The following is a 115,343-nucleotide window of genomic DNA, read 5'->3' as shown; positions in this document are numbered from 1 at the left end:
GTGCATCAGGTCGAAGCGCTTGAGTTCGATGTGTCGCACGCCGGTCAACTTGATCGCCCCGGCGTTGTTCACCAGTGCATCGATGCCGCCGAAATGCTCATTGGCCTGCGCGAGCGCTTTGCGCACAGCCTCTTCTTCACGCACATCCACTTGCAGGGCCAGAGCCTTTCCGCCGGCGGCTTCGACCTCCGCAGCCACACTGTGGATGGTGCCGGGCAACTTGGGATGCGGTTCGGCGCTTTTCGCCGCAATGACGATATTGGCCCCGTCCCTGGCGGCGCGCAGCGCAATCTCACGCCCAATGCCACGGCTGGCGCCGGTGATGAACAGGGTTTTGCCTTGTAGCGACATGCCGATGCTCCTGCTTATTGTTGTGTGAGCGGAGGCTCGACAGACAATGTAGACCAAGTCTTCAGGTGCGAATGAGGAGGGGCGATTGGATTGGGCGAGCTTTTGTGGGAGCGAGCCTTCTCGCGAAAGCGGCATGTCAGCCGACTTCTATGTCGGATGTGCCGGCCTCTTCGCGAGCAGGCTCGCTCCCACAGGGGAGGGGAGCTATCAGGCGGACATGACTTCGCGGATATCACGGGCCAGCTCACGCACGCGTTCTTCTTCGGTGTCCCACGAGCACATGAAGCGTGCGCCGCCCTTGCCGATGAAGGTGTAGAAACGCCAGTTTTTTGCGGTCAACGCCGCAATCGCCGGTTCCGACAGTTGCAGGAACACGCCGTTGGCCTGCACCGGGAACATCAACTCCACGCCGGGAATATCGCTGACCAGCTCGGCCAGCAACTGCGCGCAGTGGTTGGCGTGGCGCGCGTATTTGAGCCAAGCGTCGTTTTCGAGGATGCCGACCCACGGCGCCGACAGGAAGCGCATTTTCGACGCCAGTTGTCCGGCCTGTTTGCAGCGGTAGTCGAAGTCTTCGGCCAGTTTGTGGTTGAAGAACAGAATCGCCTCACCCACGGCCATGCCGTTTTTCGTGCCGCCGAAGCACAGCACATCAACACCGGCCTTCCAGGTCAGATCCGCCGGCGAGCAGCCGAGGAATGCACAGGCATTGGAGAAGCGTGCGCCGTCCATGTGCAGGTGCAGGCCCAGTTCTTTGCAAGTCGCGCTGATGGCGCGGACTTCTTGCGGGGTGTAGACGCTGCCGACTTCGGTGGCTTGGGTCAGTGTGACCACGCGCGGTTTGGGGTAGTGAATGTCCTGGCGCTTGAGCGCGACTTCGCGGATCGATTCCGGGGTGATCTTGCCGTTTTCGGTACGGGCGATCAGCAGTTTCGAGCCGTTGGAGAAGAATTCCGGGGCGCCGCATTCGTCGGTTTCGACGTGGGCGGTTTCCGAGCAGATCACGCTGTGGTAACTCTGGCACAGCGACGACAGCGCCAGCGAGTTGGCGGCGGTGCCGTTGAAGGCGAAGAACACTTCGCAGTCGGTTTCGAACAGATTGCGGAAATGGTCGGCGGCTCGCGCTGTCCATTCATCGTCGCCGTAAGCGCGTTGGTGGCCGTGGTTGGCCTGTTCCATGGCAGCCCAGGCTTCAGGGCAGATGCCGGAATAGTTGTCGCTGGCGAATTGTTGGCTCTTGTCGGTCATGGCCGGCTTCCGTGATCGAAGCGCTTTTGACGCTTCGTTGGTCAATGAGGGTTGCGCACTTTACCGAAGATCATCCGGGGAGCACACGGGATGTCGCTGTCAGAACTTTACAAGGACACGGGCCGATTATGCACCTGAGTCAACGTGACGGCGCGCTGGATCTGCTCAAGTGGTTAGCGCTTGCAAGCATGCTGCTCGATCATCTGCGATATGTCGGGATCAGCGTCGATTGGCTTTACGTGCCGGGGCGGCTGGCGTTTGCGTGGTTCTGTCTGGCGATGGCGGCGAATCTTGCCCGTGATGGTGTGCGCAAGACCGAATGGCGCTATCTGGGGTGGTTGCTGTTGTTCAGTGCCATCAGCGAAATTCCCTATCGGCTGTACATTCCGGATCCCGACACCTTGAACGTGATGCCGACGCTGGCGCTGGGTTTGCTGGTGGCGCGGGGCTGGCAGGATGGAGCGTTGGTTTCGCGACTGCTCGGCGCCGCGAGTCTGCTGCTCGCCGCGCTGTTCTCGGAGCGACTGATGTTCGGTTTGTTCGGGGTGTTATTGCCGTTGGCGATGCTGCTGGTGATTCGTCGTCAATGGTATTTCAACCTGTTGCCGGGGCTGGTGTGTCTGGCGGCGAATCAATGGCAGGTGCTGTTCGAGTCGGCGCAGTTTGGCAACAGCGTGGCGATCCTCGGTCTTGTCACTTGCCTGATTGCGCCATGGCTGGGGATGCTCCTGTTGCGACATGCCCAAACTTGCCAGCCCCCGCCGATGCGCCGCTGGGCTTACGCCCTCTATCCTGCGCATTTTCTTCTGCTGCTCGCCATTCGTGCGGCCTACACATAACCCCTGTGGGAGCGGGCTTGCTCGCGAAAGCGTTGTATCTGACGGCATTGGTGTCGACTGACACTGCGCCTTCGCGAGCAAGCCCGCTCCCACAGGGGGGCTGTGCAGGTTTGAGGATAGTGTTTTCAACGACATTTCCCGCCATGTCGTAAACGCACCTTTGCGTGGCGTCCGTAGGCATTTGAGCTGTCTGCGCCGGTCATACCATCGCATCAAAGGGCACGCCGGTGCCTGACCGAGACGAATGGCGCACCGCCGCCGCTGGGAGAGACGCGATGTTCAGCAAGCAAGACCAGATCCAGGGTTACGACGATGCACTGCTGGCGGCGATGAATGCCGAGGAGCAACGTCAGGAAGATCACATCGAGCTGATCGCGTCGGAGAACTACACCAGCAAACGCGTGATGCAAGCCCAGGGCAGCGGCCTCACCAACAAGTACGCCGAAGGTTATCCGGGCAAGCGCTACTACGGCGGCTGCGAGCATGTGGATAAAGTCGAAGCGCTGGCCATCGAACGCGCCAAGCAACTGTTTGGCGCTGATTACGCCAACGTCCAGCCGCACTCCGGTTCCTCGGCCAACAGCGCCGTGTATCTGGCGCTGATCCAGCCGGGCGACACCATTCTGGGCATGAGCCTGGCCCACGGCGGTCACCTGACCCACGGCGCCAAAGTGTCGTCCTCGGGCAAGCTGTACAACGCCGTGCAGTACGGCATCGACACCAAGACTGGTTTGATCGATTACGACGAAGTCGAGCGCCTGGCCGTTGAGTGCCAGCCGAAGATGATCGTGGCCGGTTTCTCGGCTTACTCCAAGACCCTGGATTTCCCGCGTTTCCGCCAGATCGCCGACAAGGTCGGGGCGCTGTTGTTTGTCGACATGGCCCACGTCGCCGGTCTGGTTGCCGCTGGCCTGTACCCGAACCCGCTGCCGTTCGCTGACGTGGTCACCACCACCACCCACAAAACCCTGCGCGGTCCGCGTGGCGGGCTGATCCTGGCCAAGTCCAACGAAGAGATCGAGAAGAAGCTCAACTCTGCGGTGTTCCCCGGCGCCCAGGGCGGCCCGCTGATGCACGTCATCGCCGGTAAAGCCGTGTGCTTCAAGGAAGCGCTGGAGCCGGGCTTCAAGGCTTATCAGCAGCAAGTGATCGACAACGCCCAGGCGATGGCGAGCGTATTTATCAAACGTGGCTACGATGTAGTGTCCGGCGGCACCGACAATCATCTGTTTCTGGTCAGCCTGATCCGTCAGGGCCTGACCGGCAAAGACGCCGACGCCGCCCTCGGCCGTGCCCACATCACCGTCAACAAGAACGCCGTGCCGAACGACCCGCAGTCGCCGTTTGTCACCTCGGGCCTGCGCATCGGCACCCCGGCGGTGACCACGCGCGGCTTCAAGGTGACTCAGTGTGTAACGCTGGCCGGCTGGATCTGCGACATCCTCGACAACCTCGGCGATGCCGACGTCGAGGCCAATGTCGCCCAGCAGGTTGCGGCCCTGTGCGCAGACTTCCCGGTTTATCGCTGAGCGTTCTGGAGTAAATGACTATGCAACGCTATTCGGGCTTCGGCCTCTTCAAACACTCCCTCAGCCACCACGAAAACTGGCAGCGCATGTGGCGCACGCCCACGCCGAAAAAGGTTTACGACGTGGTCATCGTCGGCGGCGGCGGGCACGGTCTGGCGACGGCCTACTATCTGGCGAAAGAGCACGGCATCACCAACGTGGCCGTGGTCGAAAAAGGCTGGCTGGGCGGCGGTAACACCGCGCGCAACACCACCATCGTGCGCTCCAACTACCTGTGGGACGAGTCGGCGCACCTGTACGAACATGCGATGAAATTGTGGGAAGGTCTGTCGCAAGACCTGAACTACAACGTGATGTTCTCCCAGCGTGGCGTCTACAACCTGTGCCACACCCTGCAGGACATCCGCGATTCCGAACGTCGGGTCAGCGCCAACCGCCTCAACGGCGTCGATGGCGAACTGCTCAACGCCAAGCAAGTGGCTGACGAGATTCCGTACCTCGACTGCACGAAAAACACGCGCTACCCGGTGCTGGGCGCGACCGTCCAGCGTCGCGGCGGCGTCGCCCGTCACGATGCCGTGGCCTGGGGGTTTGCCCGTGCCGCCGACGCCCTCGGTGTGGACTTGATCCAGCAGACCGAAGTGATCGGCTTTCGCAAGGAAAACGGCGTGTGCATCGGCGTCGAAACCAACAAAGGCTTCATCGGCGCCAAGCGTGTCGGTGTGGTGACGGCCGGTAATTCCGGACACATGGCGAAACTGGCCGGTTTCCGTCTGCCGATCGAATCCCACCCGCTGCAAGCGCTGGTGTCCGAGCCGATCAAACCGATTATCGACAGCGTGATCATGTCCAACGCCGTACACGGTTACATCAGCCAGTCCGACAAGGGCGATCTGGTAATCGGCGCCGGTATCGACGGCTACAACGGCTACGGCCAGCGTGGTTCGTACCCGGTGATCGAGCACACCATTCAAGCCATCGTCGAGATGTTCCCGGTGCTGTCGCGGGTGCGCATGAACCGCCAGTGGGGCGGCATCGTCGACACCACCCCGGACGCCTGCCCGATCATTTCGAAAACCCCGGTACCGAACATGTTCTTCAACTGCGGTTGGGGCACCGGTGGCTTCAAGGCCACACCTGGCTCGGGCAACGTGTTTGCCGCGAGCCTGGCCAAGGGTGAAATGCACCCATTGGCTGCACCGTTTTCCATCGACCGTTTCCACAACGGCGCACTCATCGACGAACACGGCGCTGCTGCCGTCGCCCACTAACAGGAGAAATCCCCATGTTGCATATCTTCTGTCCTCACTGCGGCGAACTGCGCTCCGAAGAGGAATTCCACGCATCCGGTCAGGCGCACATCCCGCGCCCGCTCGATCCGGCCAACTGCTCGGATGAGGAGTGGGGCGACTACATGTTTTTCCGCGATAACCCGCGCGGTCTGCACCATGAGCTGTGGGATCACGTCGCCGGTTGCCGCCAGTATTTCAACGCCACCCGCGACACCGTGACCTACGAGATTCTCGAAACCTACAAGATCGGCACCAAGCCGCAATTCACCGACAAGGCTGACCCTGCAAAAACAGCCACGACGGCGCTGGGAGAGAAGGTATGAGCCAGACCAATCGCCTGTCCAATGGTGGACGGATCGACCGCAACAAAGTGCTGAGCTTCACCTTCAACGGTCAGACCTACAAAGGCTTCGAGGGTGACTCGCTGGCCGCTGCGCTGATCGCCAATGGCGTCGACATCATTGGCCGCAGCTTCAAGTATTCGCGTCCACGGGGCATTTTCGCTGCCGGTGCCGAAGAGCCAAACGCCGTGCTGCAGATCGGTGCGACCGAAGCCACGCAGATCCCCAACGTGCGCGCCACACAACAGGCGCTGTATCAGGGCCTGGTCGCCACCAGCACCAACGGTTGGCCCAACGTCAACAACGACATGATGGGGATTCTCGGCAAGGTCGGCGGCAAGCTGATGCCGCCGGGTTTCTACTACAAAACCTTCATGTACCCGCAATCGTTCTGGATGACGTACGAGAAGTACATCCGTAAGGCTGCCGGTTTGGGCCGTTCGCCGACCGAAGTCGATCCGGACACCTACGACTACATGAACCAGCACTGCGACGTGCTGATCGTCGGCGCTGGCCCTGCGGGTCTGGCCGCTGCATTGGCGGCTGCGCGCAGTGGTGCTCGGGTGATTCTGGCTGACGAGCAGGAAGAGTTCGGCGGCAGCCTGCTCGATTCCCGCGAAAGCCTGGACGGCAAGCCGGCGATGGATTGGGTTGCCAGCGTCATCGCTGAACTGAAGGACACCCCGGACGTGCTGCTGTTGCCGCGCGCCACGGTCAACGGTTACCACGACCACAACTTCCTGACCATTCACGAACGCCTCACCGATCACCTCGGTGACCGCGCGCCAATCGGCCAGGTGCGTCAGCGCATCCACCGCGTTCGTGCCAAGCGTGTGGTGCTGGCGACCGGCGCTTGCGAGCGTCCGCTGGTCTACGGCAACAACGACGTGCCGGGCAACATGCTCGCCGGTGCGGTCTCGACTTACGTGCGCCGTTACGGCGTGGCGCCGGGCAAGAAATTGGTGCTGTCGACCAATAACGATCACGCCTATCGCGTGGCGCTGGATTGGCTCGACGCCAGCCTGCAAGTGGTGGCTATCGCCGATGCCCGCAGCAATCCGCGCGGTGCGCTGGTGGAAGAAGCCCGCGCCAAAGGCATCCGCATCCTCACCGGCAGCGCCGTGATTGAGGCCCGTGGCAGCAAGCGCGTGACCGCTGCCCGCGTCGCCGCGATTGATGTGAAGGCGCACGCCGTGACCAGCCCGGGCGAATGGCTCGACTGCGATGTGGTCGCCAGTTCCGGCGGTTACAGCCCGGTGGTTCACTTGGCCTCGCACCTGGGCGGCAAGCCGACCTGGCGCGAAGACATCCTCGGTTTCATACCGGGCGAAGCACCGCAGAAACGCGTGTGCGTCGGTGGCATCAACGGCGTTTACGGTCTCGGCGATTCGCTGGCCGATGGTTTTGAAGGTGGCGTGCGCGCTGCCAGTGAAGCCGGTTTCGCGGCGGTCGAAGGCACGCTGCCCAAAGCCCTGAGCCGTCTCGAAGAGCCGACGCTGGCACTGTTCCAGGTGCCGCATGAGAAGGGCACGGCCCGTGCGCCGAAGCAATTCGTCGACCTGCAAAACGACGTCACCGCCGCCGCCATCGAACTGGCGACCCGCGAAGGTTTCGAGTCGGTCGAGCACGTCAAACGCTACACCGCGCTGGGCTTCGGCACCGATCAGGGCAAGCTCGGCAACGTCAACGGTCTGGCCATCGCCGCCCGTTCGCTGAATGTGACCATCCCGCAGATGGGCACCACGATGTTCCGTCCGAACTACACGCCGGTAACTTTCGGCGCCGTGGCCGGCCGTCACTGTGGGCACATCTTTGAACCAGTTCGCTATACCGCACTGCATGCGTGGCATGTGAAGAGCGGCGCCGAGTTCGAAGACGTCGGTCAGTGGAAGCGCCCTTGGTACTTCCCGAAAAACGGTGAAGACCTGCATGCAGCGGTGAAGCGCGAATGCAAAGCCGTGCGCGACAGCGTCGGCCTGCTCGACGCCTCGACCCTGGGCAAAATCGACATTCAAGGCCCGGATGCCCGCGAGTTCCTCAACCGCGTCTACACCAACGCCTGGACCAAGCTCGACGTGGGCAAGGCCCGTTATGGCCTGATGTGCAAAGAAGACGGCATGGTTTTCGACGACGGTGTGACGGCTTGCTTGGCGGACAATCATTTCGTCATGACCACCACCACTGGCGGCGCCGCGCGTGTCCTGCAATGGCTGGAGCTGTACCACCAGACCGAATGGCCGGACATGAAGGTGTATTTCACGTCCGTGACCGACCACTGGGCGACCATGACCCTGTCCGGCCCGAACAGCCGCAAGCTGCTCAGCGCCGTGACCGACATCGATCTGAGCAACGAAGGGTTTCCGTTCATGACCTGGAAAGAAGGTCTGGTCGGTGGTGTGCCGGCGCGGGTGTTCCGTATCTCGTTCACCGGTGAGCTGTCATACGAAGTCAACGTGCAGGCCGACTATGCGATGGGCGTGCTGGAGAAAATCGTCGAGGCCGGCAAACCGTACAACCTGACCCCGTACGGCACTGAAACCATGCACGTTCTGCGCGCCGAGAAAGGTTTCATCATCGTCGGCCAGGACACTGACGGCTCGATGACCCCGGACGACCTGAACATGGGCTGGTGCGTCGGTCGCACCAAACCGTTCTCGTGGATCGGCCAGCGCGGCATGAACCGTGAAGACTGCGTGCGTGATCAGCGCAAACAGTTGGTGGGCCTGAAACCGATCGACCCGAATGTGTGGCTGCCGGAAGGTGCTCAACTGGTGTTCAACACCAAGCAAGCGATCCCGATGACCATGGTCGGTCACGTGACCTCCAGTTATGCACACAACTCCCTCGGTTATTCGTTTGCCATGGGTGTGGTCAAGGGCGGTCTGAAGCGCATGGGCGAGCGGGTGTTTGCACCGCTGGCCGATGGCAGCGTGATCGAGGCGGAGATTGTTTCCTCGGTGTTCTTCGATCCGAAGGGTGATCGGCAGAATATTTGATGGTTCGGATCCTGTGGGGTGTCAGTGGGTGTGATTCGTCTGATCGATTCGCGAGCAAGCCCGCTCCCACAGGTACCGGATCGTTAATGGAATTTGTGTCAGGCATCAGTCCCCTGTGGGAGCGGGCTTGCTCGCGAAGGCGGCAGTCCAGCCACCACAAGGGCCGGACCAACAGAATTGATATAGGTGCTTTATGACCACAGCCAACGTGTACCAACAACGCCCGACCACCGGTGCCCGTGCCGAGTCGTCGCTGCATCATGCCGACCTCGCCAGCCTGGTCGGCAAGGGCCGCAAGAACGCCGGCGTGATCGTGCGTGAGAAAAAACTCCTCGGCCACCTGACCCTTCGTGGCGATGGCCACGATGCTGCTTTCGCCGCCGGTGTGCACAAAGCCCTGGGCATCGAATTGCCCGGCGCCCTGAGCGTCATCGTCAAAGGTGAAACCAGTCTGCAATGGATGGGCCCGGATGAATGGCTGCTGATCGTGCCCAGCGGTGAAGAGTTCGCTGCCGAGCAAAAGCTGCGTGAAGCGCTGGGCGATCTGCACATCGCCATCGTCAACGTCAGCGGCGGCCAGCAAGTGCTCGAACTGAGCGGTCCGAATGTGCGTCAGGTCCTGATGAAATCCACCAGCTACGACGTGCATCCGAATAACTTCCCGGTCGGTAAAGCGGTCGGCACGGTGTTCGCCAAATCGCAGTTGATGATCCGTCATACCGCTGAAGACACCTGGGAACTGCTGATCCGCCGCAGCTTTTCGGATTACTGGTGGTTGTGGTTGCAGGATGCATCGGCCGAGTACGGCCTCAGCGTCCAAGCCTAGGAGACAAAACGATGAGCCGCGCCCCAGACACATGGATTCTGACCGCCGACTGCCCCAGCGTTCTCGGCACTGTGGACGCGGTGACGCGTTTTCTGTTCGAGCAGGGTTGCTACGTCACCGAGCACCATTCCTTCGATGACCGGCTCTCGGGCCGCTTTTTCATTCGCGTGGAATTCCGCCAGCCTGACGGTTTCGACGAACAATCCTTTCGCGCCGGCCTCGGCGAGCGTGGTCAGGCCTTCGGCATGATCTTCGAGCTCACCGCGCCGAACTACCGGCCAAAAGTGGTGATCATGGTCTCCAAGGCCGATCACTGTCTTAACGACTTGCTCTACCGCCAGCGTATCGGCCAGTTGTCGATGGACGTGGCGGCGGTGGTGTCCAATCACCCGGACCTCAAGCCGTTGGCCGACTGGCACCAGATTCCCTACTACCATTTCCCCCTCGACCCCAACGACAAGCCGTCGCAGGAGCGTCAGGTGTGGCAGGTGATCGAAGAGTCCGGCGCTGAGCTGGTGATCCTCGCCCGCTACATGCAGGTACTGTCGCCGGAGTTGTGCCGCAAGCTTGATGGCAAGGCGATCAACATTCATCACTCGCTGCTGCCGGGCTTCAAGGGCGCCAAGCCGTATCACCAGGCCTATAACAAAGGCGTGAAACTGGTGGGGGCGACGGCGCATTACATCAATAACGATCTGGATGAAGGGCCGATCATCGCCCAGGGCGTTGAGGCGGTGGATCACAGTCATTACCCGGAAGATCTGATTGCCAAGGGGCGGGATATCGAGGGCCTGACGTTGGCCCGGGCCGTTGGTTATCACATTGAGCGCAGGGTGTTTCTCAACGCCAATCGCACGGTCGTTCTCTAAATCGCCATCGCTGGCAAGCCAGCTCCCACAGGGATTTGTGTCGTATACAAAATCTGAATCCAGCCCGAATCCTGTGGGAGCTGGCTTGCCAGCGATGAGGCCATAACAGGCAACACAACAATCAGCATCTGTACCCGAGCACTTAACGCGCTGCCTGCCTGGGCAACGCGGTTCCATAAAAACAACAGCGAGGTGAAAGCATGTCTGGCAATCGTGGTGTGGTGTATCTCGGCGCTGGCAAGGTCGAAGTACAGAAAATCGACTATCCGAAAATGCAGGACCCGCGCGGTCGCAAGATCGAGCACGGGGTCATTCTCAAAGTGGTTTCCACCAATATCTGCGGCTCCGACCAGCACATGGTGCGCGGCCGTACCACGGCGCAGACCGGTTTGGTGCTGGGCCACGAGATCACCGGTGAGGTGATCGAAAAAGGTTCCGACGTCGAAAACCTGAAAATCGGTGATCTGGTTTCCGTACCGTTCAACGTGGCTTGCGGGCGCTGCCGTTCCTGCAAAGAGCAACACACGGGCGTCTGCCTGACCGTCAACCCGGCCCGTGCCGGCGGCGCCTATGGCTATGTCGACATGGGCGACTGGACCGGTGGCCAGGCCGAATACGTGCTGGTGCCGTACGCCGACTTCAACCTGCTGAAACTGCCGGATCGCGACAAAGCCATGGAGAAAATCCGTGACCTGACCTGCCTCTCCGACATTCTGCCGACCGGTTATCACGGCGCAGTCACTGCCGGCGTTGGCCCGGGCAGCACCGTTTACATTGCCGGCGCCGGCCCGGTGGGTCTGGCCGCTGCCGCTTCGGCACGTTTGCTGGGCGCTGCGGTGGTGATCGTCGGTGACGTCAACACCATCCGTCTGGCCCACGCCAAGGCGCAGGGTTTCGAAATCGTCGACCTGTCCAAAGACACGCCGCTGCACGAACAGATCGCGGCACTGCTGGGCGAACCGGAAGTCGATTGCGCGGTGGACTGCGTCGGCTTCGAAGCACGCGGCCACGGCCATGACGGCGTGAAATCCGAAGCGCCGGCCACCGTGCTCAACTCGCTGATGGGCGTGGTGCGCGTAGCGGGCAAGATCGGTATTCCCGGTCTGTACGTGACCGAAGATCCGGGCGCCGTGGACGCTGCCGCGAAAATGGGCAGCCTGAGCATCCGCTTCGGTCTGGGCTGGGCCAAATCCCACAGCTTCCACACCGGCCAGACCCCGGTGATGAAGTACAACCGCCAACTGATGCAGGCGATCATGTGGGACCGCATCAACATTGCCGAAGTGGTCGGCGTGCAAGTCATCAGCCTTGATCAGGCGCCGGAAGGGTACGGCGAGTTCGATGCCGGCGTGCCGAAGAAGTTTGTGATTGATCCGCACAAGTTGTTTAGTGCGGCGTAAGTTATTACCAATAAAAAAGGGCAACCCGTCGGGTTGCCTTTTTTATTGGTGAATCAAACGGGCTATTTAAATTCGCATTTGCTGGCGTCACCGTCAGTGGTTGCACAATCATCCGCTTTCCAATTGCTTCCAGTGCCTTTGACCGGTGTGCCGTTCCGGTAACCAGCCGAGGCACCGAGGTCGTCCTTGCCTTCATATCGGCAAATGACAACTGAATTGGGAGTGTCTTTGTCTTTCAGGCGTGCAGAGGTGAAGGTGAGATCTTCGGCATCCTGAGAGTGGGTCACTGAGAGAGTCGGGCAAGTAGCGGCATAAACAGTGCTCATCATGGCCAGACTGAGCAAAACGCCGGCGGTCATTTTCAGCTTCATCATTTGTACTCCGTTACATAAAGGGAGCAGAAATGGTCGCTTTGATAATGCTTGCCGCCAACTGTCAGATCTGACAGGTATCTAGTTTGATTTGAAATAAAGGTGCCAGGTAATCGGCCATAAATGGCTTAAACAGATCGCAGCCTTCGGACGTTCTTTTGATCTTGGCAATTAGAGGGCTGCCAAAGCACCCTGATAAAGCACCGGCCCCGTCGGCTGCCCGGTCGGCGAACCACCCTTGGGCTCCAGACTCACCGCCAGCGCTATCGGCTTGCCGATCAACACCTTCTGCGCCTCGCTCAACTCAACCTTGCCTTTGCCTCCCGCCGGGATCACCCCCAGCGAGATCGGTTTGCCATCGGCCGCAATTGCCCACAGTTCCAGGCTGCGATCCGCATCAATTGCCGCCAATGTCAGCGGTTCGACTTGCAGGTAATCGGCATGCGCCTGGACCTTCAACGCCGGTTGCGCGTCGGCGCTCAGAAGGGTCGCGGTGTAGCGGGTGTCGTCGCGGTTGTACAGGGAGCCGAGCAATACCAACACTACCAGTGAACAGGCCGCGGCGCTGACGCGCAGCCAGTTCCAGAAAGGCCGCTTCTCGGGTACATGCAGCACTTGTGGCTCGATCCGCGCGGTGATGCCGTGCCACACGCGGTCAGGCACCGGATGTTCCGGCAGCGCTTCGGTCAAAGAAACCAGGCGTTCCTGCCATTGCGCCAGTTCAGCCCGCAGTGCCGCGTCATCGAGCAGCAACTGTTCAAAACGTCGCCGCGCCGCCGAGCCCATCAAACCAATGGCGTAATCGGCGGCGAGGGCGCGGCGCAGGGCTGGGGTCTGGTAGTTCATGATTCAAGGCACCGGCGCAGGCGTTCCATGCCACGGCGAATCCACGATTTCACCGTGCCCAGCGGCGTGGCCAGGTGTTCGGCCAGCTCCGTGCAGGACAAACCCTGAAAATAGGCGACGCTGATTGACTGACGTTGCATGCCGTCGAGGCTGTCCAGGCAGCGGTTCAAGGCGTGAGCTTCGCGGGCGCTGCTCAATTGGTCGTGTGCTGAAGGACTTTCGTCCGCCAGCGCGTCCTGTTCGACATCGCTCAGCGGCCGGTCGCGGTGTTTGCGCAACTGGTCGATGGCTTGGTTGCGAGTGATGTTGATCATCCAGGTCATCGGCGCCGACAGGTGCGCTTCGTAGCGCGAGGCGTTGTTCCAGATGCGCACGAAGCTTTCCTGCAGCACCTCTTCCGCCAGATCGGTGCGGCCCATAAACCGCAGGGCCACGCCGTGCAGGCGCGGGCCGACGCTGCGGTACAGGGTTTCGAAGGCGCGACGGTTGCCCAGTGAACACTGGGCCAACAGGTGTCGCAACTGATCGGTGTCGGCGAGGGAAATGACGTCTCTCCAGGCAAAGGTTCGGCGACGAGGGTGAATATCGGGCTGTTCACAGGCTAGTTCAGCGACAGCGGTTATGCCATTCATCGCGATCATTCCAGGGTTTCACGATCTGTATACGTGGCTATGCTGAAAATGGATGCGCTGGCTTGGAACATGCCGGCGGATGCCCGGTCAAACCGGCAGTTTTACCGTTCATTGACGGGCGGTTTTCACAGCGCAAGAGGATGTCTGAATGAAGATTTCACGCGGTATTGCCATGGCTTCGCTGATGACCCTTGCGGCCAGCCCGGTGTTTGCCGGTTTCAGCCTGGACGATGTGACCAAGGCCGCTTCGAGCATGCAGGGCGGCAACGCTGCCACCGCCGCTGCGCCGACCTCGGAAACGGCCGGTTTGCTGCAAGCCGTCACCGGTCTGGGGGTTACCCCTCAGCAAGCCGTCGGCGGCACGAGCGCCATGCTTGGCTTGGCCAAGAACCAATTGAGCAGCACCGATTATTCGCAGTTGGCCAAAGAAGTACCGGGCATCGACAAGCTGTCGGGCGGTAGCGGCAACCTGGCGGCGTTGAGCGGGTTGCTGGGCTCCTCGGGCAAGTCAGCCGGTCTGGAAAACGCACTGGGCAACGTCAAGAACACCAGCGATCTGAACAACGCCTTCGGCGCCTTGGGCATGGACAGCGGGATGATCGGCCAGTTTGCCCCGGTGCTCCTCAAATACCTCGGTGATCAAGGTGTCGGTGGCCCGCTCCTGCAGAGCCTGGGCAGCATCTGGGGCGCGGGCACCGGTAGCTGATTCAGCGGCGCGCGTTTTTCAGTTCGCCAATGCGCTGATCCTTCTCGTTCCAGAGTTGGTTGACCCAGCTCTGGACCTTCTGGCGAAACACCGGATCGTTTTCGTAATCGCCCTGCCACAGCGCCGGGTCGAGTTCGCGGGTCTTGATGTCGATGATCACCTTCGGCACGTTGCCGCTGATCAAGTCCCAGAAGCCCGGGATGTTTGGCTGTGGATAAACCACCGTCACATCGAGAATCGCATCCAGTTGCTCACCCAACGCCGCCAATACAAACGCCACGCCGCCTGCCTTGGGCTTGAGCAAATGCTTGAACGGTGAGTGCTGCTGCGCACTTTTCGCGCAGGTGTAGCGAGTGCCTTCCAGATAATTCACCACGGTGACCGGTTGGCGCTTGAACAGCTCGCAGGCCTGCCTGGTGATTTCCAGATCCTTGCCCGCCAGTTGCGGGTGTTTCGCCAGAAACGCCTTGGTGTAGCGCTTCATGAACGGGTAATCCAGCGCCCACCACGCCAGCCCCAGGAACGGCACCCAGATCAGCTCTTTCTTGAGGAAAAACTTGAAGAACGGCGTGCGCCGGTTGAGCGTCTGGATCAGCGCCGGAATATCCACCCACGACTGATGGTTGCTGACCACCAGATAAGAGGTGTCACCGCGCAGATCGTCGCCGCCGCGAATGTCCCATTGGGTGGGGATGCACAGGCGGAAAATCAGCTTGTCGATCTCGGCCCAGGTCTCGGCGATCCACATCACCGCCCACGACGCGTGATCGCGCCAGCGGCCGGGCGCCACCAGTTTGAGCAGGGCAAAGACCATCAACGGCCCGATCAGGATCAGGGTGTTGAGCAACAGCAGCAGGGTGACGAAACAGCCGGTGAGCAGGCGGCGCATAAGCAACTCTATGACGTTGGATGGGCGCGCCATGATAAGCAGCTTCGGGCGGCAGGCCAAATTTGCGCTGACGAATGTTTCACTTTTGTACCGGTATTGTGCGGGTTAAATGTGTATCGACTGTTCTGGCCTCTTCGCGAGCAAGCCCGCTCTCACATTTTGAAATGCGTTCCGCTTGTGGGCGCGGGCTTGCTCGCGAAGGCCGGTCAAGGCGAACGAATTCTTCAATGAGTGTCTAAAATCTCGCGTCTGCCGCCCTCATTTTTCAAGGAAGCCCCTTACGTGAAATCCCTCCTTGCACTGTTTGCCCTCGTCGCCCTGCCGGTGATGGCCGCCGAGCCGACCCTGTACGGGCGCTACGAATACATTGCGCTGCCGGAAATCGGCGGTGAGGTGCTCAAGGCCAAAATGGACACCGGCGCGCTGACCGCCTCGCTGTCGGCCAAAGACATCGAGACCTTCACCCGCGACGGGGAGAACTGGGTGCGCTTTCGCCTCGCCACCAAGGACGCCAGCAACAAGGTCTACGAACACAAAGTCGCGCGGATCAGCAAGATCAAGAGCCGCTCGGATGAAGAGGACGAGGGCGACACCACTGAAGTCGCCAAGCGCCCGGTGGTCGATCTGGAACTGTGCCTGGGTGACGTCAAACGCACCGTGGAGGTCAACCTGACCGACCGCAGCAATTTCAACTATCCGCTGCTGATCGGTGCCAAGGCCTTGCGTGAGTTCGGCGCGGCGGTGAACCCGGCGCGGCGCTTCACTGCCGACAAGCCGGACTGCTAAGTGGTCTCATTGACGTAGCGTCAGGCTTGGGGCACCGTTCGCGCACCTAACCCACAGGCTCGGACGCCATGCCTCATATCCTGATTGTCGAAGACGAAGCGGCGATTGCCGACACGCTGATTTTTGCCTTGCAGGGCGAGGGGTTCACCACCACTTGGGTGAGCCTCGGCGCGGCGGCGCTGGAACATCAACGGCAGACGCCGGCGGATCTGCTCATCCTCGATATCGGTCTGCCGGACATCAGCGGTTTCGAGACCTGCAAACAGTTGCGGCGTTTCAGCGAAGTGCCGGTGCTGTTCCTCAGCGCCCGCGATGCCGAAATCGACCGTGTGGTGGGCCTGGAGATCGGCGCCGACGACTACGTGGTCAAGCCTTTCAGCCCAAGGGAAGTGGCGGCGCGGGTCCGGGCTATCCTTAAACGCATGGCGCCGCGCCCCATCATCGACGCCACGTCAGGGCTGTTTCGCATCGATCCGGAGCGTGTGCAGATCAGCTATCGCGGCCAGGCGCTGAGCCTGACCCGTCACGAATTCCGTCTGTTGCAATGCCTGCTTGAACAACCGGAGCGGGTGTTCAGCCGCGAGCAGTTGCTCGATGCACTGGGCGTCGCGGCCGACGCCGGTTACGAGCGCAGCATCGACAGCCACATCAAAAGCGTGCGCGCCAAGTTGCGTCTGGTGCGGGCCGACGCCGAGCCGATCCAGACGCATCGCGGCCTCGGTTACAGCTACAGCCCGGGGCATAGCTGATGTCGTTGGGCCTGCGGATATTCCTGGTGTATGTGCTGTTTGTCGGCCTGATCGGCTATTTTGTGCTCAACACGGTGATGGAGGAGATCCGTCCCGGTGTGCGTCAGTCCACCGAAGAAACCTTGGTCGACACCGCCAACCTGCTGGCGGAAATCCTGCGCGACGATTTCAAGGCCGGCACCCTCAGCGAGAACCGCTGGCCCGAGTTGCTGCGCGCCTACGGCGAACGCCAACCGCGAGCGACGATCTGGGGGCTGCCGAAAAACCAGGTCAACCATCGCATTTACGTCACCGACGCCAAGGGCATCGTCGTGCTCGATTCCAGTGGTGTGGCGGTCGGTCAGGACTATTCGCGCTGGAACGACGTCTATCTGACGTTGCGTGGCGAGTACGGCGCACGCTCCAGCCGCAGCGATCCGGATGACCCCGCGTCCTCGGTGATGCACGTCGGCGCGCCGATCCGCGACAAGGGTCAGATCATTGGTGTGGTGACCGTCGCCAAGCCCAACAGCTCATTGCAACCTTATGTTGATCGCACCGAACGGCGCCTGCTGTTTTATGGTGCCGGGCTCATCGGCCTCGGTCTGTTGTTCGGCGCCTTGCTGTCGTGGTGGTTGAGCCGCGCGCTGCATCGTTTGACCGGTTACGCCCAGGCCGTCAGCGAAGGGCGGCGGGTGGAAGTGCCGCACTATCGCGGTGGTGAGTTGGAGCAGCTTGCGACAGCGGTGGAGCAGATGCGCACGCAACTGGAAGGCAAGGCCTACGTCGAGCGTTACGTGCACACACTGACCCATGAACTGAAAAGCCCCCTGGCGGCGATTCGTGGTGCGGCGGAGTTGCTGCAAGGTGAAATGCCCGCGGTTCAGCGAATGCGTTTTGTCAGCAACATCGACAGCGAAAGTGCGCGGATGCAGCAGTTGATCGAGCGGTTGCTCAATCTGGCGCAAGTTGAACAGCGCCAGGGGCTGGAAGAGCGCACTGCGGTGCCTCTGGCGGTGCTTGTGGATGAGTTGCTGCAAGGGCAGGCGGCGCGCATCGAGGGTAAACAGTTGCGCATTGAGCAGGCTGTGGCGGCGGATCTGCTGCTGATGGGTGAGCCCTTTCTGTTGCGTCAGGCGCTGGGCAATCTGCTGGAGAACGCGCTGGATTTCACGCCACTGCAGGGGTTGTTGCGCTTCAGCGCCGAGCGGGTGGGCGAGCAGGTTGAGTTTCGTTTGTTCAATGAAACGGCGCAGATTCCCGACTACGCCTTGCCTCGTTTGACCGAGCGGTTTTACTCGTTGCCTCGCCCGGACAGTGGGCGCAAGAGCACCGGGCTTGGGCTGAACTTTGTCGAAGAGGTCGTCAAATTACATGGTGGGTCGATGACCATCCGTAATGTTGAAAATGGCGTTGAAGTGACATTGCGCTTGCCTTAAGACCGAGTCGCTGCCGACGCGAGCAAGCTCGCGAAGGGGCCGGTGAAGTCTCCACACAATCTCCACATTCCCCCCACAAAACCCCCACACCCCCCAACCAGACTCTGCCGATCAAAACAGGGAGAGTCCCATGAACAAGAATCTGACCATAAAGCTCGGGGCGATTGCCCTGTTGATCCTGCTGTTGCTGATACCGCTGCTGATGATTGACGGCATCATCGATGACCGCCAGCAACTGCGCGACGGGGTGCTGGAAGACATTGCCCGCAGTTCCAGTTACAGCCAGCAATTGAGCGGGCCGGTGATGGTGGTGCCGTATCGCAAAGTGATTCACAACTGGAAGATCAACGACAAGACCGAGCAGCGTTACGACGAACCAAGCGAAGAGCGTGGGCGTTTGTACTTCTTGCCCGAGCGCTTCGAACTCGATGGCCAGGTGCAAACCGAATTGCGTGCCCGGGGTATTTACGAGGCGCGGTTGTTCCATGCTGATAACCGCATCACCGGCAGTTTTTCGCTACCGGCGCAATTGGGCATCCAGGAAGATTTCAGCGATTACCAGTTCGATGCGCCGTTTCTCGCCGTGGGCATCAGCGACATTCGCGGCATCGAAAATGCGCTACAACTGGAACTCGACGGTCTGCGTCTGGACTTCGTGCCGGGCACTCAGGTGGGGTGGCTGGGTGAAGGTGTGCGGGTCACGTTGCCGTCGCTTGATACCAGCCAAACCACGGAGTTGGCGTTCGGTTTTGACCTGCGCCTGCAAGGTACCGGTTCGCTGCAAGTGCTGCCCGTGGGCAAGACCACCCGCGTCAGCCTCAGCGCTAACTGGCCGCATCCAAGTTTTGTCGGCAACTTCTTGCCGGCCAAGCGTGAAATCACCGATGCCGGTTTCAATGCCGATTGGCAGACCACGTTCTTCTCCACCAACCTGCAAGACGCCATGAGTCGTTGTGTTGGCGGCAATGATTGCGAGGCATTCAACGGTCGCAGCTTTGGTGTGAGCTTCATCGATCCGGTGGATCAGTATTTGAAGAGTGACCGGGCGATCAAATATGCGCTGCTGTTCATTGTCCTGACGTTCGCCGGTTTCTTTCTGTTCGAAGTGCTCAAGAGCCTGGCAGTGCACCCGGTGCAATACGCGTTGGTGGGTGTGGCGCTGGCGTTTTTTTATCTGTTGCTGCTGTCGTTATCGGAGCACATCGGCTTTGCCCTGGCGTATCTGCTGTCGGCCAGTGGCTGCGTGTTGTTGATCGGGTTTTACGTCTGCCACGTCTTGCACAGCGTGCGACACGGTTTGTGTTTTTCGGCGGGATTGGCAGCGTTGTATGGCCTGCTTTACGGGTTGCTCAGCGCCGAGGATTACGCGCTGCTGATGGGCTCGCTGTTGCTGTTCGGCTTGCTCGGCGTGTTCATGGTGCTGACGCGCAAACTGGATTGGTACGGGATCGGTCAGAAGCCAGCCAAGCCACTGGAGTTTGACGTGGGGGCGATGCAATGAGCGGGTTGCGTGAGGATCAGCGAGAGGCAGAGGTGTTGGTGACGCTGATCTTTGCGTCGCTTCCGCCGGCACCGCGGTGGTGCCATCGCTGGCAAGCCACACACAGGACTTGCCTACCGAAATCCAGTGTGGAAGCGGGCTTGCTCGCGAAGAGGCCGGAACAAGCGCCGCCGATTTAAGGTTTGGGCAGGGTCGCGATCATGGATGGTCGCTGGCTCACTTCAACGAACCAGTTGGCCAATTGCGGATTGGCCTCGCGCCAGCCCAGTTCCGGGAAGCGCAGGTCGAGGTAACCCAGGGCACAGGCCACGCTGATCGCGGCAATGTCGAAATGGCTGGTCAGCTCGGCAATCGCATCACTTTCCAGCAGGGCCAGGGTGCGACGGATCTTGTCGCGCTGGGCCTCTATCCACTCGTCCCAGTGTTTTTCCGGAGCACGCAGCACCTGCTCGTAACGCACCATCACCGACGCATCCATGATCCCGTCGGCCATCGAGGCCAGGGTCAGACGCCGCCAGCGGGCCGAGCCGTCACGGGGGATCAACGGATTGCCGACGTGTTGGTGGTCGAGGTAGTCGAGGATCACGCGGCTGTCATGGATGACATTGCCGTCGGCCAGGCGCAGGGCCGGGATCTTGCCCAACGGATTGTCGGCGTTGAGCGCCGCATCAGGGCTGACCGGGCTGAGGACACAAGCTTGCAAGGCGACGCGATCCTGCTGGCCAGTTTCGTGCAGCATCACCATCACTTTGCGAACGAACGGGGAGAGCGTGTTGTGGAACAGGGTCATGCTGGGTGTGGACATGGGTGAACCTCGGTGGTCGACGAAGAGCAGGAGGTTAGCCTATTCAGATGCGGCGTGGCTGGCGAGGGATGTGATGGGTGATGATCTAGAAGGACGGCACCTGCTGCCGTCGCTTCCACTGACTCAACCGCTGTTGAAGATTCAACGGGCTATCAATCTGCTGCCCCCGTGCTCGGCTGAAGAGAATCAACGCCAGCTCTGCCGTCGCCAGCGCATCGGCACTCGCGTTATGCCGCTCGAACACCTCAAGCTTGAACCAGTCGATCCACTCATCCAGCCCGGCCTCACGAATGTTCGCTTGCGGGCACACCATCGGCGCAATCTCGGCGACATCCAGAAACACATGCTGCAACTTGTGCCGCAGATGTTCCTTCAGTGCCCGCCCAAGCATGTGCTGATCGAACGGTGCATGGAACGCCAGCACGGGGCTGTCACCGGCAAACTCCATGAACGCCAGCAACGCCTCGGCCGGATCGCTGCCGGCGGCAATCGCGTTTGGCCCCAGACCGTGGATCAACACACTGGGACTGAGCTTCAGTTCACGACATTGCAGCGTGCGTTCGAACTGCTGGCTGAAATCGATCGCGCCGTCCTCGATCACCACGGCGCCAATCGATAACACCCGATCCTTGTTCAGGTTCAGCCCGGTGGTTTCCAGGTCCAGCACGACCCAGCGTTGCTCGCGCAGGCTGCATTCACTCAGCTCGCTGATCGCCGGCAGCTGCGCCAGGCGTTGCTGCAGATCCGCTGGCAGCGCCGCACTGGCTGGCCGCAGCCACGAGAACAGGCTCATAACTGATACCGCAGGGTCAGGCTGCTTTGCAGGCGTTGAGCCTGGCGCAGGGATTCGCGCAGGATGCGCCGATCCAGATGATTGAGGCTGTCGGGGTCGACACGGTTGGAGTACGGCAGATTCTCGCGCGTCTGGATCTGATGCTGCTGCATGCGCGTTTGCTGAATGAAGTGATAAGCCTCTTCATACGCGGCGCCGTCGAGCGGTTCGATGACTTCTTTATCCACCAGTTGGCGGAAGCGTTCGAGGGTGTTGTTGGCGTCGATGCCGTTGGCCAGCGCGAGCAATCGTGCGCCGTCCACGAACGGCGTCAGGCCCTGGACCTTCAGATCCAGGGTGGCTTTCTCGCCGTTCTTGCGCGCCAGCACAAACTCGCGGAAACGCCCGACCGGCGGGCGATTGCGCAAGGCGTTGTCGGCCATCATGCGCTGGAACAAACGGTTGTCGCCGACCTGATCGAGCATCCCCCGGCGCAGTTGTGCACAACCCTGTTCATCGCCCCAGACCACGCGCAGATCGAAGTAAATGCTCGACCCGAGCAGATTCTCCGGCGTCGCCTCGCGAATGAATGCCGCGAACCGTCGCGCCCATTCTGCCCAGGACAAACACAGCTCAGGGTTGCCGGCCATGATGTTGCCCTTGCACAGCGTGAAGCCGCATTGCGCCAGGCTCTGATTGATCTGCTGGGCAATTGGCAGCAACTTTGCGCGAATCTCTGCTGCATGCGCGGCATCGCGGGCGTCGAACAGAATGCCGTTGTCCTGATCGGTGTGCAGCGTTTGCTCGCGCCGGCCTTCGCTGCCGAAACACAGCCAACTGAACGGCACGCCCGGGTCGCCTTTTTCGGCGAGGGTCAGTTCGATCACGCGGCACACGGTGTGATCGTTGAGCAGGGTGATGATGTGGGTGATCTGGGTTGAAGACGCACCGTGGGCGAGCATGCGCTCGACCAGTTGGCCGATCTCGCCGCGCAGGATCACCAATTGTTCGACCCGTTGCGCGCTGCGGATCGTGCGGGCCAGATGCACCAGATCGACTCGCTGCAAGGAAAACAGATCGCGCTCGGACACCACGCCGCACAGGCGCTGATCCTTGACCAGACAGACGTGGGCGATGTGCCGTTCGGTCATGGCAATGGCCGCATCGAAAGCGCTGTGGTTCGGCGAAAGATAGAAGGGCGCCTGGGTCATGTGGCGCTCGATGGCTTCGCCGAAATCGGCCACACCGTCGGCCACCACATGACGCAGGTCGCGCAGGGTGAAAATCCCCAGCGGCGCTTTGTGCTCATCCACCACGACGATGCTGCCGACCTGTTGCTCGTGCATCAGCTTCACCGCTGCCCGCAGCGGCATGTCGGGGCTGCACGTCACCGGGTGACGCATGGCCAGCTCACCGAGACGGGTGTTGAGCGAGTATTGCGTGCCGAGGGTTTCCACGGCTTTCTGCTGGACTTGCTGATTGACCTGATCGAGCAGGCTGCTGACCCCACGCAAGGCGAAGTCGCGGAAGGTATTGGAGAGGGCGAACAGTTTGATGAACGCCAGTTTGTTCAATTGCAGGCAGAAGGTGTCCTCGCCGGCCAAGTGCGCGGTGCGTGTCGCTCGCTCACCCAGCAACGCGGCCAAGGGAAAGCACTCGCCGGTGGTGATTTCAAAGGTGGTCTCGTTGCCGCCCTTGGCCGTGTGCGGGCGTTCGCCGACGACGCGGCCCTGCTTGACGATATAGAAGTGTTCGACCGGGCCATCGGCGGGTTTGATGATGCTCTCGCCCTGCCCGTAGAAACGCAGCTGACATTGCTCCACCAGATAAGCCAGGTGGGCGTGTTCCATTTGATTGAAGGGCGGGAAGCGCTGGAGAAACTGCAGGGTGCCCTGAATGTTCTGCAACACGGCGGTTTTCCCTGCCTGGGTGAAGGCGTCCGCTTTACTCATAACCATTACCGCAGTCTTTTTCGAATTGTTGTTGTCGGATCGTTGCCCCCATGGTCGGCCCCCTCGTGCAGGGTGCCCATTGGACGTAAGTCTAGGTTCGTCATGCCGTTGGGCACATTTGGGAAGTGCCCTACAAAATCAGTCGGGACGACCTCTTGGAAAAAAATCCGACGAAGTGCACATTGAAGCTCTGCCTGGCGTTGTCTGACGACTGAGCCAGGTGATGATTTGAGAACGTAGAGAACGCCATGCCCGACCACGATATTTTGAGCGACGCCGAGCGTGAAGCGCTCAGCGCTGTAATGCTCGAACCAGATCCTCCTGCGCAGCGTGTATTGATCGTCGATGACGACAAGGACGCTCGGGAGTTGCTGTCGGAGATTCTGGCGTTGGACGGCATTCGTTGCCTGACCGCGGCCAGTGGCGAGGCCGCGCTGAAGATGCTGGCGGAGAAACCATCGATTGGTCTGGTGATCACCGATTTGCGCATGGGCAATGTCGGTGGGTTGGACTTGATTCGCCAGGTGCGTGAGTCGGTAAGGGCAGCGATGCCGATCATCATTGTGTCTGGCGATGCCGATGTGAAGGACGCCATTGCGGCGATGCATTTGAGCGTGGTGGACTTTCTGCTCAAGCCGATTGATACGAGCAAGTTGCTCGGTCTGGTCAAACACGAATTGGGTATCGAGCCCTGACTTTCAAGCAACACCGAGAAACTCCTGTGGGAGCGGGCTTGCTCGCGATGCGGGCTGACATTCAGCATTGATGTCGACAGAAAAGACGCCTTCATCGAAACACCGCCCGGAGCTGCCAATAAAAAAGCCCTGATCTTCCGATCAGGGCTTTTTCATGTCCGGCATTCAGCGCAGGTTACAGACCATTGGCCTTCTTGAACTCACGACGACGACGGTGCAGCACGGGTTCGGTATAACCGTTCGGCTGTTTGGTGCCTTCGATCACCAGTTCGACCGCCGCCTGGAAGGCGATGTTGCTGTCGAAGTTCGGTGCCAGCGGGCGGTACAGCGGGTCGTTGGCGTTCTGACGATCCACCACCGGCGCCATGCGCTTGAGGCTTTCCATCACTTGCGCTTCGGTGACGATACCGTGGCGCAGCCAGTTGGCGATGTGCTGGCTGGAGATACGCAGCGTGGCACGGTCTTCCATCAGGCCGACGTCATTGATGTCCGGCACTTTCGAGCAACCGACACCCTGATCGATCCAGCGCACCACGTAGCCGAGAATGCCCTGGGCGTTGTTGTCCAGTTCGTTCTTGATCTGCTCCGGCGTCCAGTTCGGATTGACCGCCAGCGGAATGGTCAGGATGTCGTCCACGCAAGCGCGAGCACGTTTGGCCAGTTCGGCCTGACGGGCGAACACGTCGACCTTGTGGTAGTGCAGCGCGTGCAGCGCAGCGGCGGTCGGCGAGGGGACCCATGCGGTGTTGGCACCGGCCAGTGGATGGGCGATTTTCTGCTCAAGCATCGCCGCCATCAGGTCCGGCATGGCCCACATGCCTTTACCGATTTGTGCGCGACCTTGCAGGCCGGTGCTCAGACCGATATCAACGTTCCAATTCTCGTAGGCGCCGATCCACTTCTCTGCCTTCATGTCGGCCTTGCGCACCATCGGGCCGGCTTCCATGGAGGTATGGATTTCATCGCCCGTGCGGTCGAGGAAACCGGTGTTGATGAACACCACGCGCTCGCTGGCAGCCTTGATGCAAGCCTTGAGGTTGACCGTGGTGCGGCGCTCCTCGTCCATGATCCCGACTTTCAGCGTGTTGCGTTTGAGACCCAGCACGTCTTCGATGCGGCCGAACAGTTCGTTGGTGAACGCCGCTTCTTCCGGGCCGTGCATTTTCGGTTTGACGATGTAGACGGAACCTGTGCGGGTGTTCTTGCGCGACGTGTTGCCGTTAAGGTTGTGCATCGCCGCCAGGCACGTCAGCAGACCGTCGAGAATGCCTTCCGGCACTTCGTTGCCGTCTTTGTCGAGGATCGCGTCAATGGTCATCAGGTGACCGACGTTGCGCACGAACAACAGCGAACGGCCATGCAGAGTCACTTCGCCGCCATTGGGCGTGGTGTAGCTGCGATCCGGGTTCATGGTGCGGGTGAAGCTCTGGCCGCCCTTGGCGACTTCTTCCGACAGATCGCCCTTCATCAGGCCGAGCCAGTTGCGGTAGATCACCACTTTGTCGTCGGCATCGACGGCCGCTACGGAGTCTTCGCAGTCCATGATGGTGGTCAGCGCCGCTTCCATCAGGACGTCTTTGACGCCGGCGGCATCGGTCTGGCCGACCGGGGTGCTGGCGTCGATCTGGATTTCGAAATGCAGACCGTTGTGTTTCAGCAGGATCGCGATTGGCGCGTTGGCGTCGCCCTGGAAACCGATCAGTTGAGCATCGTCACGCAGACCGCTGTTGCTGCCGGCCTTGAGGGTGACCAGCAGTTTGCCGTCAGCGATTTTGTAACCGGTCGAATCGACATGAGAGCCTGCGGCCAGTGGCGCGGCTTCGTCGAGGAATGCACGGGCGAAGGCGATGACTTTGTCGCCCCGCACCTTGTTGTAGCCTTTGCCTTTTTGCGCGCCACCGTCTTCGCTGATCGCGTCGGTGCCGTAAAGGGCGTCATACAGCGAACCCCAGCGGGCGTTCGAGGCATTGAGAGCGAAGCGGGCGTTCATCACCGGCACCACGAGTTGCGGGCCGGCAGTACGGGCGATTTCATCATCGACGTTTTGCGTCGTTGCCTGGAAATCAGTCGCTTCTGGCAGCAGATAACCGATTTCCTGCAGGAACGCTTTGTAGGCTACGGCGTCGTGCGCCTGACCGGCGCGTTCCTGGTGCCAGGCATCAATGCGAGCCTGGAAGTCATCGCGTTTGGCGAGTAGGGCTTTGTTCTTCGGTGCCAGGTCGTGAATGACCTTGTCGGCACCTTCCCAGAATTTGTCGGCGGTGAGGCCGGTACCGGGAATGGCTTCGTTGTTCACGAAGTCGAACAGGACTTTGGCGACCTGCAGGCCACCGACTTGAACGTGTTCAGTCATTGCTTGCCTCACTCTGCTCAGCTATTTCGCTTTTCAGCTCTTCAATTTAACAATGAAGCCTCTGGCCATTTAAACCACAAACCTTCCGACCAGTACATGCCATTGCTGGCGGCTGGGCTGGGACCAATCAACGGCTTGGGGCCTTGATGACGGGGCTTTCAGGGTTGCGAACGTGCCTTGGGCAGACATCGATCCAGCGTTATGTAGTGCGCGCCGGGGCATACTACATGATGCGTTGCGCTTGTGAAAATGAGACTAATAACGTCGTTCTGCGACTCCATGACGCATTGCGGTCACAGCGCGGAACGGGATGTTCTCAAAAAACCAATGGATTGTTCCAGCTAAATATAAAAACTTGTACACGATTTGTGGTCTCTAGCGTCTGAGGCGACTGTTCATCCCTTGCCTATACTTGCCCTTCTATAACAAAAGTCATGACAAGAGGGCTGCGCCATGGACCATCTCGTACTCACTGTTTTCGCCCCGGACAAGCCCGGGCAGGTAGAGCGCATCGCCCAATGCATCGCCGAGCATGGGGGTAACTGGCTGGAAAGTCGCATGTCGCGGATGGCCGGGCAATTTGCCGGGATTCTGCGGGTCGGCGTGCCGGCAGAGGCTTACGACGAATTAGTCGATGCCCTACAAGCACTGTCGGCGCATGGCATTCGCGTGTTGATTGCCGAAAGTGGTATCGAGCAATCCTGCACCTGGAAACCGATCGCCATGGAACTGGTGGGCAATGATCGCCCGGGGATTGTGCGCGACATCACCCGCTTGCTGAGCGAGCAGGGTGTGAACCTCGAACGTCTGGTGACCGAAGTGCGGCCGGCACCGATGAGCAGCGAGCCGTTGTTCCATGCCGAAGCGATTCTCGCGGTGCCGCTGACGCTGTCGCTGGATGTGCTGCAATCGCGCCTGGAAACCCTGGCTGATGATTTGATGGTGGAACTGGTGTTACGCACAGAGGTTTAGCCGCTGCACGGGTTATCCAGTTTAAACGTGCACCTGCCTGTGGATAACCTGTAGAGACTGCTCGCTACGCCACGCCCGCCGTGGCTTTGCGGCTACTGATCAAAAAATCGCCAGTATTCAGTGAGTTGCGCACAAACGGCGGGGATCACGCTGTGGATAACCTTGGGAAGGAACGATACAGGCCACGAGAACCGTGGCCTGCGAAGTGTTGTGCGTTTTTTGATCAGTTGCGTCGGCGCAGACTTATCCACGCATCGACGCTGTAAACGGCCAGACCGGCCCAAATGAAGATAAACGCCACCAGGGTGCTGGACGACAAGTGCTCACCGAACAGCAACACCGCTTGCAACAACACCAGGGTGGGCGCCAGGTATTGCAGGAAGCCGATGGTGGTGTAGGGCAAGTGCCGGGTGGCGGCGTTGAAGCACACCAACGGAATCAACGTCACCGGGCCGGCCGCCACCAGCCACCAGGCTTCGGACGTCGTCCAGAACTCGGGTTGAGCGCTGGTCGCGGTCGGGTTGAACAGCAGCCATGCGACGGCAATCGGCACCAGCATCCAGGTTTCCACCACCAGCCCCGGCAACGCCTTGACCGGCGCCTGCTTGCGGATCAGCCCGTAGAAACCGAAGGTCAGGGCCAGCACCAGCGACACCCACGGCAGACTGCCGACCTGCCACACCTGCTGCACCACACCGACCGCCGCCAGACCCACCGCGACCCACTGCATACGGCGCAGGCGTTCGCCGAGAATCAGCATCCCCAGCAACACATTCACCAGTGGGTTGATGTAATAACCCAGACTCGCTTCGAGCATGCGCCCGTTGTTCACCGACCACACATAGGTCAGCCAGTTGGCGGCGATCAGCGTGCCGCTCAAGGCCAGGATCGCCAGCCGCTTGGGATTATCGAGCAGTTCGCGCAGCCAACCCGGATGTTTCCACACCATCAACAACAGCGCGCCGAACAGCGCCGACCACAGCACGCGATGGATGATGATCTCGACCGCCGGGACTTCGGCGATGGCTTTGAAGTAGATCGGGAACAGACCCCAGATGATGTAGGCACTCAGGCCCAGAATGTACCCGCGACGCGGGTTGGCGGCTTGCATGCAGAATCCTTGCTTAGGCAGCTAACAAAGCAGGGATTGTAAGGAGGTTTGTCGGTGAATGCCTTAGCGAGAAGGTCGGAAAATTGTGAACACTGGATAAATGTGGGAGGCGGCTTGCTCACGAAGGCGGTGTGTCTGCCAACATTAATGTTGAATGTCAGACCGTCTTTGGGAGCAAGCCCCCTCCCACAGGGGTTGTGGTGAATCAGAACAGTTTCAGCGGTTCTTCATTGAGTGCCGACAACTGCTCACGCAACGCCAACACCTGATCGCCCCAATAGCGCTCCGTGCCGAACCACGGAAAACTGTGCGGGAATGCCGGGTCATCCCAGCGTCGCGCCAGCCAGGCGCTGTAATGCATCAGGCGCAGCGCGCGCAGCGGCTCGATCAGCGCCAGTTCGCGAGGGTCGAAGTCGTGGAATTCGTTGTAGCCGTCCATCAATTCCGACAACTGCCCCATACACTCCTGGCGATCGCCGGCGAGCATCATCCAGATGTCCTGCACCGCCGGACCCATGCGGCAATCGTCGAGGTCGACGATGTGGAACATCTCGTCGCGGCACATCATGTTGCCGGGGTGGCAGTCGCCGTGCATGCGGATGTTCTGGTGCGGCGTGGCGGCGTAGACGTCTTCAACGCGTTTAAGCAGGTCACGGGCGACCGATTCGTAGGCCGGCAACAGGCTCTTGGGGATGAAGTTGCCTTCAAGCAACGTGGTCAGCGAGGCATGACCGAAGTTCTGTACGCCGAGGGCTTCGCGGTGTTCGAACGGTTTGGTCGCGCCGACTGCGTGAATACGTCCGAGCAACTGGCCCAGACGATAGAGCTGATCGAGATTGCCCGGCTCCGGCGCACGGCCACCACGGCGAGGGAACAGGGTGAAGCGGAAACCGGCGTGTTCGTGCAGGGTTTCGCCGTTGTGGATCAGCGGCGCCACCACCGGGATCTCGACGTCGGCCAGTTCGAAGGTGAACTTGTGTTCTTCGAGGATGGCTTCGTTGGTCCAGCGCTGCGGTCGGTAGAACTTGGCGATCAGCGGTTCGCCGTCTTCGATGCCGACCTGATAGACGCGGTTCTCGTAGCTGTTGAGCGCCAGAATGCGTGCATCGCTCAAAAAACCGATGCTTTCAACGGCATCAAGGACGAGGTCGGGGGTGAGGGTTTCAAACGGATGGGCCATGCTGACTCCTGCGCGCAGCAGGCTGCCGCGTCCGGCCCGGCATGGTAACGCAGATGGCAGCGGGGGAGGTGGTTGTGTCTGATCGGGCCTATTCGCGAGCAGGCTCGCTCGCACATTTGGAATGCGATCCCCTGTGGGGGCGAGCCTGCTCGCGAAGACGGTTTATCAGGCGCCGACTATTGCGCCATCCTCACGGGTAATCGCCATCACCGAAGAGCGCGGTTTGCCGTTCGGCAGATGCTCGGGGAAAGTCGAACCGCCGTTTTCGCCGGGATGCTGAATCCCGACAAACAGGGTTTTCTGATCCGGCGAGAAGCTGATCCCGGTCACTTCACAACCAATCGGCCCGACCATGAACCGGCGAATCTCCCCGGTCGCAGGGTCAGCGCAAAGCATCTGGTTGTTACCCATCCCGGCAAAATCCCCGGCGTTGCTGGCGTCACCGTCGGTCAGAATCCACAACCGCCCGGCCTTGTCGAAACCCAGGCCATCCGGGCTGTTGAACATGTTCTGCGGAGTGATATTCGACGAGCCAGCCTTCGGCGTGCCGGCGTGCACGCCCGGGTTGCCGGCGACCACGAACAGATCCCAGGCAAACGTCTTCGACGCGTGATCGTCGCGGTCGGTGCGCCAGCGCAGGATCTGCCCGTAGACGTTTTTCTCACGCGGGTTTGGCCCGCCCACCGGTTGCCCGTCCTCGCCGCGTTTGGCGTTGTTGGTCAGGGTGCAATAAACCTGGCCGTCCTTCGGGCTGACCACGATCCACTCCGGGCGGTCCATGCGTGTCGCCCCGACCACGCTGGCCGCGAGGCGCGCATGGATCAACACTTCGGCCTGATCGGCGAAACCGCTGCTGGCGTCGATGCCGTTCTTGCCGTGGGTCAACTCGATCCACTGGCCCTGACCTTTCGGATGGTCCGGGTTGCCGTCACCGGCATCGAACTTCGCCACGTACAGGGTGCCGTGATCGAGGATGTTGCGGTTGGCCTTGGCGTTGCGGTGGTTGATGCGGTCGCGGCTGACGAATTTGTAGATGAACTCGCCACGCTCGTCATCGCCCATGTACACCACGGCGCGGCCGTCGTCGGTTTCGGCCAGGGCCGCGTTTTCATGTTTGAAGCGGCCCAGCGCGGTGCGTTTGACCGGGGTCGATTGCGGATCGAACGGGTCGATCTCGACCACCCAGCCATGACGGTTGAGTTCGTTGGGGTTCTTGGCCATGTCGAAACGCGGGTCAAACGGGTGCCAGTTGATCTCGCGGCTGGCCGCCGAGACACCGTAGCGTTTTTGCGCCGGGTCGAACTGCTGCTGGGCGTTGCTGCTGCCGAAGCAGTCGGTGAAGTTTTCTTCGCAGGTCAGATACGTGCCCCACGGCGTTTTACCGTTGGCGCAGTTCTGGAAGGTGCCGAGGACTTTTTTGCCGTGCTTGTCCGCACTGGTTTTCAGCAAGTCATGACCAGCGGCCGGGCCGCTGATGCGCAGCGGCGAGTTGCCGTGGATGCGGCGGTTGTAGCGCGAGCCCTGAACGAATTGCCACTGGCCGTTCTTGCGTTGCACTTCAATCACCGACACGCCTTCGCAGGCCAGGGCCTTGCGCACGTCTTCGGCCGATTGCGGCATGCCGCCGTGCGGGTAGAGGTAACGATAGTTGGTGTATTCGTTGTTGATTGCCATCAACGCGCGGTTTCTGTCATGCGGGAATTCAAACAGGCTCATGCCGTCGTTGTTGTCACCGAACTGCACTTCCTGCGCGGCGGCGGTGCCGTTGCCACTCGGATCGAAAGCCGGGCCGTTCTTGTGCAGCGGCTGGCCCCAACTGATCAGTACCGAGGACGTGTAGCCTTTGGGCAGGGTGATGACGTCGGTGGTCGCGGCGCGAATGCTTTCAAAGCCAAGCAAGCGGCTGTTGCCGGCACTGACGCCAGTGGCCAGTGCGCTGCGGCTCAACAGGCTGCCACCGAGGAACATAGCCGCGCCGCACAGCGCACCGGCGCCGATGAAGCCGCGACGGCTGAGGCCGACCATTTTTTCCAGGTCAGTGGATTGGTTTTCTTCTAATAGGCTCACATCAGGCTCCCTGCTTGGTTTTGGCAGCTACCTTAATGGGGAGCGATGAAGCTTTTGTTGCAGACCGAGCGCTACAGCGGCGTGCCGATCAGCACGTTGGACGGCGAGAACTGCACGTGCACCGGCTGCTCAACGTTCAGTCCGCGTGTGCGAAGTTGCAGCGGCTCAGCCAGGGCGCAGAGCGTCTGGCCGTTGGGCAGGGCGATGCGCACTTCGCTGGGGCCGTCTTCGGCGTCGAGGATGGCTTCAATCGTGCCGCGCAGAAGATTGTGACCAGATGTTGCGGGCTGCTCGATGCTCAGCAATTCGAGCCAGCCTGCCTTGATCAGCGCCACCACTTCAGTGCCCGGTTGCAGTTCCAGGTGCACGGTGCTGTCGTGAGTGATCTGCGCGTCGAGGCACAGACCTTCGGCCAACGCCAAGCGGATCAGGTCATTGCGTCCCTGACCTGTGATCGTCACGACTTTGCCGTGCAACTGGTTGCGCGCGCTGGTGCGCAGCATCAGTCGACCGAGCAGATCGAGGTCGCTGGCATCTTCCGCCGCTTCCAACACCTGGGCCTGCAAGGCCTGCAGCTTTTGATAAAGACGCAGCACCCGTTCACCTTCGCTGGACAGTTTGGCCCCGCCGCCGCCCTTGCCGCCCACCGCACGCTCGACCAACGGTTTTTGCGCCAGGTTGTTCAGCTCGTCAATGGCGTCCCAGGCCGCTTTGTAACTCAGGCCTGCACTTTTCGCGGCACGGGTGATCGAGCCCTGTTCGGCGATGTGTTGCAGCAGGGCAATGCGCTGCGGCCGTCGGACGATGTGCTGGGACAACAGGGAGGGCATGGACATGGATGGACGCTTTTTGGCTGGGGCGTGGGAGGTGAAGTTGGCCGCTGGCAGCGCGTGAGTCAAGCCCGACTCATGACCCTGCGGGAACCGTTGTGCGATCAGGATCCGGGCTTCGGGGTGCGCGCCAGACAATACACATCAACCCTTGCCGCGCCTGCGCTCATTAACAATCGAGCGAGCGCCTGAGCCGTGGCGCCGGTGGTCAGCACGTCATCGATCAATGCCAGATGCCGGCCGTGTACATCCGCCTCCGGCACCAGCGCAAAAGCATTGCGCAAATTGCGTTTGCGCGCCTTGGCATCCAGATCCTGTTGCGCGCTGGTGTCTTGAATCCTGCGCAGCACATGTTCGTCGCAAGGCAGATCCAGTTGCTGGCTCAACCACCGCGCCAGCATCGCCGCTTGGTTGAAGCCGCGTTGACGCAGACGTTTGCTGGCGAGTGGCACCGGTAACAACGCGTCGGGTCGAGGCAGACCCTCATCGAATCGATATTGCAGGTATTGCCCGAGAACGTCGGCGAGCAGGTGACCAAACGGCCATTTTGCGTTGTGTTTAAAACGCGTAATCAGACTGTCCACGGGAAAGCCATAAAGCCACGGCACAGCCACCTGTTCGAACGCTGGCGGCTCTAGCAGGCAGTCTGCGCAAGTCAGGCCTGATTCGAGCAGCGGCAAAGCGCAGGTCTGGCATTGGTCCATGAGCCAAGGCAATTCGGCTTCGCAGGCCATGCACATTGGCGTTTCTGCTTCTGCCGGCTCATCGCACAGCAAACAGGCCTGTACGTTTTTTAAACAGATGTAAACTTGTCCTTCGTATCGTGGTTGACAGCGCATGACTCTTCCTTAAATATGCCGAACATCCGTGTAGCGCCTGTGGGTATTCCGTTTTCCCAGTCGCTAGCCAAGCATAACCAAGGAAATACCCATGAGCGCGAGCACCACTGCCACCCTGCGTCACGACTGGTCACTAGCCGAAGTCAAAGCACTCTTCGTACAGCCATTCAACGACCTGCTGTTTCAGGCACAGACGGTGCACCGCGCCCATTTCAACGCTAACCGTGTTCAGGTCTCGACCCTGCTGTCGATCAAGACGGGTGCCTGCCCGGAAGACTGCAAGTACTGTCCGCAGTCTGGTCACTACAACACCGGCCTTGAAAAAGAAAAACTGATGGAAGTGCAGAAGGTCCTCGAAGAGGCGGCACGCGCCAAAGCCATCGGTTCGACCCGCTTCTGCATGGGCGCGGCGTGGAAACACCCATCGGCCAAAGACATGCCGTATGTGCTGCAGATGGTCGAAGGTGTGAAAGCCATGGGCCTGGAAACCTGCATGACCCTCGGTCGCCTCGATCAGGATCAAACCGAAGCGCTGGCCAAGGCTGGGCTCGACTACTACAACCACAACCTCGACACCTCGCCTGAGTTCTACGGCAGCATCATCACCACCCGCACCTACGGCGAGCGCCTGCAAACCCTGGCTTACGTGCGTGAGTCGGGGATGAAGATCTGTTCCGGCGGCATCCTCGGCATGGGCGAGTCGCTCGACGACCGCGCCAATCTGCTGATCCAGTTGGCCAACCTACCGGAGCATCCGGAGTCGGTGCCGATCAACATGCTGGTCAAAGTCGCTGGCACGCCGCTGGAAAATGCCGACGACGTCGATCCGTTCGACTTCATCCGCATGCTCGCCGTAGCACGCATCCTCATGCCGCAATCCCACGTGCGCCTGTCCGCCGGCCGCGAAGCGATGAACGAGCAGATGCAGGCCCTGGCATTTTTCGCTGGTGCCAACTCGATTTTCTACGGCGACAAGTTGCTGACCACCGCCAACCCGCAAGCGGACAAGGACATGCAACTGTTCGCGCGCCTGGGCATTCAGCCGGAAGCCCGCGAAGAGCATGCCGATGAAGTGCATCAGGCGGCCATCGAGCAGGCGTTGGTCGAGCAGAAGAGCAGCGAGCAGTTTTATAACGCGGCGGTTTGAAGCCTGCCCCGTTTCCTTTGAAGGAATGCAAAACCCCTGTGAGAGCGGGCTTGCTCGCGAAATCGGTGTGTCAGTAAAGGCGTTGTTGGCTGATACGACGCTTTCGCGAGCAAGCTCGCTCTCACATTAGAAAACTTGTGCTGACACTCGAGGCCTGCATGTCTTTCGATCTCGCCGCACGCCTTGCTGCCCGCCGTGCCGAAAATCTCTATCGCCAGCGCCCGCTGCTCGAATCCCCGCAAGGGCCCGAGGTGGTGGTCGACGGCCAGCCATTGCTGGCGTTCTGCAACAACGACTACCTGGGCCTGGCCAATCACCCGCAAGTGATCGAAGCCTGGCGCGCCGGTGCCCAGCGCTGGGGCGTTGGTGGGGGCGCCTCGCATCTGGTGATCGGCCATAGCGGCCCACATCACGCACTCGAAGAGGCCTTGGCCGATCTCACCGGGCGCCCACGTGCGCTGCTGTTTACCACGGGCTACATGGCCAACCTTGGCGCGGTCACGGCGCTGGTCGGGCAGGGTGATACGGTGCTGGAAGACCGACTCAATCATGCTTCTCTGTTGGACGCCGGGCTGTTGTCCGGTGCGCGGTTCAATCGTTATTTGCACAACGACGCCGGCAGTCTGGCCAAGCGTCTGGAGAAAGCCACCGGCAATACATTGGTGGTCACCGACGGCGTGTTCAGCATGGATGGCGATCTTGCCGACTTGCCAGCGCTGGCCCGTGAGGCCAAGGCCAAAGGGGCATGGCTGATGGTTGACGATGCCCATGGCTTCGGCCCGTTGGGCGCCAACGGCGGCGGGATCGTCGAGCATTTCGGTTTGGGCCTGGACGATGTGCCGGTATTGGTCGGCACCCTCGGCAAGGCCTTCGGCACGGCAGGCGCATTTGTCGCCGGCAGTGAAGCGTTGATCGAAAGCCTGATCCAGTTCGCCCGTCCGTACATCTACACCACCAGTCAACCGCCGGCGCTGGCCTGCGCAACCTTGAAAAGTCTGGAGTTGCTGCGTAGCGAACACTGGCGTCGCGAGCATTTGCAGACGCTGATCCGCCAGTTCCGCCACGGCGCTGAACAGATCGGTCTGGAGTTGATGGACAGCTTTACGCCGATCCAGCCGATCATGATCGGCGACGCCGGTCGTGCGGTGCGTCTATCGCAGATGTTGCGCGAGCGCGGTTTGATGGTCACCGCGATTCGTCCTCCGACCGTGCCCGCCGGTAGCGCACGACTGCGTGTGACCCTGACCGCCGCCCACAGCGAGGCGCAGGTGCAGCTATTGTTAGAGGGATTGGCCGATTGCTTTGCCCAACTGTCGTCGGAGCCAAGCCATGCGTAATCGCCTGATTCTGCTGCCCGGCTGGGGCCTCGGTGTTTCACCGATGGAGCCTTTGGCCGGGGCTTTGCGCGGGCTCGACGAACATCTGCAGGTCGAAATCGAACCGTTGCCGGAACTCGACTCCAGTGATCTGCAAGACTGGCTCGACGAACTCGATGAGCGCATTCCTCAAGATGTCTGGCTCGGTGGCTGGTCACTGGGCGGCATGCTTGCGTCCGAACTGGCAGCGCACCGCGGCGAACACTGCTGCGGTTTGCTGACGCTGGCGAGCAACCCTGCTTTTGTCGCCCACGAACAATGGCCGAGCGCGATGCCAGGCGAAACCTTCGATGCATTTCTCGCCGGTTGCCATGCCGACCCACGGCTGACCCTCAAGCGTTTCTCGCTGCTGTGTGCTCAAGGCGCACAAGACCCGCGCGGCTTGTCGCGGCTGATGCTTGGCGGTGCGCCGAATACTGCACCGGCAACATTGATGGCCGGGCTGGAATTGCTCGCTCAACTGGACACTCGTGAAGCCTTGCAGGCGTTTCGAGGCCCGCAGTTGCATCTGTTCGCCGGGCAGGACGGGTTGGTGCCAGCCGAGGCAGCGGGCGACTTGTTCACCCTGTTGCCGGATATAGAAATTGGTCTGATCGAACAGGCCAGCCATGCGTTTCTTCTGGAAGACCCACACGGAGTAGCGGGCGCGATCCAGGCTTTTTTACATGAGTGCGGTGATGACTGATTTGTCTCTTGTTGCGCTGCCTGGCGGCTTGCCTGACAAGCGCCAGGTTGCGGCCTCTTTCTCCCGTGCGGCGGCCAGTTACGACAGTGTCGCCGAGTTGCAACGTGATGTCGGTAAACAGTTGCTGCAGCGTTTACCTGCGGATTTCTGGCCGGCGCGCTGGTTGGATATGGGGTGTGGCACCGGCTACTTCACTCGCGCCTTGGCCGAGCGTTTTGTCGCAAGTCATGGGCTGGCGCTGGACATCGCCGAGGGCATGCTCGATCACGCCCGTCCATTGGGCGGCGCTGAACATTTCATCGCTGGCGATGCGGAGTGGCTTCCGTTGCAGGATTCGACCTGTGACCTGATCTTCTCCAGCCTCGCGGTGCAGTGGTGTGCGAATTTTGATGCGGTGCTCAGTGAAGCCTTTCGCGTGCTGAAACCGGGTGGTGTTTTCGCGTTTGCTAGTCTTTGTGTCGGGACGTTGTTCGAATTGCGCGATAGCTGGCGCCAGGTCGATGGCCTGGTGCACGTCAACCGCTTCCGCGAGTTCGCTCGATATGAACAGTTGTGTGCGGCCAGTGGTTTGCGCGCCGTAAGTCTGGAGCAGCAGGCGCATGTACTGCACTACCCGGATGTGCGCAGCCTGACCCATGAATTGAAGGCGTTGGGTGCGCACAACCTTAATCCTGGCCGGCCGGACGGGTTGACCGGGCGGGCGCGGATTCTTGGTCTGGTCGAGGCTTATGAGCAATTCCGTCAGGCACAGGGACTGCCGGCGACCTATCAAGTGGTTTACGCCGTGTTGGAGAAACCCTTATGAGCGCAGCCTATTTCATCACCGGGACGGACACCGACGTCGGCAAAACCACCGTTGCCGCTGGGTTGCTGTGTGCGGCACGTTCGGCAGGGTTGAGCACGGCGGCGGGCAAGCCGGTCGCCTCCGGTTGCGAAGTGACGCCAAAAGGGCTGCGTAACGCCGATGCGCTTGCGCTGTTGGCCGAGTGTTCATTGCCGCTGAGTTATCAACAGGTCAATCCGGTGGCGTTCGAACCGGCGATTGCCCCACATTTGGCAGCGCGCGAGGCGGGTGTCGCGCTGACGGTGCAATCGTTGCTGGCACCGATGCGCGATATTCTGGCGATGAATGCCGATTTCACCCTGATCGAAGGCGCGGGTGGCTGGCGGGTGCCGTTGGCGGATCAGGACAACCTGTCGGACCTGGCCATTGCACTGAAACTGCCGGTGATTCTGGTGGTGGGCGTGCGGTTGGGGTGCATCAGTCATGCGTTGCTGACGGCTGAGGCGATTGCTCGGGATGGCCTGCAACTGGCGGGGTGGGTGGCGAATATCATCGATCCCAAGACTTCGCGGCTGGAGGAGAATCTGGCGACGCTGGCTGAACGGATTCCGGCGCCGTGCCTGGGGCGCGTGCCGAAGTTGAAGGCTTTAAGTGCTGAGGCCGTAGCTGAGCATTTGCAATTGGATCTGCTTGACTAAGCTTTTAGCTATGAACAGGCACTGTGCCATTAGTGTTTTTGACGGGTGTTTTTCTGACGTCTCTGTTTCAATGGCGCCTATTGATCCTTCCCAAGGATGAGAACCTCCATGGAAATCTCCGGTAACACAGCTTTTTATGCGGGTCTGAGCACGATTCAGACCGGGCAGAACCGCGTCGATCAGGCCGCTAGCCAGATCGCCAACAACACCATTGAGCGCTCGGTTACCAGCCAGTCTTCCGAGGCGCAGGTCGATCGTCTGCGTGGCGTGGATCGCAGCCAGCAAATGGATCTGGGCAGCGACATGGTCGAGATGGCCCAAGGCAAGTTTCAAGTGGAACTGGGGGCAAAAGTCGCCAAGGCCTCCGATGAAATGCTCGGTACGATCATCGACACCTTTGCCTGATTTTTCGCCATTCACGTATGGCCGACGCCGCGCCTGTTCGCGGCGTTTTTCGTTGTAAGTCCTTCTCCCTCAACTAATCTTTTTTTATCGCCCGTGGCTCGTTCGAGCGCATGGCGGTTTGCTGTGTCCGGCGTTTGAAAGAAGCGCTGACGAACGGCAAAAGATCGATGCTTGACAAGATTTCGGCGTAAACGTATGTTTCAAACAACTGTTTGACCGTCACAACAAATCAACACGGTCGTTCATTCCCGGTTACATCAGCAGAGGTTTATCGCTATGCCTGACTACAAGGCCCCCTTGCGTGATATTCGCTTCGTTCGTGACGAACTGCTCGGCTACGAAGCGCACTATCAGAGCCTTCCGGCTTGCGCAGACGCAACTCCAGACATGGTTGACGCCATTCTCGAAGAAGGCGCCAAGTTTTGTGAGCAGGTACTGGCGCCGCTGAACCGCGTTGGCGACACCGAAGGTTGCACCTGGAGCGAGTCCGGTGTGAAAACTCCGACTGGCTTCAAAGAAGCTTACAAACAATTCGTCGAAGGCGGCTGGCCTAGCCTGGCGCACGACGTTGAGCATGGTGGTCAAGGCCTGCCTGAGTCGCTGGGTCTGGCTGTCAGCGAAATGGTGGGCGAAGCCAACTGGTCATGGGGCATGTACCCGGGCCTGTCGCACGGCGCGATGAACACCATCTCCGAGCACGGCACCCCTGAGCAGCAAGAGGCTTACCTGACCAAACTGGTTTCCGGCGAGTGGACCGGCACCATGTGCCTGACCGAACCGCACTGCGGCACCGACCTGGGCATGTTGCGCACCAAGGCCGAACCTCAGGCCGACGGCTCCTACAAAGTTTCCGGTACCAAGATCTTCATCTCGGCCGGTGAACACGACATGGCCGACAACATCGTCCACATCGTACTGGCCCGTCTGCCGGACGCACCGGCCGGCACCAAAGGCATTTCCCTGTTCATCGTTCCAAAGTTCATGCCGAACGCTGACGGCACCCTCGGTGCGCGCAACGCAGTGAACTGCGGTTCGCTGGAACACAAGATGGGCATCCACGGTAACGCGACCTGCGTGATGAACTTCGACGGCGCGACCGGTTTCCTGATCGGCCCGGCGAACAAAGGCCTGAACTGCATGTTCACCTTTATGAACACCGCACGTCTGGGTACCGCGCTGCAAGGTCTGGCCCACGCCGAAATCGGTTTCCAGGGCGGCCTGAAATACGCTCGCGATCGTCTGCAAATGCGTTCCCTGACTGGCCCGAAAGCGCCGGAAAAAGCTGCTGACCCGATCATCGTGCACCCGGATGTACGCCGCATGCTGTTGACCATGAAGGCATTCGCCGAAGGCAACCGTGCGATGGTGTACTTCACCGCCAAACAGGTCGACATCGTCAAATACGGCGTGGACGAAGAAGAGAAGAAGAAAGCCGATGCACTGCTGGCGTTCATGACGCCGATCGCCAAAGCGTTCATGACCGAAGTCGGTTTTGAATCTGCCAACCACGGTGTGCAGATCTACGGTGGCCACGGCTTCATCGCCGAGTGGGGCATGGAGCAGAACGTTCGCGACAGCCGCATTTCGATGCTGTACGAAGGCACCACCGGCATCCAGGCACTCGACCTGCTGGGCCGCAAAGTGCTGATGACCCAAGGCGAAGCCCTGAAAAGCTTCACCAAGATCGTCCACAAGTTCTGCCAGACCAACGAAGGCAACGAAGCCGTTAAGGAATTCGTCGAACCGCTGGCTGCACTGAACAAAGAGTGGGGCGAACTGACCATGAAGGTCGGTATGGCCGCCATGAAAGATCGCGAAGAAGTGGGCGCGGCTTCCGTGGACTACTTGATGTACTCCGGTTACGCCTGCCTGGCCTACTTCTGGGCTGACATGGCGCGTCTGGCAGCCCAGAAGCTGGCAGAAGGCACTGGCGACGCAGCGTTCTACACCGCCAAGCTGCAAACCGCGCGCTTCTACTTCCAGCGCATCCTGCCACGTACCCGTACCCACGTGGCCACCATGCTCTCGGGCGCCAACAACCTGATGGACATGAAAGAAGAAGACTTCGCGCTGGGCTACTAAGCCTTAACGCGGTCTGCACAGCCGCTGCTCCTTTCGGGGCAGCGGCTTTTTCATGCCTGATGAAAAATTGTTTAAGCGATGAAAATTCCCCACTAAAACGCTAAGAAAAGCCGATTTCCTGCCGTTAAAGAGGCTTCGATGTGACGCGCGTCACACCGCATGTGCTTAACTGCTCAAAATGCAGGCACAATGCCATCTTTTGCCGGGTCGGAGTTCTACCCTTTGCCGCGTTCTTCCGCTGTACGTCTCAGCCATTTCCTACCTTCACTGCTGTTGTTGCTCGCGGGGTTGGCGGCTGCGTACGTCAAAGACCTCAACGTGTTCTTCACGTCCCTGTTCAACGTGTTGCCAACTCTGGTGCTGCTGCTGGGCGGTGCTTACTGCGCGGTTTACCGACGTCAGCGCGAACTGTTTCTGATGCTCACGGTGTACATCGCCTACTTTTTGCTCGACACCCAGACCGATTATTACCGCGACAACGGCAAAGTGCGCGAAGACGCTGCCGTGGTGTTCCATCTGGTCTGCCTGCTGCTGCCGTTATTGTTCGGTGTGTTCGCTGCATGGCAAGAGCGTACGCATCTGTTTCAGGACATGGTCGCGCGGTTTGCCGTGTTATTGGCCTTCGGCAGCGTGGCGCTGGGGCTTGAGCAAAGTTACCCACAAGCGCTGCTGATGTGGCTTTCGGAAATCCGCTGGCCGGCGCTGCACGGCGCGTGGATGAGCCTGATCCAGTTGTCGTATCCGGTGTTCATCTCGGCTTTTGTGTTGCTGGCCTGGCAGTACTGGCGCAACCCGCGTCCGCTGCACGCGGCGCAACTGGTCGGGTTGCTCGGGGTGTTCTGGATGCTGCCGAAAACCTTCATCCTGCCATTCACCCTGAACATCATGTGCAGTCAGGTGATGTTGATGATTGCGGCGGCGGTGGCGCACGAGGCTTATCAAATGGCCTTTCGCGATGAACTGACCGGGCTGCCGGGCCGGCGCGCGCTCAACGAGCGCATGCAACGCCTTGGCCGTAATTACGTGCTGGCGATGAGCGACGTCGACCACTTCAAGAAATTCAACGACACCCACGGCCACGACGTCGGCGATCAGGTGCTGCGACTGGTCGCCAGTAAACTCTCCAAAATCAGCGGTGGCGGTAGGGCCTATCGCTACGGTGGTGAGGAATTCGCCCTGGTGTTTGCAGGCAAAACCCTTGAGGAATGCATGCCGCACCTGGAAGTCATCCGCGAGTCGATAGCCTCTTACAACATTCAACTGCGCAATCAGGAAAACCGCCCGCAGGACGATCAGCAAGGTCGTCAGCGTCGCGCCGGCTCCGGTGCGTCCAGTGTCTCGGTCACGGTCAGTATTGGCGTCGCTGAACGCGTCGAGCAGCGCAACCCCGAACAAGTGCTCAAGTCCGCGGACGAGGCGCTCTACAGCGCCAAGGGCGCGGGGCGTAACTGCGTGGTGGCGTTCGGACAGAACCGCCGTGGCGCGGTGCGCATGGACAGTGCCGCCGGTTGAGTGATGACGGCGCATTCAGCGTCTGGACAATGATTGTGGGGCAGGGTGGCCGGCAGTAGGTTGAAGAAATCTGCTGACGGAGAAGCCACCATGCCCGAGTACAAAGCTCCCCTGCGCGACATGCGCTTTCTGATCGACCACGTCTTCGACTTCCACGCCAACTACGCCGCCCTCGGCGCGCATGACGCCAGCCCGGACATGATCAACGCGATCCTTGAAGAGGGCGCGAAGTTCTGTGAGAACGTTCTGGCACCGCTCAACCGCAGCGGTGACGAAGAGGGCTGCCATTTCGACAACGGTGTGGTGACAACGCCTACAGGCTTCAAGCAGGCCTTCGCACAATATGTTGAGGGCGGCTGGCACGGTCTGGCGGCGGACCCGACTTATGGCGGCCAGGGCCTGCCAAGTTCACTGGGGCTGGTTATCAGTGAAATGGTCGGCTCCAGCAACACCTCCTGGGGCATGTACCCGGGCTTGACCCACGGTGCAATGTCGGCGATCCACGCCCACGGCACCGAAGATCAGAAGACCACTTACCTGAGCAAACTCACCGCCGGCCAATGGACCGGCACCATGTGCCTGACCGAAGCCCATTGCGGCACTGATCTGGGCATCATCAAGACCCGCGCCGTGCCCCAGGCTGACGGCAGTTACGCGGTCACCGGCAGCAAGATTTTCATCTCTGCCGGCGAGCACGACATGAGCGACAACATCATCCATCTGGTATTGGCCAAACTGCCGGATGCGCCGGCCGGAACCAAGGGCATTTCGCTGTTCATCGTGCCGAAGTTCTTGCCGGATGCTGCGGGTGAGGCCGGTGAGCGCAACGGCGTGTCCTGCGGTTCGATCGAACACAAAATGGGCATCAAGGCTTCAGCCACCTGCGTGCTGAACTTCGACGGCGCCAAGGGCTTCCTGATCGGCGAGCCGAACAAGGGCCTGAACTGCATGTTCACCATGATGAACCACGCACGGCTTGGTACCGGCATGCAGGGGCTGTGTCTGGGCGAGGCGAGTTTCCAGGGTGCGATCAAATACGCCAATGACCGCTTGCAGATGCGCTCGCTGACCGGCGCCAAAGCCCCTGACAAACCGGCCGACCCGATCATCGTTCACCCGGATGTGCGGCGCATGCTGTTGACCATGAAAGCCTTCAACGAAGGCAATCGCGCATTGACCTACTTCACCGCGCAGATGCTCGATGTCGCACACCTGAGCGGCGATGCCCAAGCGCGTCAGGACGCCGAAGACCTGTTGGCGTTCCTCACGCCGATCTGCAAAGCGTTCATGACTGACACCGGGCTGGAAGTCACCAACCACGGCATGCAGGTGTTCGGCGGCCATGGGTTCATTCGCGAGTGGGGCATGGAGCAGTTGGTTCGCGACTGCCGGATTGCGCCGATCTACGAGGGCACCAACGGCATTCAGGCGCTCGATCTGCTCGGGCGCAAGGTGCTTGGCAGTCAGGGCAAGCTGCTGCGGGGCTTCACTAAAATCGTCCACAAGTTCTGCGCGGCGAATGCCGAGCATGCGCAACTGGGCAGTTTTGTCGCTCAGCTCAACGAGCTGAACCAGCAGTGGGGCGACCTGACCATGAAGGTCGGCATGGCGGCGATGAAGAACCCGGACGAGGTCGGTGCCGCTTCGGTGGATTATCTGATGTACAGCGGCTACATCATCCTCGGCTATCTATGGCTGCGCATGGCGCAGGTGGCGCAGGCGCAACTGGACGCGGGCGAGGGTGAGGCGGATTACCTTCGGGGGAAACTGGCAACGTGCGAGTTCTATTTCAAACGCCTATTGCCGCGCACGGCGGCGCATCGTGCGGCGGTCGAGGCGGGTAGCGATTGTTTGATGAAACTGCCGGCAGAGCTATTTGCTCTCTAAGCGCAAACAAAAGATCGCAGCCTTCGTCGGCTTCTCCAGGTAATCGCGTTTTACCTGGGTCGCTGGCGAAGGCTGCGGTCTTTTTTGCGGTGACTAAAAATAACAAATCAGTCACCGGTTGACCCTATGTGTCGCAAAAGTTGTTGAGGTACACTCAGCCTCAACGAAAGCACCATTCCACGAATCACCTGTTTAGATCTTGCGAGGTTTGCCATGGCTGACTACAAAGCGCCGCTGCGCGATATGCGCTTCGTCCTCAATGAAGTATTCGAAGTCGCCAAACTCTGGGCTGAGTTGCCGGCACTGGCAGAGACCGTTGATGCCGAAACGGTTGAAGCGATTCTCGAAGAGGCCGGCAAGGTCACCAGTAAAAGCATTGCGCCGCTGAGCCGTGCCGCTGACGAAGAAGGCTGTCACTGGGCCGACGGTGCCGTCACCACGCCGGCCGGTTTCCCGCAGGCCTATCAGACTTACGCTGAAGGCGGCTGGGTCGGTGTTGGCGGTGATCCGCAATACGGCGGCATGGGCATGCCCAAAGCCGTGTCGGCCCAGGTCGAAGAAATGGTCAACTCCGCCAGCCTGTCCTTCGGTCTGTACCCGATGCTGACCGCCGGTGCTTGCCTGTCGATCAACGCCCATGCCAGCGAAGAGTTGAAAGCCGCGTACCTGCCGAACATGTACGCTGGCGTCTGGGCCGGTTCCATGTGCCTGACCGAGCCGCATGCCGGCACCGACCTGGGCATCATCCGCACCAAGGCAGAGCCGCAGGCCGACGGTTCCTACAAGGTCAGCGGCACCAAGATCTTCATCACCGGTGGCGAACACGACCTCACTGAAAACATCATCCACCTGGTGTTGGCCAAACTGCCGGACGCTCCGGCCGGTCCGAAAGGTATTTCGCTGTTCCTGGTGCCGAAGTTCATGGTCAATGCCGATGGCAGCCTGGGCGCGCGTAACCCGGCCAATTGCGGTTCGATCGAACACAAGATGGGCATTCAGGCGTCCGCGACCTGTGTGATGAACTTCGACGAAGCCGTTGGGTATCTGGTCGGCGAGCCGAACAAAGGCTTGGCCGCGATGTTCACCATGATGAACTACGAACGTCTGGGTGTCGGTATTCAAGGTCTGGCGACTGGCGAGCGCTCGTATCAGAACGCCGTTGAATACGCCCGTGACCGTCTGCAGAGCCGTTCGCCGACCGGCGCGCAGAACAAAGACAAAGTGGCTGACCCGATCATCGTCCACCCAGACGTGCGTCGCATGCTGCTGACCATGAAAGCCTCGAACGAAGGTGGGCGTGCGTTCTCCACCTACGTCGCGATGCAACTCGACACCGCCAAGTTCAGCGAAGACGTGACCACGCGCAAGCGTGCGGAAGATCTGGTCGCGTTGCTGACGCCGGTGGCCAAGGCGTTCCTGACTGATCTGGGTCTGGAAACCACCGTCCTCGGCCAGCAGGTTTTCGGCGGTCATGGCTACATTCGTGAATGGGGCCAGGAGCAACTGGTGCGCGACGTACGCATTACCCAAATCTACGAAGGCACCAACGGCATTCAGGCGCTGGATTTGGTCGGACGCAAGATCGTCGGTAGCGGCGGTGCGTTCTACAAACTGTTCGCTGACGAGATCCGCCATTTCACCGCAACCGCCAGTACTGATCTGGGCGAATTCACCAAGCCGCTGAACGAGGCTGTCGACACCCTCGACGAGTTGACCGCATGGCTGCTGGATCGGGCAAAAAACAACCCGAACGAAATCGGCGCGGCGTCGGTCGAATATTTGCAAGCGTTTGGCTACACCGCTTACGCCTACATGTGGGCATTGATGGCCAAAGCCGCATTGGGCAAAGAAGCGCAGGAAGATTTCTATGCCAGCAAGCTTGGCACTGCACGCTTCTACTTCGCCCGTCTGCTGCCGCGTATTCACTCGTTGAGCGCGTCGGTAAAGGCTGGCAGCGAGTCGCTGTTCCTGCTGGAGGCGGCGCAATTCTGATGATGTAACGTCATGTAAGCATTCGCTTACACGACGTGCTGCTGTTCTCCCATAGGCGTAGATTGGATCCACGGCTAATCTACATTTCATGGACGTCGCGCAGGAAGCGCAAAGCAACAACACGGACACGTAGGATTCTGCCAGGGTGGCGGAGTGAAATGGATGTCAGGGAAACAGTCTGCAAAGCCCCGCTTCGGCGGGGTTTTCTTTTTCCCGCAGAAAAGTCTCAGGCCAAGGGGGCCAGTGGCGGTGCGCCTGTGAGCGGTCTCTCCTCACGCGCCATCACCTCTTCCAGCAATGTCCGCAATAGCGCCAAAGACGCCTGCTGACGTTGCACATCGCGACACACCAGCCCGACTTTCAACGGCACCCGAGGTTCGCTCAGCGGTTTCCACAGCAGATCCTGATCGTGGTACTCCTTCTGAGAACGTCCCGGCAGCACCGTCGCCAGTTTGGTGTGCGGCAGACTGTCGAGAATCCCCACCATATTGTTCAGCTCGGCCTGTACCTGCGGGCGCCGTCCGAGGCTGGTTAGCTGCGCCTGCCAGATCTGACGAATCTGAAATTCTTCCCCCAGCAGCAACATCGGCAATTCGGCCGCTTGGCGCATCGAGACTTTCTTGAATTCACGCAATGGATGATCCGCCGGGATGACCAGCGTCAGTTCATCTTCGTACAGCATCACGCCATGGAGGCCCGGTTGGCGCGGCGGTAGATAACTGATGCCGATGTCCAGCGAACCATTGAGCAGCCGCCGTTCGATCTCCAGCCCGGTCAACTCATAGATCTGCACAACGAGATGCGGTTGGGCCTTGCGTACGCGTTCGAGCAGTTGCGGCACCAGGCTGGTGTGGACGGTTTGCAGTACACCAATCGCCAGCGTGCGCAACGCCTGACCTTTGAAGTTACCCAGCGCCTCCCGCGCCCGTTGCAAGCCATCGAGCAAGGGCAAAGCGTGGTTGTACAGCGTGTGCGCAGCCAGCGTCGGCAGCAGGCGTTTGCTGCTGCGCTCGAACAGCGTGACATCGAGGTTCTGCTCGAGCTGACGGATCTGCTGCGACAACGCCGGTTGCGAAATCGACAGCCGCTCAGCGGCCCGGCCGACATGGCCTTCTTCGTAGACCGCGACGAAATAACGCAGTTGTTTGAAATCCATAAGTAATGCTTATCGAAAATGCTGGGAAATCGAAATGGCCCGAAGCCGTCAGTGAGCCTAGTCTAACCGCATTCACGAGGCTTACAGGGCCAGACAGCGCGATGACTAGCGTTCGCTTCGACAGTGTTTACATAGGCAGTTCAAAAAACCTCAATCGAGGTTTTACTCAATGAATCTGTTCAGTTTGCGGCGTCAGACGCCAAGCCTTGATGACCTCACATTCGAGGCCGGCCAACCCGACACAGGCGAGCGCCTGATGCCGAGCGTTGAGCGACCACAACAGGTGTTCGTCCGGGGCCAAGGTTCATGGCTATGGGACAGCAACGACCGCGCTTATCTGGACTTTTCCCAGGCCGACGGCGCCAACAGTCTCGGTCACAGCCCTTCAACGCTGGTCAAAGCCATCACCAGTCAAGCCCAGGCGCTGATCAACCCCGGTTTCAACCTGCACAATCGCGGCATGCTCAGCCTCACCGAACGGCTCTGCGCCAGCACCTCCTGCGACCAGGCTTATCTGCTCAACAGCGGCAGCGAAGCCTGTGAGGCGGCGATCAAACTGGCGCGCAAGTGGGGCCAACTGCATCGCGGTGGCGCCTCGCGGATCATCGCCGCGAAACAGGGCTGTCATGGCCGTAGTCTGGCGGCGATTTCAGCGTCGGACAGTGGCAACCTGCCCAACCGCTTCGCTCCGTTGCTGCCAGGTTTCGATCGGGTGCCGTTCAACGATTTGCCGGCGCTGCACGCGGCGGTTGATGCGCAGACCGTAGCCATCATGCTGGAGCCGATCCAGAGCGATGCCGGGGTGGTTCCGGCCACCGAGCATTACCTCAAAGGCGTTGAGCGTCTGTGCCGCGAATTGGGCATTCTGCTGATTCTCGACGAAGTGCAGACCGGCATCGGCCGCTGCGGTACCTTGCTTGCCGAACAATCCTACGGCGTTCGTGCCGATATCGTCGTACTGGGCAAAGGTCTGGGCGGTGGCGTGCCATTGGCGGCGCTGCTGGCGCGAGGCCAAGCCTGCTGTTTCGAACCCGGCGAACTGGGCGGCACGCATCACGGTAATGCGCTGATGACAGCGGCCGGTCTGGCGGTACTCGACAGCGTGCAGGACCGGGCCTTTCTCGAACAGGTCAAAGACAATGGCCAGCATCTGCGCGAAGGTCTTGTGCGTTTGGCCCGTCGCTACGGCCACGGCGAGTTGCGTGGCCAAGGGCTGTTCTGGGGCCTCACCCTGTCGGACGATTCAGCCGAAGCGGTGATCCAGGCCGCGCTGCACGAAGGCCTGCTGCTCACCGCTGCGCAACCCGACTGCGTGCGCTTCACCCCGGCGCTCACCGTCAGTAAAGCCAACATCGACGAAATGCTCCTGCGCCTGGCCCGAGCCTTCTCCCGCGTGCGTACCGCACAGTTGCAATGCCGCAAAGGGATTGCCGTCTGATCCGAACTGTCCTACCCGAATTCAAGAACCGTCTCGCGGTATAACGCACGCCCTACGCCTGATTCTTTTGGCGTGGGGCGTTTTTTTGTACGCGGTACTGGCAAACAGCAGGCAGACGCAGTGAACCCTGACGAACGGTAAAGGTCGATTAGTTTGTATGGCTCAAATGAGCCAGCCCCCCACTCAGGAGCTGCCCCATGGACTTTATTCGCATCATCATCGCTATTCTGTTACCGCCGCTGGGTGTGTTTCTGCAGGTCGGGTTTGGCGGGGCGTTCTGGTTGAACATTCTGCTGACGTTGTGCGGCTATATTCCCGGGATCGTGCATGCGGTGTACATCATTGCCAAGCGTTGAGTTCTGCGGCGTCAGGTGAATAGTCTTCGCGAGCAAGCCCGCTCCCACACGGGATCTGTGTTGTTCACAAATCCCCTGTGGGAGCGGGCTTGCTCGCCAATGGGGCGACTCGATGGATGAAAGTGGGTGTGGATCTCAGTCCGCCAACCCCATCACCCGCCGATAAAACTTCCACTCCTGCTCCAACGCATGCGCCTGATTGACTGCGCGGCGGAAGCCATGGTGCTCATCGGCGTAGTAATGCGCCTCGACCGCAATGCCGTTGCGCTCCAGCGCCTCGGCCATGTCGCGGGTCTGTTGCGGCACCACGACGGCGTCCAGTTCGCCCTGAAAGAAAATCACCGGTACGCGGATATTGCTCGCATGCAGCAACGGCGTGCGGGCGGCGTAGCGTTCGGCGTCTTGCTCGGGATCGCCGATCAGCCAATCCAGATAATCACCCTCGAACTTGTGCGTCGCTCTAGCCAAAGCCACCGGATCGCTGACCCCATAAAGGCTGGCGCCGGCACGAAACACCTGATGAAACGCCAAGGCACAAAGCGTGGTGTAGCCGCCCGCGCTGCCGCCACGGATGAACGCACGTTCAGCGTCGATCAGCCCTTGTGCGGCGAGATACCCCACCACTGCGCAGGCATCTTCGACATCCACATCGCCCCAGCTCAGATGCAACGCCTGCCGATATTCGCGGCCATAACCGCTGCTGCCGCGATAGTTGAGGTCAGCGACGGCGAAGCCGCGTTGCGTCCAATACTGGATGCGCGGGTCAAGCATCGGGTAGCAGGCCGAGGTTGGGCCGCCATGGATGAACACCACCAGCGGCGGTTTCACTTCACCGCTCATGGCCGGATAAAAGAACCCGTGAGCCTCCCCCGAACCGCTGGGGTAACGCAGGGTTTGTGGACGGCTGATGCGTTCGGCGGGCAACGGTGCAACACCACCAGCCAGCACTTTTACTTCGTGGGATGCGCGATCAATGGCGATCACTGCCGAAGGGCTGATCGGTGAGGCCGCGATGCAATAGATGAATGGCTGATCCAGCGCGAGATGACGGAAGCGGCTGTAGTCGCCGGTGAAGTCTTCGCCGTTCAGCGCGAGGCGGCCGAAACCGCCTTCACTCCAACTGGCCAGATAGCCATCGCCAACGGGTAACCAACTGCAGCCACCCAGTTGCCACGGCGCAGGCGCATGATCGGCTTCGGCGCTTGGCAACGCTTGCAGACCATCGTCTGTTTCGCCCCACGGCTGCCAGAATCCGCCGCGATCAGTCAGACAAAACAAGCGGTTTTCGGTATTGAATCGCGGTTGCTGGATCGACTCCTCAACCCCGTCACCCGCCAGGCAACGTGGCGCGGAAAAGCCCCCGTCAGCCGAGCGCCCAGCCACCATCAACCGAGTCGAAGTCCACGGCTGATGCGGCCGGCTCCACTCGATCCACGCCAAACGCTGGCCATCCGGGCTGATGATCGGCGCGGCATAAAAGTCCGCGCCCTCGGCCAGCAGATGACGTGTGCCGTCAGCCAGATCAATCGCGACCAAACGATGCTGATCGTGGTGTTCCTCCACTGCCAAGACCCGACCCTGGGCAACATGCAGATCGCCGTAGCGACACTCACCCGACGTCAGCGCTTCAGGCTGACCATCCAGCGCCTGTCGATACAACTGCTGATCCGCCTCTCCGACGAAAACCACCCCGTCGGGCGTCAGACAAAACGCCCCACCACCATATTCGTACACGCGGCTGCGCACGCTGAAGCCTTCGGGTGTCAGACATCTCGCCACGCCATCGCGCCAATGCCAGATCCGGCACGTCGCATCCTCCGGTCGATATTCATTCCAGAACAAACCGTTGCTACCCAGTTGCAGTTCGGCGAAATCCATCCCGGCGGCGACGGCTTGAGCGGCGCTAAAAGGCTCAGCTTTTAGCGATGAGGCGTGAGTTTCGTTCATTGCGAAAGGCCAATTGTTCGATGGTTTGAGTGGCGTGCTCGGCTTCTTCACGGGCCTTGAGGATCACACCGTGATGTTCGGATTTGCTGCACACCGGGTCGGCATTGCTCGCGTCACCCGTGAGCATGAACGCTTGGCAGCGACAGCCGCCGAAGTCCTTTTCCTTCTCATCGCAGGAGCGGCACGGCTCGGGCATCCAGTCGTACCCGCGAAAGCGGTTGAAGCCGAACGAGTCGTACCAGATGTGCTGCATGCTGTGGTCGCGCACGTTGGGAAATTGTACCGGCAGTTGTCGCGCGCCATGACAGGGCAGGGCAGTGCCGTCCGGAGTGACGGTCAGAAAGATGCTGCCCCAGCCGTTCATGCAGGCTTTCGGGCGTTCTTCGTAGTAGTCCGGGGTGACGAAAATCAGCTTGCACGGATGCCCTTCGGCTTCCAGCTTGGCGCGGTATTCGTTGGTGATCCGTTCAGCGCGCACCAGTTGTTCCTGGGTCGGCAGCAGACCGACACGATTGAGCTGTGCCCAGCCGTAGAACTGGCAGGTGGCGAGTTCGACGAAGTCCGCTTCGAGCGCGATGCACAGCTCGATGATGCGGTCGATTTTGTCGATGTTGTGCCGATGAGTGACGAAGTTCAGCACCATCGGGTAGCCGTGGGCTTTCACCGCACGGGCCATTTCCAGCTTCTGCGCGAAAGCTTTTTTCGAGCCGGCGAGCAGGTTGTTCACCTGCTCGTCGCTGGCCTGAAAACTGATCTGGATGTGATCGAGGCCAGCCTTCTTGAAGTCGCTGATTTTCTGCTCGGTGAGCCCAATGCCCGAGGTGATCAGGTTGGTGTAGAACCCAAGCTTGCGTGCCTCGCCGATCAGCTCGGCGAGATCCTGGCGCACCAGCGGTTCGCCACCGGAAAAACCCAACTGCGCCGCGCCCATTTCCCGCGCCTCGCGGAACACCTTGATCCACTGCTCGGTGCTCAACTCTTTGCCCTGCTCGGCGAAATCCAGCGGATTGGAGCAGTACGGGCATTGCAGCGGACAGCGGTAGGTCAGCTCGGCGAGCAGCCACAGCGGCAGGCCGATCTCTGGCTTGGGCGGTACTTGCACCGATGAATCAGGCAAGTTCGATCCAGTGCTGCGCACGGGCAACCTCCATGAATTGCTCGATGTCGTCACCGAGTTCGGGCACGCCGGGGAACTGCTTGTCGAGTTCGCCGATGATCGCTGCAACATCGCGCTCACCGTCGATCAGACCGCCGATCAGCGCAGCGCTGTCGTTGAGTTTGATCATGCCTTCGGGGTACAGCAGCACGTGGCCCTTTTGCGCCGGCTCGTACTGGAAACGGTAGCCGGGGCGCCAGGTCGGGATCTTGCTGCGGTCGAAACTCATAAGGTGATTCCTTTATGCCAGACCCGTTGCTCGGTCACGCTGTGATAGGGCGGGCGGTTCAGTTCGTAAGCCATGCTCATGGCATCGAGCATGCTCCAAAGAATGTCCAGTTTGAACTGGAGAATTTCCAGCATGCGCTCCTGACCTTCGCGAGTCTTGTAGTGCTCAAGGGTGATCGCCAGGCCATGCTCGACATCCCGGCGCGCTTGGCCGAGGCGGGTGCGGAAATATTCGTAACCGGCGGGATCGATCCACGGGTAATGTTGCGGCCAACTGTCGAGGCGTGACTGGTGGATCTGCGGCGCGAACAGTTCGGTCAGTGAACTGCTGGCAGCTTCCTGCCAACTGGCGCGGCGGGCGAAGTTGACGTAGGCGTCGACGGCGAAGCGCACGCCGGGCAATACCAGTTCCTGAGAACGCAATTGATCCGGATCGAGGCCGACGGCTTGGCCCAAGCGCAACCACGCTTCGATACCACCGTCTTCACCGGGGGCGCCGTCGTGGTCGAGCAGGCGCTGAATCCACTCGCGGCGGATTTCGCGATCCGGGCAATTGGCGAGGATCGCTGCGTCCTTCAGGGGGATGTTCACCTGATAGTAGAAGCGGTTGGCGACCCAGCCCTGAATCTGTTCGCGGGTGGCGCGGCCCTGGTACATCGCCACGTGATACGGGTGATGGATGTGGTAGTAGGCGCCTTTGGCGCGCAGGGCGGCTTCGAATTCGGCTTTGGACAGCGGGGTGTCGGTCATTGCGGTTCTCCGGGGAACAACCCTAGAAATCTCTTTTGTTTGCACTGGCCTCTTCGCGAGCAGGCTCGCTCCCACAGGTTGATCGCATTCCAATGTGGGAGCGAGCCTGCTCGCGAAGGGGGTCTCAAAGGCTTACAGCACAATACTCATGCCATCGAACGCCACTTCAACATCACGCCGCGCCAGTTCCGCGCGCTCCGGCGAATCCTCGTCGAGAATCGGGTTGGTGTTGTTGATGTGGATAAGCACCTTGCGTTGCTCGGGAAGCTGTTCCAGCACTTCGAGCATGCCGCCAGGGCCGTTCTGCGCCAGATGGCCCATCTCGCGACCGGTGCGGGTGCCGACGCCACGGCGCTGCATTTCATCGTCGTCCCACATTGTGCCGTCGACCAGCAGGCAATCGCTGCCCGCCATGATCTCGAGCAACGGCGCGTCAACCTTGCCCAGACCCGGGGCATAGAACAGTTTGCCGCCAGTCTTCAGGTCTTCGACGATCAGGCCGATGTTGTCGCCCGGGTGCGGGTCGAAACGATGCGGCGAGTAGGGCGGTGCGGCGCTGCGCAATGGCAGCGGGGTGAAGCGCAGGTTCGGGCACGCGGCGACGGTGAAGCTTTGATCGAGTTCGATACGGTTCCAGTCCAGTCCACCGTTCCAGTGGGTGAGCATGGTGAACAACGGAAAACCGGTGCTCAGGTCTTCGTGAACCATGTCCGTGCACCAGACCTGATGCGGGCAGCCTTCGCGCAGGCTGAGCAGGCCGGTGGTGTGGTCGATCTGGCTGTCCATCAGGATGATCGCGCTGATCCCGGTGTCGCGCAGCGCACGGCCCGGTTGCATCGGGGCGAAGCTCTGCAACTGGGCGCGGATGTCCGGCGAGGCGTTGCACAACACCCAGTTCACACCGTCATCGGAAATAGCGATGGACGATTGGGTGCGAGCCTTGGCATTCAGGCTGCCGTCGCGAAAGCCTGCACAGTTGACGCAGTTGCAGTTCCACTGCGGAAAACCGCCACCGGCGGCCGAACCCAGAATCTGGACGAACATGAACGCTCCATCATTTCAACGCTGAAAATAAAACGCCTCGGCGAGCCGAGGCGTTGCACTGCAATTCTGACGAGGCAGAACTCAGCGGCTGGCGAAATACATGGTGACTTCGAAGCCGATACGCAGGTCGGTGTAAGCCGGTTTTGTCCAGGACATCAGGTGACTCCTTCAATAAAAGGGCGGGTGGGATAGCGCTATCCATAGGTATAGTCCACGGCAGCGCAGGGACGTTCCAAATAGTTAGGCGGCTATGTTACTCAAAATTTCAGAGGGATTGTCCGTGAATCTTTGAGAAAGCTCCTTGCAGCCTCGGTAATGATCATTTTCCCGCTTGCCAGGGTGCGCCCGGTATTGGGCCGTTGGCGAGGCAGTGCCAGCCGCCTTCGGCAGCGGTTAATCGTTGCGCGGCGGCCAGCAATGTCGTTCGACTCAATTGGCCGATTGCCGCGACCAGTTGCTCCAGATAATCCGACGGGTGGCCGGCGAGTTTGGCCTGCCAGAGCAGTTCGGCAGCGTCTTTGAAAGGCAGATGAGTGCTATCGAATTGATCCGCCAGGCGTTGGCGCTGTTGGTCGAGACCGGCCTCGTCAGTGGATTCGATCAGTGCGCGATTGCCTTCAAGGAATTGTTGAATGTGGCCGAGCAATTCTGTGGTCGCAACGTTGGGTGATTGCACGCCAAACAGCAACCCGACCTGACCATGGATCTGTCGCAGTGCGCTGAACACGGCATAACCCAACTGCAACTCGACCCTCAGGCGTTGATAGAACGGCGTCTGGCAAAGCTGTGCGAGCAAGCGCCATGCGGCTTCGTCGGCGATATCGCGCCCGGCGGTCGGGCAGAACAGCAACAAGGCGTGTTCGCTGGACGCTGTCTCGATGGGGTGCCACAAATGTTGTGTGGTAATCGCTGTCGGTGCCGGCAACTGATTGTCAGGTACGCCGGGAATACGGCTCAGGGCCAGGCCCATTGCCGATTGGGTCTGTGGATGAAGGCCCAAGGCCAGGCCATCCCAGCGAGAAGTTGTCCACAGGTGTTTGGCGTCGTTGCAGGTGTTCGCGGGTTGCAGACAATGCTCCGGGAGTGCCTTGAGCAGTTGGCGGATCGGTATCAATGCCGCTTGCGCCTCACCCGGCAGGGAATCGGCGTCAACTTGCGTCAGACATTTCAGCGCGTGCTCAAGGACGCTGGGCATGGGCTCTTGCAGCCCGGTCAGTTTCAACAGCCATTGATTGCCGCCCATGCTGAGCGATAACTCGACCCCGGCCTGACGCGCATCATCCTGAGTTGCTCGCAGACTGCGCAGCAGCCTCGATTGCAGAGCTGCAGAGGCCGCCGCCTCCAGTTGCCAGCGCAGATAAATCGCCCCGTCATCACCGTTGTCCGGCAAGGCCTGACTGAATTGCATTGGCGAACGTTCGCGACGCCCGCGTGAGCGATCCTGAGCAAACGTGCGCAGGCCTCGGTGGGCGCTGGTTTGTCCGCGGATCAGTCCGGCGTTGGCCAGCGGCTCGTTGGCCCGCAGGAAAGGATTGGCGGCGGGCAGGTGCCAGTGGCGACTGAAGTTATCCACAGTGCCCATTTCGCGCAGCATTCGTTTCAGCGCGCTCGCCCCCGATTCCGACAAACCGCTTTCGAGTTGCTCGCTGTCGAGCCGCGCCAGTGGCAACGCACCGCTGACTTGGTGTTGACGCGCAAGCACGGCGGCGTATTCCTTGCGCAGCGGCGCCCAATCCTGTTGCGCAAAGAAACTCAGCCAGTCGCGCGCGTGTTCGCCAATGGCACCCAGCGATTCGGCGGGTGCATTGAACGCCAGATGCAGCAAGGCCTGCTCGGCAAAGTGATACAGCGGCGCTGCGTGCAGGCCGTCAGCCAGACCCTGTGCCTGCAAGTACGCCAGCAATCCACCTGGTTTGGCGCTGTTGAGCCAATGGCAGAGAAACGCCATCGCCTCAGCCGACGACTCGGGCAAAGTGTCGAACGCAAACAGCAGATTGCAGCGCTGTTCACCGACCTGTTGATAACTGCTCACCGCCAGCGGCAGGCTCACGGCTTGCGCAACGTGATCCCCGGTCGGCAACGTCGCCGCAAACTGCACGGCCAGTGCGCGCAATTGTTCAAGGCTCTGCGGCCCCACCAGGCTCAATGTCATTTGCCCGGTGCGATAAAACTGCTGGTGGAAACCCTTCAACGCCTGTTGAAACAGCGGCTGCTCCACTTGCAGGCTGTCTCGATTCCCCGCATGAAACCCGCGCAATGGATGCTCGGCTGGCAAACCTTGGTACAACGCAAGATCCTGCTGCGCCTCAGGATCTTGCGACCAAGCGATAAATTCCGCCTGCAGCACTTCCCGTTCCCGCAACTGATCGTCCAGATTCATACGCGGATGGGCGAGCATGTCTGACAGACGCTCAAGCCCGCCGCTGAACGATTGCGTTGGCAACTCAAAGAAAAAGTCAGTCGTACGCTCGTCAGTGCTGGCATTCACCTGCCCGCCGTGACCTTGCACGTAGGCCATCAACCCTTCGCTCGCAGGAAAACGCTCAGTGCCGAGAAACAGCAAATGCTCAAGAAAATGTGCCAGCCCCGGCCACGCCAAGGGCACGTCATGGCTGCCGGCAGTCACCCGTAACGCGGCGGCACTGCGCTTCAAACCGGGCGCATGACGCAGGGTTACGCGCAAGCCGTTGGCCAGGGTTTCGGTGTGGGGGCGGGGGTGAGTCGGCGCAGACATGGGCACTTCCAGAACAGTGAAGTGCCAATGCTAGCGGATTAGCGCTTGTTCAGCGCGCCGTAAAGCTCGGGGCGGCGATCGCTGAGGTAGTGATTGGCGGCGCGGGAGTCGATCATCAACTGCCGATCCAGTTCGCCGACGATCAAGGCTTCATCCAGACCGGCCTGAGCCATGCGGCTGCCGTCCGGTGCGGCGATGCTGCTTTGCCCGCAATAGTGAATGTCACCTTCATGGCCGCAGTAGTTGGCGTAAGCCACGTAACACTGGTTCTCGAAGGCACGCGAGCGGACAGTGACGTCAGCGACGAAATCGAACGGAATCATGTTTGCCGTCGGCACCAGAATCAGTTCGGCGCCTGCCAGGGCCAGGCGCCGGGCGTTTTCCGGGAATTCCAGGTCGTAACAGATCAGGAAACCGAGCTTCCAGCCATTGAGTTCAACCACGGGAAACGCGTCTTCGCCAGGACTGAACATCGAACGATCGAGATCACCGAACAGGTGCGTCTTGCGGTAATTGCACAGGCGTTCGCCCTGGGCGTCGATCAACTGCACAGCGTTGTAGATCTGCCCGTCAGCGGTGCGCTCGGGATAACCATAAACAATCGCCAGGCCGGCAGCCTTGGCGATCCGGCCGATCTGCTGCGCCCATTCACCGTTGTAGACCTCGGCCAATGTACTGACCGCCTCGGCGCCGATGTTGTAGCCGGTCATGAACATCTCCGGCAGCACCAACAGATCGGCGCCTTTGGCCTCCATCGCCAATTGATGCAGGCGTTGCAGGTTGGCGGCGGGGTCCAGTGGCAGCGGTGGACATTGGTAAAGGGCTACACGCATCAGGGATTCCTCTTACTCAGGCAGGGCGATAGGGCCGATGTCTTTGAACACATCACCCGGGCCCGGGTTCTCTTTATGTGTAGAACCGCCGAAATGGTTCATGATCCCCCACACCGCGTTGAGCGAGGTCTGCACCGCGCCTTCGACCCAGGCCGGCGTCCACGACACGTCGTCACCGGCGATGAAAATCCCACGCTGCTCGGCTGGCATGTCGTCCTGCATGAAGTGCGCGTACATGCGCTGGTTGTAGCGATAGTGGCCGGGCAGGGCGCCTTTGAATGCACCGAGGAAATGCGGATCGGCTTCCCACGACACTGTGATCGGATCGCCGATGATTCGCGCGGCGATGTCGACTTTCGGGTAGATCTTTTTCAACGCGTTCAACGCCAGTTCCACGCGTTTTTCCACAGGGTGCGGCAGCATCTTCAAGGCGTCGCTCATCCACGAGTACGACAGGCAGATCACGCCCGGTTTGTCGTCGCCGTTGTCGAACAGATAGGTGCCACGGGTCAGGCGATCGGTGAGGGTCATGCTCATCAGGTCGCGCCCGGTTTGCGGGTCCTTGTCCTTCCAGAACGGCCGATCGACCATCACAAACGTCTTCGACGATTGCATGTAGCGGGTGCGGTCGAGCGCCATCCACATCTTTTGCGAGAACAGGGTTTCGTCGCATTCGATCTGCGTGGTCAGCAGCCAGCTCTGGCAAGTGGTCAGCACGGCGGCGTATTCGCGGGTGTCGCCGTTGTTGTCGGTGACGGCGAAACGGCCATCGGGCGCATGGGCAATTTTCTTCACGCCTGAACGCGGCGCGCCACGGTGCAGGGACTTCAGGCTGGTGCCTTCAGGCCAGTGCACGCATCGCTGTGGCACATGGCGCCAGATACCCTGCGGCACTTGTTCAACGCCGCCGACCACCAAATGTTGGTGATCGTCGCAGTTGGTCATCACCACCCGGAAGATTTCCAGCATCGAATTGGGAAAGTCCGAATCCCAGCCGCCGGTGCCGAAACCGACCTGACCGAACACTTCGCGGTGATGGAACGATAACTTGGCGAACGCTTCGGACGTGGCGACGAAATCGTAGAAGGTACGGTCATCCCACAGCGGCACCAGGGTGTTCCACAGCTCTTTGAGGCGCGGCACATCACGGTCGCGAATGGCTTGCTGGATATCGGCGAACTGTGAACCCGCCTCTAACGCATCAGCCCAGGCGTCAGCCACTTCCTGAAACAAGGCAGGAAGATCCGCCAGTTTCTGTGCGTAATGGGTTTTGCCTTCCAGATCGATCACGGTGCTGCCGGAGGCGGGCGTCAGCGGGTTGGGGAAGGGCTTGGTTTCGAGGCCGAGTTTGTCGACGTAGTGATAGAACGTAGTGGAGGACACCGGGAAACGCATGCCACCGAGTTCGGCGACGATACCGTCAGTGCCGTTGAACGCCTGCGAGCGCAGGCGGCCGCCGAGTTTGGAGGCCTCGTAAACCACCGGTTTGAGGCCGAGCTTCATCAGCTCATAGGCCGCCACCAGACCTGCGATGCCGGCGCCGACGATCGCCACTTCAGCACCGTGGTGATGCTCGGGAATGCTGCCCAGGCCGGCCGGGTGTTCGATCCAGTCGTCGAAGGCGAACGGAAAGTCCGGGCCGAAAATGGTGATTGGCTTTTTACCGTCTGCAGGATGGCGATTGTTCTTGTTCATGGCTGACCTTGCTGGCGACCCGACACAGGATGCGTGTCTGAGTATAGGAAAAGATGCCAGCCATTCTAGGGAGCGTGGAACACGTTAATAAGACGCAAAGTGTCGTCGTTTTGCCAGTTTATCGATCAAAGTGACGAGCCAGTGCTACACACCGCACTGTGGGAGCCAGCCTGCTGGCGATGAGGCTCTCTCAGCCACCCGCGATTAAACCGGCTGTCCCCGATCAATCTTGCTACTCAAGATGATCGACGTGGTGGTCTTCTCAACCCCATCCACACTGCCAATCTGATCCAGCAGTTGATCCAGTTGCTCCGGTGAATCCGTGCGCAACCACGCCACATAATCAAATTCGCCGCTCACCGCACACAACTGCTGCACCTGCGCCATCGCACTCAACCGGCGCAACACCTCTTTGCCGGAGCGCGGCTGCACCTTGATCCCGACATACGCCTGCAACCCGCCATCGACCACGCGTTGCCCCAAACGCACACCATAACCGGTGATCACTTTGGCCTTTTCCAGGCGTGCCAGCCTTGAAGTCACGGTGGTGCGCGCAATGCCCAACTGCCGAGCGAGCATGGCGACGCTTTCGCGGGCGTTGATTTGCAGAGCGGCGATCAACTGGCGGTCGATTTCATCAAGCGCGGGTGGGCGGGTGTCGGGCAAGGGGGGCTCCATGGGGCGCTGGTTGGTTGGCCTGCGCATGTTACAGGCTCCGAGGGTTGGATATGGATATCAGCGTGTTTAGCATCAACGCCTCGATTCACCGGGGCGCAAATCGAGGAAGGTCGTGCTAAACCTGCGTTTGGTTGCGTGTCGTGAAGCGTTGATGGTTGATGACCTTCACCACATCATCAATCACCGCTTTGCTCATCGCCGCCAGAAAATGAGCGCCCCAAGCATAGCGGTCGGTTTTTTTGTCGTAAGCGGCGTCTTCAGCGAAGGCTTTGACGAGAAACAGCAGGTCGGAGGCTTGAGACAGGGCAACGCCGATCGGGACGCCGGCGCTGACGTGGAAAAGAGGTTGATTGGAGCAGTAGATGAAGGGGGGTAAGGCCGATGGTTTTCAGGTCTGAAGGCGTGGACGAGTCTTTTTCAGTCATGGTGATACTCCTAATTTGAAGAGGCACCACATTCGTTTCCATGCGAATGGGTGACAGCTGCGCGCAGGTTGGAAACCGGAAAATTAGGAAACCGGCACGTCCGAATACGTCCCGCGCGCAGCCGTCATAAATCTGGATCGCAGACTAAAAATCTTTGCGATCACGAAGGCAGAGCGTTGTTGTCATTAATTTAACCGGGTTTCCAAGCCCGGCCGCTGATGAGCAGCGACGCCTTGAGAGTATCCCGTCAAAGAAATGCCCAACAGACGCCAAACCGCCTCAAACCACAGCTTCGGAACTTGCCTACAGCCCTCGGGGAAGTCTTCCGAACATTGCACTCGTAAAGACCAAACCATCGCCCAAGAAAAAGCCGCGCATTTAGCGCGGCTTTCAAAGTGGTGGGCCCACACGGACTTGAACCGTGGACCAAAGGATTATGAGTCCTCTGCTCTAACCAACTGAGCTATAGGCCCTCAGTAGGCCGCGGATTATAGCGATGGTTTCTCGGCTGTGCTATCCGAAAAATCCGATACGGCAATATGCAGAAACGTTGCGGCGAATTCTTCGGGCGGCAGGGGAAGGCTGACGATGTAGCCCTGGATCTGTTCGCACCCTTCGGCGGCGAGGAATTTCTGTTGGGCCTGGGTTTCCACACCTTCGGCGATTACGGTGAATTGCATGCTCCGTCCCAGCGCGATGATGGCGCGCACAATCGCCGCGTCGTGGGGGTCGTCGGGCAGTCCGCGAACGAAAGACTGGTCGATTTTGAGGATGTCCAGCGGCAGGCGTTTGAGGTAACTGAGTGAGGAGTAGCCGGTGCCGAAGTCGTCGATCGCCAGTTGTACACCGAGGTGTTTGAGCTGGTGCAAGACGGCCAGCGCCTCTTCGGCCTGACTCATGATGAAATTTTCGGTAATTTCCAGTTGCAGTAAGCCTGGCTGCAGGCGGTTGTCCTTGAGCAGTTGTTCGATGCGTCCGAGCAGGTTTGGCTGGCGCAATTGCGCGCCGGCGAGGTTGACCGACAGCGGCCCGAGGCTTTCGTAGAGCTGATTCCACTCAAACATTTGCCGGCAGGCGGTTTCCAGCACCCAGTCGCCGATCTGCAGAATCATGCCGTTCTCTTCGGCCAGCGGGATGAAGTGCTCGGGCGGCACGTCGCCGAAGGTCGGATGACGCCAGCGGATCAGTGCTTCGGCGCCCACAAGGCTGTGGTCGTCGAGACTGATTTTGGGTTGGTAATACAGATGCAGCTCATCGCGCTCGATGGCCCGGCGCAGTTCGTGTTCCAGCGCCACGCGTTCGCTAGCCTGGGCGGTGAGGTCGCGGGTGTAGCTTTCCACGCGGTTGCGGCCTTTGGCTTTGGAGCGATACATCGCGGCGTCGGCGTTTTTCACTAGGGTGGCGACGTCGCAACCGTCGCGCGGGTACAGGCTGGTGCCGATGCTGGCGCTGATGAAGAACTCGTGTTCGCCGGCCTGGAAGGGTGCACCGAAGCAATTGAGCAGTTTGGTCGCGATATTGTCGGCGTCGCTAGCCTGTTGCAGGCCCGGGAGCAGGATGATGAATTCGTCGCCGCCTAGCCGCGCGACGGTGTCGATGTCGCGCACTTGTTCCTTCAAGCGCACCGCGATACCCCTGAGCAGCAGGTCACCGACGGGGTGGCCGAGGCTGTCGTTGATGTGTTTGAAGCGGTCGAGGTCCAGGAACAGCACCGCACCTTGGCTGCCGTTTTCCTGCTGGTTGTTCAGCGCCATCAGCAAGCGGCTTTCGAACAGCGTACGGTTCGGTAGGCCGGTGAGCGGGTCGTGGTGGGCTTGGTAGTCGAGTTTGGCCTGGGCATGCTTGAGGCTGGAGATGTCAGCAAACACCGCAACGAAGTGAGTGATGAATTTGTCGCGGTTACGCACGGCGCTGATGGTCAGCCAGCTCGGATACAGTTCGCCGTTCTTGCGCCGGTTGGAAATCTCGCCCTGCCAGTGACCTTCGTGGGTCAATTGATGCCACATGGCGGCATAAAATGCGCTGTCGTGCAGGCCCGAGGCGAGCAGGCGAGGGGTGTGGCCGAGTGCTTCGCTTTCGCTATAGCCGGTGATCTCGGTGAAGGCTCGGTTGACCGCACTGATGTGTTGCTGGGTGTCGGTGATCAATACGCCTTCGGCGGTGCTCTCGAACACGGTCGCAGCCTGTTGCAGTTTTTCCTGCATCAGGTGGCGTTCAGTGATGTCGCGGGCGATGGTCAACATGCAGTCTTGTTCGCCGATCGGCAGCGGACGGCTGGACACTTCGCAGAGACGAATCTGGCCGTCGCTGCGGCGGATATGGCAGGTGAAGTCGCGGACGAAGCCGTCGCGATGCAGCAGGTCGAGCATCTGCTTGCGTTCGTTGAGGTTGACCCAGATCCCCAGGTCCAGCGCCGAGCGGTCCACCGACATCGCGCTGTTGAAGCCGGTGATGCGGCTGAAACCTTCGTTGACTTCCAGCAGCAAACCGTCGCTCTGGCGTGACAGCAGCAAACCGTCCGGTGAGGCGTGAAAGGCCTTGGCGAATTTCTCCTCCGAGGTTTGCAGTTGCTGTTGGGTTTCCTTGAGCTGAGTGATGTCGCGCACCACCACCACCAGTGCAGGCGTCGTGTCGAGTTCGAACGGCTCGGCGGAGATCAGGCCGGTGAACACTTGGCCATTGTTGCGCCGGAAGGGCATCTCCAGGTTGCGGATGCTGCCGGCCTGTAAGCGCTGCAACAGCCCCGGACCCACGCCGGGAATGCCCCAGATGTTCAGGTTGGTGGCTGTCTGGCCGATGACCTCTTCGGCTTTCAGGCCTATCTGCTCCTCGAAGGCTTCGTTGACCTCCAGCAGGCAGCCGTCGGATAGCCGAGCAATCACCAGAATGTCCGGACATTGCTGGAAGACCGAGGCGAATTTCTGCTCCGAGAGCCGCAAGGCTTCTTCGGTGCGCTTGGTCTCGCTGATGTCGATCATCAGTCCACGCATTACCGGTTCGTGACCGTGTTCGATCAGGCTGACGATGTCGCGCACCCACAGGCAGCGACCGTCGGCGGTGATCACCCGGTAATCGAGGCTGTGATCGCGTCCAGCCAGCACTTCGTGATCGCAGAAACTCTGGGCGCGAGTCAGATCCGCCGGATGGATGATGTTGCGCCAGAAGCCGGGGACCAGCCAATGCGCCAGCGGATAACCGAGCAGATCTTCAGCGTGGGGCGACACATAGCTGTAAGTGAAGTCGCTTATGCGCGCCTCCCACGCAATGGCCGAAAGGCTCTCCACCAGGCCGCGATAGTGATACTCGCTGCTGCGCAGTTCCTGTTCGAGGTTGATGCGTCGGGCAATTTCCGAGCTCAGGCGCCGATTGATGCGGATGACGGTGACCAGAATGATGACCAGCAATAACAGACCGGGAAGGCCGTAAACCAGTAAATCGGACCAGAACGTTCGGTGATCGAGGACGTTACCGACCCAGTGCTCTTGAATGCTGCTGATTTCAGCTGGGGTCATGTCCGCCAGGACTTTGTCCAGAATCCCTACCAGCATCTTGTTCTCGCGCGGCACAGCCATCGCCAGTTGATAGCGATACGGGGTTTCGCCGCTGACATACAAGCCGTCGAGCTTGAGTTGGCGCAGGCTCCAGACGCTTGAAGCGAGGTCGCCGACCACCGCGTCGACCTCATCGGTCGCCAGTGCCTGTAAGGCCGAGCTGACATTGGGCATGGCGACAAGATTCAGGTCTGGGTGGTTGATACGAAGCAATTCGTGGGGCGCATAGTTTTTCACTACGGCGATTTTCAGGCCGTAGAGATCTTCTATCTTGCGCGGTTGCGCGCCGCCGACATGGGACAGGATGACAATCGGGAAGTCGAGGTAAGGGCGGGTGAACGACAGGTAGTTCTGGCGCTCCGGGGTGGACATGATCCCCGGCAGCAGGTCGATCTTGCCGCTTTTGACCTGTTCCAGGACTTGCGTCCAGCTCGAAGGCTCGATAGGTGTGAGCTTGATCGCCAGACGCTGGCGTATGACGTCGATGTAGTCAGCCGCCAAGCCCTGATAGCGTGCTTGGTCATCGCGAAACTCAAAGGGCGGCCACGATGCATCCACACCCAGGTGCAAGTCGGGGTGAGCCGCCAGCCAGCTACGTTCTTCATCGGTCAGAGTCAGCGCGGCAGCCGTTGCGGTCCAGATCATCAGTGACAGCAAAAAAAGCACGGACGCCAGTCTGGGCATAACGCTCTCGTTATGGCTCAAGGGGGATTGTTTCGAGTGTAGACGGGGTATGCAGGGGAGGGAGGGCGAAGACTTTAATCTTCCACATAAACAAAACCCCCGGCCTGGGCCGGGGGTTCTGGTATCACTCGTCGAGGAAGGAGCGCAGATGCTCGCTTCGCGTCGGGTGGCGCAACTTGCGTAGCGCCTTGGCTTCGATCTGACGGATCCGCTCACGGGTCACGTCAAACTGTTTGCCGACTTCTTCAAGCGTATGGTCGGTGTTCATGTCGATACCGAAACGCATGCGCAGTACCTTGGCTTCACGAGCAGTGAGGCCGGACAGTACGTCACGGGTCGCTTCTTTAAGGCTCTCAACAGTGGCGACATCGATTGGCGACTGCATGGTCGAGTCTTCGATGAAGTCACCCAGATGGGAGTCTTCGTCATCACCGATCGGGGTTTCCATGGAGATCGGCTCTTTAGCGATCTTCAATACCTTGCGGATCTTGTCCTCAGGCATTTCCATGCGTTCACCCAGCTCTTCCGGGGTCGGTTCGCGACCCATTTCCTGCAACATCTGACGGGAAATACGGTTGAGCTTGTTGATCGTCTCGATCATGTGCACCGGAATACGGATGGTGCGGGCCTGGTCGGCAATCGAGCGAGTGATCGCTTGACGGATCCACCAGGTGGCATAAGTCGAGAACTTGTAACCACGGCGGTATTCGAACTTGTCCACCGCTTTCATCAGACCGATGTTGCCTTCCTGGATCAGATCGAGGAATTGCAGGCCGCGGTTGGTGTACTTCTTGGCGATCGAGATCACCAGACGCAAGTTGGCTTCAACCATCTCTTTCTTCGCGCGGCGGGCCTTGGCCTCACCGATCGACATGCGACGGTTGATGTCCTTGATTTCTGCGATGGTCAGACCGGTTTCGGTTTCCAGCGCGATCAGTTTCTGCTGGCAACGGATGATGTCCGGCTGAACACGGCCGATGGCTTCGGCGTACTTGCTCTTGCCTTTGGCCAGGGCGTCGGACCAGCTTTCGTCGACTTCATTGCTCGGGAACTGACGCAGGAAGTCGGTGCGAGGCATGCGTGCATCACGTACGCACAGTTGCATGATCGCGCGCTCTTGCTGACGCAGACGATCCAGGGCGCCGCGAACACGCTCGACCAGGCCTTCGAATTGCTTCGGGACCAGTTTGATCGGCATGAACAGCTCGGCCAGAGCCAGCAGCTCGGCAATCGCTGCCTTGTTGCTGCGACCGTGCTTTTTCAGAGCCTTGCGCGTGATTTCCATCTGATCGGACACAGCGCCGAAACGCTGGGCAGCGATAACCGGATCCGGACCGCTTTCGGCTTCTTCTTCGTCATCGGAAGACTCGGCTTCATCGTCGTCGGAATCGTCGTCCGCTTTCACGGCCTTCGGATCGACAGGCGGCGGCACTTCTGCCGCAGGCGGCGCGATGCCGTCGTCCGGGTCGATATAACCGCTCAGAACGTCGGACAGGCGACCACCTTCGGTGGTGACGCGGGTGTACTCCGAGAGAATGTGGTCAACCGTGCCAGGGAAGTGCGCGATTGCGCCCATCACTTCACGGATGCCCTCTTCGATCCGCTTGGCGATTTCGATTTCGCCTTCACGAGTCAGAAGCTCGACCGTACCCATTTCACGCATGTACATGCGCACCGGGTCGGTGGTGCGACCGATATCGGTCTCCACCGCCGCCAACGCAGCGGCTGCTTCTTCCGCAGCGGCCTCGTCGGTATCGGCGTCGGCCAACATAAGGGCGTCCGCATCCGGAGCACTCTCGTGTACGGGGATCCCCATGTCGTTAATCATGCGGATGATGTCTTCCACCTGCTCCGGATCTGAAATATCCTCGGGCAGGTGGTCGTTGACCTCGGCGTAAGTCAGATACTTCTGCTCACGACCCAGTTTGATCAACTCAATAATACGAGACTGCTGTTGCGCTTTTCCGGACATAACACCCTATCCACTGAAGGTCTTGGCGGGCAAAAAACAAGCCGAGGATTATACCTGAGCTATGACCTCACGCGCCAGTTGAGGTCGGGTTTGATGCGGAAACATTGCGACTTAGTAGGTCGCGCAGTTGATTTTTTTCTTCAATACTCAGTTCGCTTTGACGCGCTTTCCTGAGCAACTGTTCCAGATTTCGCTCGCGTTGGCGGGCTGACAAGCTAGTAATGGTGTCGAAAAACTGTTGTTCAAGGTTATCTCCGTCAATCAACCACTCCTTTTCTGCCAGCGCCTTGAGCAAGCGACCCTGTTCAGTGCCGTGCCATCGTGCGATCAACTGAAATGAGTTTAGCTTGGGATTCTTCTGTACGGCTTCGAGCAGCGCCACAAGCAACTGGGCGTTGGTCTGATTTTCGTCCGCGATGTGCCCGGCGTCTTCGACGCGCTTGGCCAATTGCGGGTGATGGAGCAGTGTGCGCAGGGCCGTCAGGGTCGGTGACTCCACGCCAATGGGCGTGCGCGGGCGTTGTTGATCACGATCGCCGCCGCGCTTGCCATTCTTGTCCCAGGGTTTCTTGTCCCACTTCTTGCCGCCGGCGCCGGGTTTCTTCGGCGTCCACTCCTGCTGCGGCACATACATGTCTTGTGCCTGCGGCTGATGGTAGTCGCTGTAGTCCGGCATTGCGTCGTAATCGATGCCCGGATCGTAGGCGGGTGGCGCTTCCTGCGGCGCGCTTTGAGCCAGTTGACTGACGGTTTCGCTGCTCAGGCCGGTAATTTCGGTCAGGCGCTGACGCATCAGGATGCGCAGATTGGCCCCGGGTACTTTGTCGATCAGCGGTGCGGCGAGGGTGGCCATGTGGGCCTTGCCCTCCAGTGAGCGCGGGTCGGCTTCCTCGGTCAGTTGCTGGAAGAAATAGTCCGCCAGCGGTTGCGCGTGCTGATTGATTCGGGCTTTGAAAGCATCGGTGCCTTCGGCGCGGACCAGGGTGTCCGGGTCTTCGCCCTCTGGCAGGAACAGGAATCGCGCGCGGCGACCGTCTTGCAGGCTCGACAGTGTTGCTTCCAGTGCGCGCCATGCGGCGTTGCGGCCGGCCTGGTCGCCGTCAAAGCAAAACAGTACGTTGGGCACGACGCGGAACAGGCGCTTCAAATGCTCTTCGCTGGTTGCAGTGCCCAGCGTCGCGACGGCATTGCGCAAGCCTTGCTGGGCGAGCGCGATGACGTCCATGTAGCCCTCGACGACGATTATTTCGTCGAGGTTGCGGTTGTTTTTGCGTGCTTCATAAAGGCCGTAGAGTTCCTGACCTTTATGGAATACCGGGGTTTCCGGCGAGTTCAGGTATTTGGGCTTGTCATCGCCGAGCACGCGCCCACCGAAAGCGATGATCCGGCCTCGGGTGTCGCGGATCGGGAACATCACGCGATCACGGAAGCGGTCGTAGCGTTTGCCGGTTTCGGCGTTCTCGATCAGCAGGCCGGCGTCGATCATGGCTTTCTGCTGCAATGTGTCGCTGCTCAAATGCTTGAGCAGGTTGTCCCAGCCCGGCGGTGCGAAGCCGAGGCCGAAATCCCGAGCGATCTCGCCAGTCAGTCCACGCCCCTTAAGGTAATCCACTGCGGCTTTGCGCGATGGATGGCTCTTCAGTGCGTGTCGGTAAAAGTCGGCGGCGGCGGTAAGTAGCGGATACAGCGGTGAGTCGGTCGGCTGTCGCGGTTTGTGTTGACGGCCACCTTCTTCGCGGGGGATTTCCATGCCCGCGGCTTTCGCCAGATCTTCGATAGCCTGGGGGAAGTCCAGGTTGTCGTGATCCATGAGGAAGCCGAGGGCATTACCGCCAGCGCCGCAGCCAAAGCAGTAATAGAACTGCTTGTCGGGGCTGACACTGAACGATGGGGTTTTCTCTTTGTGAAACGGGCAGCAGGCTGTGTAATTCTTGCCGGCTTTTTTCAGTTGCACACGCGAGCTGACCACGTCGACGATGTCGGTGCGGTTCAGGAGGTCGTCAATAAAGCTCTGGGGAATCAGCCCGGCCATGGCGTTCTCGTCGTCTGCGCTGTAATAAGTCCGATGCGAAGGGCGGCCGAACACGGTTCGTTGCTCGAAGCGCGCAAAATGGGCGGCTCGACCGGTGTCGTCTGCTTGATCGCTGTCGGGAAGTGTATCTGCCGAAAATCCACTGACCTTAATACCTATCAGTTTTCGACTATTTGAAAGTGTTGCGCTGAATCCGCTGACGGCCGGTTAATGGCCTCGGATAGCTCAATAAAACGGGCACGCGTGCAGGTGCCTTGGGCTGATCGTCGTTTAGAGGAATCAGTGGGTGTGCTCGTCAGTAGCCTTGAAAGGCTCGTCAGAAAAGACGTGCACCGCTGGCAAAAGAGCCAGGCCTGACGCGGTGAAGCAGATTTGTCTAAGTCGCGTCTGCGGCTTCGACGGTGAAGCATCAAGCGTTTTACGCAAATGCCATTAGCCCGGCTGAGGGCCGGGCTTAGGCAAGAAGCTTGCTACGAACGTCAGTGTATTAGTACAGACGAACGGCGCGGCGCTGTTCGCGCTGAACTTTCTTGGCGTGACGCTTAACAGCGGCTGCTGCTTTACGCTTACGCTCAGAAGTTGGCTTCTCGTAAAATTCGCGGCTACGAACTTCAGCCAGTACACCGGCTTTTTCGCAGGAGCGCTTGAAACGACGCAGAGCTACGTCGAAGGGTTCGTTCTCTTTAACTTTGACGGCTGGCATCCAGAGCTACCTTCATTCATTACCGGGGTCAACATCCTCGCGGCAAAAGAGCACTTGAAGACGTCGGTTTTTAAGGGTTGCGGATGTTAACCCCTCATCGCTCGGAATGCAAAGCCTCTGATCGAAAACCGCTGGTCGGGGCATCACGCGGCGACTATTATGCGCGCCTTCGAATTCAGCCTAAACAAGGCGCAAACCCATGCTAGTACTGGGATTAGAAACCTCCTGCGACGAAACCGGCGTCGCATTATATGACAGTGAACGCGGCTTGCTGGCCGACGCATTGTTCAGTCAGATCGACTTGCATCGTGCCTATGGCGGTGTGGTACCTGAGCTGGCCTCGCGTGATCACGTCAAACGCATGCTGCCCTTGATTCGTCAGGTGTTGGCCGAGGCTGACTGCGTGCCCACCGAGATCGATGCGATCGCTTATACCGCGGGTCCTGGCCTGGTGGGTGCGCTACTGGTCGGCGCTTCTTGCGCACAAGCGCTGGCCTTTGCCTGGGGCATTCCGGCGCTGGGTGTGCACCACATGGAAGGCCATTTGCTGGCGCCGATGCTGGAGCCGAAACCGCCGCAATTCCCGTTCGTCGCTTTGTTGGTCTCCGGTGGTCATACGCAGCTGGTTCAGGTCGATGGCATTGGCCAATACAGCCTGCTCGGCGAGACCCTTGATGACGCCGCCGGCGAAGCTTTCGACAAAACCGCGAAAATGATGGGGCTCAATTACCCGGGCGGGCCGGAAATCGCCAAGCTGGCGGAGAAGGGCGTTGCAGGACGTTTTACCTTTCCGCGTCCGATGTGCGATCGCCCAGGGCTTGATTTCAGCTTCAGTGGTCTGAAAACCTTCGCCCTCAATACCTGGCAGCAATGCGTCAGCGTCGGGGACGACAACGAACAAGCCCGTTGCGACATCGCGCTGGCGTTCCAGCAGGCCGTGGTGGAGACTTTGACCATCAAGTGCAAGCGTGCCCTGAAACAGGCCAGCATGAAGCGTCTGGTCATCGCCGGTGGCGTCAGCGCCAACAAGGCATTGCGAGTTTCGCTGGAGAAAATGCTCGGCGATATGAGGGGCGATGTGTTTTACGCCCGTCCCGAGTTCTGCACCGACAATGGCGCGATGATCGCGTTTGCCGGTTGCCAGCGTTTACAGGCTGGTCAGCAGGAAAGCCTGGCTATCAGCGTGCAGGCGCGCTGGCCGATGGAGCAGTTGTCGGCGTTGTAATGAGCGTCGCTCATGAACGGTATTTAGAAATGCCGTTCGCGCCCGGCAAACAGGTCGCGTAGATTGCCGCGGTGGCGCCAGACGATGAGCAGTGTCAATGCGCTCATCGGCAACAGCGCCTCCGGTTCTTGCCAGGCAAGTAACGGCAGGGTCAGCGGTGTCGCAATCAGGGCTGCCAGCGAGCTGGTACGGGTCAGGTAGAACGTCAGCAGCCAGGCGCACACCGCCAGCAGGGCCGCGGGCGGATACAGGCCCAGCAGCATGCCGGCAGCGGTGGCGACACCTTTGCCGCCGCGAAAACGGAAATACAGCGGGAACAGGTGACCGATCACGGCACACACGCCGATCCAGGCCTGGTCTTGCAGCGATAGGCCTGCTACCGACGCGATCAGCACCGGCAGCAGGCCTTTGCACAGATCACCCAGCAGGGTCAGGATCGCCAGTTTGCGACCGGCCAGGCGCAGCATGTTGGTGGCGCCGGCATTACCCGAGCCACTCATTCGCGGATCCGGGTTTCCGGTCAGGCGGCTGAGCAAAATGGCGAAGGACAGCGAGCCGAGCAGGTAGGCGAGAGTCGCCAGTAACCAAAACATGCTAACTATTCCGGGCGAGGACGCCCTGATTCTAACGGCGCATTGCGCCCTTGTCGTGCAGCGGAGAAAAGTGCTTGGACAGAGTATTTATCGAGGGCCTGGAAGTTGACACCGTCATCGGTGCCTACGACTGGGAGCGCGGCATCCGACAGTGCCTGCGTCTTGATCTGAGCTTCGCCTGGGACAATCGCCCGGCCGCCGCCGGTGACGACCTGACCCTGGCGCTCGACTACGCCAGCGTTTCCACGCGCATTCAGGCGTTTGCCGAGCAGGCGCAGTTCCAATTGGTCGAGACCTTTGCCGAGCGTCTGGTCGAAGTGCTGATGACTGAATTCAAGATCACTTGGGTGCGTCTGAAGCTGACCAAGCCTGGCGCTGTACCGGCCGCCAAAGGCGGAGTGGGCGTGGAGATCGAGCGCGGATGTCGCTGACTCAGGTCTATCTCGGGCTCGGTAGCAATATCGAGCGCGAAACCCATTTGCGCGCCGGTCTTGATGCGCTGGCCACGTTTCTGGTGGATATCCGCTGTTCGGCGGTGTTCGAGAGCCAGCCGGTGGGAATCAAGAGCGGGCCGTTCTTCAATTTCGTGGTCTCGGCGTTTACCGATTTGCCGTTGATGGAGCTGGATCGCCGGTTGAAATTCATTGAGGCCGATAACGGCCGTTATGCCCCGGATCGCAGGGGTTTGCCGCTGGATATCGACGTACTGCTGTACGGCGATCTGGCGGGCAATTTCGACGGGCTGGTGCTGCCCCGAGCCGAAATCTTGAAAAATGCCTTCGTGTTGTGGCCGTTGTCGTTGATTGCCCCGGATCGCGTGCATCCGGGTGTGGGAAAAAGCTTCGCGACGTTGTGGGCTGAGGCACAGATTGATCAGGTGTTGGCGCCGGTGAGGTTTGAGTGGCGGGGTGAGCAATTGACCCCTTCAGTTCTGTGTTGACCTGACTGACACCTTCGCGAGCAAGTCAGCGCCCGCATTGGAGCGCATGTTCCCTGTGAGCGCTGGCTTGCTCGCGAAGCTTTTCAGCAGGCCGAAGCTTGCTTGTAAGCCTTCAAAGCCTTGAGCCGCTCGCGCTTGAGCGCCTCGCCCAGTTCCGGGCCCTTGAGTCCCTTCTCGAGCAACGGTTGCACCGCCACACCTCGCGCCACCGTTGCGGCGCCACGCAGGTAATCGGCCTGTGGATAACTGCGCTGCTCCAGCCCTTTACGGCCTCGCGCATCCATCTCGCAGGCGGCAATGAACTCCTCAAAACGCTGCGGTCGGCGATACACGTCAAAACTCTGCAGTAACTCCAGCAATGTCGATGCTTTCAACTCCAGAGCGCGGTGGCCATGGGTGTGATACTGGCCAACCAGCAGGGCCAGTTCCTGGCAATCTTTCGGCGCCTTGAACCGCGCGTTGACGGCTTTGATCAACTTCAGCCCTTTGTGCTCGTGGGCAATGTGCCGCGGCCATTCTTCTTCAGGGGTCAGGCCTTTGCCGAGGTCGTGCAGCAGGCAGGCCCAGCGCACGGTCAGTGGTTGCTTGTGCAGCGCTGATTGCTCCAGCACGCTCAACGTGTGAATGCCGCTATCGATTTCCGGGTGATGAATTTCCGGTTGCGGTACGCCAAACAGCGCGTTGACTTCCGGCATCAGCACCTTCAAAGCGCCGCATTCGCGCAGCACCTCAATGAACACCTGTGGCTGATTTTCCATCAGTGCCCGGGAGATTTCTTTCCAGCTGCGTTCAGCCGTCAGCGCCTCCAGTTCGCCGGAATCGCTGAGCTGACTCATCAGCTCCAGGGTCTCGGGCGCAACGCTGAAACCCAGTTCGGCGTATCGGGCAGCGAAGCGTGCAACGCGCAGTACACGGAGTGGATCTTCGGCGAACGCCGGAGAAACGTGGCGCAGAACTCGAGCCTCCAGATCGCGCTGGCCATGGTAAGGATCGGTCAGATTTTGCTGATCGTCCTCGGCCATGGCGTTGATGGTCAGGTCACGGCGGATCAGGTCTTCTTCAAGTGTGACTTCGGGGCTGGCGTGAAAAGTAAAACCGCCGTAGCCACGACCGCTTTTGCGCTCAGTGCGGGCGAGGGCGTATTCCTCGCCGCTTTTTGGGTGAAGAAACACCGGAAAGTCTGCGCCAACCGGGCGATAACCCTTGGCGAGCATTTCTTCCGTAGTGGCGCCAACGACCACCCAATCGACATCGGTGACCGGTTTGCCCAGCAAGCGATCACGTACTGCACCGCCAACCTTGAAAATCTGCATAAAAAACCTCCGTTAGCCCGACAGGATAACCCTTGCGTCGGACTTTCGGAGGCCGCTAGCGGATCAAAGATGAATGACGGCCAGGTCGAGTCGACCGTAATCCCCTTCGCTGTGTTCACTGCGTGGCGGTACGTGATGGGTTTTCATGATCTGGTCGCCTTGCAGGGTTTCCAGATGAATGTCGAAGCCCCACAAGCGATGCAAGTGCTTGAGCACCTCGTCAGTGGAGTCGCCCAGCGGTTTGCGATCGTGTTGCTGGTGGCGCAGGGTCAGCGAGCGGTCGCCGCGACGATCGATGCTGTATATCTGCACGTTCGGTTCACGATTGCCGAGGTTGTACTGCGCAGCCAGGGTTTCTCGAATGATCCGGTAACCGGTTTCGTCATGAATCGCCGGCACCAATAGATCGTCCTTTTGATCGTCATCGAGGATGCTGAACAGCTTGAGATCGCGGATCACCTTCGGTGACAGGTACTGAAGGATGAAGCTTTCGTCCTTGAAGCTGCTCATGGCGAACTTGATGGACGACAACCAATCAGTCCCGGCGATCTCAGGGAACCAGTGGCGGTCTTCTTCCGTGGGTTCTTCGCACATGCGGCGAATGTCACGGTACATGGCAAAGCCGAGTGCGTAGGGGTTGATGCCGTTGTAGTAGGGGCTGTCGAAGCCTGGCTGGAATACCACGCTGGTATGCGATGTGAGAAATTCCATCATGAAGCCATCGGTGACTAGACCCTCGTCGTACAGGTCGTTCATCAATGTGTAGTGCCAGAACGTCGCCCAGCCCTCGTTCATTACCTGAGTCTGGCGTTGCGGATAGAAATACTGGGCGATCTTGCGCACGATCCGCACGATCTCTCGCTGCCACGGCTCCAGCAACGGCGCGTGTTTCTCGATGAAGTAGAGGATGTTTTCCTGCGGCTCGGCCGGGAAGCGGGCGTTATCCTTGTCGCTGTACTTGTCCGCGCCTTTTGGAATGGTGCGCCACAGATCGTTGATCTGCTTCTGCAGATGTTCTTCGCGATCCTTCTGCCGCCGGCGTTCTTCTTCGGCGGAAATCGGATAAGGGCGCTTGTAGCGGTCGACGCCATAGTTCATCAGGGCGTGGCAGGAGTCGAGCAGGTCCTCCACCGCATCAATGCCGTGGCGTTCCTCACATTGCATGATGTACTGCTTGGCAAACACCAGATAATCGATGATTGAACTGGCGTCGGTCCAGGTGCGGAACAGGTAGTTGCCCTTGAAGAAGCTGTTGTGGCCATAGCAGGCGTGGGCCACCACCAGCGCCTGCATGCAAATGGTGTTTTCCTCCATCAGATAGGCGATGCACGGATCGGAATTGATGACGATCTCGTAGGCCAGCCCCATCTGCCCGCGGCTGTATGATTTTTCGGTGCTGAGAAAGTGTTTGCCGTAGGACCAGTGGTGGTAACCCAGCGGCATGCCGACCGAGGCGTACGCATCCATCATTTGCTCGGCGGTGATCACTTCGATCTGGTTGGGGTAGGTATCCAGCGCATAGCCGGCCGCGATACGGGCGATTTCGCGGTCGTAGGTCTGGATCAGCTCGAATGTCCATTCGGAGCCAGTGGAAATGGGTTGGCGCTTCTGCTCTTTGGCGGTCATGTCACTAACCTGCGCTGGAAGAGTTCACGGAAGACCGGATAGATATCCCCGGCCGAGACCAGTTGCTGTTGGGCAAATGTGTCAGAGAAGGCTTCGGCGATACGTTCGTATTCGTACCACAAGGCCTGATGTTCGCGCGGGGTGATTTCCACATAAGTGTAGTACTGCACAAACGGCATGATCTGGTTGATCAGGATGTCGCGGCAGATCGGCGAGTCGTCGTTCCAGTTATCGCCGTCGGAAGCCTGAGCCGCGTAGATGTTCCACTCGTTGCTCGGATAGCGCTCGGCCATGATCTCCTGCATCATTTTCAAGGCGCTGGAGACGATGGTGCCGCCGGTTTCCCGGGAGTAGAAAAACTCCTCTTCGTCGACTTCACGGGCGCTGGTGTGGTGGCGGATGAACACTACATCGATCTTGTCGTAGTTTCGTTTCAAAAACAGATACAGCAGGATGAAAAAGCGCTTGGCGATATCCTTGGTCGCCTGGGTCATGGAGCCGGAAACGTCCATCAGGCAGAACATCACCGCTTTGGAGCTCGGATTCGGCTGCTTGACCAGCAAGTTGTATTTAAGGTCAAAGGTGTCGAGAAACGGCACGCGATGGATGCGCGCGCTGAGTTTCTCGATTTCTGTCTCGATTTCCTGAATATCGCCGAAGTTGTCTGGCTCTTCGCGCTTGAGGCGCGCCAGTTCTTCTTTGGCTTCACGCAGTTTTGCGCGGCTGCTGCCGGACAGGGCGATGCGCCGCGCATGAGCTGAGCGCAGGGTGCGGATGATGTTGATGCGTGAGGGATTACCTTCGTTACTGATCCCCGCGCGAACGGTCTTGAACGTGTCAGTACCGGTCAGATTACGTTTGACCAGGTTGGGCAGTTCGAGGTCTTCGAACATGAATTCGAGGAATTCTTCCTGAGTGATCTGGAAGACGAACTCGTCCATGCCCTCGCCAGAGTTGCCGGCCTTGCCCGGTCCACGTCCGCCGCCGCCTCCCGGTGGGCGAGCGATGTGTTCGCCGGCGGTGAATTCCTTGTTGCCGGGATGAACAACCGTCTGCTTGCCGCCGCGACCATGGTGAAGTACCGGTTCATCGATGTCGCGACCGGGAATGCTGATCTGCTCGCCGTGCTCCATATCGGTAATGGAGCGCCGGCTGACCGCCTCTTCGACAGCCTTCTTGATGTGGTCACGGTAACGTCGCAGAAAGCGCTGACGGTTCACCGTGCTCTTGTTCTTGCCATTGAGACGTCGGTCGATTACATAGCTCATAGGCCCCTCCGGGGAGCTTGAAGTCGTAAGCCTCAAGCTGCAAGCGATGCGCCGTCAGTTCCCGATATCGGGGCTCACCCGCTTTTCTCTTGCAGCTTGCAGCTAGAAGCTTGCAACTGCTTCACTGCGACTTCCGGACCCGTAGGTACCATTCGGAAAGTAGCCGTACCTGTTTGTCGGTGTAGCCACGTTCGACCATTCGTGTAACGAAGTCGTTGTGCTTTTGTTGATCCTCCTTGCTGGCCTTGGCGTTGAAGCTGATGACCGGCAGCAGGTCTTCGGTGTTCGAGAACATTTTCTTCTCGATGACCACCCGCAGTTTTTCGTAGCTAAGCCAGGTCGGGTTCTTGCCGTTGTTGTTGGCCCGTGCGCGCAGTACGAAGTTGACGATCTCGTTGCGGAAATCCTTCGGATTGCTGATGCCGGCCGGTTTTTCGATTTTCTCCAGTTCTTCGTTCAGGGCCACGCGGTTGAGAATCTCGCCGGTCTCCGGATCGCGGTATTCCTGATCCTGAATCCAGAAGTCTGCGTACAGCACGTAGCGGTCGAAAATGTTCTGGCCATACTCGCTGTAGGATTCCAGGTACGCGGTCTGAATCTCCTTGCCGATGAATTCGATGTAGCGCGGTGCCAGGTATTCCTTCAGGTAGCGCAGATAGCGCTCGCGCGTCTCGGCCTGGAACTGCTCCTGTTCGATCTGCTGTTCCAGTACATAGAGCAGGTGCACCGGGTTGGCGGCGATTTCATGCGGATCGAAGTTGAAGACTTTCGACAGGATCTTGAACGCGAAGCGGGTCGACAGGCCGTTCATCCCCTCATCGACGCCGGCCGAGTCGCGGTACTCCTGAATCGATTTGGCTTTTGGGTCGGTGTCCTTGAGGTTTTCGCCGTCGTAAACGCGCATCTTCGAATAGATGTTGGAGTTTTCCGGCTCCTTGAGGCGTGACAGCACGGTGAACTGCGCCAGCATCTTCAGGGTGTCGGGCGCGCAGTGGGCCTTGGCCAGCGAGCTGTTGAACAGCAGCTTGTCGTAGATTTTTACTTCATCGCTGACTCGCAGGCAGTACGGCACCTTGACGATGTAGATCCGGTCGATGAACGCCTCGTTGTTCTTGTTGTTGCGGAAGGTATGCCATTCCGACTCGTTGGAGTGGGCGAGCAGAATCCCGGTGAACGGAATCGCGCCCAGACCTTCGGTACTGTTGTAGTTGCCTTCCTGTGTGGCGGTCAGCAACGGGTGGAGCACCTTGATTGGTGCCTTGAACATTTCGACGAATTCCATCAGGCCCTGGTTGGCCCGGCACAGCGCACCGGAATAGCTGTAGGCGTCCGCGTCGTTCTGTGGGTATTCCTCGAGTTTACGGATGTCGACCTTGCCGACCAGCGCCGAAATATCCTGGTTGTTCTCGTCACCCGGTTCGGTTTTGGCCACGGCGATCTGGTTGAGGATCGACGGGTACAGCTTGACCACGCGGAACTGGCTGATGTCGCCGCCGAATTCGGCCAAGCGTTTGGTTGCCCATGGCGACATGATGGTGTTCAGGTAGCGCCGAGGGATGCCGAAGTCCTCTTCGAGGATCGCGCCATCTTCGGTGGCGTTGAACAGACCCAGCGGAGACTCGAATACCGGCGAGCCCTTGATTGCATAGAAGGGCACTTTTTCCATCAGCTGTTTCAGCTTCTCGGCCAGGGACGATTTACCGCCACCGACTGGGCCGAGCAGATAGAGGATCTGTTTCTTCTCTTCCAGGCCTTGGGCGGCATGGCGGAAATACGAGACGATCTGGTCGATGCATTCTTCCATCCCGTGGAAGTCTTCAAAGGCCGGATAGCGACGGATCACCTTGTTGGAGAAGATGCGTGACAGCCTCGAATTGGTCGAGGTGTCGAGCAGTTCCGGTTCGCCAATAGCCATTAACAGGCGCTCGGCGGCGGAAACATAGGTGCTGCGATCCGTTTTGCACAGCTCCAGGTACTCCTGCAGCGAGAGTTCTTCCTGGCGTGTGGACTCGAAGCGTTGTTGGAAGTGGCTAAAGATACTCATGACGTCACCTCGCTCGATACGTGGAGCCGACGCCGGATCACTCAGTCGATGCTGGCAAGCGGCCGTCGTGGCTGCTTGTTTACCCCCCAGAACACTTTCGCGGTCGACAACCTTGAAAGTCACTCCCGATGACCCGTGCGCCGGTGTACCGGCTCTCCCCTGTTTTGGATGGCCTGGGCTTAAGGATAGTTGGGAATTCGGGAGGTAAAGGCGAGATACGTAATTATGTGTGGCAGACCGTTCGTCTGCCCCGCGCGGGCCCGCGGCAGCCGGGGCTCGCGCCTGACAAAAAAATTACTGCGCGGTGCTTTGAGCGGTTTCTGCAGGATAAGTCGTACGCCATAGCTCGAATCCGCCGTCCATGCTGTAGACGTCGGAGAAGCCCTGGCTGATCAGGTACGCTGCTGCGCTCTGGCTGGAATTGCCGTGATAACAGACCACCACCAGCGGTGCGTCGAGGTCGGCGCTGCGGATGAAATCAGCGATGGAATGGTTGTCCACATGTTGGGAGCCGGCAATGTGCAGCGCGGCGTAGGTTTGCGGGTCGCGGACATCGATCACGACGGCGCCTTTCTCGCGCAGGGCCTGGGCCTGTTCTGGGGGGATTCGTTTGAATTCGCTCATGGCGGGTTCCTGTAGCTCGGCTGAATACGCAGTCTAGCGTGGTGTGCTGACTGGCGAGGTGTCGGGGGTAAGTGGTGCGACTGACGGCAGGACGCCGCCGTGTTCGTCGCATTTGCATGACAGGCGTTCACCGCTGTCGACGTTCATCAGGGTCAGGCTGCCACCCCACACGCAACCGGTGTCGAGCGCTGCGATGCCCGGTTCGCTGACCTGGCCTTCGAGGGCGGCCCAGTGACCGAAGATGATCCGCAAGCCGCGGGTCTTGCGCTCCTTGTGCAGGAACCACGGTTTATAGCCCGGCGGTGCGGTATCGAGGCCTTCCTTGCTCTTGAGGTCAAGTTTGCCTTCGGCGGTGCAGAAACGCATGCGGGTGAAATAGTTGGTGATCACGCGCAGGCGAGGCACGCCTTGCAGGTTGCTGTCCCATTTTGCCGGCTCGTTGCCGTACATGCCGTCGAGATAAAGCGGCAGCAGATTATCGTCACGCAGCGCCGCTTCGGCTTCGGCGGCCAGCTTCAAGGCTTTGCGCAGCGACCACTGCGGCGGTATGCCGGCGTGCACCATGGCGACGTCACGTTGTTCGTCGTAGTGCATGAGCTTTTGCTGGCGCAGCCACTCAAGCAAGTCGGCGGCGTCGGGTGCGTCGAGAATCTCGCGCAGGGTGTCGGATTTCTTCAGGCGTTCGATGTTTTTCGCGGCGGCCAGCAGGTGCAGGTCATGATTGCCGAGCACACAGACCAGTGACTCGCGCATGCCATATAGAAATCGCAGGGTTTGCAGCGACTGTGGGCCGCGGTTGACCAGGTCACCTGCCAGCCACAGCCGATCGATCGCCGGATCGAACGCGACCTGCTTGAGCAGGCACTTGAGCGGTTCGAGGCAGCCCTGCAGGTCGCCGACGGCATACGTCGCCATCAGTGCAGCGCTCCGGGAACGGCGAGACGAAAGGGTTTGATGATCGCGTCGAAATGCTTGCCGTCGTCGGCGACCATTTCGTAGGTGCCTTGCATGGTGCCAACCTTGGTGGTCATTACCGTGCCGCTGCTGTAAGTGTGGCTTTCGCCTGCATCGATCAGCGGTTGCTGACCCACGACACCTGCTCCGCGCACTTCTTCGACGTGTCCGTCTCCGTCGGTGATGACCCAGTGTCGCGACATCAGTCGCGCAGGCTTGTCGCCGTTGTTCTGTACGGTGATGGTGTAGGCGAAGGCAAAGCGGTCGTGCTCGGGTTGCGATTGGTCTGCCAGATAGTGGGTAACCACGCTGACATCGACCTGGTAACGGGAATCGGACATGCAAAAGGCCTTAAACGAAGCGGAACGCGGGGCGTAGCTGATGGGGAATCAGTCTAGGCAAGTATCGGGCAGTAAACCAGAGTGGCGTCCTGCCCGATAGCGTTCATCACTTGTCAGTCGGCGGCGGGCGTCTCTGGGACTTGCTCGCTGAGCTTGTCGGCCAGGCGCACGAAGGCGGCCAGATCCAGTTGCTCGGGGCGCAGGCTGCCATCGACACCGGCGGCTTCGATCTCGGCAGACGTCATCAATTGCTTGAGCGTGTTGCGCAGGGTCTTGCGGCGCTGGTTGAAGGCTTCGCGCACAACGCGCTCCAGCAGGCGATGATCCTTGGCCGGGTGCGGCAGTACCGCGTGCGGGACCAGACGGACGATAGCCGAGTCGACTTTCGGCGGTGGGTTGAACGCTCCCGGGCCGACGTTGAACAGGTGTTCCACGCGGCAGTGGTACTGAACCATGATCGACAGGCGACCCCAATCACCGCCACCAGGACCCGCTGCCAGGCGCTCGACAACTTCCTTTTGCAGCATGAAGTGCATGTCGCGAATGATGCCGGCGTTGCTCAGCAGGTGGAAAATCAGTGGCGTAGAGATGTTGTAAGGCAGGTTGCCGACTACGCGCAGGCTGTTCGGCGCGGCGTTGAGCGTATTGAAGTCGAACTTCAGCGCATCGCCTTGATGCAGGTTGAAGTTGCTCTTGCCGGCGAACTGCTGGTTGAGGATCGGGATCAGGTCCTTGTCCAGCTCCACGACGTCAAGTTGTGCGCCGGAGTTGAGCAGACCGGCGGTCAGCGCGCCCTGGCCCGGGCCGATTTCCAGCAGGCGGTCTTCGGACTTGGCGCTGATGGAGCGCAGGATGCGGTCGATAACGCCGGCATCGTGCAGGAAGTTCTGGCCAAAGCGTTTGCGCGCCTTGTGTTGGTATTGCTCGGTCATAAACGGGTCTCGGCCATCTGGTAGGCGGTTTCCAGGGCGACTTGCAGGCTGCCGGTATCGATCTTGCCGCTGCCGGCCAGATCCAGGGCGGTGCCGTGGTCGACCGAAGTGCGGATGATCGGCAGGCCGAGGGTCACGTTGACGGCGGCGCCGAAGCCTTTGTACTTCAGCACGGGCAAGCCCTGGTCGTGGTACATCGCCAGCACTGCGTCGCAGTGCTCCAGATATTTGGGGGTAAACAGAGTGTCGGCAGGCAGCGGGCCACGAAGGTCCATGCCCTCGCCGCGCAGGCGCTCTAATGTGGGTTCGATGATGTCGATTTCTTCATGGCCCAGGTGTCCGCCTTCACCGGCATGCGGGTTGAGCCCGCATACCAGGATGCGTGGTTGGGCGATGCCGAATTTGTCTTGCAGGTCGGCATGCAAAATCCGCGTGACCCGCTCCAGCCGTTGCGGCGTGATCGCGTCGGCAACCTCGCGCAGGGGCAGGTGCGTCGTGACCAGTGCCACACGCAAACCGCGAGTGGCGAGCATCATCACGACTTGTGCGGTATGGGTCAGGTCAGCGAGGAATTCGGTGTGCCCGGAAAACGCGATGCCCGATTCGTTGATCACGCCTTTGTGCACTGGCGCGGTGATCATCCCGGCGAAATCACCGTTCAGGCAGCCCTTGCCGGCGCGGGTCAGGGTTTCGAGGACGAAGGCTGCGTTGGCCTTGTCCAGTTGCCCGGTCACCACGGGGGCGCTGAGCGGCGTATCCCAGACGTAAAGGCTATTTTCAGGTGCGGGCGCATCCGGCCATTGACCGGGCGCAACATCCAGCAGATTGACGGCCAGCCCCAGTTGCGCGGCCCGCTCAAGGAGCAGGTCACGGCTGGTGATGGCAATCAGGGGGTGTGGCTGGGCTTGCGAGGCGAGCAGCAGGCACAGGTCGGGACCGATGCCGGCTGGTTCGCCGGGTGTCAGCGCGAAACGCTTGGGTTTCACTGCGCTGCCTGGTCTGCACCAGGAAGTTTGATCTCTACGTACGCTTCGTCACGGATCTGACGCAGCCAGGTTTGCAGCTCTTCGTCGTATTTGCGATTACGCAATACCGTCATGGCTTGCTGCTCGCGGGCTTGTTCAGTGCTGTCAGTGGCGCGACGGCCAAGGACTTCCAGAACGTGCCAGCCGTATTGGGTCTTGAATGGCTTGGACAGCTGACCTTGAGGGGTCTTGGCCATTACTTCGCGGAATTCCGGAACCAGTACGTTCGGGTCGATCCAGTTCAGGTCGCCGCCGTTGAGGGCCGAACCCGGGTCTTCGGAGTAGCTTTTCGCCAGGGTGGCGAAATCTTCACCGGCCAGAATCCGCTCGTACAGCGATTGAACCAAGGCCTTGGTCTTGGCTTCGTCGCGGATCGGGCTTGGCTTGACCAGGATGTGGCGCACATGCACTTCATCACGGGTTTGAGTCTCGCCACCACGCTTGGCCAGCAACTTCAGGATGATGAAACCACCTGGCGTGCGTGCAGGCTGAGTCACGTCGCCCACGGCCATGCTGCTCAACTCGCGATCAAACGGAGGTGGCAATTGCGCGGCTTTACGCCAGCCCATGTCGCCGCCTTCCAGGGCGTTGTCGCTGGCGGATTTGGCGACGGCCAATTGACCGAAGTCGGCGCCTTGCTTGAGCTGCTGGTAAATCTCCATGGCCTGACGCGCGGCATTCTGAATCGCTTCAGAGTTGGCGCTTTCCGGGGTCGGAATCAGGATGTTGGCCAGGTGCAGTTCTTCGGACAATTGCATCTTGCCCAGGTCGGAAGCGAGGAAGTTCTTCACTTCCTGTTCCGACACCTGAATGCGTTCTGCTACACGGCGCTGACGTACACGGCTGATGATCATTTCGCGACGGATCTGGTCACGAGCGTCGTCGTAAGACAGGCCGTCGTGAGCCAGAGCGGCACGGAATTGATCCACCGTCATGTTGTTGCGCTGGGCAATGGTGCCAACAGCCTGGTTCAGTTCTTCATCGGTAATGCGGATGCCGGAACGTTCGCCGATCTGCAATTGCAGGTTCTCAACGATCAGGCGCTCAAGCACCTGTTGATCCAGTACGCCTGGGGGCGGCAAACCGCCCCCACGCTTGGCGATGGTCTGCTGAACTTCGTGGACACGCTGATCCAGTTGGCTCTGCATGACCACGTCGCTGTCGACGATCGCTACCACTTTATCGATGGGCTGTACTGCAGCATTCGCCGCAGTACCCAGGAACAGCGCGCCCAACACAAGCGGGCGCAGACAATCAGAAAGCTTGGTCTTCACGTTCACGATAACCTTGAATGCCTTTGTCGAGGAAGCTCTCTACCTTGGCGCCAGTGAGGCCACCGAGTCCCTTCAGAACAATTTGGAGGAAGACGCCATGGTCGCCTTTTTCGTTTTGCGGTGCTTCCTGACTGAACTCGTCATAGGAAACCCAGTAACGGTTGATCAGGCGCAGTTTCCAGCAGCAGTTGTCGTACTCGAAACCACCGAAGGCTTCCAAGGTACGGTTACGGTTGTAGTCATACTGCCAGCGGCTGATGGCGTTCCACTGCGGCACGATCGGCCAGATCACCGAGAAGTCGTGCTGCTTGATTTTGTAGTAGTCCTTCACGTAGCCAGGCTGGCCTGGAGTGCCGTAGTCACCACCACCCACCGACCATTTACCGGTGTTCTGGTCGTAGCGAACCTGGTCATTGCGATAGCGATAGCCGGCGTTGATGACCTTGTTCGGGTTGTCTTCAGGCTGGTAGTGGAACATCGCACTGCCGGAACGTGGGCTGCGGCTGTCCGGATCCCAGTTGTAATCGGCCGTGGTGCGCCAATCACGGTTCCAGCGGTATTCGTATTCCAGTGCATATGGCGAAACGTTGGATTTCGCGTCATCACGGGTTTTGGCATCGATACCTGGCAATTGGACTTCGCGATCCTTGAAGTACAGGGCCTGGCCGACGCTGATGCGTTGACGCTCGAAACCATTGTCTTCGATCCAGCGGCTGGTTACGCCCAGCGACAGCTTGTTCTCGTCGCCGACACGGTCGGAGCCGGAGAAACGGTTGTCACGGAACAGCGACGCGTAGTTGAAGGTGTATTCGCTGGTGTCGAACACCGGAATGTCCTTCTGATCTTCCTCAGGAACGTAGAGGTAGAACAGGCGCGGTTCCAGGGTCTGGCGGTAGTTCTTGCCAAAGAACGACGTGTTGCGGTCGAAGTACAGGCCGCTGTCGATGCTGGTGATTGGCACGCCGCGGTTCTGGTTGCTACCGAATTTACCGTAGAGGTTCTGATTTTCCGGCGACATTGCAGCAATCTGGGATTTACCAGTACCGTCCAGATCCAATTGATACTGGGTGTACTGATACTTGAGCGATGGCTTTAAGAAGCCATAGGTCCAGTTCATTGGCAGACTTACACCGGGCTTCAGATTCAGACGGTCGCCGTTTGCACGGGCCAGACCTTGAATGTTGTTGTCCAGTCGAGGCTCTGTCGTAACGCCGTCTTCCTGAGTGAACGTCCCGCTTTTCAGATCACGATCAAACCGAACAAGCTCGGTCTCGTAATCGAAATTCAAACCTTGCGGGTGATACGGCAGCTGACCTTTGAAGGTGATCTGCGGCAAACGATCATACGGCGTGATGTTCGAAACGGTTGCCAACTGATACGCCTGAGCGTTCAACCGCGCGGTATAGCTGTCACCACGATAGGTAACCGCGCCCTGCTGATTCACGTAGTCGCCGGATTTCACACCAATCTGATCGGTTTGCAGATCCTGGAAGTAATACGGATCGCTGATCTTGGTGTAGTCAACTTCAGTGAGCACGCGGGAGTCGAGACCGCCCTTGTGCTGCCAGTTGTACATGTATCGGGTTTTTTCGTAATCGGTCTGCTTGCTGCGTTCGGTGTCGTCATCGTTCAGGTACGCAGCGCCGAACTGGCCTTCGCTGGACTTGGTCAGATAACGGAACTCACCTTCCACCAACATGCCACGCTTGCTCATGTAGCGCGGATACAGCGTGGCGTCGTAGTTAGGCGCCAGGTTGAAGTAGTACGGCGTTACCAGCATGAAGCCAGTGTCGCTGCCGGTGCCGATGGTCGGCGGCAGGAAGCCCGACTGGCGACGGTCATCGATCGGGAAGTAGATGTACGGCGTGTACAGGATCGGAATGTCTTTTACGCGCAACGTCACGTTGGTCGCGGTACCGAAGCCGGTGGCCGGGTTCAGGGTGATGTTGTTGCCCTTGAGCTGCCAGGCGTTGCTGTTCGGTTCGCACGTGGTGTACGTGCCGTCCTTCAAGCGGATGATCGCGTTTTCGGCACGCTTGGCGTACAGCGCGTTACCGCGAATGCGCGATTTGTGCATCACGTATTCGGCGTTGTCGACCTTGGCTTCGCCAGTGTCGAGCTGCACATCGGCGTGGTCGCCGACGATCAGCGCGCCGTTGTCACGGATACGCACGTCGCCACTGAGTTCGGCGCGGCTCTCGGCCTGATACAGGCTGGCCTCGTCGGACTCGACCTGCATGCTGCCCTGACGCAGGACCACATCACCGGCCAGCGTACCGACTTGATCATCGGTGTTATAGCGAGAGGCTTTTGCGCCGATAAAGGTCGGAGCATCGCTTTTATTCGTCTTGTCATTCATGCCAGGACGAATCGGCTCGATATAAGCACCAGAGCAATATGGACCGGTCTCGGCCAATTGGGCGGCGGTGAGCTTCTCGCGCGGAACCCAGTCGAGGTGACTGAAGTCTTCGCTACGGGATTTCAAACCGCGGCCCTTGGCTTCGGTGACCAGCACGGGCTTGGCGCCAGTGTCGGTGGTCGAACCGTTCTGTGCCGGGGCTTCGCCGGTGGAGCTGACAGCACTGCCGTCATGCACCGGACGCGGCGGCAATGCAGCGGCCGGCGTCTTGGGCGAACAGTCCCAGGCACCCGTAGCCGATACAGAGCAGTCATACTGCTCGGCGGCGACAACGAATTGACTGGCCAGAGGTTGCATAGCCAGCAGACTGCCGGTTACCAACAACGGAAATTTTTTACGAAACGCGGGGGATTTCAATGCCATCTTATTAGTCCGGGCTTCCTGCGTGCCATCTGCCCGCGGTGTGGGCCGCACGCCTCTCGATGGTCTGAAAAAGATGCTGGATAATAAAGCATGACCCGCTTGACGGCTAGCGCCGTCGGAGACCCTTGCAATGCCTGACCAAGATGTACGCTTGCAACACCTGAAACTTTGGCTCGATGAGCAGTTGGCAAACCTTTTTACAGATCAGGGTTGGGGCGCCGTGCCCCCGGCCACGTTGACCGCGGCCAGTAGTGACGCGAGTTTTCGCCGTTACTTCCGTTGGGAGGGCGCGGGTCGCAGCTTCGTCGTCATGGACGCGCCACCGCCCCAGGAAAACTGCAAACCGTTCGTGGATATCGCCTTTTTGCTGGCGAAATCCGGAATAAATGTGCCGAAAATTTATGCAGAAGACCTCGAACGCGGATTTCTTTTGCTCAATGACCTGGGCAACAAGACCTATCTGGACGTGATCGACACTGAAAATGCCGACGCATTGTTCAACGATGCCCTGCAAGCATTACTGGCTTTTCAGCAGTTGCCGATGGTTGCGCCGTTGCCCAGTTATGACGTTGCTTTACTGCGCCGCGAGCTGGAACTGTTCCCTGAGTGGTACGTGAAGCGTGAACTCGGTGTCGAGTTCGATGCGACTCAGCAACAACAGTGGCAACGGGTCAGCGATCTGTTGATCAATAGCGCCCTGGCCCAGCCAAAAGTGCTGGTGCACCGCGACTACATGCCGCGCAATCTGATGCTCAGCGAGCCAAATCCCGGTGTGCTGGATTTCCAGGACGCGGTGTATGGCCCCGTGACCTACGACGTGACCTGTCTGTTCAAGGACGCCTTCCTCAGTTGGCCTGAAGAGCGCGTACGCGGATGGCTGGAACGTTACTGGCAGCAAGCCTCGGCGCTGAACATCCCGGTGCAGCCAGATCTTGATGACTTCCTGCGCGCCAGCGACCTGATGGGTGTGCAGCGTCACCTGAAAGTCATCGGCATCTTCGCGCGCATCTGCCATCGCGACGGCAAACCGCGTTATCTGGCCGATGTACCGCGCTTCTTCTCTTATATAGAGGCGGTGATCGCTCGTCGTCCTGAGCTGGCGGAACTGCAAGCGCTGTTCACCAGCCTGCGTGGTGGAGCGACGGCATGAAGGCAATGATTCTGGCGGCAGGCAAAGGTGAGCGCATGCGCCCGCTGACCCTGACCACGCCCAAACCGCTGGTGCGTGCCGGCGGCGTCCCGTTGATCGAATATCACCTGCGCGCCCTCGCGGCAGCCGGATTCAACGAGATCGTGATCAATCACGCCTGGCTCGGTCAGCAGATCGAGGATTACCTGGGCGATGGCTCGCAGTTTGGTGTGAGCATTCAGTACTCGCCGGAAGGCGAGCCGCTGGAAACCGGCGGCGGTATTTTCCGGGCGCTGCCGTTGCTTGGTGACGACGCGTTTCTGGTGGTCAACGGTGACATCTGGACCGATTACGACTTCAGCGTGCTGCACCAACCGATCACCGGTTTGGCGCATCTGGTGCTGGCGGACAATCCGGCGCATCACCCGGCCGGTGATTTCTCACTGGTTGACGGACAAGTGATTGATGGCCAGGCGGACGCCGCGACGCTGACTTACAGCGGCATCGCCGTGCTCCATCCTCAATTGTTCGATGGTTGTGCGCACGGCGCCTTCAAACTGGCGCCGTTGTTGCGCGAAGCCATGTCTGAAGGCCAGGTCACTGGCGAGCGACTCAAGGGCCATTGGGTTGATGTCGGCACGCACGAGCGTCTGGCCGAAGCTCAAGCCTTGATAGAAGCGAGTCGCTGATATGTTGTGGCCAGGGACTCTGATTGGAGCCGGAGCGGGTTTTGCTATCGCCAGCATTCCGGGGGCCATGCTTGGGGCGTTGTTGGGGCAGGCGCTGGATCGGCGCCTGCACTTGCAGAGCTGGGGGCATCTGCGGGAAAAGCTCGGTGGTCGGTCGGTGTTGCGCAACGACGAATTGTTGTTTGTGTTGCTCGGGCGTCTGGCCAAGAGTGATGGCCGGGTCACTGACGGGCATATCCAGCAGGCGCGCAACGAGATGCGAGCGCTGGAAATGAGCGACCCGGCAATGCGTCGGGCGATTGCGGCGTTCAATCGCGGCAAGTCCGGTGGTGATCGTCTGCGTTGCTATTTGCGGCGTTTGAGTGCGCAGCCGCACGCGGCCGAAGGCGTGTTGCGTGCGTGTTGGCGGATGGTCTGGGCCGACGGTCGAGCTGGCGTCAGTGAGCGGGAGTTGCTGGCGCAGTGGGGTAAATGGCTGGGCTGGACGACGCATCAGGTGCAGGCGCTGGCCAGTGATTACGAGCCCGGCAAGCGGCCGATCGTCAGTGCAGCGGTGAGTTATCAGGAAGCGATGCGTCTGCTGGGTGTTTCGGTGTCCAGCGAGCCGGCGCAGATCAAACGGGCTTATCGACGTTTGCTCAGTCGTCATCATCCGGACAAGATTGCCGGCAGCGGTGCGACACCGGCACAGGTGCGTGAAGCGACCGAGAAAACCCGCGATTTGCACAACGCCTACACGTTGATTCGGGAACGGCGGGAATTTCGTTAGGCGCTAGATGGGTGTTGTCAGCACCGGCGTCTTCGCGCGCAGGCTCGCTCCCACATTCGATCGCGTTTCTTCAGTTGGAATGCAATCAAGTGTGGGAGCGGGCTTGCTCGCGAATGGGGCAACTCGGCGCTGGATCAGTCCGGGTTCTGCGGATTCAACCAACCACGCACCCGGCGGAACAACTGTTCCTGCTCAGCCTTGTTGTCCGGCAATGCCTTGAGTGCGACTTGGCTGAACACCGACGTTTTCAAGCGTTTGCTCGCCTGCATCCGCTCCAGCGCCGCATGGCGGTCCAGCGGTTTGTCCATGTAGAAAATATCAGCGGTCGGCAACTTCAGCATTGGCGTGAGTTCCGCCAGTGGCGGTTTGGCCTTGGTCGGAACCTGCGCGTCGACCATGACAAACTTCTCGACTTGCGCCGTTTGCTTCTCGCTCAAATAACGCGCTGCCCAGTAGGCACCCGTGCCGTGACCGAGCACCACGATACGGCGTGCGCTCTGCTGTTCGGCGTAGGCAATTGCCGCGTCAATGCGCGCGAAGATGCGTTCGGCATCCGCTTTGGCTTGTTCTTCCGTCGTTTCGGCCACCACCTGGTCTGCCACCTCCGCTTCACCGCCAGCCGCTTGTTCGATCGGTTGCGCAGTGGTGGCATCCTTGCTGCCACTTTCGGCGGCTTTGGGTGCCGCTGCGGCTTCGATCACGCGCGGTGCGATGACATCGCTTTGCAGGTCGGGCAGGGTGATGCTCAGGCTGCTCCATTCGACGTCCGGCAATTTTTGCCGTAACGGGCCGATTGCCTGAGGCCAGTCAGCCGTTTCGCCCGCGCCGGGGATGATAATCACCGCGCCTTTGGGTTCGGCGGTATTGGCCGGTTTCCACAGGGCAAGGAAGGTATCGCTGCCAGCCTGCAACTGTTGCTGTTCTTGCGTCGGGACTATACGTTCCAGTGCCGCCGCCTCTTCCTGACTACGCTCAAGCAGTGGCTGACGTTCGACGGGTTTTTCTTCTGCGGGTTGGGCCGAATTGGTGGCAGGCGCCGGATCGGCCGCTTCGACGGAAAACGCACAAGGCAGGATCAGCGACAGGCACAATGCTGGCATTGCCAGGCGGTAGACAGAGGGCATCGGTTATTCCAGGCCAGAAAGTATCCCGGCAGCCTAATGGGTTGGTCAGAATTTGTCAGTGTATGAGGCTTCAATGAAGCGATTTTGCTGCCTGTGGGTTATCGGCTGTTTGTGGTTTCCCTTGATGGGCTGGGCGGCGCCTGCGCCACCGGCACACGTTGCGCAATTGTCAGAGGGCCAGCAGCAATGGTTGGCGCAACACCATGAACTGCGTGTCGGTCTGGTGTTGCAGGCGCCCTTTGCGCAATACGACCGACGCCTGCAGCGCCTGTCCGGGGCCAACGTCGAGTTGATGAAGTGGTTGGCCCGGGCACTCAATATCGAATTGAGCTGGCGCAACTTTCAGGATCTGGCGCAATTGGAAACCGCTTTGCGCGAGGGCGAGATCGACATCGCCCCGGGCCTGACCCAGACGCCGAGTGCCCTGCGTCTGTGGAAGTTTTCCGATCCATACATGCGTGTCCCGCAACTGGTGGTCAGCGATCAAAAGTCCAGCGCAGCAGTGGATCTGGAAAAAATCGACAGCCAGACTCGCGTCGCCATCCGCATGCCGAGTGCCACCGCCGACTATCTGCGCAGCAACTATCCCCATCTGAATCTGCAAGGCGTGCCGCTGGAGCGTCAGGCGTTGCAATTGCTGCTGAGTCAGCAGGCGTCTTACGCGGTGGTTGATGAAGCGCAACTCGGTCGGTTGTCGGCCGAGCCCGAGTTCGCTGAACTGGTGGTGGTCGGTGATGTGGGCCTGCCGCAATTGTTGCGAGTCGCCTCACGTCGCGATTGGCCGGAGCTGGCGGGCATTGTCCAGAGTGCCTTGAACGCAATCCCGGCCAAGGATCTGGAGCGCCTGCACAATCAATGGCTGCAACCCAAATACCCGCGACTGACGGAGTCGCCGGGGTTCTGGCAGAACCTCAGTCTGTTGTTCGCGGTGATGCTGCTCAGTTGCGCGGCGATTGTGTTCTGGCAGCGGCGCCAACAACAGAGCCTTGAGCAACGTCTGCTCGCCGCACGGGAAGACATCGCCCTGCGCACAGCCAGCGAAGAGGCGTTGCGCCTGACGCAGTTTTCCATCGATCAAAGTACCGTCGGCATCCTTTGGGTCAACTGGGACAGTCATGTTCGCTATGCCAACCGCGCGGCGGAAAACATGCTCGGCTATCCGTCTGGCGCACTCATCGAACGACCGCTGATCGACTTCGAACCGGGTCTGTATATGGATCGCTGGCTCAGCCTGTGGAAGCGCGCGCGGACCAGTGAAGAAGGCCCGCTGAGCTTCGAAACCAGTTGCGTGCGCGCCGATGGCAGCATCCTGCCGGCTGACGTATCGCTGAGCTTTCTGCGTTTTCGCGAGAGTGAATATCTGGTGGTTTACCTCACCGATGTCACGGATCGCCGTCGCGCGTTGGCGGCGTTGCAGGAAAGTGAGGCAAGGCTGCAGGGTATCGCCGCCAATGTACCGGGGCTGGTGTTCCGTCTGGAGCGGGCGCCAGTGACCGGGCAGATCGACTTTGCCTATATCAGCGAGGGCAGCGAAAGTCTGGTTGGCTATGCGCCGGCGGCTATTGCTCATCGCGACATGGGCCTGCGCAGTCTGGTGCACCCGGACGACAAGGCCGGTTATCACCGCACGCAGGATCACGCGCTGGATACCGACAGCGATTGGTCGTGGCAGGGGCGAATCCTCACGCGCCAGGGCGAGCAGCGTTGGGCCGAGATCAAGGCGATCACCCGTCAGTTGGAGGATGGCGCCTATGTCTGGGACGGCATCGTCTGGGACATCACCGAGAGCAAACGCATCGAACTGGAACTGGCGGCATCGCGTGAGCAACTGCGTGAACTGTCGGCGCACCTTGAAAGTGTCCGCGAAGAAGAGAAGGCGCGAATTGCTCGTGAGGTTCACGATGAATTGGGGCAGATGCTGACGGTGCTCAAACTCGAAACATCGATGTGCGAACTGGCTTACGCGCAACTGGACCCAGGGCTGAATGAGCGATTGAACAGCATGAAACGCCTGATCGCCCAATTGTTCCAGTTGGTGCGCGATGTGGCGACGGCGCTACGGCCGCCGATTCTGGATGCCGGGATCGCTTCGGCGATTGAATGGCAGGCCCGCCGATTCGAAGCGCGCACGCAAATTCCGTGTCTGGTGCAGGTGCCGGATAATCTGCCGGCGCTGAGCGATGCCAAGGCGATTGGCTTGTTCCGCATCCTGCAGGAAGCGTTGACCAACGTGATGCGTCATGCTCAGGCGCATACTGTGGAGCTGACGCTGGCGCTGGAAGGCGACGAATTGTGTCTGACGGTCAGCGATGATGGCGTAGGCTTTGTCGCCGCTACGGGCAGGATGACGTCGTTTGGTCTGGTCGGCATGCGTGAGCGGGTGCTGATCATGGGCGGGCGCTTGGTGCTTGAGAGTGAGCCGGGGGAGGGCACCAGTCTGAATGTATGGGTGCCGGTGGATGAGGTTTGACTGAATCTGGAGAAGAACGTGATCCGTGTACTGGTAGCCGAAGACCACACCATCGTCCGAGAAGGCATCAAGCAATTGATTGGCCTGGCCAAGGACCTGCAAGTGGTGGGGGAGGCGAGCAATGGTGAGCAACTGCTTGAAACCCTGCGTCATGTGCCGTGCGAAGTGGTGTTGCTGGACATCTCCATGCCTGGGGTCAACGGCCTTGAGGCGATCCCGCGAATCCGTGCGCTGAACAATCCGCCGGCCATTCTGGTGTTGTCGATGCACGACGAAGCACAAATGGCGGCGCGGGCATTGAAGGTCGGAGCGGCCGGCTACGCGACCAAGGACAGCGATCCGGCGCTGTTGCTGACCGCCATTCGCAAAGTCGCGGCGGGCGGGCGCTACATCGATCCGGATCTGGCTGATCGGATGGTCTTCGAGGTCGGCCTGACTGATGCGCGACCATTGCATTCTTTGTTGTCGGAGCGCGAGTTCTCGGTGTTCGAGCGGCTGGCGCAAGGCGCCAACGTCAACGACATCGCCCAGCAACTGGCCCTGAGCAGCAAGACCATCAGCACCCACAAGGCGCGGTTGATGCAGAAGCTCAACATCACCTCGCTGGCCGAACTGGTCAAATACGCGATGGAACACAAACTCCTCTGAAGATCACCGCAATCAAAAACGGTGGGAGGGGGCTTGCTCCCGAATGCGGTGTATCAGTCGCCAACTAAGTTGGATGACCCACTGCATTCGGGAGCAAGCCCCCTCCCACATGGAATCTCCACCGTGTTCCGGATTGTGGGCATATCTGTTAGCGACAGCGGCTAATGCCTGCTCTGTTGGCTCGCAGCTTGTCGCTCGCGGCTGCCTTGTCCAAACGCGCCATCCTTGTAGGGCAATCCCTACCCCCAACCTTCCATCCGGCTGAGGCGATTCTCTCCTGCGCCCCGATTTGCGTGCCTGTCAGCAGCCACTAGGCTTAACCCACAAGCAGTCATCAACAACAAAGGTGCGGGTATGAGCCAGGTCGATTCAAACGCAGGGGCCAGTGATGTGCTGGTCAGCTTTCGTGGAGTGCAGAAGAGCTACGACGGCGAGAACCTGATCGTCAAAGACCTCAACGTGGACATTCGCAAAGGCGAGTTCCTGACCCTGCTCGGGCCGTCCGGCTCCGGCAAGACCACCAGCCTGATGATGCTCGCCGGTTTCGAAACACCGACCGCCGGGGAAATCCTTCTGGACGGGCGTGCGATCAACAACGTACCGCCGCACAAGCGCGACATCGGCATGGTGTTCCAGAACTACGCACTGTTCCCGCACATGACCGTGGCCGAGAACCTTGCGTTCCCGCTGACCGTGCGCGGCCTGAACAAGAGCGACGTCGGCGACAAGGTCAAGAAAGTCTTGAGCATGGTTCAGCTCGACGCTTTCGCCTCACGCTATCCGGCACAGTTGTCCGGTGGTCAGCAACAGCGTGTGGCACTGGCTCGCGCGTTGGTGTTCGAACCGCAACTGGTGCTGATGGACGAACCACTGGGCGCCCTCGACAAGCAACTGCGTGAACACATGCAGATGGAAATCAAGCACCTGCACCAGCGGCTCGGCGTGACCGTGGTCTACGTGACCCACGACCAGGGCGAAGCCCTGACCATGTCCGACCGCGTTGCGGTATTCCATCAGGGCGAAATTCAGCAGATCGCGCCGCCACGCACCCTCTACGAAGAGCCGAAGAACACCTTTGTCGCCAACTTCATTGGCGAGAACAACCGCCTCAATGGCCGCTTGCTCAGCCAGAACGGCGAGCGTTGCGTGGTCGAACTCGGTCGTGGCGAGAAGGTCGAGGCGCTGGCGGTCAACGTCGGCCAGACCGGCGAACCGGTGACTCTGTCGATCCGTCCGGAGCGCGTCAGCCTCAACGGTTCGAGCGATCAATGCGTCAACCGCTTCTCAGGGAGGGTGGCGGAATTCATCTATCTGGGCGACCACGTCCGAGTACGCCTGGAAGTCTGCGGCAAGACCGACTTCTTCGTGAAACAACCGATTGCCGAGCTCGATCCCGGGCTCGCTGTCGGTGACGTGGTTCCGCTTGGCTGGCAGGTCGAGCACGTACGCGCGCTTGATCCTCTTTTAGAGGCGAACTGATCGCCCCGGCACTACCAACACCAACCCTGCACGTGGAGAGAACAATAAATGTTGAGATCCCTGAAGTTCACCGCCCTGACCCTGGGCCTGATGGGTGCGGCAAGCGCAATGGCCGCTGGCCCGGATTTGACCGTGGTGTCGTTTGGCGGGGCGAACAAGGCGGCGCAAGTCAAAGCCTTTTATGCACCGTGGGAAGCGGCGGGCAACGGCAAGATCATTGCCGGCGAGTACAACGGCGAAATGGCCAAGGTCAAAGCCATGGTCGATACCAAGAGCGTGTCGTGGGACCTGGTCGAGGTTGAATCGCCAGAACTGTCCCGTGGTTGCGACGAAGACATGTTCGAGCCACTGGACCCAGCGTTGTTCGGCAAGAGCGAAGACTACGTCAAAGGGGCGATCCAGCCTTGCGGCGTGGGTTTCTTCGTTTGGTCGACCGTACTGGCGTACAACGCCGACAAGCTGAAAACCGCGCCAACCAGTTGGGCTGATTTCTGGGACACCAAGAAATTCCCGGGCAAGCGTGGCCTGCGTAAAGGCGCCAAGTACACCCTCGAATTCGCCTTGATGGCCGATGGCGTTGCGCCGAAGGACGTCTACAAAGTGCTGGCCGGCAAGGATGGTCAGGATCGCGCGTTCAAGAAACTCGATGAGCTCAAACCCAGCATTCAGTGGTGGGAAGCCGGCGCTCAACCGCCGCAATACCTTGCTTCCGGCGACGTGGTCATGAGCTCGGCCTACAACGGTCGCATCGCTGCCGTGCAGAAAGAGTCCAACCTCCAAGTGGTCTGGAACGGCGGCATCTACGACTTCGACGCATGGGCCATCCCGAAAGGTCTGGACGCCAAGCGTGCCGAAGCGGCGAAGAAGTTCATCGCCTACTCGGTGCAGCCGCAGCAGCAGAAGACGTACTCGGAAAACATCGCCTACGGCCCGGCCAACACCCAAGCCGTACCGCTGCTGTCCAAGGATGTTCTGAAAGACATGCCGACCACCCCGGAAAATATCGCCAACCAGGTGCAGATCGACGTCAGCTTCTGGGCTGATAACGGCGAGCAGCTTGAGCAGCGTTTCAACGCCTGGGCGGCGAAGTAACCCGAGGGCTCGCCCTCCTGTGGGAGCAGGCTTGCTCGCGAAAGCGCCAGTACATTCAACATTGATGTGACTGACACGCCGCCTTCGCGAGCAAGTCGAATCGTCGCACCGTCGCCCCCACATTTGGATCTGTGTGCATCAATCGATCGAGGTGGTTCGCCACCTCTGTAACGATCAAAGATTTGCGGAGTACGTCATGGCCATCGCCGTTCCCCTGAACGAGGGCGCCAGCCCCACCTTGAAGCAGAAGCTCAAGCACGCCGAGCGGGTCAACCGCTGGAAGGCCCAGGCGTTGATTGCGCCGCTGGTGTTGTTTCTGTTGTTGGTGTTCCTGGTGCCGATCGTGGCGCTGCTCTACAAAAGCGTCGGCAACCCGGAAGTGGTCGGCGGCATGCCGCGTACCGTGGCGGCCATCGCCAGTTGGGACGGTCGCGGTCTACCCGCCGAACCGGTCTACAAGGCTGCCAGCGACGACCTCGCCGAAGCCCGGAAAAACTCGACGCTGGGCGATTTGTCCAAGCGCTTGAACATGGAGTTGGCCGGCTATCGCAGCCTGCTGACCAAAACGGCCCGGGCGCTGCCATTTGCCAGCGAGCCGGCGTCTTATAAAGTCGCCCTGGAAACACTCGACGAGCGCTGGGGCGACCCGGCCTACTGGCAAGCGGTCAAGCGCAACACCAGTAGCATCACCCCGTATTACCTGCTGGCGGCGGTCGACCACCGCATCGACGACCTCGGCGAGATCGCCCCGGCCACCCCCGATCAGGCGATCTACCTCGACATCTTCGCCCGTACGTTCTGGATGGGCCTGGTCATCACCGTGATCTGCCTGCTGCTCGCCTATCCACTGGCTTACCTGCTGGCGAACCTGCCATCGCGCCAAAGCAACCTGCTGATGATTTTGGTGCTGTTGCCGTTCTGGACCTCGATTCTGGTGCGCGTCGCCGCCTGGATCGTGTTGCTGCAATCGGGTGGTCTGATCAACGGCGCCCTGATGGCGATGGGCATCATCGATAAACCGCTGGAGTTGGTGTTCAACCGCACCGGCGTTTACATCTCGATGGTGCATATCCTGCTGCCGTTCATGATTCTGCCGATCTACAGCGTGATGAAAGGCATCTCGCCAACCTACATGCGTGCCGCGATCTCGCTGGGCTGCCATCCGTTCGCCAGTTTTTGGCGGGTGTACCTCCCACAGACCTACGCCGGTATCGGCGCTGGTTGCCTGTTGGTGTTCATCCTCGCCATCGGCTACTACATCACCCCGGCGCTGCTCGGCAGCCCGAACGATCAGATGGTCAGCTACTTCGTCGCGTTCTACACCAACACCAGCATCAACTGGGGCATGGCCACCGCGCTGGGCGGCTTGCTGCTGCTGGCAACCGTGGTGCTTTATCTGATTTACAGCTGGCTGGTGGGCGCCAGTCGCCTGCGCCTGAGCTAAGGGGAATTTGAGATGCTGAGTCCTTACATGTCGCCCATCGAACGGGTGTGGTTCTACAGCTTGCGGATCCTCTGCGGCTTGATTCTGCTGTTCCTGATCCTGCCGGTGCTGGTGATCGTGCCGCTGTCGTTCAACTCGGGCAGTTTTCTGGTGTACCCGCTACAAGGCTTTTCGCTGCACTGGTATCAGGACTTCTTCGCCTCGGCGGAATGGATGCGGGCGCTTCGCAACAGCATCATCGTGGCCCCGGCCGCAACGGCGCTGGCCATGGTCTTCGGCACGCTGGCAGCGATCGGCCTGACCCGTGGCGACTTCCCCGGCAAACCGCTGGTGATGGCGCTGGTGATTTCGCCGATGGTCGTGCCGGTGGTGATCATTGGTGTGGCCAGTTATCTGTTCTTTGCGCCGCTGGGCCTGGGCAACAGCTTCTTCTCGCTGATCGTCGTGCATGCGGTACTCGGTGTGCCATTTGTGATCATCACCGTGTCGGCAACGTTGCAGGGGTTTAACCACAATCTGGTGCGTGCTGCCGCCAGCCTCGGTGCGTCGCCGTTGACCGCGTTCCGTCGTGTGACCTTGCCACTGATTGCGCCAGGGGTGATTTCCGGGGCGTTGTTTGCGTTCGCCACGTCGTTCGACGAAGTGGTGGTGACGCTGTTTCTGGCCGGGCCTGAACAGGCCACGTTGCCTCGGCAGATGTTCAGCGGGATTCGGGAGAACCTCAGCCCGACGATTGCGGCCGCCGCGACCTTGCTGATCGCCTTCTCGGTGATCCTGCTGCTGACCCTTGAATGGCTACGCGGCCGCAGCGAAAAATTGCGCACCGCTCAGGTCTGAAGCCGTAAACGATCAAAACTGTGGGAGGGAGCAAGCCCCCTCCCACAAGGGATTTGTGTTGTGTGCGAAGTCTTGGGTTATTCATGACCTGAATAGCAGACAACCTCAAATCCCCAGCTAATCTTGTGCCCAGCTCCCCTATCTATAAGAGGCTGCGCACCATGAGTCTTTCTCAGTTCAAAATCGCTCACAAACTGATCACCGGCGCCGGCGCCATCGAGCAATTGGCGGCGGAACTCACCCGCCTCGACATCGACAACCCGCTGATCGTCACCGACGCCGCGCTGGTCAAATCCGGCACCGTTGAGCTGGCGCTGGTGCAACTGGGTGGGCGCGAGTACGAGATTTTCGACCGCGTGCTGCCGGATCCGGAAATCGCCATTGTCGAAGACTGCATGCGTGCGTACCGCGAAGGCGGGCATGACGGCTTGATCGGTCTGGGCGGCGGCAGTGCTATCGACATCGCCAAAAGCGTTGCCGCGTATGCCGGTTATCACGGCGCGCTGGAGGATCTGTTCGGCGTCGAACAGGTGCCACGCAAAGGGCCGCCGCTGATCGCCATCCCGACCACTGCCGGCACCGGCTCGGAAGTGACCAACGTCGCCATTCTTTCGGACAAGGTTGCGCAGTTGAAGAAAGGCATCGTCAGCGACTATCTATTACCGGACGTCGCGCTGGTCAGTCCGCAGATGACCCTGACCTGCCCACGCAGTGTCACCGCCGCCAGTGGCGTCGATGCGTTGGTGCATGCCATTGAGTCCTATCTGTCGGTCAACGCCTCGCCGATCACCGATTCCCTGGCCCTCGGCGCGATCAAACTGATCGCCAAGGCCCTGCCCAAGGCCTACGCCAACGGCGCCAACCTGCAAGCGCGGGAAGACATGGCCACCGCCAGCCTGATGGCCGGCATGGCATTCGGTAACGCCGGGGTCGGTGCGGTGCATGCGCTGGCCTATCCGCTGGGCGGGCGTTTCAACATTGCCCATGGTGTCAGCAATGCGCTACTGCTGCCCTATGTCATGACCTGGAACAAGATGGCCTGCGTCGAGCGGATGCAGGATATTGCCGAAGCCATGGGGGTGAAGACCGCTCATCTGAGTGCCATTGAGGCAGCGGATAAAGCCGTGCAGGCCATGACCGACTTGTGTGCAGCGGTGGAGATTCCCGCCGGGTTGCGCAGTTTCGGTGTACCGCAAGACGCGATCCCGGCCATGGCGTTGGAGGCCGCAGGCATTGAACGTCTGATGCGCAACAACCCACGTAAACTCAGCGCCATCGATATCGAGAAGATCTACCGCGCCGCCTACTGATCATCGCCGTCACGGTGCGCGCGCGGAAACTTGAGGTATACAATGCGCGCCATCGTGATTTAGCTCAGTAAAGGTGCGTCATGCAGCCCTTCGTAATTGCTCCGTCGATTCTTTCCGCCGACTTCGCCCGCCTCGGCGAAGAAGTGGACAACGTCCTCGCCGCTGGTGCCGACTTCGTTCACTTCGATGTCATGGACAACCACTACGTGCCCAACCTGACCATCGGCCCGATGGTTTGCGCGGCATTGCGCAAGTACGGCGTCACTGCGCCGATTGACGCGCACCTGATGGTCAGCCCGGTGGATCGCATCGTTGGCGACTTCATCGAGGCCGGTGCCACCTACATCACCTTCCACCCGGAAGCCACGCTGCACGTCGATCGCTCGTTGCAACTGATCCGCGAGGGCGGCTGCAAATCCGGTCTGGTGTTCAACCCGGCGACCCCGCTGGACGTGCTCAAGTACGTGATCGACAAGGTCGACATGGTTCTGCTGATGAGCGTCAACCCAGGCTTTGGCGGGCAGAAGTTCATTCCCGGCACCCTCGACAAACTGCGCGAAGCACGGGCGATCATCGATGCGTCGGGGCGTGATATCCGTCTGGAAATCGACGGCGGCGTCAACGTCAACAACATCCGTGAGATCGCCGCCGCTGGCGCCGACACCTTTGTGGCCGGCTCGGCGATCTTCAATGCACCGAACTATCAGGAAGTCATCGACAAGATGCGTTCCGAACTGGCGCTGGCTCGCCCATGAGCGGTTTTGAGCAGCTGTTCCCGGGCAAACTGCCACGGTTGGTGATGTTCGATCTGGATGGCACGCTGATCGACTCGGTTCCCGACCTGGCAGCGGCGGTGGACAACATGCTGCTCACCCTCGGCCGCCAGCCAGCGGGCATCGAGTCGGTGCGCGAGTGGGTTGGCAATGGCGCACCGGTATTGGTGCGTCGTGCGCTGGCCGGCGGTATCGATCATGCCTCTGTGGATGACGTCGAAGCCGAGCAAGCGCTGGAAATTTTCATGCAGGCCTACGGCGCCAGCCATGAGCTGACTGTGGTCTATCCCGGCGTGCGCGACACGCTCAAGTGGCTGCAAAAGCAAGGCGTGGCCATGGCGTTGATCACCAACAAGCCGGAGCGTTTCGTCGCGCCGCTGTTGGACCAGATGAAAATCGGCCGCTATTTCAAATGGATCATCGGCGGCGATACCTTGCCGCAGAAGAAACCCGACCCGGCCGCGCTGTTCTTCGTGATGAAAATGGCCAACATCCCGGCCTCGCAATCGCTGTTTGTCGGCGACTCGCGCAGCGACGTGCTGGCCGCGAAAGCGGCGGGGGTCAAATGTGTGGCGCTGAGTTACGGCTACAACCATGGGCGGCCGATTGCCGAGGAATCCCCGGCACTGGTGATCGACGACCTGCGCAAGCTAATTCCCGGTTGCCTGGATCCGGCCGCTGAGATAACGTTGCCCGACGCTTCTCAATCCCCTTCTGGAAACGCCATCGTGGTGGTCACCCGCAAACTCTGGATGAAAGTCATCAAGGCCCTGGCCCGCTGGCGTTGGCGCGCCTGACTTGTTTCTGGCCGGCCTGCCGGCGCGTTTGCACACCTGACTGACAGCACCTCACACCACGAGGCATCTTATGATTCGCGAAGAATTCCTGCGCTTGGCCGCTGATGGCTATAACCGCATTCCGTTGGCCTGCGAAACCCTGGCCGACTTCGACACGCCGCTGTCGATCTACCTGAAACTGGCAGACCAACCCAACTCCTACCTGCTCGAGTCCGTGCAGGGCGGCGAGAAATGGGGTCGTTACTCGATCATCGGCCTGCCGTGCCGCACCGTGCTGCGGGTTTACGATCATCACGTCAGCATCACCGTTGATGGCGTCGAGACTGAAAGCCACGACGTTGAAGATCCGCTGGCCTTCGTCGAAACCTTCAAGGCCCGCTACAACGTGCCGACCATTGCTGGCCTGCCGCGATTTAACGGCGGTCTGGTCGGTTATTTCGGTTACGACTGCGTGCGTTATGTCGAGAAACGTCTGGGCAAGTGCCCGAATCCGGATCCGCTGGGCGTGCCAGACATTCTGTTGATGGTGTCCGATGCGGTCGTGGTGTTCGACAACCTCGCCGGCAAGATGCACGCCATCGTATTGGCCGACCCTGTGCAGGCGGATGCCTACGAGCAAGGTCAGGCGCAATTGCAGGGACTGCTGGAAAAACTGCGCCAGCCGATCACCCCGCGTCGCGGCCTGGACTTCAGCAAACAACAGTCCGCTGACCCGGTGTTCCGCTCCAGTTTCACCCAGAACGATTACGAAAAAGCCGTCGACACCATCAAGCAATACATCCTGGCCGGTGACTGCATGCAGGTCGTGCCGTCGCAGCGCATGTCGATCGACTTCAAGGCGGCACCGATCGATCTGTATCGCGCCTTGCGCTGCTTCAACCCGACGCCGTACATGTACTTCTTCAACTTCGGCGACTTCCACGTCGTCGGCAGTTCGCCGGAAGTGCTGGTGCGGGTCGAGGACAACCTGATCACGGTGCGTCCGATTGCCGGTACTCGCCCGCGTGGCGCGACAGAAGAAGCCGATCTGGCGCTGGAAGAAGACTTGCTGTCCGACGATAAAGAGATCGCCGAGCACTTGATGCTGATCGATCTGGGTCGTAACGACACCGGACGTGTCTCGGAAATCGGTTCGGTGAAACTCACCGAGAAGATGGTCATCGAGCGTTATTCCAACGTGATGCACATTGTTTCCAACGTCACCGGCCAGTTGAAAGCCGGGCTGACGGCGATGGACGCGCTACGGGCGATTCTGCCGGCGGGCACCTTGTCCGGGGCACCGAAGATTCGTGCGATGGAAATCATCGACGAACTCGAACCGGTCAAGCGTGGTGTGTATGGCGGCGCGGTGGGTTACTTCGCCTGGAACGGCAACATGGACACCGCAATTGCGATCCGTACCGCGGTGATCAAAAACGGCGAATTGCACGTACAGGCCGGTGGCGGCATCGTCGCCGACTCGGTGCCGGCGCTGGAATGGGAAGAAACCCTGAACAAGCGCCGGGCGATGTTCCGTGCCGTGGCACTGGCCGAACAAACCCCGGAAAGCTGAGCCAACACAAAACCCTGTGGGAGCGAGCCTGCTCGCGAAAGCGCTGGTCAGCCAACATTAATGGTGGCTGACACACCCTCTTCGCGAGCAGGCTCGCTCCCACAGTGGGCTTTGTGTTCGGCAATAAAAAAGCGGCGCCTGCGAGGGCACCGCTTTTTTATGCGCGGGATTTAGAAGTCCAGCACGACTCCGACGTTAACCCCTTGCTGGGTAAAGTCATCGTCCTTGCGCAACGTATAACCGCCACGCAGCGCCAGATCTGCCGTCAGTTTATGGCTGACGCCCAGGCTCAAACGGTTCAAATGACTCTGCGGTGTGTAGCCTTCGAGTTTGAAGTCGTTGGCCGGCAGGGTATTGAGCGCGATGTTGACCTTCTGCACGTCATCCTCGTACTCACGTTCGTGGGCGTATTCACCAAACACCTGGGTTTGTGGGGTGATGTTGTACTTGCCCTGAATACCGAGGCCCAGACGTTTCGAATCTCGCGCCTGGTCATTGAAGGTCAGTGCTGTGGCCCGGTTGCTTTTCTCTGAGTAACCATCGACATCCACGCTGGCGTAGTCGGCGCTGACGAACGGCGACAAATGCCATTCACTGCCCGGTTGGGCAATGTCGTATCCGATGCGGGTACTGAACGCCCACAGGTGGCCGTCGGTATCACCTTTCTCCGCACCTTCACTGACGCCCAGATCGAACTTGCGCTTGAGGTTGTCGTAGTCGAGTTTGCCACCGGTCAGCGCGGCGTCAGCCCACCAGCGATTTTGCTGGAACTGGGCGAAGGCTGTCGCCAGATAGCTGTTGAGTTTGTAGTCCGAATCGTTGTGGCCTGCTTCCAGATTCTGCCGGTAGAAACCTGCCGCTACGCCCACGCGCCAAGCATCATTGAGGCGATAGCTGCCCCCCACGTTGAGGTTGTAACCACTGCCGTCGGCGCTGGCGCCGCTGCTTTGGCTGTCGACATCCAGATGCTGGCCGCCGGCGGAGACAATGGCGCGCCACTGACCGACGGGTTGCCAGTTCTCCCAATCCGCTTTCCATTGAGTACGCAGTTCATCCTGGTGCGCACGCAGCGTGGCGTGGGCCATTTCCGGCAGCAGTGTCAGCTCCCACGGTGCGGCCAACAGCGAATAGGCGTAATCAGAGATCAGCTTCTGCCCGGCCTCGGTCGGGTGTACGCCGTCGTTGTAGATCAGCTTGCTCGGATCCGGCGTCGCACTGTTGATGCCGTAGCGGGCGTTCTCCGTGCAACTGCTGCCGCTGAAACAGGTCGCGGTCAGGTTCTGGTCGGTGGCCAGGCCAAAACGTCCGGGATCTGCGAAAGCCTCCGACAGGAGCACTGGAATATTCAACGGAATGATTTCAGCGTTGATGCCCTGTAAACGTGTCACCAGTTGGCTGTTGAACTGGCTGGCGAGTTGACTGCTGAGCGCCTGAAAAGGCGTACCGTTGATGGCCGGGGTCAAACCGACATCAGGCAACAGCCAGACCATCACGTATTTGGCGCCGGCCGTTTGCAGGGCTTGTACGCTGTCAGCCAATCGGTCGGCACCCGCGTTAGCCTGAGGCAGGCTGAGAATTCGACCTTGCAGGAAGTCATTGCCACCGCCGGAAATGTAGTACAGCGCATTCGGGTCGGCGCGCAAGCCGTTCGATGGCAAGTAGCCGGCGCGGGTACGTTCCCCCGTGGCAGATTGCGTGGTGATCGAGTCGAGGATCTGGTCAGTTCGATAACCCCCCACCGCCCAGTTGTTGCCGTCCGGCAGGCCTGCATTGGCGCGTACAGCTGAACTGGAAGAGGCTGTTTGATCCGCCGTAAACCCGAGGCGTCCGCCCAGCAGTTGCGTGGAGTTCAGCGAGCGCAATTCACCGCTGCCATCCAGATAAACCGGGCCAGTGCGGTTGGTGTAGCGCTGGGTGGCGCCCGCCGGGCCGCCGGTGTCGGTGAATGTCCCGGCATCGTTGAGGCTGTCGCCAAAGACGATGAAGCTTGAGTAAGGATTGGGTGCTGCATACGCCTGGGCGCAGGCCAGGGCGAGCAAGCAACCGGCCAGCGGTACAAACAACGTCTGTTTGATCATGAGCAAGTCCGTTTATTTATTGTTGTAGGTGAACGAAACGACAGTACCAAAAACTTCCGGCCTTTTGCCATCGATCGCGAACCCCTCCATAGTTTTATGCCCTGCAAGCCCCGCCATATTGCACGCTCTGCCCAGCTAAGTTACTGTGCCGGAACGTATGAACGAGACCTTCCCCGTGTTGATCACCAGCAAACTTCTGGATCAAGTCATCAAGGCACACGCCCGTTGGCGTTGGCGCGCCTGAATCTTTTCTGCCGGCCCGGCCGGATTTGTATCGCTTTGCCTTCCTTGCCCGTTCGAAATGCCGCTTTGCCGACGCCATCTGTGCGTCCGACATCGTGCAGCGCCCTGCGGGCAAGTCATCTGAAGGCTGTCTTCAAGTCAGAATTCAAGAGGTTCGAAACGCCATGTTGCTGATGATCGACAACTACGACTCCTTTACTTACAACGTTGTGCAGTACCTCGGCGAGCTGGGTGCCGAAGTCAAAGTCGTGCGCAACGACGAATTGACCATTGCCGAAATCGAAGCGCTCAAGCCAGAGCGCATCGTGGTTTCTCCGGGGCCTTGCACGCCGACCGAAGCCGGCATCTCCATCGAGGCCATCAAGCACTTTGCCGGCAAGCTGCCCATTCTCGGCGTCTGCCTCGGCCACCAGTCCATCGGTCAGGCCTTTGGCGGGAATGTGGTGCGTGCCCGCCAAGTGATGCACGGTAAGACTAGTCCGGTATTCCACGAGGACAAGGGCGTTTTCGCAGGTCTCAACCATCCTCTGACCGTCACCCGATACCACTCGCTGATCGTCAAGCACGAAACCTTGCCCGATTGCCTGGAGCTGACGGCGTGGACGCAACACGATGACGGCTCTGTCGACGAAATCATGGGCCTGCGTCACAAGACCCTGAACATTGAAGGCGTACAGTTCCACCCCGAGTCGATCCTGACTGAGCAGGGCCATGAACTGTTTGCCAACTTCCTCAAACAAACCGGCGGCACGCGCTAAGGACTTCCCATGAATATCAAGACAGCCCTGAGCCGTATCGTCGATCACCTCGACCTCAGCACCGATGAAATGCGCGACGTGATGCGCGAAATCATGACCGGCCAATGCACTGACGCGCAGATCGGCGCGTTCATGATGGCCATGCGCATGAAGAGCGAAAGCATCGATGAAATCGTCGGCGCCGTATCGGTGATGCGTGAGCTGGCCGATCAGGTCGAACTCAAGACCCTCGACGGCGTGGTCGATGTGGTCGGTACCGGCGGTGACGGTGCCAACATTTTCAACGTATCGACCGCGTCTTCTTTTGTTGTTGCGGCAGCGGGTTGCACCGTGGCCAAACACGGCAACCGCGCGGTGTCGGGCAAGAGCGGCAGCGCTGACTTGCTGGAAGCCGCCGGTATCTACCTCAACCTGACGCCGGTTCAGGTCGCCCGTTGCATCGACAACGTCGGCATCGGTTTCATGTTTGCCCAGACCCATCACAAAGCCATGAAGTATGCCGCCGGCCCGCGCCGCGATCTCGGCCTGCGTACGCTGTTCAACATGCTTGGCCCGCTTACGAATCCGGCCGGTGTTAAACATCAGGTGGTGGGTGTGTTCAACCCGGCGTTGTGCCGACCGTTGGCGGAAGTCTTGCAACGCTTGGGCAGCAAGCATGTGCTGGTGGTGCATTCGAAGGATGGTCTGGACGAATTCAGCCTCGCTGCACCGACCTTTGTCGCCGAACTGAAAAACAACGAGATCACCGAGTATTGGGTCGAACCCGAGGACTTGGGCATGAAGAGCCAGAGCTTGCACGGCCTGTCGGTCGACGGCCCGGAGGCGTCGCTGGCGCTGATCCGCGATGCGCTGGGCAAGCGCAAAACCGAGAACGGCCAGAAAGCCGCCGAAATGATTGTGCTCAACGCCGGCGCGGCACTCTACGCCGCCGACGTGGCCAGCAGTTTGAAACAAGGCGTGGAGCTGGCGCACGACGCTCTGCACACCGGCCTCGCTCGGGAAAAACTTGAGGAGCTGGGTGCCTTTACCGCGGTATTCAAAGTGGAGAATGAAGGATGAGTGTACCGACGGTTCTGGAAAACATTCTGGCGCGCAAAGTTCAGGAAATCGCCGAGCGTAGCGCTCGTGTGAGCCTGAGCGAGCTGGAAAGCCTGGCCAAAGCGGCCGATGCGCCCCGTGGATTCGCCCAGGCGTTGCTGGCACAGGCCAAGACCAAACAACCGGCGGTCATTGCCGAGATCAAAAAGGCTTCGCCGAGCAAAGGCGTGATCCGCGAAAACTTCGTTCCGGCCGACATTGCCAAAAGTTACGAGAAGGGTGGGGCGACCTGTCTTTCCGTACTGACCGATATCGATTACTTCCAAGGCGCCGATGCGTACCTGCAACAGGCTCGCGCCGCGTGCAAACTGCCGGTGATCCGCAAGGACTTCATGATCGATCCGTACCAGATCGTCGAAGCCCGTGCGCTGGGCGCCGACTGCGTGCTGTTGATCGTTTCCGCGCTGGATGACGTGAAAATGGCCGAGTTGGCGTCGGTGGCCAAAGGCGTTGGTCTTGATGTCTTGGTGGAAGTGCACGACGGTGATGAGCTGGAACGTGCGTTGAAAACTCTCGATACGCCACTGGTCGGGGTCAACAACCGTAATCTGCACACTTTCGACGTCAGTCTGGAAACCACCCTCGACCTGCTGCCGCGTATTCCGCGCGATCGTCTGGTGATTACCGAGAGCGGCATCCTCAACCGTGCAGATGTCGAACTGATGGAAATCAGCGACGTTTACGCGTTCCTGGTCGGCGAAGCGTTCATGCGCGCCGAAAGCCCGGGTGTTGAATTGCAGCGTCTGTTCTTCCCGGAACGTGGGGCTGCGGTCAGCGGCTCGACCCTCGACTGATCTTTTTTGCAGGCGCCCGCGTCCCCTTTGGGGCCGGGCTTGCTCGCGAAGAGGCCCTCAAATTCTCTAAAGACTTCAAGTCTGTCGGAGCCATGCATGTCGCAGCCAACCGCCCTGACCATTGAAGCCGGCCTGCAAGCCGAGCAGGACTTGCTCGCCTCAGTCTGCGCCGGTGATGCGGAATTCGGCCTTCTGTTCTGGCAACCCAGCGACCATGCGCTGGTCATGCCTCGCCGCCTCAATCGTCTCCCCGGTTTCGAACACGCCTGCGAAGTCTCCGCTGCCGCCGGCTGGCCGGTGCTCCTGCGCGAAACTGGCGGCGAACCCGTCCCGCAATCTGCTGCGACGATCAACATTGCACTGGTCTACGCGCCACCCCGCAACGAAGGCGATCTGAACCGCATCGAAACCGGCTACCGCCGCTTGTGCGATCCGATCTGTCAGTTGCTTGATGAGTTGGGCGGCACATCGTCCTTGGGTGAAATCGAAGGAGCGTTCTGTGACGGACGTTTCAACGTTAACCTCGACGGCCGAAAAATGGTTGGCACCGCCCAGCGCTGGCGCCAGAGTCAGGGCGGACAGCGTCCGGTGGGCCTGGTGCACGGTGCGATGCTGATGGAGAACGAACGCGAATCGATGGTCGCGGCGGTCAATCGTTTCAACCAAGCCTGTGGCCTGGAACCGCGAGTGCGTGCCGAAAGCCATATCGCCTTTCACGAGAAATTCAGCGCGCCACAGGCGTTGGCGCGACTCGATGAGCTCTTTCGTTTAATGCTGGCGCAGATCTACAGCGTCGGTATCTAACGAGTACCGAAGACCACCATCGTCTTGCCTTTCACGTCGACCAGGTTGCGCTCCTCAAGATCCTTGAGCACGCGACCGACCATTTCCCGCGAACAACCGACGATCCGGCCGATTTCCTGACGGGTCACCTTGATCTGCATGCCGTCCGGGTGGGTCATCGCGTCGGGTTGCTTGCACAACTCCAACAGGCAGCGTGCCACTCGTCCCGTGACGTCGAAGAACGCCAGATCGCCGACCTTGCGCGTGGTATTGCGCAGGCGTTGTGCGATTTGTCCGCTGAGGACGTAAAGAATGTCCGGATCCTGCTGCGACAATTCGCGGAACTTCGCATAGCTGATTTCCGCCGTTTCGCACTCGACCTTGGCCCGCACCCAGGCACTGCGCTGCTGTTCCTGGCCGGCCTGTTCAAACAGTCCCAGTTCGCCGAAGAAGTCCCCCGCGTTCAGGTACGCAATGATCATCTCGCGGCCGTCGTCATCCTCGATCAGGATCGTCACCGACCCCTTGATGATGAAGTACAACGTGTCCGAACGATCGCCAGCACAAATGATGTTGCTCTTGGCCGCATGCCGACGGCGTTGACAATGCGTCAACAGCTTGTCGAGGTTCTTGATTTTGGGTATGGGGGTAATAGCAACCATGGTTGTATCCCGAAAAAACTGCACGGTTATGTTTAATTTTTTTATGAGGCGCTGAAGATGGTCGCTACACAACTGGCTGAGCGCCAGCGAATTGGCGCCAGCTTACCAGACACTTCCGCGCAAATTCGAGAAATTACCTACGCTACTGGAGCATTCGTCCTATGAACGCTGCTCGCTGTCAGAGCAAAGCCCTGTGATAAGCTGGCGCCCCTTTTTTTACAGTGGAGTCTGGGCGATGAAGGCACGCATCCAATGGGCTGGCGAAGCCATGTTTCTCGGCGAATCCGGTAGTGGGCATGTTGTGGTCATGGACGGTCCTCCGGACGCCGGTGGTCGTAATCTGGGGGTTCGTCCGATGGAAATGCTCCTGCTGGGCGTCGGCGGTTGCAGCAACTTCGACGTGGTCAGCATTCTGAAGAAGTCCCGTCAGAACGTTGAAAGCTGCGAAGCCTTCCTTGAAGCCGAGCGTGCGACTGAAGATCCGAAGGTGTTCACCAAGATCCACATGCACTTCGTGGTCAAGGGCCGTGGCCTGAAAGAAGCCCAGGTCAAGCGCGCCATCGAACTGTCTGCCGAAAAATATTGCTCGGCTTCGATCATGCTCGGCGCCGCTGGCGTTGCTATCACCCACGATTACGAAATCGTCGAACTCGGTTGAACCGACATTCAACTATCATAAAAGCAGTGCCGATTCTGGCGATCCCCCGCTGACGTCTGCATGATGCGCCGCTTTTTCAGGGCCGTGATCGGTCACCCGGCGGCGAGACACAAAAAAGGCGACTACTTAGCGGTAGTCGCCTTTTTTATGGCAGGAGTAAAGAGCTTGTGGGAGCGGCTTACCTGCGATGAAACCCTCTGGTACGGATACAGTCTTCAGATCCGGTAGGTGCTCTTGGTCATCACCTTCGCCAAAAGACTCATCCCGAACTTAACCGGTGCCGGAAAGCGGAAACCGCCAGCCTCCAGTGCACTCTCGGCATGATGCTCTTCATCGATACGCATCTGCTGCAGAATTGCCCGGGACTTTTCATCCCCATTTGGCAGTTGCTCCAGATGCTCATTCAAGTGTTTGCACACCTGATGCTCGGTGGCCGCAACAAACCCCAGGCTGACCTTGTCGCTGATCAAGCCAGCGACAGCGCCGATGCCGAACGACATGCCATAAAACAGCGGATTGAGCACGCTGGTATGGCTCCCCAGTTGCTGAATGCGTTGTTCGCACCAGACCAGGTGATCAATCTCTTCTTCCGCGGCGTGCTCCATGGCTTCGCGCACTTGCGGCAATTTGGCGGTCAGGGCCTGGCCCTGATACAGCGCCTGGGCACAGACTTCACCGGTATGGTTGATGCGCATCAGGCCGGCGACATGGCGAGTGTCTTCGTCGCTCATTTGTGTTTCCGGCTGCAGGATGGCCGGTGACGGGCGGTACGGCTGGCCACTGAATGGCAGTAATGTACGCATCGCGGCATCGGCTTGCAGCAGAAGACGGTCAATCGGCGAGTAGTGACGTTGGGTAGTCATGCTGACCTCCGGGAAGAATCTCGATGGCCAGTTTAACCGAATCGGCCAGGGAAGGTTTGCGCTGGGTCATATGCCATGGGGGCATGTTTCTTTGTGGGAGCGGAGTTTGTTCGCGAAAACGGTGTGTCAGCCGAAGATGCTCCGAATGTGCTGACATCTTCACGAGCAAGCCCGCCCCCGCAGTGGAAGGGATTGTGCCTTAGCCCGGAGGCCAGTTCATCTGGCGCTGACCCAGTACGTGCATATGAATGTGATAGACGGTCTGCCCACCTTTTTCATTGCAGTTCATCACCACGCGAAAGCCTTCTTCGCAACCCAACTCCAGCGCCAGGCGCTGAGCAGTAAACAGGATGTGCCCGGCCAGTGCCTTGTCGTCTTCAGTCAGATCATTGAGGGTGCGCACCGGTTTCTTCGGGATCACCAGAAAATGCACCGGTGCCTGAGGGGCGATGTCGTGGAACGCCAGAACCTGGTCGTCCTCGTAAATGATCTTCGCCGGGATTTCCCGGTTGATGATCTTAGTGAACAGAGTATCCACTGCTGTTTTCTCCGTTGTGTGGGTTGGCCTGAGTGTACTCATGGGGAATGGACCCGCCCAGTTTTTTGCCGTAGGACAGTTCAGCGTGGGCAGTAAGCCTTGTTGACCATACCGACGAGGGTGCGGTTGAGCCAGCGCGAACCGAGTCGCGGCAGAAACGCGAACCAGCGATTGCGCCGTCCTGGAATGATGATCGCGCGGTTTTTTTCCAGTGCACGCACGGTGTATAGCGCGACTTCTTCGGGGCTCATCAGCATTTTGCTGTCGTTGAGTTTCTCGTTGTTGAGCTGCGCGGTGCGGAAAAAGGCTGTGCGGGTCGGGCCAGGGCACAGAACCGAAACTTTTACTGCGCTCTGCTTGAGCTCCACGCGCAGCGCTTCGGAAAAATGCAGGACGTAGGCCTTGCTGGCGTAGTACGTGCTCATCCATGGACCAGGATTGAACGCGGCAATCGAAGCGACGTTGAGAATCTGCCCCCCACCCTGCAGTGCCATGCTGTTGCCGATCGCATGGCACAAGCGGGTGAGGGCGAGGATGTTGACCTCGATCAGATCTTGTTCGGTCATCCAGTCCTGAGCCAAAAAGGGGCCACAGGTGCCGATGCCAGCGCAGTTCACCAACAGATCGATCTGTCGGTCACCTTCTTCCAGTTCCAGCAAAAAACCGGACAGGCGCAACGGCTCGCCCAGATCGCAGGCGCGGAACAGCACCTCGACGCCGAAGCGCTGGGTCAGTTCGATCGCAATGCTTTCCAACTGATCACGCTGTCGTGCCACCAGAATCAGGCTGCGGCCGCGCCGCGCCAGTGCTTCGGCCATGGCCAAGCCGATACCGCTGGAGGCGCCAGTGATCAGAGCGTAACGGGTCATGCAATTCTCCATCGCAACAACTCCGCGCCAGCGACGCGGGTGTCACGGCGGGGAGCGCTGCTCATTCGTTCGCAGAGTCTACAGGGGCCTGCGCCGCTTCGGCTGCCTCGTCAGCGGAATTTGCGGCCGGCTCGACTTCGACATCGATTTCGTCGGTGGTCACAGAGCCGCTTTCGTAGCTGCTTTCCAGGGTGCTTTCGTATTCCTGCTGAACTGCCGAGATTCCACCGAGTATTGCGCCCGCGAATATCAGGGCGACAAACACGATCCACAGGGAGCAGAGCACTTTCACTGCGGTGGTGTTTGGTGGCGGTGGTGGACCATAGCGATTGGCGACGGTATCGCCGGGGACGGCCATAATCACCAGCGGGAAGAAACTGCCCACGAACGGTACAAGGTTCAGTAACCACAGCCAGCCTGACCAGCCGATGTCGTGCAGACGTTGAACGGTGAACAGGATGCTGACAATCATGAATCCCAGAAACAGGAAAAAGGCAAAGATGCCGCCGATGATCAGTCCGGTGGTGGAGTCGCCGCTGACAAGCCCCAAGGCGATCAGGGCGAACACGCCGACGATGGGCATCGTCACCAGGCTGAGTACCATTGTCCAGGCCAGAAAGCGCAAGCGTCCGATCCTGCCTTCGACGCTGAATGGCTTGAGCGTGGCGAATGGCGGTAGGCTTTCGCCTACGCTGGCGCGCGGTGGTGCATAGGGTGAGTCCGGTTCTGCCACGCCAGCAGATTGTTCGTGGACGTCCGACAGGTTCAACTCGATGGCTGTTTCTGTTTCGATCCGTGCATCGATCCCGGTTTTGCTCAACGCTTGCAAATAAGCATGAGCATCGCCATGGGACAGGTCGCGTTTGAGTGCCACTGTACTGCCATTGAACAGACGCTCGATGGCGGTCACTTCGGTTTTGAACAGATCCGCCAGATTGAGTTTGGCAGTGGTGATATCAACACCGGGCTGTAGAGCGCCGTCGAAAACGATCTTGTAACGGGTGTCGCTCATGGGCGAGGCATCCTTGTCGCGAGTAGATTGAAAGGTCGTTAGTGTAAGGCCTGTCCACAAGGGACGGGCGCGATTTTCTCAGCGAGGCCAGCGTTTCGGCAACTGCGCTGCGCGCTCCTGGGCCTGGCGGTACTCAGCATCGAGGCGCGCGATCAACTGATCCACGCTTGGCAGATCATCAATCTGTCCGACACCTTGACCGGCAGACCACACGGTTTTCCAGGCTTTGGCTTCGTCGCTGATCGGTTTGAGCTTATCGCCGAAATTCACTTCGCCCTTGCCTTGTAGCGCGGTCATGTCGAAACCGGCTGCCTCCAGGCTTTGACGCATGAAACTGGCCGGCACCCCGGAAACCGCTGGAGTATGAATGATGTCTGCCGCTTTGGCTGTCAGCAGCATCTGCTTGTAGGCGTCAGGTGCATGACTTTCAGTGGTGCCGATAAATCGCGTACCGAAGTAGGCCAAATCCGCGCCGAGCATCTGTGCAGCGAGAATCTCATGCCCATGGTTCAGGCATCCTGCAAGCAACAACGTTTTGTCGAAGAACTCACGGATCTCGGCAATCAGTGCAAACGGGCTCCAGGTGCCGGCATGACCGCCGGCGCCGGCCGCCACTGCGATCAAACCGTCGACACCCGCCTGGGCAGCCTTCTCGGCATGACGGCGGGTGGTAACGTCGTGGAAGACCAGACCGCCATAGCTGTGCACGGCGTCGACCAGTTCCTTGACCGCGCCGAGGCTGGTGATGACGATGGGCACTTTGTGCTCGACGCAAATATTAAGGTCCGCCTGCAAGCGCGGGTTGCTGTTGTGAACAATAAGGTTCACTGCGTACGGTGCCGGGTTGTTCAGTGTCGCCAATCCCGCTTCGATCTGTTCCAGCCAGGCTTTGAAACCGCTGCTTTCGCGTTGGTTCAGCGCCGGGAAGCTACCGACCACGCCATTACGACAGCAGGCGATCACCAGTTCAGGGTTGGAGATCAGAAACATCGGCGCCGCTACCACTGGCAGGCGCAGAGTTTGTTCGAGCAGAGCGGGCAGCGACATTGGAAGTACCCCAAAGTGTTGTGTTTGTTGAAGTTAGAACGGCTTGACCACGACCAGAATTACGATAGCCAGCAATATCAGAACCGGCACTTCATTGAACCAGCGATAAAAGACATGGCTGCGGGTGTTCTCGCCACGAGCGAAACGTTTTACCTGCGCGCCGCACATGTGGTGGTAGCCGATCAGCAAGACGACCAGGGTCAATTTGGCGTGTATCCAGCCGCCCATGCTGAAGATGCTCGGGTTGAGATAGATCAGCCAGCCGCCAAAGATCAGCGTAGCGATCATGGCCGGGCCCATGATGCCGCGATACAGCTTGCGCTCCATGACGCTGAAGCGTTCCTTGCTGACGGTGTCTTCACTTTGCGCGTGATAAACGAACAGTCGCGGCAGGTAAAACAGCCCGGCAAACCAGCAAACGACGCTGACGATATGAAAAGCCTTGATCCACAGATAGAGCATTTTGGGTTATTCCCTCATTCACGGTAAGCCGGATAGTAGAGGCTTGAGCGTCCGCGCGTCACCTTGATGGTTGTCGCAGGCGCGCGTGGCCCCTATTATCGACGGCTTTCCAGTGGGTTCGTTGAGGGCAGGTTTATGGTCAAGGTCGGTATCGTCGGCGGCACGGGTTACACCGGTGTCGAACTGCTGCGTCTGTTGGCACAGCATCCGCAGGCAGAAGTGGTCGTGATCACTTCCCGATCCGAGGCCGGTCTGCCCGTGGCTGACATGTACCCGAACCTGCGCGGACACTACGACGGCCTGGCGTTCAGCGTGCCCGATATCAAAACGTTGGGCGCTTGCGATGTGGTTTTTTTCGCGACACCGCACGGTGTGGCTCACGCACTGGCAGGTGAATTGCTGGCCGCAGGCACCAAGGTCATCGACCTGTCTGCGGACTTCCGTCTTCAAGACGCTGAAGAATGGGCAAAGTGGTACGGTCAGCCTCACGGTGCTCCGCAGTTGCTGGATGAAGCTGTCTATGGCTTGCCTGAAGTCAATCGCGAGCAAATCAAGAAAGCACGCCTGATCGCGGTGCCGGGTTGCTATCCAACCGCAACACAGTTGGGTTTTCTGCCGTTGCTTGAAGCCGGTCTGGCCGACACCTCGCGTTTGATCGCTGACTGCAAGTCCGGTGTCAGCGGTGCAGGTCGCGGCGCGGCTGTAGGCTCGCTGTACTCCGAGACGTCGGAAAGCATGAAGGCCTACGCGGTGAAAGGTCACCGTCACCTGCCGGAAATTCGCCAGGGGCTGCGTCGCGCGGCGGGCGAGGATGTCGGTCTGACCTTCGTTCCTCACTTGACCCCGATGATCCGTGGCATTCATTCCACGTTATACGCCACCGTGGTCGATCGCTCGGTGGATCTGCAGGCACTGTTCGAAAAGCGTTATGCCGATGAACCGTTCGTCGATGTGATGCCAGCGGGCAGTCATCCGGAAACTCGCAGCGTGCGCGGCGCCAACGTTTGCCGTATTGCGGTTCACCGTCCGCAGGATGGCGATCTGGTGGTGGTCTTGTCGGTGATCGACAACCTGGTCAAAGGCGCGTCGGGGCAGGCGGTGCAGAACATGAACATCCTGTTCGGGCTGGACGAGCGTTTCGGCCTGTCCCACGCCGGTATGCTGCCGTAACCTTACAGTGTGTCTAGTCCTGAAATAGGTTTACACCTGTTTCACCCCAACGCCCGATGCACTGCATCGGGCGTTTTGTATTTTAAGGACAGGTGCGGGCGTTCCTGGTTGTAGATCAGGATCGCTTCTCGCACCATTT

General features: G+C 59.7%; 100 protein-coding genes, 1 tRNA gene and 1 pseudogene (1 of these 102 running past the window's edge). 49 read left to right on the top strand and 53 right to left on the bottom strand.

All coding sequences use genetic code 11. The features are described from left to right. Window positions 1-351: the 5' portion of an NAD(P)-dependent oxidoreductase gene (locus tag K5E40_RS13320; protein WP_221731159.1), read on the bottom strand. It extends 474 nt beyond the left edge of the window; the window shows 351 of its 825 coding nt (coding positions 1-351); it begins with the start codon at window positions 349-351; its stop codon lies beyond the left edge, outside the window. Between the two features lie 207 nt (window positions 352-558). Further along, window positions 559-1,599: a low specificity L-threonine aldolase gene (locus K5E40_RS13315; protein ID WP_221731158.1), complete on the bottom strand. Its 1,041-nt coding sequence runs from the start codon at window positions 1,597-1,599 to the stop codon at window positions 559-561. Window positions 1,600-1,727: 128 nt separating this feature from the next. Here K5E40_RS13315 and K5E40_RS13310 point away from each other — a divergent pair, with 128 nt between their 5' ends. The 8 genes from K5E40_RS13310 (at window position 1,728) to fdhA (ending at window position 11,691) form a co-directional block, all read left to right on the top strand. Then, window positions 1,728-2,438, top strand: coding sequence for a TraX family protein (locus tag K5E40_RS13310; protein WP_221731157.1), 711 nt, complete (start codon window positions 1,728-1,730; stop codon window positions 2,436-2,438). Window positions 2,439-2,713: 275 nt separating this feature from the next. Beyond that, a complete protein-coding gene (glyA, locus tag K5E40_RS13305) occupies window positions 2,714-3,967 on the top strand; it encodes a serine hydroxymethyltransferase (RefSeq protein ID WP_221731156.1) in 1,254 nt (417 codons plus the stop codon). Between the two features lie 20 nt (window positions 3,968-3,987). Further along, window positions 3,988-5,238, top strand: coding sequence for a sarcosine oxidase subunit beta (locus tag K5E40_RS13300; protein ID WP_221731155.1), 1,251 nt, complete (start codon window positions 3,988-3,990; stop codon window positions 5,236-5,238). Window positions 5,239-5,252: 14 nt separating this feature from the next. Then, on the top strand, window positions 5,253-5,582 hold the full coding sequence (locus K5E40_RS13295) for a sarcosine oxidase subunit delta (protein WP_221731154.1): 330 nt from the start codon (window positions 5,253-5,255) through the stop codon (window positions 5,580-5,582). After that, window positions 5,579-8,596, top strand: coding sequence for a sarcosine oxidase subunit alpha (locus K5E40_RS13290; protein ID WP_221731153.1), 3,018 nt, complete (start codon window positions 5,579-5,581; stop codon window positions 8,594-8,596). Before K5E40_RS13295 ends, K5E40_RS13290 begins: the two co-directional genes overlap by 4 nt. 193 nt (window positions 8,597-8,789) lie before the next feature. Continuing rightward, the gene (locus K5E40_RS13285) at window positions 8,790-9,422 is read left to right on the top strand and encodes a sarcosine oxidase subunit gamma (protein WP_064589553.1); all 633 of its coding nucleotides are present in this window, start codon (window positions 8,790-8,792) and stop codon (window positions 9,420-9,422) included. An 11-nt stretch (window positions 9,423-9,433) separates the two neighbouring features. Then, the gene (purU, locus tag K5E40_RS13280; protein WP_221731152.1) at window positions 9,434-10,291 is read left to right on the top strand and encodes a formyltetrahydrofolate deformylase; all 858 of its coding nucleotides are present in this window, start codon (window positions 9,434-9,436) and stop codon (window positions 10,289-10,291) included. Between the two features lie 200 nt (window positions 10,292-10,491). Next, window positions 10,492-11,691: a formaldehyde dehydrogenase, glutathione-independent gene (gene fdhA / locus K5E40_RS13275; protein WP_042561444.1), complete on the top strand. Its 1,200-nt coding sequence runs from the start codon at window positions 10,492-10,494 to the stop codon at window positions 11,689-11,691. A gap of 62 nt (window positions 11,692-11,753) precedes the next feature. Here fdhA and K5E40_RS13270 read toward each other — a convergent pair whose 3' ends face one another. From K5E40_RS13270 to K5E40_RS13260, 3 genes are all read right to left on the bottom strand, one after another. Next, window positions 11,754-12,065 (bottom strand): hypothetical protein, encoded by a 312-nt coding sequence (locus K5E40_RS13270; protein ID WP_221731151.1) that lies wholly within the window; start codon window positions 12,063-12,065, stop codon window positions 11,754-11,756. A gap of 168 nt (window positions 12,066-12,233) precedes the next feature. Further along, window positions 12,234-12,908 carry an anti-sigma factor domain-containing protein gene (locus K5E40_RS13265; RefSeq protein ID WP_221731150.1) on the bottom strand — a complete coding sequence of 225 codons (675 nt, stop codon included), beginning with the start codon at window positions 12,906-12,908 and terminating at the stop codon, window positions 12,234-12,236. Continuing rightward, the gene (locus tag K5E40_RS13260; RefSeq protein WP_221731149.1) at window positions 12,905-13,540 is read right to left on the bottom strand and encodes a sigma-70 family RNA polymerase sigma factor; all 636 of its coding nucleotides are present in this window, start codon (window positions 13,538-13,540) and stop codon (window positions 12,905-12,907) included. Before K5E40_RS13260 ends, K5E40_RS13265 begins: the two co-directional genes overlap by 4 nt. A 148-nt stretch (window positions 13,541-13,688) precedes the next feature. On the opposite strand from K5E40_RS13260, the gene K5E40_RS13255 reads away from it, so the two are divergent. Then, window positions 13,689-14,246, top strand: a complete 558-nt coding sequence (locus tag K5E40_RS13255; RefSeq protein WP_221731148.1) for a DUF2780 domain-containing protein — start codon at window positions 13,689-13,691, stop codon at window positions 14,244-14,246. A gap of 1 nt (window position 14,247) precedes the next feature. Here the strand turns inward: K5E40_RS13255 and K5E40_RS13250 are convergent, their stop codons facing one another. Then, on the bottom strand, window positions 14,248-15,135 hold the full coding sequence (locus K5E40_RS13250) for an acyltransferase (protein WP_221731147.1): 888 nt from the start codon (window positions 15,133-15,135) through the stop codon (window positions 14,248-14,250). A gap of 282 nt (window positions 15,136-15,417) precedes the next feature. On the opposite strand from K5E40_RS13250, the gene K5E40_RS13245 reads away from it, so the two are divergent. From K5E40_RS13245 to creD, 4 genes are all read left to right on the top strand, one after another. After that, window positions 15,418-15,921, top strand: coding sequence for an ATP-dependent zinc protease (locus K5E40_RS13245; protein WP_221731146.1), 504 nt, complete (start codon window positions 15,418-15,420; stop codon window positions 15,919-15,921). A 68-nt stretch (window positions 15,922-15,989) separates the two neighbouring features. Beyond that, window positions 15,990-16,670 carry a two-component system response regulator CreB gene (gene creB / locus K5E40_RS13240; protein WP_221731145.1) on the top strand — a complete coding sequence of 227 codons (681 nt, stop codon included), beginning with the start codon at window positions 15,990-15,992 and terminating at the stop codon, window positions 16,668-16,670. After that, window positions 16,670-18,088: a two-component system sensor histidine kinase CreC gene (creC, locus tag K5E40_RS13235; protein WP_221731144.1), complete on the top strand. Its 1,419-nt coding sequence runs from the start codon at window positions 16,670-16,672 to the stop codon at window positions 18,086-18,088. The genes creB and creC overlap by 1 nt, the downstream gene beginning before the upstream one ends. A 130-nt stretch (window positions 18,089-18,218) precedes the next feature. Continuing rightward, window positions 18,219-19,589, top strand: a complete 1,371-nt coding sequence (gene creD / locus K5E40_RS13230; protein WP_221731143.1) for a cell envelope integrity protein CreD — start codon at window positions 18,219-18,221, stop codon at window positions 19,587-19,589. A gap of 175 nt (window positions 19,590-19,764) precedes the next feature. Here the strand turns inward: creD and K5E40_RS13225 are convergent, their stop codons facing one another. The 3 genes from K5E40_RS13225 to K5E40_RS13215 all read right to left on the bottom strand — a co-directional run bounded on the left by K5E40_RS13225 (window position 19,765) and on the right by K5E40_RS13215 (window position 23,124). Then, entirely contained in the window at window positions 19,765-20,394 is a 630-nt protein-coding gene (locus tag K5E40_RS13225) for a glutathione S-transferase (RefSeq protein ID WP_221731142.1), read from the bottom strand. Window positions 20,395-20,479: 85 nt separating this feature from the next. Then, a complete protein-coding gene (locus K5E40_RS13220) occupies window positions 20,480-21,187 on the bottom strand; it encodes a PolC-type DNA polymerase III (RefSeq protein ID WP_221731141.1) in 708 nt (235 codons plus the stop codon). Then, window positions 21,184-23,124 carry a putative nucleotidyltransferase substrate binding domain-containing protein gene (locus K5E40_RS13215; RefSeq protein ID WP_221731140.1) on the bottom strand — a complete coding sequence of 647 codons (1,941 nt, stop codon included), beginning with the start codon at window positions 23,122-23,124 and terminating at the stop codon, window positions 21,184-21,186. Before K5E40_RS13215 ends, K5E40_RS13220 begins: the two co-directional genes overlap by 4 nt. Before the next feature lie 242 nt (window positions 23,125-23,366). Here K5E40_RS13215 and K5E40_RS13210 point away from each other — a divergent pair, with 242 nt between their 5' ends. Continuing rightward, window positions 23,367-23,813, top strand: coding sequence for a response regulator (locus K5E40_RS13210; protein WP_221731139.1), 447 nt, complete (start codon window positions 23,367-23,369; stop codon window positions 23,811-23,813). Window positions 23,814-23,988: 175 nt separating this feature from the next. Here K5E40_RS13210 and K5E40_RS13205 read toward each other — a convergent pair whose 3' ends face one another. Beyond that, complete coding sequence (locus tag K5E40_RS13205; RefSeq protein ID WP_221731138.1) at window positions 23,989-26,166, bottom strand: malate synthase G; 2,178 nt, start codon at window positions 26,164-26,166, stop codon at window positions 23,989-23,991. Between the two features lie 453 nt (window positions 26,167-26,619). Here K5E40_RS13205 and K5E40_RS13200 point away from each other — a divergent pair, with 453 nt between their 5' ends. Beyond that, window positions 26,620-27,138, top strand: coding sequence for a glycine cleavage system protein R (locus K5E40_RS13200; RefSeq protein ID WP_122594780.1), 519 nt, complete (start codon window positions 26,620-26,622; stop codon window positions 27,136-27,138). A gap of 223 nt (window positions 27,139-27,361) precedes the next feature. Here K5E40_RS13200 and rarD read toward each other — a convergent pair whose 3' ends face one another. The 5 genes from rarD to K5E40_RS13175 all read right to left on the bottom strand — a co-directional run bounded on the left by rarD (window position 27,362) and on the right by K5E40_RS13175 (window position 33,165). Next, window positions 27,362-28,249 carry an EamA family transporter RarD gene (gene rarD / locus K5E40_RS13195; protein ID WP_221731137.1) on the bottom strand — a complete coding sequence of 296 codons (888 nt, stop codon included), beginning with the start codon at window positions 28,247-28,249 and terminating at the stop codon, window positions 27,362-27,364. 205 nt (window positions 28,250-28,454) lie between these two features. After that, entirely contained in the window at window positions 28,455-29,429 is a 975-nt protein-coding gene (locus K5E40_RS13190) for a serine/threonine protein kinase (protein ID WP_221731136.1), read from the bottom strand. Window positions 29,430-29,594: 165 nt separating this feature from the next. Continuing rightward, window positions 29,595-31,496, bottom strand: coding sequence for a PhoX family phosphatase (locus K5E40_RS13185; RefSeq protein WP_221731135.1), 1,902 nt, complete (start codon window positions 31,494-31,496; stop codon window positions 29,595-29,597). Between the two features lie 71 nt (window positions 31,497-31,567). Continuing rightward, window positions 31,568-32,332, bottom strand: a complete 765-nt coding sequence (locus K5E40_RS13180; protein WP_221731134.1) for a TOBE domain-containing protein — start codon at window positions 32,330-32,332, stop codon at window positions 31,568-31,570. A 98-nt stretch (window positions 32,333-32,430) separates the two neighbouring features. After that, window positions 32,431-33,165, bottom strand: coding sequence for a ComF family protein (locus K5E40_RS13175; protein ID WP_221731133.1), 735 nt, complete (start codon window positions 33,163-33,165; stop codon window positions 32,431-32,433). A gap of 91 nt (window positions 33,166-33,256) precedes the next feature. Here K5E40_RS13175 and bioB point away from each other — a divergent pair, with 91 nt between their 5' ends. The 10 genes from bioB to K5E40_RS13125 all read left to right on the top strand — a co-directional run bounded on the left by bioB (window position 33,257) and on the right by K5E40_RS13125 (window position 45,733). After that, complete coding sequence (gene bioB, locus K5E40_RS13170) at window positions 33,257-34,312, top strand: biotin synthase BioB (protein WP_221731132.1); 1,056 nt, start codon at window positions 33,257-33,259, stop codon at window positions 34,310-34,312. A 158-nt stretch (window positions 34,313-34,470) separates the two neighbouring features. Then, the gene (bioF, locus tag K5E40_RS13165) at window positions 34,471-35,649 is read left to right on the top strand and encodes an 8-amino-7-oxononanoate synthase (protein ID WP_221731131.1); all 1,179 of its coding nucleotides are present in this window, start codon (window positions 34,471-34,473) and stop codon (window positions 35,647-35,649) included. Beyond that, complete coding sequence (locus tag K5E40_RS13160; protein WP_221731130.1) at window positions 35,642-36,373, top strand: alpha/beta fold hydrolase; 732 nt, start codon at window positions 35,642-35,644, stop codon at window positions 36,371-36,373. The genes bioF and K5E40_RS13160 overlap by 8 nt, the downstream gene beginning before the upstream one ends. Then, complete coding sequence (bioC, locus tag K5E40_RS13155; RefSeq protein ID WP_221731129.1) at window positions 36,366-37,178, top strand: malonyl-ACP O-methyltransferase BioC; 813 nt, start codon at window positions 36,366-36,368, stop codon at window positions 37,176-37,178. The genes K5E40_RS13160 and bioC overlap by 8 nt, the downstream gene beginning before the upstream one ends. Beyond that, window positions 37,175-37,855 (top strand): dethiobiotin synthase, encoded by a 681-nt coding sequence (bioD, locus tag K5E40_RS13150; protein WP_221731128.1) that lies wholly within the window; start codon window positions 37,175-37,177, stop codon window positions 37,853-37,855. Before bioC ends, bioD begins: the two co-directional genes overlap by 4 nt. A gap of 108 nt (window positions 37,856-37,963) precedes the next feature. Then, complete coding sequence (locus K5E40_RS13145; protein ID WP_221731127.1) at window positions 37,964-38,260, top strand: pyrroloquinoline quinone biosynthesis protein PqqE; 297 nt, start codon at window positions 37,964-37,966, stop codon at window positions 38,258-38,260. Window positions 38,261-38,536: 276 nt separating this feature from the next. Further along, window positions 38,537-40,342, top strand: coding sequence for a phenylacyl-CoA dehydrogenase (locus K5E40_RS13140; RefSeq protein ID WP_221731126.1), 1,806 nt, complete (start codon window positions 38,537-38,539; stop codon window positions 40,340-40,342). Between the two features lie 222 nt (window positions 40,343-40,564). Next, complete coding sequence (locus K5E40_RS13135; protein ID WP_221731125.1) at window positions 40,565-41,854, top strand: GGDEF domain-containing protein; 1,290 nt, start codon at window positions 40,565-40,567, stop codon at window positions 41,852-41,854. 90 nt (window positions 41,855-41,944) lie between these two features. Then, the gene (locus K5E40_RS13130) at window positions 41,945-43,741 is read left to right on the top strand and encodes an acyl-CoA dehydrogenase C-terminal domain-containing protein (RefSeq protein WP_221731124.1); all 1,797 of its coding nucleotides are present in this window, start codon (window positions 41,945-41,947) and stop codon (window positions 43,739-43,741) included. A 213-nt stretch (window positions 43,742-43,954) separates the two neighbouring features. After that, the gene (locus tag K5E40_RS13125) at window positions 43,955-45,733 is read left to right on the top strand and encodes an acyl-CoA dehydrogenase C-terminal domain-containing protein (RefSeq protein ID WP_221731123.1); all 1,779 of its coding nucleotides are present in this window, start codon (window positions 43,955-43,957) and stop codon (window positions 45,731-45,733) included. Between the two features lie 226 nt (window positions 45,734-45,959). On the opposite strand, the gene K5E40_RS13120 is transcribed toward K5E40_RS13125, so the two are convergent. Continuing rightward, window positions 45,960-46,889, bottom strand: a complete 930-nt coding sequence (locus K5E40_RS13120) for a LysR family transcriptional regulator (protein WP_221731122.1) — start codon at window positions 46,887-46,889, stop codon at window positions 45,960-45,962. Window positions 46,890-47,058: 169 nt separating this feature from the next. Here K5E40_RS13120 and K5E40_RS13115 point away from each other — a divergent pair, with 169 nt between their 5' ends. Then, window positions 47,059-48,327: an aspartate aminotransferase family protein gene (locus K5E40_RS13115; RefSeq protein ID WP_221731121.1), complete on the top strand. Its 1,269-nt coding sequence runs from the start codon at window positions 47,059-47,061 to the stop codon at window positions 48,325-48,327. Window positions 48,328-48,524: 197 nt separating this feature from the next. Next, window positions 48,525-48,683, top strand: a complete 159-nt coding sequence (locus tag K5E40_RS13110; RefSeq protein WP_003228885.1) for a YqaE/Pmp3 family membrane protein — start codon at window positions 48,525-48,527, stop codon at window positions 48,681-48,683. Window positions 48,684-48,818: 135 nt separating this feature from the next. Here K5E40_RS13110 and K5E40_RS13105 read toward each other — a convergent pair whose 3' ends face one another. The 16 genes and pseudogenes from K5E40_RS13105 to rpsU all read right to left on the bottom strand — a co-directional run bounded on the left by K5E40_RS13105 (window position 48,819) and on the right by rpsU (window position 69,115). After that, window positions 48,819-50,630 carry a S9 family peptidase gene (locus tag K5E40_RS13105; protein ID WP_221731120.1) on the bottom strand — a complete coding sequence of 604 codons (1,812 nt, stop codon included), beginning with the start codon at window positions 50,628-50,630 and terminating at the stop codon, window positions 48,819-48,821. Then, complete coding sequence (gene pqqE, locus K5E40_RS13100; RefSeq protein ID WP_401134098.1) at window positions 50,596-51,732, bottom strand: pyrroloquinoline quinone biosynthesis protein PqqE; 1,137 nt, start codon at window positions 51,730-51,732, stop codon at window positions 50,596-50,598. The genes K5E40_RS13105 and pqqE overlap by 35 nt, the downstream gene beginning before the upstream one ends. A 7-nt stretch (window positions 51,733-51,739) precedes the next feature. Next, window positions 51,740-52,015, bottom strand: a complete 276-nt coding sequence (gene pqqD / locus K5E40_RS13095; RefSeq protein ID WP_221731118.1) for a pyrroloquinoline quinone biosynthesis peptide chaperone PqqD — start codon at window positions 52,013-52,015, stop codon at window positions 51,740-51,742. Continuing rightward, window positions 52,012-52,764, bottom strand: coding sequence for a pyrroloquinoline-quinone synthase PqqC (gene pqqC, locus K5E40_RS13090; protein ID WP_221731117.1), 753 nt, complete (start codon window positions 52,762-52,764; stop codon window positions 52,012-52,014). Before pqqC ends, pqqD begins: the two co-directional genes overlap by 4 nt. Window positions 52,765-52,896: 132 nt before the next feature. Next, window positions 52,897-53,808 carry a pyrroloquinoline quinone biosynthesis protein PqqB gene (pqqB, locus tag K5E40_RS13085; protein ID WP_221731116.1) on the bottom strand — a complete coding sequence of 304 codons (912 nt, stop codon included), beginning with the start codon at window positions 53,806-53,808 and terminating at the stop codon, window positions 52,897-52,899. Between the two features lie 81 nt (window positions 53,809-53,889). Next, complete coding sequence (gene pqqA / locus K5E40_RS13080) at window positions 53,890-53,964, bottom strand: pyrroloquinoline quinone precursor peptide PqqA (RefSeq protein WP_003422658.1); 75 nt, start codon at window positions 53,962-53,964, stop codon at window positions 53,890-53,892. 163 nt (window positions 53,965-54,127) lie between these two features. Beyond that, window positions 54,128-56,542, bottom strand: a complete 2,415-nt coding sequence (gene pqqF / locus K5E40_RS13075) for a pyrroloquinoline quinone biosynthesis protein PqqF (protein WP_221731115.1) — start codon at window positions 56,540-56,542, stop codon at window positions 54,128-54,130. A gap of 38 nt (window positions 56,543-56,580) precedes the next feature. Continuing rightward, entirely contained in the window at window positions 56,581-57,375 is a 795-nt protein-coding gene (locus K5E40_RS13070) for a carbon-nitrogen hydrolase family protein (RefSeq protein WP_221731114.1), read from the bottom strand. A 12-nt stretch (window positions 57,376-57,387) separates the two neighbouring features. Beyond that, complete coding sequence (locus K5E40_RS13065) at window positions 57,388-59,070, bottom strand: NAD(P)/FAD-dependent oxidoreductase (protein ID WP_221731113.1); 1,683 nt, start codon at window positions 59,068-59,070, stop codon at window positions 57,388-57,390. Window positions 59,071-59,274: 204 nt separating this feature from the next. After that, window positions 59,275-59,736: an Lrp/AsnC family transcriptional regulator gene (locus K5E40_RS13060; RefSeq protein WP_007966501.1), complete on the bottom strand. Its 462-nt coding sequence runs from the start codon at window positions 59,734-59,736 to the stop codon at window positions 59,275-59,277. 127 nt (window positions 59,737-59,863) lie between these two features. Continuing rightward, window positions 59,864-60,173, bottom strand: a pseudogene (locus K5E40_RS13055) (DUF3077 domain-containing protein). 396 nt (window positions 60,174-60,569) lie between these two features. Beyond that, a tRNA-Ile gene (locus tag K5E40_RS13050) sits at window positions 60,570-60,646 on the bottom strand. A gap of 15 nt (window positions 60,647-60,661) precedes the next feature. Then, window positions 60,662-64,408, bottom strand: coding sequence for a bifunctional diguanylate cyclase/phosphodiesterase (locus tag K5E40_RS13045; protein WP_221731112.1), 3,747 nt, complete (start codon window positions 64,406-64,408; stop codon window positions 60,662-60,664). Window positions 64,409-64,532: 124 nt separating this feature from the next. After that, window positions 64,533-66,380: an RNA polymerase sigma factor RpoD gene (gene rpoD / locus K5E40_RS13040; protein WP_221731111.1), complete on the bottom strand. Its 1,848-nt coding sequence runs from the start codon at window positions 66,378-66,380 to the stop codon at window positions 64,533-64,535. A gap of 67 nt (window positions 66,381-66,447) precedes the next feature. Beyond that, window positions 66,448-68,412: a DNA primase gene (gene dnaG / locus K5E40_RS13035; RefSeq protein ID WP_221731204.1), complete on the bottom strand. Its 1,965-nt coding sequence runs from the start codon at window positions 68,410-68,412 to the stop codon at window positions 66,448-66,450. Between the two features lie 487 nt (window positions 68,413-68,899). Further along, window positions 68,900-69,115 carry a 30S ribosomal protein S21 gene (gene rpsU, locus K5E40_RS13030; protein ID WP_002551877.1) on the bottom strand — a complete coding sequence of 72 codons (216 nt, stop codon included), beginning with the start codon at window positions 69,113-69,115 and terminating at the stop codon, window positions 68,900-68,902. Between the two features lie 199 nt (window positions 69,116-69,314). Here rpsU and tsaD point away from each other — a divergent pair, with 199 nt between their 5' ends. After that, window positions 69,315-70,340: a tRNA (adenosine(37)-N6)-threonylcarbamoyltransferase complex transferase subunit TsaD gene (tsaD, locus tag K5E40_RS13025; RefSeq protein WP_221731110.1), complete on the top strand. Its 1,026-nt coding sequence runs from the start codon at window positions 69,315-69,317 to the stop codon at window positions 70,338-70,340. Window positions 70,341-70,363: 23 nt separating this feature from the next. Here the strand turns inward: tsaD and plsY are convergent, their stop codons facing one another. Further along, window positions 70,364-70,933: a glycerol-3-phosphate 1-O-acyltransferase PlsY gene (gene plsY, locus K5E40_RS13020; protein ID WP_221731109.1), complete on the bottom strand. Its 570-nt coding sequence runs from the start codon at window positions 70,931-70,933 to the stop codon at window positions 70,364-70,366. 74 nt (window positions 70,934-71,007) lie between these two features. Here plsY and folB point away from each other — a divergent pair, with 74 nt between their 5' ends. After that, window positions 71,008-71,364: a dihydroneopterin aldolase gene (folB, locus tag K5E40_RS13015; RefSeq protein WP_056786656.1), complete on the top strand. Its 357-nt coding sequence runs from the start codon at window positions 71,008-71,010 to the stop codon at window positions 71,362-71,364. Then, a complete protein-coding gene (folK, locus tag K5E40_RS13010; protein WP_221731108.1) occupies window positions 71,355-71,873 on the top strand; it encodes a 2-amino-4-hydroxy-6-hydroxymethyldihydropteridine diphosphokinase in 519 nt (172 codons plus the stop codon). Before folB ends, folK begins: the two co-directional genes overlap by 10 nt. Window positions 71,874-71,956: 83 nt before the next feature. On the opposite strand, the gene K5E40_RS13005 is transcribed toward folK, so the two are convergent. The 11 genes from K5E40_RS13005 to K5E40_RS12955 form a co-directional block, all read right to left on the bottom strand. Continuing rightward, complete coding sequence (locus tag K5E40_RS13005; RefSeq protein ID WP_221731107.1) at window positions 71,957-73,186, bottom strand: multifunctional CCA addition/repair protein; 1,230 nt, start codon at window positions 73,184-73,186, stop codon at window positions 71,957-71,959. Window positions 73,187-73,249: 63 nt separating this feature from the next. Then, window positions 73,250-74,812 (bottom strand): SpoVR family protein, encoded by a 1,563-nt coding sequence (locus K5E40_RS13000; protein ID WP_221731106.1) that lies wholly within the window; start codon window positions 74,810-74,812, stop codon window positions 73,250-73,252. Then, window positions 74,809-76,080 (bottom strand): YeaH/YhbH family protein, encoded by a 1,272-nt coding sequence (locus K5E40_RS12995; protein WP_221731105.1) that lies wholly within the window; start codon window positions 76,078-76,080, stop codon window positions 74,809-74,811. The genes K5E40_RS13000 and K5E40_RS12995 overlap by 4 nt, the downstream gene beginning before the upstream one ends. A gap of 121 nt (window positions 76,081-76,201) precedes the next feature. Beyond that, window positions 76,202-78,124, bottom strand: a complete 1,923-nt coding sequence (locus tag K5E40_RS12990; RefSeq protein ID WP_221731104.1) for a PrkA family serine protein kinase — start codon at window positions 78,122-78,124, stop codon at window positions 76,202-76,204. Between the two features lie 294 nt (window positions 78,125-78,418). Continuing rightward, window positions 78,419-78,748: a thiosulfate sulfurtransferase GlpE gene (glpE, locus tag K5E40_RS12985; protein ID WP_221731103.1), complete on the bottom strand. Its 330-nt coding sequence runs from the start codon at window positions 78,746-78,748 to the stop codon at window positions 78,419-78,421. Between the two features lie 33 nt (window positions 78,749-78,781). After that, complete coding sequence (locus tag K5E40_RS12980) at window positions 78,782-79,663, bottom strand: symmetrical bis(5'-nucleosyl)-tetraphosphatase (protein WP_221731102.1); 882 nt, start codon at window positions 79,661-79,663, stop codon at window positions 78,782-78,784. Further along, window positions 79,663-80,043, bottom strand: coding sequence for a Co2+/Mg2+ efflux protein ApaG (gene apaG, locus K5E40_RS12975; RefSeq protein ID WP_221731101.1), 381 nt, complete (start codon window positions 80,041-80,043; stop codon window positions 79,663-79,665). Before apaG ends, K5E40_RS12980 begins: the two co-directional genes overlap by 1 nt. A gap of 113 nt (window positions 80,044-80,156) precedes the next feature. Next, a complete protein-coding gene (rsmA, locus tag K5E40_RS12970) occupies window positions 80,157-80,975 on the bottom strand; it encodes a 16S rRNA (adenine(1518)-N(6)/adenine(1519)-N(6))-dimethyltransferase RsmA (protein ID WP_221731100.1) in 819 nt (272 codons plus the stop codon). After that, the gene (gene pdxA / locus K5E40_RS12965; RefSeq protein ID WP_221731099.1) at window positions 80,972-81,961 is read right to left on the bottom strand and encodes a 4-hydroxythreonine-4-phosphate dehydrogenase PdxA; all 990 of its coding nucleotides are present in this window, start codon (window positions 81,959-81,961) and stop codon (window positions 80,972-80,974) included. Before pdxA ends, rsmA begins: the two co-directional genes overlap by 4 nt. After that, window positions 81,958-83,274, bottom strand: a complete 1,317-nt coding sequence (gene surA / locus K5E40_RS12960; protein WP_401138670.1) for a peptidylprolyl isomerase SurA — start codon at window positions 83,272-83,274, stop codon at window positions 81,958-81,960. Before surA ends, pdxA begins: the two co-directional genes overlap by 4 nt. Beyond that, window positions 83,255-86,056 (bottom strand): LPS-assembly protein LptD, encoded by a 2,802-nt coding sequence (locus K5E40_RS12955; protein WP_221731097.1) that lies wholly within the window; start codon window positions 86,054-86,056, stop codon window positions 83,255-83,257. The genes surA and K5E40_RS12955 overlap by 20 nt, the downstream gene beginning before the upstream one ends. Window positions 86,057-86,186: 130 nt before the next feature. On the opposite strand from K5E40_RS12955, the gene K5E40_RS12950 reads away from it, so the two are divergent. Genes K5E40_RS12950 through K5E40_RS12940 form a run of 3 tightly spaced genes read left to right on the top strand, consistent with a single transcriptional unit; the run spans window position 86,187 to window position 88,643 of the window. Then, window positions 86,187-87,206: an aminoglycoside phosphotransferase family protein gene (locus K5E40_RS12950; protein ID WP_221731096.1), complete on the top strand. Its 1,020-nt coding sequence runs from the start codon at window positions 86,187-86,189 to the stop codon at window positions 87,204-87,206. Further along, a complete protein-coding gene (gene murU / locus K5E40_RS12945; protein WP_221731095.1) occupies window positions 87,203-87,874 on the top strand; it encodes an N-acetylmuramate alpha-1-phosphate uridylyltransferase MurU in 672 nt (223 codons plus the stop codon). Before K5E40_RS12950 ends, murU begins: the two co-directional genes overlap by 4 nt. Before the next feature lies 1 nt (window position 87,875). Continuing rightward, entirely contained in the window at window positions 87,876-88,643 is a 768-nt protein-coding gene (locus K5E40_RS12940; protein WP_221731094.1) for a TerB family tellurite resistance protein, read from the top strand. Between the two features lie 134 nt (window positions 88,644-88,777). Here K5E40_RS12940 and K5E40_RS12935 read toward each other — a convergent pair whose 3' ends face one another. Then, complete coding sequence (locus K5E40_RS12935; RefSeq protein WP_221731093.1) at window positions 88,778-89,767, bottom strand: alpha/beta hydrolase family protein; 990 nt, start codon at window positions 89,765-89,767, stop codon at window positions 88,778-88,780. Window positions 89,768-89,840: 73 nt separating this feature from the next. On the opposite strand from K5E40_RS12935, the gene K5E40_RS12930 reads away from it, so the two are divergent. The 10 genes from K5E40_RS12930 to trpE all read left to right on the top strand — a co-directional run bounded on the left by K5E40_RS12930 (window position 89,841) and on the right by trpE (window position 102,169). Next, window positions 89,841-92,237, top strand: a complete 2,397-nt coding sequence (locus K5E40_RS12930) for a PAS domain S-box protein (protein WP_221731092.1) — start codon at window positions 89,841-89,843, stop codon at window positions 92,235-92,237. Window positions 92,238-92,255: 18 nt separating this feature from the next. After that, window positions 92,256-92,885, top strand: coding sequence for a response regulator transcription factor (locus K5E40_RS12925; protein ID WP_008085218.1), 630 nt, complete (start codon window positions 92,256-92,258; stop codon window positions 92,883-92,885). Between the two features lie 354 nt (window positions 92,886-93,239). After that, on the top strand, window positions 93,240-94,364 hold the full coding sequence (locus K5E40_RS12920) for an ABC transporter ATP-binding protein (protein WP_221731091.1): 1,125 nt from the start codon (window positions 93,240-93,242) through the stop codon (window positions 94,362-94,364). Window positions 94,365-94,412: 48 nt separating this feature from the next. Then, entirely contained in the window at window positions 94,413-95,456 is a 1,044-nt protein-coding gene (locus K5E40_RS12915; protein WP_221731090.1) for an ABC transporter substrate-binding protein, read from the top strand. Window positions 95,457-95,652: 196 nt separating this feature from the next. Continuing rightward, complete coding sequence (locus K5E40_RS12910; protein WP_221731089.1) at window positions 95,653-96,900, top strand: ABC transporter permease; 1,248 nt, start codon at window positions 95,653-95,655, stop codon at window positions 96,898-96,900. Window positions 96,901-96,912: 12 nt separating this feature from the next. Beyond that, window positions 96,913-97,737, top strand: a complete 825-nt coding sequence (locus K5E40_RS12905) for an ABC transporter permease (RefSeq protein ID WP_221731088.1) — start codon at window positions 96,913-96,915, stop codon at window positions 97,735-97,737. A 161-nt stretch (window positions 97,738-97,898) separates the two neighbouring features. After that, entirely contained in the window at window positions 97,899-99,047 is a 1,149-nt protein-coding gene (locus K5E40_RS12900; RefSeq protein ID WP_221731087.1) for an iron-containing alcohol dehydrogenase, read from the top strand. 80 nt (window positions 99,048-99,127) lie between these two features. Continuing rightward, window positions 99,128-99,802 (top strand): ribulose-phosphate 3-epimerase, encoded by a 675-nt coding sequence (gene rpe / locus K5E40_RS12895; protein ID WP_007918813.1) that lies wholly within the window; start codon window positions 99,128-99,130, stop codon window positions 99,800-99,802. After that, window positions 99,799-100,617, top strand: a complete 819-nt coding sequence (locus K5E40_RS12890; protein ID WP_221731086.1) for a phosphoglycolate phosphatase — start codon at window positions 99,799-99,801, stop codon at window positions 100,615-100,617. The genes rpe and K5E40_RS12890 overlap by 4 nt, the downstream gene beginning before the upstream one ends. A 70-nt stretch (window positions 100,618-100,687) precedes the next feature. After that, window positions 100,688-102,169: an anthranilate synthase component I gene (gene trpE, locus K5E40_RS12885; RefSeq protein ID WP_221731085.1), complete on the top strand. Its 1,482-nt coding sequence runs from the start codon at window positions 100,688-100,690 to the stop codon at window positions 102,167-102,169. Between the two features lie 170 nt (window positions 102,170-102,339). Here trpE and estP read toward each other — a convergent pair whose 3' ends face one another. Further along, the gene (gene estP, locus K5E40_RS12880) at window positions 102,340-104,247 is read right to left on the bottom strand and encodes an esterase EstP (RefSeq protein ID WP_221731084.1); all 1,908 of its coding nucleotides are present in this window, start codon (window positions 104,245-104,247) and stop codon (window positions 102,340-102,342) included. Window positions 104,248-104,654: 407 nt separating this feature from the next. On the opposite strand from estP, the gene K5E40_RS12875 reads away from it, so the two are divergent. The 4 genes from K5E40_RS12875 (at window position 104,655) to K5E40_RS12860 (ending at window position 107,944) form a co-directional block, all read left to right on the top strand. Beyond that, window positions 104,655-105,248 (top strand): aminodeoxychorismate/anthranilate synthase component II, encoded by a 594-nt coding sequence (locus tag K5E40_RS12875; RefSeq protein ID WP_221731083.1) that lies wholly within the window; start codon window positions 104,655-104,657, stop codon window positions 105,246-105,248. Between the two features lie 9 nt (window positions 105,249-105,257). Beyond that, a complete protein-coding gene (gene trpD, locus K5E40_RS12870; protein ID WP_123532375.1) occupies window positions 105,258-106,307 on the top strand; it encodes an anthranilate phosphoribosyltransferase in 1,050 nt (349 codons plus the stop codon). Then, on the top strand, window positions 106,304-107,140 hold the full coding sequence (gene trpC, locus K5E40_RS12865; RefSeq protein ID WP_221731082.1) for an indole-3-glycerol phosphate synthase TrpC: 837 nt from the start codon (window positions 106,304-106,306) through the stop codon (window positions 107,138-107,140). The genes trpD and trpC overlap by 4 nt, the downstream gene beginning before the upstream one ends. Before the next feature lie 96 nt (window positions 107,141-107,236). Continuing rightward, a complete protein-coding gene (locus tag K5E40_RS12860; protein WP_221731081.1) occupies window positions 107,237-107,944 on the top strand; it encodes a lipoyl protein ligase domain-containing protein in 708 nt (235 codons plus the stop codon). Here K5E40_RS12860 and crp read toward each other — a convergent pair. Then, entirely contained in the window at window positions 107,941-108,585 is a 645-nt protein-coding gene (gene crp / locus K5E40_RS12855; RefSeq protein WP_221731080.1) for a cAMP-activated global transcriptional regulator CRP, read from the bottom strand. The genes K5E40_RS12860 and crp overlap by 4 nt on opposite strands. A 235-nt stretch (window positions 108,586-108,820) precedes the next feature. Here crp and K5E40_RS12850 point away from each other — a divergent pair, with 235 nt between their 5' ends. Next, window positions 108,821-109,243 (top strand): OsmC family protein, encoded by a 423-nt coding sequence (locus K5E40_RS12850; RefSeq protein WP_221731079.1) that lies wholly within the window; start codon window positions 108,821-108,823, stop codon window positions 109,241-109,243. A 215-nt stretch (window positions 109,244-109,458) separates the two neighbouring features. Here the strand turns inward: K5E40_RS12850 and coq7 are convergent, their stop codons facing one another. The 6 genes from coq7 to hemJ all read right to left on the bottom strand — a co-directional run bounded on the left by coq7 (window position 109,459) and on the right by hemJ (window position 114,034). Further along, the gene (gene coq7 / locus K5E40_RS12845) at window positions 109,459-110,106 is read right to left on the bottom strand and encodes a 2-polyprenyl-3-methyl-6-methoxy-1,4-benzoquinone monooxygenase (protein ID WP_221731078.1); all 648 of its coding nucleotides are present in this window, start codon (window positions 110,104-110,106) and stop codon (window positions 109,459-109,461) included. Window positions 110,107-110,305: 199 nt separating this feature from the next. Next, entirely contained in the window at window positions 110,306-110,644 is a 339-nt protein-coding gene (locus tag K5E40_RS12840) for a histidine triad nucleotide-binding protein (RefSeq protein ID WP_003228789.1), read from the bottom strand. Between the two features lie 80 nt (window positions 110,645-110,724). Next, on the bottom strand, window positions 110,725-111,513 hold the full coding sequence (locus K5E40_RS12835) for an SDR family oxidoreductase (protein WP_221731077.1): 789 nt from the start codon (window positions 111,511-111,513) through the stop codon (window positions 110,725-110,727). Window positions 111,514-111,574: 61 nt separating this feature from the next. Next, window positions 111,575-112,525 (bottom strand): DUF805 domain-containing protein, encoded by a 951-nt coding sequence (locus tag K5E40_RS12830; RefSeq protein WP_221731076.1) that lies wholly within the window; start codon window positions 112,523-112,525, stop codon window positions 111,575-111,577. A gap of 78 nt (window positions 112,526-112,603) precedes the next feature. Continuing rightward, a complete protein-coding gene (locus K5E40_RS12825) occupies window positions 112,604-113,572 on the bottom strand; it encodes a nitronate monooxygenase family protein (protein WP_221731075.1) in 969 nt (322 codons plus the stop codon). Window positions 113,573-113,605: 33 nt separating this feature from the next. Then, window positions 113,606-114,034: a protoporphyrinogen oxidase HemJ gene (hemJ, locus tag K5E40_RS12820; RefSeq protein ID WP_221731074.1), complete on the bottom strand. Its 429-nt coding sequence runs from the start codon at window positions 114,032-114,034 to the stop codon at window positions 113,606-113,608. A 135-nt stretch (window positions 114,035-114,169) separates the two neighbouring features. Here hemJ and argC point away from each other — a divergent pair, with 135 nt between their 5' ends. After that, a complete protein-coding gene (gene argC, locus K5E40_RS12815) occupies window positions 114,170-115,204 on the top strand; it encodes an N-acetyl-gamma-glutamyl-phosphate reductase (protein WP_221731073.1) in 1,035 nt (344 codons plus the stop codon). The last annotated feature ends 139 nt before the right edge of the window (window positions 115,205-115,343 follow it).

The organism is Pseudomonas baetica (assembly GCF_019733355.1).
In the GTDB taxonomy this organism is placed as follows: domain Bacteria; phylum Pseudomonadota; class Gammaproteobacteria; order Pseudomonadales; family Pseudomonadaceae; genus Aquipseudomonas; species Aquipseudomonas baetica_A.
The sequence above is the reverse complement of the archived record's forward strand: the minus strand, read 5'-3'. Positions and strand labels throughout refer to the sequence as shown.

Bases quoted from the DNA above. Each gene is read 5' to 3' on its own strand.
- bioF (WP_221731131.1), top strand. From the start codon at position 34,471: ATGTCTTTCGATCTCGCCGCACGCCTTGCTGCCCGCCGTGCCGAAAAT.
- K5E40_RS13290 (WP_221731153.1), top strand. From the start codon at position 5,579: ATGAGCCAGACCAATCGCCTGTCCAATGGTGGACGGATCGACCGCAAC.
- K5E40_RS12860 (WP_221731081.1), top strand. From the start codon at position 107,237: ATGTCGCAGCCAACCGCCCTGACCATTGAAGCCGGCCTGCAAGCCGAG.
- bioB (WP_221731132.1), top strand. From the start codon at position 33,257: ATGAGCGCGAGCACCACTGCCACCCTGCGTCACGACTGGTCACTAGCC.
- K5E40_RS12950 (WP_221731096.1), top strand. From the start codon at position 86,187: ATGCCTGACCAAGATGTACGCTTGCAACACCTGAAACTTTGGCTCGAT.
- K5E40_RS13005 (WP_221731107.1), bottom strand. From the start codon at position 73,186: ATGCAGATTTTCAAGGTTGGCGGTGCAGTACGTGATCGCTTGCTGGGC.
- K5E40_RS13140 (WP_221731126.1), top strand. From the start codon at position 38,537: ATGCCTGACTACAAGGCCCCCTTGCGTGATATTCGCTTCGTTCGTGAC.
- hemJ (WP_221731074.1), bottom strand. From the start codon at position 114,034: ATGCTCTATCTGTGGATCAAGGCTTTTCATATCGTCAGCGTCGTTTGC.
- K5E40_RS12930 (WP_221731092.1), top strand. From the start codon at position 89,841: ATGAAGCGATTTTGCTGCCTGTGGGTTATCGGCTGTTTGTGGTTTCCC.
- rsmA (WP_221731100.1), bottom strand. From the start codon at position 80,975: ATGACCGAGCAATACCAACACAAGGCGCGCAAACGCTTTGGCCAGAAC.
- K5E40_RS13110 (WP_003228885.1), top strand. From the start codon at position 48,525: ATGGACTTTATTCGCATCATCATCGCTATTCTGTTACCGCCGCTGGGT.
- K5E40_RS13160 (WP_221731130.1), top strand. From the start codon at position 35,642: ATGCGTAATCGCCTGATTCTGCTGCCCGGCTGGGGCCTCGGTGTTTCA.
- bioD (WP_221731128.1), top strand. From the start codon at position 37,175: ATGAGCGCAGCCTATTTCATCACCGGGACGGACACCGACGTCGGCAAA.
- K5E40_RS13000 (WP_221731106.1), bottom strand. From the start codon at position 74,812: ATGACCGCCAAAGAGCAGAAGCGCCAACCCATTTCCACTGGCTCCGAA.
- pqqC (WP_221731117.1), bottom strand. From the start codon at position 52,764: ATGACCGACACCCCGCTGTCCAAAGCCGAATTCGAAGCCGCCCTGCGC.
- K5E40_RS13265 (WP_221731150.1), bottom strand. From the start codon at position 12,908: ATGAACTACCAGACCCCAGCCCTGCGCCGCGCCCTCGCCGCCGATTAC.
- glpE (WP_221731103.1), bottom strand. From the start codon at position 78,748: ATGAGCGAATTCAAACGAATCCCCCCAGAACAGGCCCAGGCCCTGCGC.
- K5E40_RS12935 (WP_221731093.1), bottom strand. From the start codon at position 89,767: ATGCCCTCTGTCTACCGCCTGGCAATGCCAGCATTGTGCCTGTCGCTG.
- K5E40_RS12905 (WP_221731088.1), top strand. From the start codon at position 96,913: ATGCTGAGTCCTTACATGTCGCCCATCGAACGGGTGTGGTTCTACAGC.
- K5E40_RS12850 (WP_221731079.1), top strand. From the start codon at position 108,821: ATGAAGGCACGCATCCAATGGGCTGGCGAAGCCATGTTTCTCGGCGAA.
- rpsU (WP_002551877.1), bottom strand. From the start codon at position 69,115: ATGCCAGCCGTCAAAGTTAAAGAGAACGAACCCTTCGACGTAGCTCTG.
- K5E40_RS12995 (WP_221731105.1), bottom strand. From the start codon at position 76,080: ATGAGCTATGTAATCGACCGACGTCTCAATGGCAAGAACAAGAGCACG.
- K5E40_RS13210 (WP_221731139.1), top strand. From the start codon at position 23,367: ATGCCCGACCACGATATTTTGAGCGACGCCGAGCGTGAAGCGCTCAGC.
- K5E40_RS13250 (WP_221731147.1), bottom strand. From the start codon at position 15,135: ATGCGCCGCCTGCTCACCGGCTGTTTCGTCACCCTGCTGCTGTTGCTC.
- K5E40_RS13145 (WP_221731127.1), top strand. From the start codon at position 37,964: ATGGAAATCTCCGGTAACACAGCTTTTTATGCGGGTCTGAGCACGATT.
- K5E40_RS12835 (WP_221731077.1), bottom strand. From the start codon at position 111,513: ATGACCCGTTACGCTCTGATCACTGGCGCCTCCAGCGGTATCGGCTTG.
- K5E40_RS13255 (WP_221731148.1), top strand. From the start codon at position 13,689: ATGAAGATTTCACGCGGTATTGCCATGGCTTCGCTGATGACCCTTGCG.
- creC (WP_221731144.1), top strand. From the start codon at position 16,670: ATGTCGTTGGGCCTGCGGATATTCCTGGTGTATGTGCTGTTTGTCGGC.
- K5E40_RS12910 (WP_221731089.1), top strand. From the start codon at position 95,653: ATGGCCATCGCCGTTCCCCTGAACGAGGGCGCCAGCCCCACCTTGAAG.
- K5E40_RS12920 (WP_221731091.1), top strand. From the start codon at position 93,240: ATGAGCCAGGTCGATTCAAACGCAGGGGCCAGTGATGTGCTGGTCAGC.
- tsaD (WP_221731110.1), top strand. From the start codon at position 69,315: ATGCTAGTACTGGGATTAGAAACCTCCTGCGACGAAACCGGCGTCGCA.
- K5E40_RS12915 (WP_221731090.1), top strand. From the start codon at position 94,413: ATGTTGAGATCCCTGAAGTTCACCGCCCTGACCCTGGGCCTGATGGGT.
- K5E40_RS13270 (WP_221731151.1), bottom strand. From the start codon at position 12,065: ATGATGAAGCTGAAAATGACCGCCGGCGTTTTGCTCAGTCTGGCCATG.
- rpe (WP_007918813.1), top strand. From the start codon at position 99,128: ATGCAGCCCTTCGTAATTGCTCCGTCGATTCTTTCCGCCGACTTCGCC.
- K5E40_RS13120 (WP_221731122.1), bottom strand. From the start codon at position 46,889: ATGGATTTCAAACAACTGCGTTATTTCGTCGCGGTCTACGAAGAAGGC.
- bioC (WP_221731129.1), top strand. From the start codon at position 36,366: ATGACTGATTTGTCTCTTGTTGCGCTGCCTGGCGGCTTGCCTGACAAG.
- creB (WP_221731145.1), top strand. From the start codon at position 15,990: ATGCCTCATATCCTGATTGTCGAAGACGAAGCGGCGATTGCCGACACG.
- K5E40_RS13130 (WP_221731124.1), top strand. From the start codon at position 41,945: ATGCCCGAGTACAAAGCTCCCCTGCGCGACATGCGCTTTCTGATCGAC.
- K5E40_RS13065 (WP_221731113.1), bottom strand. From the start codon at position 59,070: ATGAACAAGAACAATCGCCATCCTGCAGACGGTAAAAAGCCAATCACC.
- K5E40_RS13220 (WP_221731141.1), bottom strand. From the start codon at position 21,187: ATGAGCCTGTTCTCGTGGCTGCGGCCAGCCAGTGCGGCGCTGCCAGCG.
- K5E40_RS13285 (WP_064589553.1), top strand. From the start codon at position 8,790: ATGACCACAGCCAACGTGTACCAACAACGCCCGACCACCGGTGCCCGT.
- fdhA (WP_042561444.1), top strand. From the start codon at position 10,492: ATGTCTGGCAATCGTGGTGTGGTGTATCTCGGCGCTGGCAAGGTCGAA.
- K5E40_RS12980 (WP_221731102.1), bottom strand. From the start codon at position 79,663: ATGGCGACGTATGCCGTCGGCGACCTGCAGGGCTGCCTCGAACCGCTC.
- folK (WP_221731108.1), top strand. From the start codon at position 71,355: ATGTCGCTGACTCAGGTCTATCTCGGGCTCGGTAGCAATATCGAGCGC.
- estP (WP_221731084.1), bottom strand. From the start codon at position 104,247: ATGATCAAACAGACGTTGTTTGTACCGCTGGCCGGTTGCTTGCTCGCC.
- K5E40_RS13225 (WP_221731142.1), bottom strand. From the start codon at position 20,394: ATGTCCACACCCAGCATGACCCTGTTCCACAACACGCTCTCCCCGTTC.
- trpC (WP_221731082.1), top strand. From the start codon at position 106,304: ATGAGTGTACCGACGGTTCTGGAAAACATTCTGGCGCGCAAAGTTCAG.
- rarD (WP_221731137.1), bottom strand. From the start codon at position 28,249: ATGCAAGCCGCCAACCCGCGTCGCGGGTACATTCTGGGCCTGAGTGCC.
- crp (WP_221731080.1), bottom strand. From the start codon at position 108,585: ATGGTTGCTATTACCCCCATACCCAAAATCAAGAACCTCGACAAGCTG.
- K5E40_RS13300 (WP_221731155.1), top strand. From the start codon at position 3,988: ATGCAACGCTATTCGGGCTTCGGCCTCTTCAAACACTCCCTCAGCCAC.
- glyA (WP_221731156.1), top strand. From the start codon at position 2,714: ATGTTCAGCAAGCAAGACCAGATCCAGGGTTACGACGATGCACTGCTG.
- K5E40_RS13205 (WP_221731138.1), bottom strand. From the start codon at position 26,166: ATGACTGAACACGTTCAAGTCGGTGGCCTGCAGGTCGCCAAAGTCCTG.
- K5E40_RS12940 (WP_221731094.1), top strand. From the start codon at position 87,876: ATGTTGTGGCCAGGGACTCTGATTGGAGCCGGAGCGGGTTTTGCTATC.
- K5E40_RS12830 (WP_221731076.1), bottom strand. From the start codon at position 112,525: ATGAGCGACACCCGTTACAAGATCGTTTTCGACGGCGCTCTACAGCCC.
- coq7 (WP_221731078.1), bottom strand. From the start codon at position 110,106: ATGACTACCCAACGTCACTACTCGCCGATTGACCGTCTTCTGCTGCAA.
- murU (WP_221731095.1), top strand. From the start codon at position 87,203: ATGAAGGCAATGATTCTGGCGGCAGGCAAAGGTGAGCGCATGCGCCCG.
- pqqB (WP_221731116.1), bottom strand. From the start codon at position 53,808: ATGTTCGTCCAGATTCTGGGTTCGGCCGCCGGTGGCGGTTTTCCGCAG.
- K5E40_RS12890 (WP_221731086.1), top strand. From the start codon at position 99,799: ATGAGCGGTTTTGAGCAGCTGTTCCCGGGCAAACTGCCACGGTTGGTG.
- K5E40_RS13115 (WP_221731121.1), top strand. From the start codon at position 47,059: ATGAATCTGTTCAGTTTGCGGCGTCAGACGCCAAGCCTTGATGACCTC.
- argC (WP_221731073.1), top strand. From the start codon at position 114,170: ATGGTCAAGGTCGGTATCGTCGGCGGCACGGGTTACACCGGTGTCGAA.
- K5E40_RS13295 (WP_221731154.1), top strand. From the start codon at position 5,253: ATGTTGCATATCTTCTGTCCTCACTGCGGCGAACTGCGCTCCGAAGAG.
- K5E40_RS12955 (WP_221731097.1), bottom strand. From the start codon at position 86,056: ATGGCATTGAAATCCCCCGCGTTTCGTAAAAAATTTCCGTTGTTGGTA.
- plsY (WP_221731109.1), bottom strand. From the start codon at position 70,933: ATGTTTTGGTTACTGGCGACTCTCGCCTACCTGCTCGGCTCGCTGTCC.
- K5E40_RS13070 (WP_221731114.1), bottom strand. From the start codon at position 57,375: ATGCGTGTAGCCCTTTACCAATGTCCACCGCTGCCACTGGACCCCGCC.
- K5E40_RS13215 (WP_221731140.1), bottom strand. From the start codon at position 23,124: ATGGTTATGAGTAAAGCGGACGCCTTCACCCAGGCAGGGAAAACCGCC.
- purU (WP_221731152.1), top strand. From the start codon at position 9,434: ATGAGCCGCGCCCCAGACACATGGATTCTGACCGCCGACTGCCCCAGC.
- K5E40_RS13190 (WP_221731136.1), bottom strand. From the start codon at position 29,429: ATGGCCCATCCGTTTGAAACCCTCACCCCCGACCTCGTCCTTGATGCC.
- K5E40_RS13105 (WP_221731120.1), bottom strand. From the start codon at position 50,630: ATGAACGAAACTCACGCCTCATCGCTAAAAGCTGAGCCTTTTAGCGCC.
- K5E40_RS13315 (WP_221731158.1), bottom strand. From the start codon at position 1,599: ATGACCGACAAGAGCCAACAATTCGCCAGCGACAACTATTCCGGCATC.
- dnaG (WP_221731204.1), bottom strand. From the start codon at position 68,412: ATGGCCGGGCTGATTCCCCAGAGCTTTATTGACGACCTCCTGAACCGC.
- K5E40_RS13175 (WP_221731133.1), bottom strand. From the start codon at position 33,165: ATGCGCTGTCAACCACGATACGAAGGACAAGTTTACATCTGTTTAAAA.
- K5E40_RS13200 (WP_122594780.1), top strand. From the start codon at position 26,620: ATGGACCATCTCGTACTCACTGTTTTCGCCCCGGACAAGCCCGGGCAG.
- creD (WP_221731143.1), top strand. From the start codon at position 18,219: ATGAACAAGAATCTGACCATAAAGCTCGGGGCGATTGCCCTGTTGATC.
- rpoD (WP_221731111.1), bottom strand. From the start codon at position 66,380: ATGTCCGGAAAAGCGCAACAGCAGTCTCGTATTATTGAGTTGATCAAA.
- K5E40_RS13260 (WP_221731149.1), bottom strand. From the start codon at position 13,540: ATGAATGGCATAACCGCTGTCGCTGAACTAGCCTGTGAACAGCCCGAT.
- K5E40_RS12875 (WP_221731083.1), top strand. From the start codon at position 104,655: ATGTTGCTGATGATCGACAACTACGACTCCTTTACTTACAACGTTGTG.
- K5E40_RS12900 (WP_221731087.1), top strand. From the start codon at position 97,899: ATGAGTCTTTCTCAGTTCAAAATCGCTCACAAACTGATCACCGGCGCC.
- trpE (WP_221731085.1), top strand. From the start codon at position 100,688: ATGATTCGCGAAGAATTCCTGCGCTTGGCCGCTGATGGCTATAACCGC.
- K5E40_RS13310 (WP_221731157.1), top strand. From the start codon at position 1,728: ATGCACCTGAGTCAACGTGACGGCGCGCTGGATCTGCTCAAGTGGTTA.
- K5E40_RS13045 (WP_221731112.1), bottom strand. From the start codon at position 64,408: ATGCCCAGACTGGCGTCCGTGCTTTTTTTGCTGTCACTGATGATCTGG.
- K5E40_RS13125 (WP_221731123.1), top strand. From the start codon at position 43,955: ATGGCTGACTACAAAGCGCCGCTGCGCGATATGCGCTTCGTCCTCAAT.
- K5E40_RS12990 (WP_221731104.1), bottom strand. From the start codon at position 78,124: ATGAGTATCTTTAGCCACTTCCAACAACGCTTCGAGTCCACACGCCAG.
- pqqF (WP_221731115.1), bottom strand. From the start codon at position 56,542: ATGTCTGCGCCGACTCACCCCCGCCCCCACACCGAAACCCTGGCCAAC.
- apaG (WP_221731101.1), bottom strand. From the start codon at position 80,043: ATGTCCGATTCCCGTTACCAGGTCGATGTCAGCGTGGTTACCCACTAT.
- K5E40_RS12825 (WP_221731075.1), bottom strand. From the start codon at position 113,572: ATGTCGCTGCCCGCTCTGCTCGAACAAACTCTGCGCCTGCCAGTGGTA.
- K5E40_RS13180 (WP_221731134.1), bottom strand. From the start codon at position 32,332: ATGTCCATGCCCTCCCTGTTGTCCCAGCACATCGTCCGACGGCCGCAG.
- pqqD (WP_221731118.1), bottom strand. From the start codon at position 52,015: ATGAGTTTCGACCGCAGCAAGATCCCGACCTGGCGCCCCGGCTACCGT.
- trpD (WP_123532375.1), top strand. From the start codon at position 105,258: ATGAATATCAAGACAGCCCTGAGCCGTATCGTCGATCACCTCGACCTC.